Here is an 81,760-nt window from a genome sequence, read left to right as displayed (position 1 = left end):
GGGGCGGTGCGCGGCGCGGCTGCGGTGCCGGCACGCGGGGTGACCTGCGCTTGCAGCGGCGCCTGCGGCTGGCGCAGCGCCGGCGGGTCGAACAGCATCGTGAAGTCGCGCTGCACGCGGCCAGAGGCCCACGTCGCTTCGAGGATCACGTCGACGAAGGGCTCGTTGACCGGGCGATCGCTGGCCAGGCCCAGGAAGTAGCTGCCGTTGGGACGGCGCTGCAGCGTGATCGTGACGTTGTTCAGCGTGGGGTTGTATTCCAGGCCCTGCTGCTGGAACAAGGTGGCCGGGGCGATGTTCGCCTTCAGCGAGGCGACCTCATCGGGGGCGATCTGGGGAACGTCGATCTCGGCACGCAGCGGCTCGCCCAGTGCCGACTGCACGCTGACCCGGCCCAGCGCCAGCGCCAGGGCGTCGGTGGGCGCGAACCCGAAGGTGACTGCTGCCGCCAGTGCCAGCGTGGACAGCCGGAGCCCCGGCTTGCTCATTCGTTGCTTCCCCACGGTCCGTTCCAGAGGCAGTCTTGTTGTCTTCATGCGGCGCATCGCCCCGAGGCTAATTCGAAAAAGGACCATAACAGCAAGGTCTTAGAGTGACAAGCTGAGACACCGCTTAACGTCCGTGGAACGCTTTGCGCAGTACTGCGTCACGGGGGCTTGTTGTCGGGCCACAACGCGCGTTAACCGGTGGATACAGCTGGGGTAGCTCACGCCTCCAGCAGAACCCGCAGCATCCGCCGCAACGGCTCCGCGGCACCCCACAGCAACTGGTCGCCGATCGTGAACGCGCCGACGTACTCCGGGCCCATCGCCAGCTTGCGGATGCGGCCGACCGGGATCTCCAGCGTGCCGGTCACGGCAACGGGCGTCAGGCCCTGCATCGTGGCTTCGCGCGTGTTGGGCACGACCTTCGCCCAGGGGTTGTCGGCGGCGATCATGGCCTCGATGTCGGCCAGCGGCACGTCCTTCCTGAGCTTGAAGGTCAGCGCCTGGCTGTGGCAACGCATGGCGCCGATGCGCACGCAGAAGCCGTCGACCGGCACGGCGGCCGTGCCGAAGCCCTCGCCCTGGCCGAGGATCTTGTTGGTCTCGGCGCCGGCCTTCCACTCCTCGCGCGAGATGCCCCAGCCGGCCTCGCCCGGCTGCTTCCCAGCCCCCAGGTCCTTGTCGATCCAGGGAATCAGCGAGCCGCCCAGGGGCACGCCGAAGTTGGCGGTCTCTTCGCTGTTCATGGACTGCTGGCGGGCCAGCACCTTGCGGTCGATCTCCAGGATCGCGGACTTCGGGTCATCGAGCAGGCCGCGCACTTGCGCATTGAGCGTGCCGAACTGCGTCAGCAACTCGCGCATGTGCTGCGCGCCGCCGCCCGAGGCGGCCTGGTAGGTCATGCTGGTCATCCACTCGACCAGGCCCGCCTTGTACAGCGCGCCCACGCCCATCAACATGCAGCTGACCGTGCAGTTGCCGCCGATCCAGTTGCGGCCGCCCTTGGCGAGCGCGTTCCTGATGACGGGCAGGTTGACCGGATCGAGCACGATCACCGCGTCTTCCTTCATGCGCAGCGTGGAGGCGGCATCGATCCAGTGGCCGTTCCAGCCGGCGGCACGCAGCTTGGGGAAGACCTCGGTGGTGTAGTCGCCGCCCTGGCAGGTGATGACGATGTCGCACTGCTTCAGCGCCTCGAGGTCGAAGGCGTCCTTGAGCGTGGACTCGTTCTTCGCCTGCTTCGGGGCCTTGCCGCCCGCGTTGGAGGTGGAGAAGAAGACGGGCTCGACCAGGCCGAAGTCGCCTTCGGCCTGCATGCGGTCCATCAGGACCGAGCCGACCATCCCGCGCCAGCCGACCAGGCCGACCAGGGGTTGTTGTCCGTTCGAGAGTTTCATCGTGCGCGCCCTTTCAGTTGGATCCTGGGTCTCCCGGCTCCCGTGCGTGCCGGGACTCTCGGGTACTCCGGTCCGTCGGACCGGAGCTGGCGCGACGAACCGGAGCTGCTAGCTCTTGGTAGTCGTCTTCTTCGTGATGGCAGCGACGACCGCGTCGCCCATTTCGCGGGTGCCGACCTTCACGACCGAAGGGGTCTTCGCGTTGCCTTCGGAGAAGATGTCCGCCGTCCGCAGTCCCTGGGCCAGCACGTCCTGCACCGCGGACTCGATGCGGTCGGCGGCTTGCGGCTGGTTGAGGGAGAAGCGAAGCATCATGGCGGCAGACAATATTGTAGCCAGTGGGTTGGCAACCCCCTTGCCGGCAATGTCGGGGGCACTGCCGTGAGACGGCTCGTACAGGCCCTGGTTCGAGGCGTTCAGGCTGGCCGAAGGCAGCATGCCGATCGAGCCGGTGAGCATCGCCGCCTCGTCCGAGAGGATGTCGCCGAACATGTTGCCGGTGACCACCACGTCGAAGGACTTGGGCGACTTCACCAGCTGCATGGCGGCGTTGTCCACGTACATGTGGTCCAGCTTCACGTCCGGATACTGCTGGCTCACCTCGGTGACCACGTCCCTCCAGAACTGGAAGGTCTCCAGCACGTTGGCCTTGTCGACCGAGGTCACCTTCTTGCTGCGCTTGCGCGCGGCCTGGAAGGCCACGTGCGCGATGCGTTCGATCTCCGGGCGCGTGTAGCGCATCGTGTCGAAGGCTTCCTCGGCGCCGGCAAACGCGCCATCGGGCGAAGTGCGACGGCCGCGGGGCTGGCCGAAGTAGATGTCGCCGGTGAGCTCGCGGATGATCAGGATGTCGAGGCCCGCGACCAGTTCCGGCTTCAGGCTGGAAGCATCCGTGAGCTGCTCGTAGCAGATGGCCGGCCGGAAATTCGCGAACAGGCCGAGGTTCTTGCGCAGGCCGAGGATGGCCTGCTCGGGGCGGAACTGGCGTTCGAGCTGGTCGTACTTCCAGTCGCCGACCGCGCCGAACAGGATGGCATCCGCTTCCTTGGCGAGTTTGAGCGTGGCCTCGGGCAGGGGGTGGCCGTGCTTGTCGTAGGCGGTGCCGCCGACATCCGCAAATTCCAGCTCGAACTTCAGGTCGAGGACCTTCAGGACCTTGACGGCCTCCTGGACGATCTCGGTACCGATGCCGTCACCGGGGAGAACTGCGATTTTCATTGGGGTGCTTTCGTGGGTCGCTGAAAACCCGATATCCGGACGCAGAAGGCGCAGAAGTTACGCAGAAGTCGCAGAAAGACAAAGAAAACTTTAAAGGTTTTCTTCTGCGAGTTCTGCGTAACTTCTGCGCCTTCTGCGTCCGGTTGTTGGGTTTTTAAAGCGTATGCGCCAGCCAGGGCTTGGTCGCCAGGCGCTCCGCTTCGAACGCCTTGATCTTGTCGGACTGGCGCAGGGTCAGGCCGATGTCGTCGAACCCGTTGATCAGGCAGTACTTGCGGAAAGGCTGCACGTCGAAGCCGATCGACTCGCCGCCGGGCGTGACGATCACCTGACGGTCGAGGTCCACCGTCAGCTCGTAGCCGGGGAAGGCCAGGACCTCGTCGAACAGCTTGGCCACCGTCGGCTCCGGCAGCGCGATCGGCAGCACGCCGTTCTTGAACGTGTTGTTGAAGAAGATGTCCGCGAAGCTCGGGGCGATCAACGCGCGAAAGCCGTACTGCTGCAGCGCCCAGGGCGCGTGCTCGCGCGAGGAGCCGCAGCCGAAGTTCTTGCGCGCCAGCAGGATGCTCGCGTTTTTATAGCGCGGCTGGTTCAGCACGAAGTCGGGGTTGGGCTTGCGGGTGGCGGGGTCCTGCCCCGGCTCGCCGTGATCCAGGTAGCGCCACTCGTCGAACAGGTTGGGACCGAAGCCGGTCTTGCGGATCGACTTGAGGAACTGCTTGGGAATGATCGCGTCGGTGTCGACGTTCTCGCGATCGATGGGGGCGACGAGGCCTTTGTGAACGGTGAATTTATCCATGATCTTCAATGTGAGGGGACCGGGCACCGCTTCGCTGGTGGTCCGTCCCCAGGTCGAATCAAGCAAACAGCCGCACGTCGACGAAGTGCCCGTGCACCGCCGCCGCCGCCGCCATCGCGGGGCTCACCAGGTGAGTGCGGCCCCCTGCGCCCTGGCGGCCTTCGAAGTTGCGGTTGCTGGTGGAGGCGCAGCGCTCGCCCGGCTCCAGCCGATCGGCGTTCATGGCCAGGCACATCGAGCAACCCGGCTCGCGCCATTCGAAGCCGGCCGCTTCGAAGATCTTGTCGAGGCCTTCGCGCTCGGCCTGCTCCTTGACCACGCCCGAGCCCGGCACGACCAGCGCCGCCTTCACGTTGGGCGCGACCTTGCGACCGAGCTTCTTCACCATCGCGGCCGCCTCGCGCATGTCCTCGATGCGGCTGTTGGTGCACGAGCCGATGAACACCTTGTCGACGAAGATGTCGTTCATCGGCTTGCCCGGCTGCAGTCCCATGTAGGTCAGCGCGCGCTCGATGGCGCCGCGCTTGCTGGCGTCCTTTTCCTTGTCGGGATCCGGCACGCGGCCGTCGATGGCGGTGACCATCTCGGGCGAGGTGCCCCAGGTCACCTGCGGCACGATCTGCGTGGCATCGAGCTGCACCACGGCATCGAACTTCGCATCCGGGTCCGAGCGCAGGCCGCGCCAGTAGGCCACGGCGTGGTCCCACTCGACGCCCTTGGGCGCGAGCGGCCGGCCCTTGACGTAGTCGATCGTCTTGTCGTCCACCGCCACCAGCCCGGCGCGCGCGCCCGCTTCGATGGCCATGTTGCACACGGTCATGCGGCCTTCCATCGACAGGCCGCGGATCGCGGCGCCGGCGAACTCGATGGTGTAGCCGGTGCCGCCGGCCGTGCCGATCCGGCCGATGACGGCCAGCACGATGTCCTTGGCGGTCACGCCCGGGGCCAGCCGCCCCTCGACGTTGACCAGCATGTTCTTCGCCTTCTTGGCCAGCAGCGTCTGCGTGGCCAGCACGTGCTCCACCTCGGAGGTGCCGATGCCGTGCGCCAGCGCACCGAAGGCGCCGTGCGTGGAGGTGTGCGAGTCGCCGCACACCACGGTCATGCCCGGCAGCGTCGCGCCCGACTCCGGGCCGATCACGTGCACGATGCCCTGGCGCCTGGACAGGAAGGGGAAGTACGCAGCGGAGCCGAACTGGGCGATGTTCTTGTCCAGCGTCGTGACCTGCTCCTTGGAGATCGGGTCGTCGATGCCGTCGTAGCCGCGCTCCCAGCCGGTGGTGGGCGTGTTGTGGTCGGCGGTTGCCACAACCGAGCTGATGCGCCAGACCTTGCGCCCGGCCTCGCGCAGGCCTTCATAGGCTTGCGGGCTGGTCACTTCGTGCACCAGGTGGCGGTCGATGTAGAGGATGGCGGTGCCGTCTTCTTCGGAGTGGACGACGTGCTCGTCCCAGATCTTGTCGTACAGCGTGCGTGCCATGGGGCTTTCCTTTGCGTGAAATTTTATGTGGCTTGGGGACAGACCAGGAGCGCAGCGCTGCTCGGTCCCCCCTGATCAGCGAGCGGCTGCTGCTCTTGCGCCCGCGAGCGCAGGTGGTCCACCAGCAGGCGAGCCGTGAGGGGCAGGGTGGAGAAGTCGCGCGCCACCAGGCGGATGTCGCGCGTGGCCCAGGCGTCGGTGAGGGCGACGCATTCCAGGTCGCCCACGCCGTGCATCAGCGTGAAGGCGCGGCGCGGCATCACGCCCACGCCCAGGCCGTTGTGGATCATCCGGCACATCGCATCCAGGCCGGTGACGTGGATGCGCAGGCGGATCGTGCGGCCGGCAGCCGCGGCCGCCTCGCGCATCGCGAGATAGATGGAGCTGTTGGAGTGCAGGCCGACGTGGTCGCACTCCAGCGTGTCCTCGAAGGCCACGGCCGCATGCCGTGCCAGCGCATGGCCGCGCGGCACGATCAGCACCAGTTCGTCGTGGCGATAGGGCAGGGTCTGCAACTCGTGGCCGGCGCCCGCCGCGACGTTGCAGATGCCGAGATCGGCCGCGCCTTCCTGCACGGCGCGCAGCACCTCGGTGGAGAGGTGCTCCTCGAGGTCGATCTTCACCTGCGGGTGTTCCTGGCTGAAGGCGCCCAGGTCCTCCGGAAGGAACTGCACGATCGCGGAGATGTTGGCGTGGATGCGCACGTGGCCGCGCACGCCATCGGCGTACTCGGACAATTCGGCCTGCATCTTCTCCAGGCTGAACAGGACCGAGCGCGCGTGATGCAGCAGGCTTTCGCCGGCGGGCGTGAGCTTCACGCCGCGCGTGTGGCGATACAGCAGGGGCGTCTCGAGCGTCGCCTCCAGGTCGGAGAGGCGTTTGCTTACCGCGGAGGCGGCGATGAACTCCCGCTCCGCGGCGCGGCCGATCGAACCCAGCTCGCAGACAGCCACGAACAGCTGCAGCGAGGTCAGGTCGATTCGGCGGGCAAAGGAACGTTCGGTGGGTCGCATCGCGTAAGGCCCATCGCGCAGGGCGATGGCAGAACGCGATTTTCCAATAAACACGCGCTCTCGTCATCGTCATCTGCGATGGCAGCGCTGCCGAGCGGGTCTGCCACGCGATCGCGGCCGCCGGCTCCTGCCGACTCGCTGCTGTTGAGCGACGACTACACTCTCAAGGCAGGCACCAGAAGCGGCGCGCGTGCCGCTTTCCCGAATGAAGAAAACCTCCCTTGCGATCTTCCTGGTCGCCGTGCTGGCGGTCGCGTACGCGGCCTATCTGGCAATCGCCTTCGCTGCCCAGCCGCCGTTGGACCTGCACGCGTTCCGGCAGGCGCAGACCGCGCTGACTACTTACTGGCTCGCCCAGGATGGATTCAAGCTGGCTTACGAGACACCGGTGGTCGGCCCGCCGTTCGCCATTCCGTTCGAGTTCCCGATCTACCAGGCCATCGTCGCAGGCCTTTGGAAGGTTTCCGGTCTCCCGCTCGATGTGGTCGGGCGCCTCACGAGCTTTGCCTTCCTCCTGCTATGCGTCCTTCCGGCGCGCTCGATCACCAGAAATCTGCAATTGCCGCGATCCGTGTTCTGGATTTTCGTGGCCTTGCTGTTCTCCTCGCCGATCTATGTGTACTGGGGCCGGAGCTTCCTGATCGAGACGGCCGCGCTCTTCTTTGCCGTGGCGGCGATCGGCTTCTTCGTCGACTATCTGTTCGCGAGCCGTTCCGCCAGGTCGCTGCTCCTATTCGCCGTGTTCGCCACCCTGGCCGTTCTGCAAAAGGCCACCACGTGGCTTCCGGTCGTGCCCGTGCTTGGCCTCGCCTATCTTTTGGTCGAAGGCAAGAGGCCAGGGTCGCTGCGCGACCTCCTTGTGGGCAGGCGTGCACTGCTGGTCGCCGCCGGATTTTTCGTGCCGATCGCGCTTGGGTTTGTGTGGGTTCGATTCAGCGACCAGGTCAAGTTGCTCAATCCACTCGGCCAGCAGATGACGTCCGTCGCGCTCAGCAGGTGGAATTTCGGCTCGTTCCTGCAAAGAACGTCCGGCGACATCTGGACCACTGTGGTCTGGCGCAGGCTCCTGGTGCCCAACCTGGGCGCTTTGCTGGGGCTGTTCCTGCTGGCCGCGCCGTTTCTCGTTCGCACGCAAGCCCGCGTGAGATGGATCGCCCTCGCGGCGCTCGCCCTCGGCATCCTGCCTTTGTTCGTGTTCACGAACCTGCACCTGGTCCACACCTACTACCAGTCCGCGAACGCCATCTACCTGCTCTTCGCGGTCGCCGTGGCGCTCGGCGCGGTGGTTCTGCCGCGGCTCGGTTCCGCCTCGGCCATGTTGATGCTCGCAGTCATTCTGGTCGGGAATCACGCGGCCCTGGACTCGGAGTACATGGGCGCCTTGCAACAGCGGTTCACGGAGGAAAACCGGGACGTGGCCGTCGGCGGCATCCTCAAGCGGGAAGTGCCGGCGGACAAGGTGTTCGTCGCGTTCGGCAACGACTGGAGTTCGACCTTCGCGTACATGGCGCAGAGAAAGTCCTTCACGGTTCCGCGCTGGTTCAAGGGCTACACACAGATCGCACAGGCGCCGGAGCGTTTCGTCGGCCCGGGTCAGCTGGGTGCTGTGGTCTCGTGCTCCGTACCGGTTCCGAATGCCGCCGATGTGGCGGGGTGGGCTTCCCTGGGTCGCTCCTGGAAAGTCGGCGAGACCCAGGGCTGCGTGATCGCGGTTCCGCAGAAAACCATGGAATCGGGAGTGGATGGCACCATCGCGTGCCAGGGAAAGATCGATGTCGCGCAGGTGGCCATCCGCTACGGACACAGGATGCTGTCGGTAGCGGGCTGGACGGCCCCTGCCGACTCCCGCACCACGCTTGCCGAGCGCGTCTTCCTTTCCGTCTCGGCGCGCGGCGCACCCGCCACCTATTTCGATACCTTGAAGGTTCCGGGTCCGGATGTGAAGGAGCAGCTCCTGGAAGGCGAAGTCTCCTACAGCGGTTTCACCCGGCTCATCCCGGGTGACTGGAAGCCGGGCGAGTACGAGCTTGGCGTGGTGCAATACGCATCGGGTCGCTACCAGGCATGCCAGCTGAAGAAGCAGCTGGTCGTCGAATAGCGGGCCCACCGCAGGCCCGGCTCCACCTTTGTGGATCAGTCCCGCAGCATGCGGTTCGTGCGCAGCGCCACCAGCGTGCACACCGCCCCGGACAGCAGGTAGAGACTCACGGACCAGGTCCCGATGTAGACCGACAAGGCCAGCGCGACCAGCGGCGCGAAGCCCGCGCCGATCAGCCAGGCGATATCGGTGGTGAGCGCGGCGCCGGTATAGCGCAGGTGCGGCTCGAAGTTCGACGTCACCGCACCGGCGGCCTGGCCGTAAGACAGCCCGAGCAGCACGAAGCCGACCAGGATGAACACGTCACGCCCGACGCTACCGCCGCCCAGGAGGAAAGGCGTGGCGAAGCTGAACGCCGCGATGGCCACCGCGAGAGTGCCCAGGGTCCTGCGCCGCCCGATGCGGTCGGCCATCCAGCCCGAGCCCAGCATCGCCAGCCCGCCCAGCACCGCACCCACCAGCTCGATGGACAGGAACTGGAAGACTTCATCTTCGGCATAGAGCGCCACCCAGGAGAGCGGGAAGATGGTGACCAGGTGGAACAGCGCATACGAGGCCAGCGCCACGAACGCGCCGATGAACACGTTGGAGCCCTGCTTGGAGAACAGCTCGCGCACGTCGCACGGCTCGAGCTCCGCCTCCTGCAGGCCGCGCTCGTACTCGTGGGTCACCACCAGCCGCAGGCGCGCGAACAGCGCCACCACGTTGATCGCGAAGGCGGCGAAGAAGGGGAAGCGCCAGCCCCAGACCAGGAAGTCGGGCATCGACAGCTGCGACCACAGGTAGGTGAAGACGCCGCAGGCCACGAAGAAGCCGAGCGGCGCGCCCAGCTGGCCCAGCATCGCGTACCAGCCACGCCGGTTCTCCGGCGCGTTGATGGCCAGCAGCGAGGGCAGCCCGTCCCAGGATCCGCCGAGCGCCAGGCCCTGGCCGATGCGGCACGCGATCAGGCCGGCGATGGCCAGCCAACCCATGGCTCCGTAGCCGGGCAAGACGGCAATGCTCACCGTGGAAGTACCCAGCAGAAAGAGCGATACCGTCATCTTCACGGTGCGGCCGAAGTGCCGCTGCAGCGTCATGCCCAGCAGCGTGCCGATGGGGCGCACGACGAACGCTATCGCGAACACCGCGAACGAGTACAGGATGCCGTGCAGCCGGTCCACGAAGGGGAAGAACACGGCCGGGAACACGAGTACGGAGGCGATGCCGTAGACGAAGAAGTCGAAGTTCTCCGAAGCGCGGCCGACGATCACGCCGACGGCGATGTCGCCCGGTGCGAGCTGCGCGTCGTGGAGGGAGTTGTCGGGGCGGGCGCCGTGGGCGCCGGACTGCGTGGGGGAGAGGGGGGAAACGGGCGCGGTAGCGACGGAAGCCATGGGAGGAGGAAAGTTCAAACGTAACGCGTGGGACAAAATGTCCAATCCAAATCTCTCGGTAATCAGGATACAGTGGCTGCCAATACGCAAGTGGCGTTTTCCCTTGCGCTCGGTAACCCTATGTATCCCCCACTACGATTTGCCGTCCGCCTTGCGGGGCTCGCCACGCTGACCGCCGCACTCGCCGGCTGCGACACCATCGTGATGAAGCCGCACGGCGACATCGCCATGCAGCAGGCGAACCTGATCTGGCAATCGGTCTTCCTGATGCTGATCATCATCGTGCCGGTGATGGTCCTCATCCTGCTGTTTGCCTTTCGCTACCGGCACTCGGGCGACGCGACGTACACGCCCGACTGGGACCACTCCACCCGGCTGGAACTGCTGATCTGGGGCGCGCCCCTGCTGATCGTGATCGCGCTGGGCACCATCACCTGGATCAGCACGCACAAGCTCGATCCCTATCGCCCGCTCGACCGGATCAACGCGGGCACGCCCATCACCTCGCCGGTGAAGCCGCTGGTGGTCGACGTGGTGGCGCTGGACTGGAAGTGGCTGTTCATCTATCCGGAAGAAGGCATCGCGACGATCAATGAAGTGGCCGCGCCGGTGAACCGCCCGATCGAGTTCCACATCACCGCCTCCACCGTGATGAATACCTTCTACGTGCCGGCACTGGCGGGGATGGTCTACGCCATGCCCGGAATGGAGATCCAGCTGCACGCCGTGATGAACGACCCCGGCAGCTACCAGGGCCTGTCCGCCAACTATTCGGGCGCCGGCTTCTCGGACATGAAGTTCAAGTTCCTGGGCCTGTCCGACGCCGACTACGCCAACTGGGTGAACGCGAACCGGCAGTCCGGTGACGCGCTCACACGAAGCGCGTACCTGAAGATCGAGCAACCGAGCGCCCGCGATCCGGTGCATCGCTTCGGCCACGTCGACGAGGGCCTGTATCCGCTGATCGTCAACCGCTGCGTCGACGGCAAGAAGATGTGCATCGGCCAGATGATGCACATCGACGCCAACGGCGGCATGGGCAAGGGCAGCGTGAGCGGCCTCACGCAGCAGGACCTCGGCGCCGACCGCACGCGCACCGTCGTCGCCGCCCTGTGCACTCCGGCCAATCCCAGTGGGCTGTCCGCCGCCACGGTGGCGGCCGCGCGACCCTGATGTTTTCGGGCGGCGCCCCGGCGCCGCCCCTCCAACACGAAACCACGATGTCCACCGACCTGAGCCATCTCCTCTTCGGCCGCCTCAGCTGGGAAGCGATCCCCTACCACGAGCCGATCCTCGTGATGACCTTCATCGGCGTCGCGCTCGGCGGCATCGCCGTGCTGGCGGCGTTCACCTATTTCCGCTGGTGGGGCACGCTGTGGCGCGACTGGGTCTGCAGCATCGACCACAAGCGCATCGGCATCATGTACATGGTGCTGGGCGTCATCATGCTGCTGCGCGGCTTTGCCGATGCCATCATGATGCGCGCGCAGCAGGCGATCGCCTTCGGCGGCGACCCGGGCTTCCTGCCGCCGCACCACTACGACCAGATCTTCACCGCCCACGGCGTGATCATGATCTTCTTCGTGGCGATGCCGCTGGTGACGGGCCTCATGAACTACGTGGTGCCGCTGCAGATCGGCGCGCGCGACGTGGCCTTCCCGTTCCTGAACAACTTCAGCTTCTGGATGACGGTGGGCGGCGGCGCGCTGGTGATGCTCTCGCTGTTCGTCGGCGAATTCGCGCGTACCGGCTGGCTGGCGTACCCGCCCTTGTCGGGGTTGATGGGGAGTCCGGACGTCGGGGTCGATTACTACATCTGGTCCTTGCAGGTGGCGGGGGTCGGGACGACCTTGTCAGGCATCAACCTGATCGCCACCATCATCAAGATGCGCGCGCCGGGCATGACGATGATGCGCATGCCCATCTTCACCTGGACGGCGCTGGTCACCAACGTGCTGATCGTCGCCTCGTTCCCGGTGCTGACCGCCACGCTGGCGCTGCTCGGTGCCGACCGCTACCTGGGCACGAACTTCTTCACCAACGATTTGGGCGGCAACGCCATGCTGTACGTGAACCTGATCTGGATCTGGGGGCACCCCGAGGTCTACATCCTGGTGCTGCCGGCCTTCGGGGTGTGGTCGGAGGTGGTCTCCACCTTCTCGGGCAAGCGGCTGTTCGGCTACGCCTCCATGGTCTATGCGACGATGGTGATCGCCATCCTGTCGTACCTGGTGTGGCTGCACCACTTCTTCACCATGGGCTCGGGCGCCAGCGTGAACTCGTTCTTCGGGATCACGACCATGATCATCTCGATCCCCACGGGGGCGAAGATCTTCAACTGGCTGTTCACGATGTACCGGGGCCGCATCCGCTTCGAGGTGCCGATGATGTGGGCCGTGGGCTTCATGTGCACCTTCATCATCGGCGGCATGACCGGCGTGATGCTGGCGGTGCCCCCGGCGGACTTCGTGCTGCACAACAGCCTGTTCCTGATCGCGCACTTCCACAACGTGATCATCGGTGGCGTGGTGTTCGCGATGTTCGCGGGCATCAACTTCTGGTTCCCGAAAGCCTTCGGCTACAAGCTCGATGCCTTCTGGGGCAAGGTGTCGTTCTGGTGCTGGCTGATCGGCTTCTGGGTCACCTTCACGCCGCTGTACGTGCTGGGCTTCATGGGCGTGACGCGCCGCATGAACCACTTCGACGACCTGACGCTGCGCCCCTGGATGATCGTCGCCGCGATCGGCGCCGCGATCATCGCCCTGGGCATCGCCGCCTTCCTGGTGCAGCTGGCGGTGAGCTACCTGCGGCGCGAACAGCTGCGCGACCTCACGGGCGATCCGTGGGATGGCCGCTCGCTCGAGTGGTCCACGGCCTCGCCGCCGCCTGACTACAACTTCGCGTTCACGCCGATCGTGCACGATAACGATGCCTGGTGGGACATGAAGCGCCGCGGCGCGACCCGTCCGCTGACCGGCTTCAGGCCGATCCACATGCCCAAGAACACGGCGGCCGGATTCACCATTGCCGCCTGCGCCACGGCGCTGGGCTTCTCGCTGATCTGGCACATGTGGCTGCCAGCCGCAGCGTCCTTCGTGGCGATGCTGGTCTGCGCGATCGTGCACACCTTCAACTACCACCGCGACTTCAACATCCCGGCCGACGAGGTCGAGCGCACCGAGGCGGCGCGTACGCGCACCCTCGCGGCGGCCTGAGGCGGGAAACAGCGACCATGAGTTCCTCCACCACGACCGCCGACAACGCGACGCCCGTTTTCTACGACGACGGCGCGCACCATCCGCAGCAGGGCACGCTCTTCGGGTTCTGGATGTACCTGATGAGCGACTGCCTCATCTTCGCGATCCTGTTCGCCACCTACGCGGTGCTCGGGCGCTCGTATGCGGCGGGCCCCTCGGGCGCCGACCTGTTCGAGCTGCCCAAAGTGGCCCTGAACACGGCCTTCCTGCTGCTGTCGTCGATCACGTACGGCTTCGCCATGATCCAGATGCTCAATGGCAAGAAGGCCGGCGTGCTGGTGTGGCTGGCCATCACGGGCGTGTTCGGCCTCGCCTTCCTCACCGTTGAACTCAATGAGTTCGCGCACCTGATCTCCGAAGGCGCGGGCCCGTGGCGCAGCGCCTTCCTCTCCAGCTTCTTCACCCTGGTGGGCACCCACGGGCTGCACGTGACCTTCGGCACGGTGTGGCTCGTCACGCTGATGGTCCAGGTCGGCCGGCTCGGCCTCACCCGCGAGAACAAGCGCCGCCTGATCTGCCTCTCGATGTTCTGGCACTTCCTGGACCTCGTGTGGATCGGCGTCTTCACCATCGTCTACCTGATGGGATCCATGCGATGAGCGCGACCCCCACCACGGCCCACGGCCACGACCACCACGACGATCAGCACGAGGACGACGTCGGCTACCACGCCACCGTCAAGGGTTACGTCACCGGCTTCCTGCTGTCGGTGATCCTGACGGCGATCCCGTTCTGGCTGGTGATGGGCAAGGTGCTGCCAGCGACGCTGACCAGCATCGTCGTGCTGGGGCTGGCCGCGATCCAGATGATCGTGCACATCGTGTACTTCCTGCACCTGGACCGCAAGTCGCAGGGCGGCTGGAACCTGCTGGCGCTGGTGTTCACGGCCATCGTGCTGTTCATCCTGCTCTCGGGCACCATCTGGGTGATGCTTCACATGAACGAGAACATGATGCCGGTCGATCCGCAGACGATGCGCACCATGCCCTGACCATGGACGGGGAGGCACGCGGCCCCGGTTCCATCGCCAGGCTGGTTCTCCTGCTCGCGCTCGCCTTGCTGGCGGGCGCGGGCTTTTTCGCATTGGGCGTGTGGCAGGTACACAGGCTCGCGTGGAAGGAGGCGCTGATCGCGCGCGTCGAACGCAACGTGAACGCAGTCCCTGCGGCGGCACCGGGACCCGGTGCATGGCCCGGCATCACGCCTGACGACGAATACCGGCGCGTGCGCGCCCGCGGCCGCTTCGAGTACGCGCACGAGGTGACTGTGGCCGCGACCACCGAACTGGGTTCCGGCTACTGGGTGCTGACGCCGCTGCGCACGCAGGAGGGCGCGTGGCTCCTCGTGAACCGCGGCTTCGTGCCGATGGACCTGCGCGCGCACGTCCCGCCCGGGCCCGCCGAGGGCGACATCGTTGGCCTGCTGCGCTTGAACGAGCCCCACGGCCGCTTGCTGCAAACCAACGTGCCGGCGGCGGGGCGCTGGTATTCGCGCGACGTGGTGGCGATCGCCGCCGCGCAAGGGCTGGCCGGCGCTGTCGCCCCTTACTTCATCGACGAGGTGGCGACGCCGGACACGGCTGCGCGCTGGCCGCGCGCTGGCCTGACGGTGCTGCAGTTCCCGAACAACCACCTGGTCTACGCCATCACCTGGTTCGCGCTGGCCGCGATGATGGCCGCGGCCTTCGGGTACGTTCTGCTCGACCACCGGCGCAGCCGCCGGCCGGCCTGAGGACTGCGTTGCTGAGCCATCTCCCCCTGGACGAAGCGGGCAAGGCGCCCGAGCGGCTGGCCCACCGCCGCAACCTGCTGCAACTGGTGGAGCTGCGCTGGCTGGCGGTGGCGGGGCAGCTGCTCACCATCCTGCTGGTGCAAAGCTTGCTGCACGTGCCGCTGCCGCTGCGCGAGATGCTGACGCTGATGGCCGTGCTCGCTGTCTTCAACGTGGCCGGTTGGCTGCGCACGCGGTTGCCGCTGCGCGTGATCCATGCGGAACTGTTCGCCGGCCTGCTGGTGGACGTGGCCATCCTCACCGGGCAGCTGTATTTTTCCGGCGGCATCAGCAATCCCTTCGCCTTCCTGTTCCTGCTGCAGGTGGCGGTCGGCTCGCTGCTGCTGCGCCCGCGCTATGTCTGGGGGCTGGTGCTGGTCACCACCTGCGCGCTGGCAGCGCTCACGCGCTGGCACCGGCCGCTCGCGCTGGACGGCCTGGCGCAGGCGGCGCTCTCGGGCGACTACGTGGGCGGGCTGCTCGTGTGCTTCGTGCTGTGCGCTTCGCTGCTGGTGATCTTCATCGGCCGCATCCTGCACAACCTGCGCCAGCGCGACGCCAGCCTCGCGCAGCTGCGGCAGCGCGCGGCGGAGGAGGAACACATCGTGCGCATGGGCCTGCTGGCCTCGGGCGCGGCGCACGAGCTGGGCACGCCGCTGGCCACACTGGCCGTGATCCTGGGTGACTGGTCCAACATGGCGCCGTTTGCCGGCGAGCCCGAGCTGCGCGAAGAAATCGAGGAGATGCAGCGGCAGATCGGGCGCTGCAAGACGATCGTGGCCGGCATCCTCTCGTCGGCGGGCGAGACCCGCGGCGATGCGCCGGTGCAGACCACGCTGCACGCCTTCCTCGACGACCTGGTGCGCGAATGGCAGCGCACCCGCGCCGGCGCTGTGCTGGCGTATCGCCGCGAGGGCGCCGACCTGCCGATCGTCGCCGACACCGCCTTGCAGCAGATGGTCGGCAACATCCTGGACAACGGCCTCGAGGCTGCGCCCGGCGCGCCGCTGCGCCTGGACGCGCACTGGGACAAGGAGACGCTGACCCTGCGCGTGCAGGACCGCGGGCCGGGCTTTCCGCCGGCGATGCTCGATCGGCTGGGGACGCCCTACCAGTCCAGCAAGGGAACGCCCGGTCGCGGCCTCGGCCTGTTCCTGTCCGTGAATGTCGCGCGCACGCTCGGGGGACAGGTGACGGCGCACAATGTCCCCGCGGGCGCCGAGGTGGTGATCACGCTGCCGCTGGCGGCCCTGGTGCCCAGCGGGAACAAGGACCAGGATGGGCGTTGAAGAACGGGATCTGCTGGTGGTGGAGGACGACGATGCGTTCGCCCGGACGCTGCAGCGCTCCTTCGAACGGCGCGGCTACCGCGTGCTGCGGGCGGCCGGCATCGACGGCGCCCGCGCGCTGCTTCAGACGCACCAGCCGGACTACGCGGTCGTCGATCTCAAGCTCGCCGGCGGCGCCTCCGGCCTGGCCTGCGTGCGCTTGCTGCACGAACACGACCCCGACATGGTGATCGTCGTGCTGACCGGCTACGCGAGCATCGCCACGGCGGTCGAGGCTATCAAGCTGGGCGCCCGCCACTACCTGGCCAAGCCCGCCAACACCGACGAGATCGAGGCGGCGTTCGAGCGCGCGGCCGGCAATACCGAGGTGGCGTTGACCGAGCGCCAGACCAGCATCAAGACGCTGGAGTGGGAGCGCATCCACGAGATGCTGGCGGCCACCGGCTTCAACATCTCGGAGACGGCCCGGCGGCTGGGCATGCACCGCCGCACGCTGGCGCGCAAGCTGGAGAAGCAGCGTGTCAAGTGAGCCTTGCGGCATGCTCCGCCGCCTCGCCGTGTTCCTGCCTGCGCTGTTGCTCGCGGCCGCCGCGCCGGCCCAGGAGCGGCGCAACGCCTTCGACGATCCCTTCCTGCCGGTGACCTCGGCGCTGCCCGGCTGCCCCGTGCCGCGCGGGCCAGGCTACACCGAGGCCGAGGTGCGCGAGGAGGCGCATGTGCGCGCGCAGCACGGCACGAGCTGCTATCTCTCCGGCCGTTGCCGCCTGCCCAACTCCTACCTGTACGACAAGGAGATCATCCCGCGCGTGCAGCAGTACATCCGCCGCGATGGCCGCTTCGGCGACACCTCGGTCTGGGTGGTGGGCGAGCGGCGCATCGTCAAGCTGATGGGGTGCGTGAAGACGAAGGAGCAGGCGGCGGAGATGGAGCGGACGGTGCTGCTCATCGACGATGTGATGGGGGTGGTGAATCAGTTGATGGTGGGGACGACCGGGCAGCCGAAGTACCCGTTGGCGAAATGAGAATGGCCCGCTTGCGCGGGCCATTCTTCTGTTTGCATGTCATCCCGGGCTTGACCCGGGATCCACGACGGCGCTGGTGCGAGGCGTGGATTGCGGGTCAAGCCCGCAATGACATCCTGGGCGATCAGCGTTGCGCGATCGGCTTCACTTCCCGCTTGGCGGAACCGGTGAACAGCTGGCGCGGGCGGCCGATCTTGTACTCGGGGTCGCCGATCATTTCGTTGAGCTGCGCGATCCAGCCGACCGTGCGGGCCAGCGCGAAGATCGCGGTGAACAGCGAGACCGGGATGCCGATCGCGCGCTGCACGATGCCGGAGTAGAAGTCGACGTTCGGGTAGAGCTTGCGCGACACGAAGTACTCGTCTTCCAGCGCCACCTTCTCCAGGGCCATGGCAAGCTTGAACAGCGGGTCGTTCTGCAGGCCCAGTTCGGCCAGCACCTCATAGCAGGTCTCGCGCATCAGCTTGGCGCGCGGGTCGTAGTTCTTGTACACGCGGTGGCCGAAGCCCATCAGCTTGATGCCGCTGTTCTTGTCCTTCACCTTGGACACGAACTCGCCGATCTTGGCCACGCCGCCCATCTTCTGGATGTCTTCCAGCATGTTGAGCGCCGCCTCGTTGGCACCGCCGTGCGCCGGGCCCCACAGGCAGGCCACGCCGGCCGCGATCGCCGCGAACGGGTTGGTGCCGGAGGAGCCGCACAGGCGTACCGTGGAGGTCGACGCGTTCTGCTCATGGTCGGCGTGCAGGATGAAGATCCGGTCCATCGCGCGCACCAGCACGTCGTTGGGCTCGTACTCCTCGCACGGCGTGGCGAACATCATGCGCATGAAGTTCGAGGTGTAGCCCAGCGAGTTCTTCGGGTAGATGTAGGGCTGGCCGATCGTGTACTTGTACGCCATCGCCACCAGCGTCGGCATCTTGGCGATCAGGCGGATCGCCGAGATCTCGCGGTGCTCGGGATTGTTGATGTCCGTGCTGTCGTGATAGAAGGCCGACAGCGCGCCGACCAGGCCCGTCATCACGGCCATCGGGTGCGCGTCGCGGCGGAAGCCGCGCAGGAAGAACTGCATCTGCTCGTTGACCATCGTGTGGTTGGTCACGCGGGCGACGAACTCGGTCTTCTGCTGCGGGTTGGGCAGCTCGCCGTACAGCAGCAGGTAACAGGTCTCGAGGTAGTCGCACGAGGTGGCGAGCTGCTCGATGGGATAGCCGCGGTACAGCAGCTCGCCCTTGTCGCCGTCGATGTAGGTGATGGTGGACTGGCACGACGCCGTCGACATGAAGCCGGGGTCGTACGTGAACATGCCGGTCTGGGCGTACAGCTTGCGGATGTCGATCACATCGGGGCCGATGCTGCCGTGGTAGACCGGCATCTCGACGCTGGGGCTGCCGTTGCTGAAGGACAGCGTGGCCTTGTTGTCAGCGAGTTTCATGGGTGATTCCTAAAAGTTAAAGCCCAGGGCCGGGGGATGCCGCCGGCGGGCGCAGCATCTCCAGCACTTCTCTCACGTCCGGCCGATCGAGTTCGCCGGCGGGTTCCCGCCGCCGCAGCAGCAGGTCCAGCAGGTCGTTGTCGGCCAGATCCATCAGCTCCCCGAGCGCCTGGGCCTGACGCAGCGTCAGGTCGGGCGCGTAACGATCGAAGAACCGCTCGATCAGCAGGTCGTTTTCCAGCAGCCCACGGCGGCAGCGCCACCTGAGCTTGCTGAGACCGCGTTCATCGAGCAGGACTTCGGCCATTCTCTCTCTCACTGCGAATACGTGCCGGTCAGACCGAGCGCCGCACCATCAATTCCTTGATCTTGCCGATGGCCATGGTGGGATTGAGTCCCTTCGGGCAAACGTCGACGCAGTTCATGATGGTGTGGCAGCGGAACAGGCGGTACGGATCTTCCAGGTTGTCCAGCCGCTCGTTGGTCGCCTGGTCGCGGCTGTCGGCGATGAAGCGGTAGGCCTGCAGCAGCCCGGCCGGACCGACGAACTTGTCCGGGTTCCACCAGAAGCTGGGGCAGCTGGTCGAGCAGCTCGCGCACAGGATGCACTCGTACAGGCCGTTGAGCTCATCGCGCTCCTCGGGGGACTGCAGGCGCTCCTTCTCGGGCGGGATGTCCTCGTTGACCAGGTAGGGCTTGATCGAGTGGTACTGCTTGAAGAACTGCGTCATGTCCACGATCAGGTCGCGGATGACGGGCAGGCCGGGCAGGGGCTTGAGCACGATCGGCTTGTCGCCGAGCTGGCGCAGGTTGGTCAGGCAGGCCAGCCCGTTCTTGCCATTGATGTTCATGGCGTCGGAGCCGCAGACGCCCTCGCGACAGGAGCGGCGGAAGGCGATGGTCGGGTCCTGCGCCTTGAGCTTCATCAGGGCGTCGAGCAGCATGCGCTCGTTGCCCTCGAGCTCGATCTCCACCGTCTGCATGTACGGCTTGGCATCCTTGTCCGGGTCGTACCGGTAGATATGGAAGGTGCGCTTTTGCATTGTTGAATTCCTTGAATCTAGGCGCTCTCGCGGTCCGCAGGATTACGTAATCAGAAGGTCCGCACCTTCGGCGGAATCGACTCGACGGACAGTGGCTTGAGCTTCACCGGCTTGTAGGCCAGGCGGGCGCCTTCGCTGTAGAACAGCGAGTGCTTCATCCAGTGGGCATCGTCGCGGCCGAGCGGCGAGACCGGATCGTCGGCCGGACGCTCGTACTCGCTCACCGTGTGGGCGCCACGGCATTCCTTGCGGGCGGCGGCCGAGACGATGGTGGCCTGCGCGGCCTCGATCAGGTTCTCGACTTCCAGCGCTTCGATCCGCGCCGTGTTGAAGACCCTGGACTTGTCCTTGAGCTCGATGCCGCCCACGCGCTCGCGGATGGCCGCGATCTTGCGTACGCCTTCGTCCATGCTGGACTGGGTGCGGAACACGCCCGCGTGCTGCTGCATCGCGGCGCGGATGTCGTTGGCCACGTTCTGCGCGTATTCGCCGCGCGTGGTGTTGTCCAGGCGGTTCAGGCGCTCCAGCGAGCGCTCGGCGGCGTCGGCGGGCAGTTCCTTGTGCGACTTGGTGCGGCTCGCGAATTCGACGATGTGGTTGCCCGCGGCCTTGCCGAACACCAGCAGGTCCAGCAGCGAGTTGGTGCCCAGGCGGTTGGCGCCGTGCACGCTGACGCAGGAGCATTCGCCCACGGCATAGAGGCCGTTGACCACCGCGTTGTCGTCGCTCGCGTTCTGCACCACCACCTGGCCGTGGATGTTGGTGGGGATGCCACCCATCTGGTAGTGGATGGTGGGCACCACCGGGATCGGCTCGCGCGTGATGTCGACGTTGGCGAAGTTGATCCCGATCTCGTACACCGAAGGCAGGCGCTTGTGGATGGTCTCGGCGCCCAGGTGGTCGAGCTTGAGCATCACGTAGTCCTTGTTGGGACCGCAGCCGCGCCCTTCCTTGATCTCCTGGTCCATCGAGCGGGACACGAAGTCGCGCGGCGCCAGGTCTTTCAGCGTCGGCGCGTAGCGCTCCATGAAGCGCTCGCCGTTGCTGTTCAACAGGATCGCGCCTTCGCCGCGGCAGCCTTCGGTGAGCAGCACGCCGGCGCCGGCCACGCCGGTCGGGTGGAACTGCCAGAACTCCATGTCTTCCAGCGGGATGCCGGCGCGCGCCGCCATGCCCAGGCCGTCGCCGGTGTTGATGAAGGCATTGGTGGAGGCCTGGAAGATGCGCCCCGCGCCGCCGGTGGCCAGCAGCACGGTCTTGGCGTGCAGCACGTGCAGGTCGCCCGTTTCCATTTCCAGGGCGGTGACGCCGACCACGTCGCCTTCGGCGTCGCGGATCAGGTCGAGCGCCATCCACTCGACGAAGAAGCTGGTGCGCGCCTTCACGTTCTGCTGGTACAGCGTGTGCAGCATGGCGTGGCCGGTGCGGTCGGCCGCGGCGCAGGCACGCTGCACCGGCTTCTCGCCGTAGTTGGCCGTATGGCCGCCGAAGGGCCGCTGGTAGATCGTGCCGTCGGGGTTGCGGTCGAACGGCATGCCGAAGTGTTCGAGCTCGTACACGACCTTCGGCGCCTCGCGGCACATGTACTCGATCGCGTCCTGGTCGCCCAGCCAGTCGCCACCCTTGACGGTGTCGTAGAAGTGGTAGTGCCAGTTGTCCTCGGACATGTTGCCCAGGGAGGCGCCGATGCCGCCCTGCGCCGCCACGGTGTGCGAGCGGGTGGGGAACACCTTCGAGAGCACGGCCACGTTCAGGCCGGCCAGGGACAGTTGCAGGGAGGCGCGCATGCCGGAACCGCCGGCGCCCACGATGACGACGTCGAACTTGCGCGTCGTGATGTCTTTCTTGGTATATGCCATCTTGTTCAAACTCTCCAGAGCACCTGGATCGCCCAGCCCATGCAACCGAGCAGCCACACGATCACCACCATCTGCAGCGCCAGGCGGATGCCGACCGGCTTGACGTAGTCCATCAGCACGTCGCGCATGCCCACCCACACGTGGTACAGCAGGGCGACGATGGTGGCGAAGGTCAGTGCCTTCATCCACTGCGGATGGAAGATGCCGGCCCACTGGTCGTAGCCGACCGGGCCGCGCGTGAAGATCACCTGCGCGATCACGACCAGCGTGAAGAGCGCCATCAGGACGGCGGTGACGCGCTGCGCGAGCCAGTCGCGCGTGCCGTAATGCGCACCGACGACGATGCGGCGGGAGCCGTAGTTGACTGCCATTTTTGTTCTTCCTATTCAGTTGGGGACAGAGCTGAAGATCTGTCCCCAAGATTTCAGTACAGCCCGAACAGCTTCGCGCCCAGCACGACGGTCAGCACCAGGCTGAAGCCCAGCGTGAACTTCGCGGAGCTGCCGCCCCAGCTCTTGCTCACCGCCTTGTGGCTCACGTCCATCCACAGGTGGCGGACGCCGGCGGTGAAGTGGTGCAGGTAGGCCCAGATCAGCGCCAGCGCGATCAGCTTGAGCAGCAGGCCCGAGGCGCCGCTGGCGAAAGCGTGGCGCAGGCGGGCATAGGAGATCTCGGAGGACACCGAGTTGTCGAACAGCCACATGATGAGCGGCATCAGCACGAACATCAGCACGCCGCTGATGCGATGCAGGATGGACACCAGGCCCGGCGCCGGCAGGCGGTACTTGGGCAGGTCGGTGAAGGCGTTGATGTTCCGGAATTCCGGCCGCTTCTGGGCGACTGTCATGCTGTTTTCTTTCTCGGGAGGGCGGGCGCTGACGTGGACGTGTCCCTAGGGACAACCCTAAATTCTAGGCCAACGCAACAACCCGATAGCCGGGTTGCACATCTTTCGGCGGGCGGCGCTGCGTGTGTTCGCATCAGCTCAAGGCGTTGCGGTAGTGATGCGTGTCGGTGCGGTACAGGCCGCGGCGCAGCTCCATCGGCACGTCGTTGTAGGTGTAGGAAAGGCGTTCGACGGAGAGCAGCGGCGCGCCCGGCGCCACGCCCAGCAATTGCGCCTGCTGCGCATCGGTGGCGACGGCGCGGATCTTCTCTTCGGCGCGCACCATGCGCACGCCGAACTCCACCTCGAACAGCGCGTAGGTCGGCCCCTGGTGGGCGGCCAGCCGCTCGATGCCGAGCCCCTTGAAGGTCGAACCGGGCAGCCACATGTCCTCGAGGATGGCCGGCACGCCGCCGAAGGACAGCACGCGCCGCACCTGCACCACCGCGTCGCCGGTGCGCAGCGCGAGTGCGCGCGCCACTTCGGCCGAGGCGCGCACGCGCCGGCAGTCGAGGATGCTGCGCTGGGCCGGTCCCTCGTCGCCGCTGTCCGGCACCAGCCGCAGGAAGCGGTAGCGCACGTGCTGCTCGGCGTGGGTGGAGACGAAGGTGCCCTTGCCCTGGCGGCGTGCGACCAGGTTCTCGGCCGCGAGTTCGTCGATGGCCTTGCGCACCGTGCCCTGGCTCACGCGGAAGCGCGCGGCCAGTTCCATCTCGGAGGGAATCGCTTCGCCCGGCTTCCATTCGCCGGCCTCCAGGCTCTGCAGGATCAGGTCCTTGATCTGCTGGTACAGCGGGCTGAAGGCAGGCGTGCCCGACGCCGTTTCGGCGCTGGTCGCGGTGGGGGCGGAGGGGATGGAAGTGGCCATGGCGCGGAGGGCGGAAAAGCAGCGTCTTCCTGCGGCGGATCATATCTTATATAAGACATAAGACAAATTGACCCTGCGGGTTTCTCCGGGTAAACTCGCGCGCTGTCCCCGCAGGGCCAGCCCGAGGCCTGACGCCTCTCCCTCGCGCCCCACGCCGACTCACTCACATCCGCTTCCACCCATCATCCATTCGGAGATTTCCATGAGCAAGAAGCCCGTTCGCGTTGCCGTTACCGGTGCCGCCGGCCAGATCGGTTATGCCCTGCTGTTCCGCATCGCCTCCGGCGAGATGCTGGGCAAGGACCAGCCCGTGATCCTGCAGCTGCTGGAAATTCCCGACGAGAAAGCGCAGAAGGCCCTGAAGGGCGTGATGATGGAACTGGAAGACTGCGCCTTCCCGCTGCTGGCCGGCATGCAGGCGCACAGCGATCCGATGACCGCCTTCAAGGACACCGACTACGCGCTGCTGGTCGGCGCCCGTCCCCGCGGCCCCGGCATGGAGCGCAAGGACCTGCTGTCGGCCAACGCGCAGATCTTCACCGCGCAGGGCAAGGCCCTGGACAAGGTGGCTTCGCGCAACGTGAAGGTGCTGGTGGTCGGCAACCCGGCCAACACCAATGCCTACATCGCCATGAAGAGCGCGCCCAGCCTGCCGCGCAAGAACTTCACCGCCATGCTGCGCCTCGATCACAACCGCGCGCTGTCGCAGGTCGCCGCCAAGACCGGCACGCAAGTGGCCGACATCGAGAAGCTGACGGTGTGGGGCAACCACTCGCCCACCATGTACGCCGACTACCGCTTTGCCACGGTGAATGGCAAGCCGGTCAAGGACCTGATCAACGACCAGGAGTGGAACGCCAACACCTTCCTGCCGACGGTGGGCAAGCGCGGCGCCGCGATCATCGAAGCACGCGGCCTGTCGTCCGCCGCCTCGGCCGCCAACGCCGCCATCGACCACATGCGCGACTGGGCCCTGGGCAGCAACGGCAAGTGGGTCACGATGGGCATTGCCTCGGACGGCCAGTACGGCATTCCCAAGGACATCATCTTCGGCTTCCCGGTCACCACGCAGAACGGCGAGTACAAGCTGGTCGAAGGGCTGGCGATCGACGCCTTCTCGCAGGAACGCATCAACGTCACGTTGAAGGAACTGCAGGAAGAACAGCAGGGCGTCGCTCACTTGCTGTGAGCAGGAAGGCGATCGAAAAAAAGGATGTCATCCCGGGCTCGACCCGGGATCCACGCGGCGCTTGCTCAGGCGCCGCCTGGATTGCGGGTCAAGCCCGCAATGACATGGTTTGGCCATTGCTTCGAGTCCCATGACCCATCCCGCAGACATCCTCCTCGGCGCCCAGGGCCGCACCGGCGTGCTGCCGGTGTGCGATCACTACAGCGGCGTCGAGGCGCGCATGCGCAAGAGCCTCGCGCTGCAAGAGGAGATGACGCAGGAGTTCGGCACCTGCGTGTTCGACGTCACGCTCGATTGCGAAGACGGCGCACCGGTGGGCGGCGAGGCCGAACATGCCGCGCTCGTCGTCTCGCTCGCACTCGGTGCCAAGCCCGACGCGCGAGTGGCCGTGCGCGTCCACCCGGTGGACCATCCGGCCTTCGAGAGCGACATCGCCACCATCGCGGGCCAGGCCGGTCAGCGCCTCGTGCACATCATGCTGCCCAAGGTGGAGCGCGTGGAGGACGTCGAGCGCGCCGCGCGCGCCCTCGACGCCGCCGGTGCCAGGCATCTGCCGCTGCAGGGCCTGATCGAATCGCCCGCCGCCGTGCATCGCGCCTTCGATATCGCGGCGCATCCGCGCATGCAGTCGCTCAGCTTCGGGCTGATGGACTTCGTCTCGGCGCATGGCGGTGCGATTCCGTCCGAGGGCATGGGGGTGCAGGGCCAGTTCACGCACCCGCTGGTGGTGCGCGCGAAGCTGGAAATTTCTTCGGCCTGCCACGCGCACGGCAAGGTGCCCGCGCATGGCGTCGTCACCGAGTTCAAGGACAAGGCCGCTTTCCGCGCCGCGGCGTCGCGCGCAGCCAACGAGTTCGGTTACACGCGCATGTGGAGCATCCACCCCGACCAGATCAGGACGATCGTCGAAGTGTTCGCTCCAAGTGAAAGCGAAATACACAAGGCGACACAACTTCTTGGCGCCGCGCAGGGCGCGGAATGGGCGCCGATCAGCTTCGACGGCAAACTCGAGGACAGGGCGAGCTACCGGTACTACTGGCAGGTGCTGCAAAGGGCACACCAGACCGGCCGACCGCTCCCCGCTGAAGCGCGCGCGTGGTTCGACAGCGCGCGTCCCTGAAGTCCAAAGGAGAGACCTCCATGAAGTTCCTGTTTGCCTCGATCCTGATCGCCTCGCTGGCGGCTGCCGCCTCGGCCCAGACCACTGACCCGGTCAAGGCCCATTCCAAGAAGGCCGTCTCGGCGAAGAAGGTGCCGGCGGCCAGCAAGCGCCAGGCCATCGAGGAGGCCACGCCCACGAGCGAACCCGATCCCACGATCAAGCTCAGCGAGGCTGAACTTGACACCGCCAAGCGCATCTACGTGGGCGAGATCCCCTGCGAGCTCGGTGCCAAGGTGACCGTGAAGGCGATGAAGCGCGAAGGCTTCTTCTTCGTCACGCGCGGCATCAACAAGTTCGTGATGCACCCGGTGGAAAGCCGCACCGGCGCCATCCGCCTGGAAGACTCCGTGCGCGGCGCGCTCTGGCTGCAGCTTGGCAACAAGTCCATGCTGATGAACCAGAGGGAAGGCAAGCGCCTCGCCGACGAATGCCAGGCCCCGGAGCAGCTGAAGGTTGCCCAGGACATGAAAACCCGCCCGCCGGTGAACCTGCTGGAGCCTGCTCCGGCGGGTGCGGCGGCGCACTGACGCCCCAGATTTGAACGGAGAACCCCATGTTGCAAAGCTACGTTGAACACGTTGCCGAACGCGCTGCGCTCGGCATCCCCCCGCTGCCGCTATCCGCCAAGCAGACCGCCGACGTGATCGAACTGATCAAGTCGGCTCCGGCCAAGGAAGAAGCCTTCCTGCTGGACCTGCTGACGAACCGCGTGCCGCCGGGCGTGGACGACGCCGCCAAGGTGAAGGCCAGCTTCCTGGCCGCCGTTGCACATGGGGATCTCGCGCTCAATGCGATTTCCAAGGCCAAGGCGACCGAGCTGCTCGGCACCATGGTCGGCGGCTACAACGTCAAGCCGCTGATCGACTTGCTCGATGACGCGGAGGTCGCGCAGATCGCCGCCGATGGCCTGAAGAAGACGCTGCTGATGTTCGACTACTTCCACGACGTCGCGGAGAAGGTCAAGGCCAACAACGCGTTCGCCAGGGAAGTGATGCAATCCTGGGCCGAGGCCGAGTGGTTCACCGCGCGGACCGAAGTGCCGCAGAAGATCACGGTCACGGTGTTCAAGGTGCCCGGCGAGACCAACACCGACGACCTCTCGCCCGCGCCCGACGCGTGGTCGCGTCCCGACATTCCGCTGCACGCGCTGGCGATGCTGAAGAACTCGCGCCCGGGCACGGCCTTCAAGCCGGAAGAAGAGGGCAAGCGCGGCCCGATGAAGTTCATCGAGGAGCTCAAGGCCAAGGGCCACCAGATCGCCTATGTCGGCGACGTGGTCGGCACCGGCTCTTCGCGCAAGTCCGCGACCAACAGCGTGATCTGGGCCACCGGGCAGGACATCCCCTTCGTGCCGAACAAGCGCTTCGGCGGCATCACGCTGGGCGGCAAGATCGCCCCGATCTTCTACAACACGCAGGAAGACTCCGGCGCGCTGCCGATCGAAGTCAACGTCGCCAAGCTCGAGACCGGCGATGTGATCGACGTGTACCCGTACGAGGGCACGATCGAGAAGGACGGCAAGGTCATCGAGCGCTTCGCGCTCAAGAACGACGTGCTGCTGGACGAAGTGCGCGCCGGCGGCCGCATCAACCTGATCATCGGCCGCGCGCTGACCGCCAGCGCGCGCCAGTTCCTCGGCCTCGGCACCTCCACCACCTTCCGCCTGCCCAAGCCCACGGTCGATTCCGGCAAGGGCTTCACGGTGGCGCAGAAGATGGTCGGCAAGGCCTGCGGCCTGCCGGAAAAGAATGGCACGCAGCTGGGCATTCGTCCGGGCACCTATTGCGAACCGCGTATGACCACCGTGGGCAGCCAGGACACCACCGGCACCATGACCCGCGACGAGCTGAAAGACCTCGCCTGCCTGGGCTTTTCCGCCGACATGGTGATGCAGTCCTTCTGCCACACCGCGGCCTATCCGAAGCCGGTGGACGTGAAGACCCACCGCGAGCTTCCGGCCTTCATGAGCAATCGTGGCGGCGTCTCGCTGCGTCCCGGTGACGGCGTGATCCACTCGTGGCTCAACCGCCTGCTGCTGCCCGACACCGTCGGCACCGGCGGCGACAGCCACACGCGCTTTCCGATCGGCATCAGCTTCCCCGCCGGCTCCGGTCTGGTGGCCTTTGCCGCCGCGACCGGCGTGATGCCGCTCGACATGCCCGAGTCCGTGCTGGTGCGCTTCAAGGGCGAGATGCAGCCTGGCATCACGCTGCGCGACCTGGTGCACGCGATCCCCTACTTCGCGATCCAGCAGGGCCTCCTGACCGTCGCCAAGGAAAACAAGACCAACGTCTTCTCCGGCAAGATCCTGGAGATCGAGGGCCTGCCGAACCTGAAGGTGGAACAGGCCTTCGAACTGACCGACGCCTCGGCCGAGCGCTCCGCCGCCGGTTGCACGGTCAAGCTGAACAAGGAACCGATCGCCGAGTACCTGCAGTCGAACGTGGTCCTGATGAAGAACCTGATCGCGCAGGGCTACGCCGACAAGCGTTCGCTGGAGCGCCGCATCAAGGCGGTCGAAGCCTGGCTGGCCAAGCCCGATCTGCTGCAAGCGGACCCGGACGCCGAGTACGCGGTGGTGATCGAGATCGACATGAACGCGATCACCGAGCCGCTGCTGTGCTGCCCCAACGATCCGGACGACGTCAAGCCGCTGTCCGCCGTGCAGAACACGAAGATCGACGAGGCCTTCATCGGCTCGTGCATGACCAACATCGGCCACTTCCGTGCGGCGTCCGCGCTGCTGGAAGGCAAGCGCGACCTCCCGGTGAAGCTGTGGGTCGCGCCGCCGACGAAGATGGACGCGGAGCAACTGACGCGCGAGGGCCACTACGCCAACTTCGGCGCCGCCGGCGCGCGCACCGAGATGCCCGGCTGCTCGCTGTGCATGGGGAACCAGGCGCAGGTGCGCGAGGGCGCGACGGTGGTTTCCACTTCCACGCGCAACTTCCCGAACCGCCTGGGCAAGAACACGCAGGTGTTCCTGGCCTCCGCGGAACTGGCGGCGATCGCCTCCAAGCTGGGCCGCCTGCCGACGGTGGCCGAGTACGCCGCCGACATGGGCGTCATCAACCAGCAAGGCGACCAGGTCTACCGCTACATGAACTTCGACCAGATCGAGGAGTACGCGGAGACGGCGAGGGAAGTGGCGGTCTGAGCGCCAGCCCAGGTCCCGCGGATGTGCGGGCCCGAAAAAGCGGCCCTCGGGCCGCTTTTTCGTTCTGCGCGGCTCAACGCAAGCCCTGGTAGCGCTGCAACGCGCGCGCTTGCGTACTGTTCAGGCCGGCCAGGGACTGGCGCGATGCGGAGCCGCCCCATGCGCCCGATGCGCCCATGGACGTGGTGTCCGTGACCGACACGCCACTTTGCGTGCCGGGCTTGCCCTCGATGGTATTGCCAGACACCGCCGTGTCACTCGTGAGGGCCGCGTTGCCGCGCACGTCGGTGGCGGTCTTGGCGGCGGCGGGCGTCGTGCCCACGGAAGCGGCAGCGCCGGCGCCGATGCCGGCTTGCTGCGCCGAAGCGGTGCCCATGGCGCCGCCCAGGGCAGTCGCCAGCAGGACGAGTTGGAACTTGCGGAATTTCATCTTTTGTCTCCTTGGGATGGTCTGCACTCATTGTGCGAACCGCCGCCGCGCCTGGAGTGGGAGCCACTTGGAACGTGTTGTCCGCAGGGGCCGACAAGCACCTTCGCGCCAGGGGCGAGCCCCAGCCGGTGGCGCAACCGGCACGATCGCGCACAACTCGAGGCATGAAGGGCAGCGCCATCGCCTCCAAGCTGGGCCGGCTGCCGACGGTGGCCGAGCACGCCGCCGACATGGGCGTCATCAAGCAGCAGGGCGAGCAGGTCTACCGCTACATGAACTTCGACCAGATCGAGGAGTACGCGGAGACGGCGAGGGAAGTGGCGGTCTGAGGACCAGCCCTCTCCGACGGAAAAGCGGCCCTTACCGGCCGCTTTTTCTTGGGCTGCCGCTCCGTCCCCCTCCGGGGGAAGGCTGGGATGGGGGCGCTGCGGCGATCGCAAGGCCCGCGGCGGTGATGGAGGCCGGAGCGCCCCCACCCCAACCCTCCCCCGGAAGGGGAGGGAGCAAGGCAGGCGCGTCAGCGCTGCACGCCCAGGCCCAGCCCCCCATTCACCCCCACATCCCCCGACACATTCCCCGAGGGCACGCTGCCATCCAGCGTGCCGCTGCCGTTGATACCAACGGTGGCGTTGCTCTGCCCGCCGATGGTGCCCGGCAGGTTGTTCGGGACGATGTTGCCTGGCGTGCGGCCGCTACCCAGCACACGCGTGTCGTTGGTCGACTGGCCGCCGATCGAGGAGTTGCCGTTCGCGCCGACTGCGCCCGCGGCGCCAGCACGGTTGTTGATCGAGCTGCTGCCCGGCGTGAGCGAGCTGCTGGCGCCAACGCCGGCATTCAGCCCGGCCCCGGTGCCATCGATCGTCGCCGTGCCTTGGGCACAGGCCATTCCGGCCGAGGCCGCCAGCGCCGCCGCCGCCAGCACGGTACGGGTGAGATTGTTTCGCATGTCGCGCTCCTGTCGTCTGGATGCGGTCAGCTTGCGCCACCGTGGCGGAAATGGAGTCGGTGCGGTCCGCCCGGGCCTGTCCGACGAACTCGACCCAGCCGCCGGGAACTCATGCGCTGCCGGCCGCACCAACGCGGACGCTCCGCTCCTGAAAGCAGAGCGCCCCTGCGGTCAGCTGCAGCCGGTAGCATGCCAGTCGCCCTCCCACAACCAAGGCAGAAAGAATGTTCCGATCGTTTTTCTTGAACCGGCGCTGGTGGCTCTGGTCGATTCTGGGGACCGTCCTGATCCTGTTCACCACGTGGTACCGCGTGCAGCTGGACGTGCAGATCAACGACTGGTTCGGCACTTTCTACGACCTGGTGCAGAAGGCGCTCACGACCAAGGGCAGCATCACCCTGGCGCAGTTCTGGCAGCAGCTCTCCACCTTCCTGCACATCGCGATGATCTACGTGATCGTTGCGGTGTTCGTCGACTTCTTCGTCAAGCACTACATCTTCCGCTGGCGGCAGGCGATGAACGACTACTACATGCAGCACTGGGAGCAGCTGCGCAAGATCGAGGGCGCGGCGCAGCGGGTGCAGGAAGACACGATGCGCTTCGCCAGCATCATGGAAGGCCTGGGCGTCGACCTGGTGCGCAGCGTGATGACGCTGGCCGCCTTCGTGCCCATCCTGTGGACCCTGTCGGCGCAGATCACGCAGTTGCCCATCGTCGGCGCAATTCCGCATTCGCTGGTGTGGGTGTCGATCGGCTGGGCGGTGTTCGGCACGGTGCTGCTGGCCTTCACCGGCATCCTCCTGCCCGGCCTGCAGTTCCAGAACCAGCGGCGCGAGGCGGCCTACCGCAAGGAGCTGGTGTACGGCGAGGACGACGCCTCGCGCGCGCAGCCGCCGGTGGTGCACACGCTGTTCGCCGAGGTGCGCCGCAACTACTTTCGCCTGTTCTTCCACTACCTGTACTTCGACGTCGTGAAGTGGTCGTACCTGCAGGTCAGCGTGCTGGTGCCGCTGATCGCACTCGGCCCCACGGTGGTGGCTGGCGTGATCACGCTCGGCGTGATGCAGCAGATCTCGCGCGCCTTCGACAAGGTGACCGAATCGTTCCAGTACCTGGTGTACAGCTGGAGCACGATCGTGGAACTGCTGTCCGTGTACAAGCGGCTGCGAGCCTTCGAGGCGCAGATCCAGGAGCCGGGTGTGGCGCCGCCGGACGACGGGCTGGTGCCGTTGAATCCGTGAACCAGCCCGAATGCGTGCGTTGGTTGCATCTGCAGGCTGGGCTGCGCACAGCGCACCCCAGCGTTTTCGCGCCTCCGCTGGGGTGACTGTCGTCAGCCCAGCCTACGTGGATGACATTCTTCGCAGGGCAGCGGCTGTCTCGGGATCCGCCGGAAAGAACGTCTCCAGCGCCAGCTCCTGCAAGGTCACGTCCACCGGCGAGCCGAAGACGGTCGTCGTGCTGATGAAGCTCAGCACACCGGCCTCGGTGCGCAAGCGCAACGGCGCGGCGATCCCCAGAACTTCACCGTCGATGTGTTCGTCTTCGCCGGTGACCAGCGCGGGATAGCCACGCAGCTCCCGTTCCAGCGCCTGCAGTCCCGCGTCCGCCGTCACCGCAATCTGCTGGTGCAATCGCTCGAACAGGTGCTGCCGCCATTGCGCGAGATTCACGATCCGGCTCGCCAGTCCCTGCGGGTGCAGGCTCAGGCGCAGCACGTTGACCGGTGGCTGCAGGAGCTGGGCAGCGACACCCGCCAGCAGCAGCGGCACCGCGGCGTTGTGCGCGAGCAGGTTCCAGTGCCGGTCCACGGCCAGCGCAGGGTAGGGCTCGTGGCCCCGCAGGATCAGTTGCACCGCTTGCCTGGCGGCCGCGAGCGCGGGATCGTCCAGCGGTCGCTCGCGGTACATCGGGGCATAGCCGGCCGCCACCAGCAGGGCATTGCGTTCGCGCAAGGGAACCTCCAGCCGTTCGGCCAGGCGCAGCACCATCTCGCGGCTGGGCGCCGAACGGCCGGTCTCGACGAAGCTCAGGTGGCGGGTGGAGATGTCCGCCTCGCCGGCAAGATCGAGTTGGCTCATGCGGCGCCGCAGTCGCCAGCTGCGCAGGTGATCGCCGAACGGGCGCAGCGAGGCCGGTGGCGACAAGGGCGCGGACGCGGCGACGGCGAGATCCATGGCGCAATGGTAGGGCCGGAGTGCGGGTGCTGCCATGACCTGCGAGGTCATGGCGCCGCCATCTTGTATGCTGGTCAACCCGCGCGCGAGCGCCCCTGGCCCCGAGCCGCCAACAGATCCCATGACCCGCGTCTTCAATTTCAGCCCCGGTCCCGCCACCTTGCCCGAGCCCGTCTTGCGGCAGGCCGCCGAGGAGATGCTGGACTGGCAAGGCAGCGGCATGTCGGTGATGGAGATGAGCCACCGCGGCAAGCAGTTCATGGGCATCCACGCCGAGGCCGAGGACCTGCTGAAGGAACTGATGCAGATCCCCGCCAGCTACCAGGTGCTGTTCATGCAGGGCGGCGCGCTGGGCGAGAACGCCATCGTGCCGATGAACCTGATCGGCGCCACCGGCCGCGCCGATTACGTGCTGACCGGGGACTGGTCGAAGAAGTCGGCGCAGGAAGCGAAGATCTACGGCGAGGTGAACGTGCCGGTCAGCGGCGACGCTTCGAAGTTCACCGCGGTCCCGCCGCAGTCGCAATGGAAGCTCGATCCCGGCGCTTCCTACGTGCACATCTGCTCCAACGAAACGATCGGCGGCGTGCAGTTCCACTGGACGCCAGAGACCGGCAGCGTGCCGCTGGTGGCCGACATGTCCTCGGACATCCTCTCGCGGCCCATCGATGTCTCGCAATACGGGCTGATCTACGCCGGCGCCCAGAAGAACATCGGCCCTTCGGGCCTGACCATCGTGGTGGTGCGCAAAGACCTGCTGGGGCGCGCGTTGCCCATCACGCCCTCGGCCTTCAACTACCAGATCCAGGCCGCGGCGGACTCGATGTACAACACGCCGCCCACCTATTCGATCTACATCGCGGGCCTGGTGCTCAAGCACGTCAAGGCGCAAGGTGGCATGGCCGCCGTGGCCGAGCGCAATGCCCGCAAGGCGAAGCTGCTGTACGACTTCCTCGACGGCAGCAGCTTCTTCCGCAATCCCATCGCGCACCAGGACCGCTCGCTGATGAACGTGCCTTTCTGGCTCAAGGACACTGCGCTCGACGCGGCCTTCCTGCACGGCGCCGAGCAACGGGGCATGATCCAGCTCAAGGGTCACCGCTCGGTGGGCGGCATGCGCGCCTCGATCTACAACGCCATGCCGATCGAGGGCGTGCAGGCGCTCGTCGAGTACATGAAAGAGTTCGAGCGACAGCACGGCTGAGGCTCACCGGATCGGCTCCCCCGCCTGCACGTCTGGCGGCACAATGGCGCAAAGCAACAATCAGAGGTCGAGAATGGCGCACGCATTCGCGGAAACACTCCAGAGCTTCAAGGCCGCAGTGGGGTTGACAGGGAAGTTCTACTCCCTGCCCGTCCTGGCCCAGCACTTCCCCAACGTCAAGCGGCTGCCGATGTCGATGCGCATCGTGCTCGAGTCGGTGCTGCGCAATTGCGACGGCAAGAAGGTGACGGCCGAGCACGTGCAGCAGGTCGCCAACTGGCAGGCGAACGCCGAACGAACGACCGAGATCCCCTTCACGGTGGCGCGCGTCGTGCTGCAGGACTTCACCGGTGTCCCGCTGCTGGCCGACCTGGCGGCGATGCGCAGCGCGGCGCAGCGGCTGGGCAAGGACGTCAACCGCATCGAGCCGCTGGTGCCCGTCGACCTGGTGGTCGACCACTCGATCATGGTCGACTACTACGGCCAGAAGAACGCGATCGACCTCAACATGAAGCTCGAATTCCAGCGCAACCGCGAGCGCTACGAGTTCATGAAATGGGGCATGCAGGCCTTCGACACCTTCGGCGTCGTGCCGCCCGGCTTCGGCATCGTGCACCAGGTGAACCTCGAATATCTCGCGCGCGGCGTCCACCAGCGCGAGGACGGCGTGTGCTACTTCGACTCCCTGGTGGGCACCGACAGCCATACCACGATGATCAACGGCATCGGCGTGGTGGGCTGGGGCGTGGGTGGCATCGAAGGCGAGGCCGCCATGCTGGGCCAGCCGGTGTACTTCCTCACGCCCGACGTCGTCGGCTTCGAGCTGACCGGCAAGCTGCGCGAGGGCTGCACGGCCACCGACCTGGTGCTGACCGTCACCGAGCTGCTGCGCAAGCACAAGGTCGTGGGCAAGTTCGTCGAGTTCTACGGCGAGGGCACGCGCAGCATCGCCGTGCCCGACCGCGCCACCATCGGCAACATGGCGCCCGAGTACGGCGCCACCATGGGCTTCTTCCCGGTGGACGAGCGCACCATCGAGTACTTCGAGGGCACCGGCCGCAGCCGCGAACAGATCCGCCTGCTGGAGGCCTACTTCAAGGCGCAGGACATGTTCGGCGTCCCCATGCCCGGCGAGATCGACTACTCGCAGGTGGTGAAGCTGGATCTCGGCGAGGTCACGCCCAGCCTCTCCGGTCCCAAGCGGCCGCAGGACCGCATCGAGATCGGCAAGGTGGCCAGCACCTTCCGCTCCCTGTTCTCCAAGCCGATCGGCGAGAACGGCTTCAACCAGTCGGCCGACGTGCTGCTCACGCGCCACCTGGTGCAGCGGCCCAACATCGAGGAAGACCCGATCCGCACGCCGGAGAGTCCACCCGCGCCGGTGGCTGCGCCCCGCTCCGAGCAGGAGATGGAAGCCAACAAGCCGACGCTGCGTGCCTCGCAAGCCCTGTCGGTGCCGCACGTCGAAGTGGGCGACATCACCATCGGCAACGGCGACGTGCTGATCGCCGCCATCACCAGCTGCACCAATACGTCGAATCCCGGCGTGATGCTGGCCGCGGGGCTGCTGGCGAAGAAAGCGGTGGAGAAGGGCCTGCGCGTCGCGCCGCACATCAAGACCTCGCTGTCGCCCGGCTCGCGCATGGTCACCGAGTACCTGCGCGATGCCAAGCTGCTGCCCTACCTGGAGCAGCTCGGTTTCACGCTGGCGGGCTATGGCTGCATGACCTGCATCGGCAACTCCGGCGACCTCACGCCCGAGATCAACGAGGCGATCGGCCAGAGCGACCTGGTGTGCGCCGCGGTGCTTTCGGGCAACCGCAACTTCGAGGCACGCATCCATCCGAACATCAAGGCCAACTTCCTCGCCAGCCCCCCGCTGGTGGTGGCCTATGCCATTGCCGGCAGCGTGCTGAAAGACCTGATGACCGAGCCGTTGGGGCAGGGCGCCGACGGCAAGGATGTCTGGCTGGGCGACATCTGGCCCTCCAGCGACGAGATCAACAAGCTGATGAAGTACGCGATGAACCCCAAGGGCTATCGCGCGAGCTACGGCAAGGTGAAGACCGATCCGCCGGAGCTGTGGAAGCGCATCCAGGGCGTCTCGGGCGAGACCTACAACTGGCCGAAGAGCACGTACATCGCCGAGCCGCCGTTCTTCGAGGGCTTCCAGTTGCAGGCGCCGGCGGCGCAAGCGGGTGGCACCGCGGGCGCCTCCGCACCGCACTCGATCCGCGACGCGCGGATCATGGCGCTGTTCGGTGACTCGATCACCACCGACCACATCTCGCCGGCCGGCTCGATCAAGGAAAGCTCGCCGGCCGGCCGCTGGCTGGTGGAGCACGGCGTGGCCAAGCCGGACTTCAACAGCTACGGCTCGCGCCGCGGCAACCACGAGGTGATGATGCGCGGCACCTTTGCCAACGTGCGCATCAAGAACCTGATGCTGCCGGCCGGGGCGGACGGCTCGCGCGAAGAAGGCGGCGTCACGCTGTACCGCGACGCCGACGGCAACACGGAGAAGATGTTCATCTACGACGCGGCGATGAAGTACATGGCCGAAGGGCGGTCGACGGTGGTCTTCGCGGGCGAGGAATACGGCACCGGTTCCTCGCGCGACTGGGCGGCCAAGGGCACGCAGCTGCTCGGGATCAAGGCGGTGGTGGCCCGCAGCTTCGAGCGCATCCACCGCAGCAACCTGGTGGGCATGGGCGTGCTGCCGCTGCAACTCCAGGGCGACATGAGCTGGCAGGCGCTCGGACTCACCGGCGATGAGCTGATCGACATCGAGGCCGATGCCATGCTGCGGCCGCAAAGCCAGGCGGCGCTGATCATCCGGCGCGCCGATGGCACCCGGCAGGAAGTGAAGCTGACGCTGCGCATCGACACGCCGATCGAGGTGGACTACTACCGCCACGGCGGCATTCTTCCCTTCGTGCTCCGGCAGTTGCTCGCTGCATGAGCACGCAGGCGGTCCTGCGGCAACTGCTGGCGGGGTGAGCCGGGAGCTGCTGGTCGCCGGCGGCGGCATCGCCGGGCTCGCGGCCTCGATCGCAGCACGCCGCGCCGGCTGGGAGGCGCGCCTGTTCGAGCAGGCGCCGGCCTTTTCGGAGGTGGGCGCGGGCCTCCAGCTCGGGCCCAACGCGACCCGCATCCTGCGCGAATGGGACCTGCTGCAAGGCGATCTCGTGCGCCAGGCGGTGGCGCCGCAGTGGCTGCGCGTGCGCGATGGCGCGGATGGCGGCGAACTGGGCGTGCTGCAACTGGGCGAGACGCTCGCGCAGCGTTATGGCGCGCCTTATCTCACGATGCACCGGGCCGACTTGCAGGCTGCCTTGCTCGCGGCCGGGCAATCCGCCGGGGCGCGCCTGCAGGTCGACTGCCGCGTGCTGGCGGCGCAGCAGGACGCCGCGTGTGCCGGCGTGCGCACGAGCCACGGTTCGCACGTCGAGGGCGAGGCGCTGGTCGCTGCCGACGGACTATGGAGTGAATTGCGCGGTACCGTCTGCGCGGATGGGCCGCCCCAGGCGACCGGCCACCTGGCCTATCGCGCGCTGGTGCGGCAACAGGACCTGCCGGCCACGCTGCGCAGTGCCGAAGTGACCGTGTGGCTCGCGCCGCGCGTGCACCTGGTGACCTATCCGGTGCGCGGCGGCGAATGGCTGAACGCGGTGTGCGTGGTGCAAGGCACGCAGCCGGGCGATCCGCGGGCCTGGGACCACGCGGCCTCGCAGGCGCAGCTGGCAGCGGCGCTGGGGCCGGTGTGCGGCGCGGTGCGCGAACGCGTGGCCGCGATGCCGCAATGGCGACTGTGGGTGCTGCATGCGCGGCCACCGGTCGCCTCGGCCGACGCGCTGGCGCGCGGCCGCATCGCCTTGCTGGGCGACGCAGCGCATCCCATGCGGCCTTATCTCGCGCAGGGTGCCGGCATGGCGATCGAGGACGCGCGCGAGTTGCAGCGCGTGCTGGCCGTCGCGGACGATCGGGTGCTGGACGTGCCGACCGCCCTGCGCCGCTATGCCTTGAACCGTTGGCAGCGGGTGGCGCAGGTGCAGGAGAAAGCGCAGCGCAATGGCACGATCTTCCATGCGAGCGGTGCGCTCAGGCTGGCGCGCAATGCGGGGATGCGGCTGCTGGGGGCCAGGGTGCTGGATCAGCCGTGGTTGTACGGCGTGTGAATGGGCCGGGTTGCTGGGGTTCGCTGGCGCGAAGCCCAGCCTACGAGGATGCCGTTGCAGGTAGGCTGGTCCGCGTAGGCTGGGCTGCCGAAGGCAGCCCGGCGATGCATTCCTACAAATCCGTGCGCAGCTGCCAGATCTCCGGAAACAGCACCACGTCCAGCATCTTGCGCAGATAGCTCACGCCACCCGTTCCGCCCGTGCCGCGCTTGAAGCCGATCACGCGCTCCACCGTGGTCACATGCCGGAAGCGCCACAGGCGAAAGGCGTCTTCCAGGTCGGTGAGTTCCTCGCCGAGCTGGTAAAGGTCCCAGTGATTCTGCGGATCCCGGTAGGCCACCAGCCAGGCCTGCTCCACCTCCTTGCTGGCTTCGTAGGGCCGGGTCCAGTCACGCTCCACGTGCGAGGCGGGCAGCGGCAATCCGCGCCGCGCCAACAGCCGCAGCGACTCGTCGTACAGCGACGGCGCCTCGTACGCCGCGCGCACGGTGGCCAGGCGCTCGTCGTGATGCTCGTGCGGCTTGAGCATGGCCGCGTTCTTGTTGCCCAGGCGGAACTCGATGCAGCGGTACTGCCAGCTCTGGAAGCCGCTGGAGCTGGCGAGGTAGGGCCGGATGGCGCTGTACTCCGCCGGGGTCATGGTGGCCAGCACGTCCCAGGCGTGCACCAGCTGCTCCATGATGCGCGAGACGCGGGCCAGCATCTTGAAGGCCGGCGGCAATTCGTCGCGCGCGATGCACGCGATCGCTGCCGACAGCTCGTGCAGCATCAGCTTCATCCACAACTCGCTGGTCTGGTGCTGCACGATGAACAGCATCTCGTTGTGGTCGGGCGATAGCGGCTTCTGCGCCTGCAGAATCGCATCGAGCTGCAGGTAGTCGCCGTAGCTCATGGCGCGGCTGAAATCGAGCTGCGCCCACTCGGCGCGCACGATGTCCTCGGGCTTCTCGGCGGGCATGTTCAGGTCACCGCCTGCACGCGCTGGAATTCGGGGCGCCGCCACTCTTCTTCGACCAGCACCGCGCGCAAGTGTTCGACCGCCTGCCACACGTCCTCGAACCGGAGATACAGCGGCGGGAAGCCGAAGCGCAGGATGTCGGGCGCACCGGCGCGGAAGTCGCCGATGACGCCGCGCGCGATCAGCGCCTGCACGATCGCATGGGCGCCCTGCTCGCGCGTGAGGCACACCTGCGAGCCGCGTGCCGCGTGCTCGCGCGGTGTCGCCAGGCCCAGGCCGTGGCCGGCGCAGCGCTCCTCGACCAACGCGATGAACAGGTCGGTCAGCGCCAGCGACTTGCGGCGCAATGCCGTCATGCCGCCCAGCGGCTGCGCAGCGAGCAGGGTATCGAGCCCGCCATCGAGCGCCGTCAGGCTCAGGATCGGCTGGGTGCCACACAGGTAGCGGCCCACGCCGGGCGCCGGCTGATAGTTTGGCGTGAACGTGAAGGGGGTCGCGTGTCCCCACCAGCCGGAAAGCGGCTGCCAGCCACGCTCCGCATGGCGCGGATGCACCCACACGAAGGCCGGCGCGCCGGGGCCGCCATTGAGATACTTGTAGCCGCAACCAACGGCAAAGTCGGCGTCGGCGGCATGCAGGTCGACCGGCACCGCGCCCGCGCTGTGGGCGAGGTCCCAGACCACCAGCGCACCGGCCGCCTGCGCGGCGCGCGTGACGGCCTGCATGTCGTGCATCGCGCCGGTGCGGTAGTTCACGTGCGTGAGCATCAGCACCGCAGTGCGTTCGTCGACCGCGGCGGCGATCTGCTCGGGCTCGAGCAACTGCAGCGTGAAGCCGCGCTCGCGGCACAGGCCTTCGGCGATGTACAGGTCGGTGGGGAAGTTGCTGCGCTCGCTGATGATGGTCCGCCGTTGCGGCGTGTCGGCAGCGGCGATGGACAAGGCGACCGACAGCACCTTGAACAGGTTGATCGAGGTGCTGTCGGTGGCGACCACCTCGCCGGCGCGGGCACCCACCAGCGTGGCGATCTTGTCGCCCACGCGCTGCGGCAGCTCGAACCAGCCGGCGTCGTTCCAGGAGCGGATCAGGCCCTGGCCCCATTCCTCGCGCACGGCGCGGGCGATGCGCTCCGGCGTTGCGCGCGGCAGCGGGCCGAGCGAATTGCCATCGAGGTAGATCACGCCGGGTGGCAGCACGAACAGCTCGCGCAAGGGCGCCAGGGGGTCGTCGGCGTCGCGGCGCAGGCAGTCCTGCAAGGTCGTCATGCAAGCTCCCTCAGTACGGCGCGCACCGGCGAGGCGTCGGCCGTCATGAGTTTCAGGGGCAGGGCGATCAGCTCGTAGTCGCCTTCCGGCACGGCATCGAGCACGAGGTTTTCCAGCACGCGCAGGCCGCGGCGGCGAATCGCCTGATGGCTCTCGAGCGACTTGCTGTCGGCGGGGTCGATGCTGGCGGTGTCGATGCCGACCAGGCGCACGCCGGCATCCGCCAGCCGCTCGATGGTCTCGGGCGCGAAGGCCGCGAGCAGAGGGTCCCAGCGGTCGACCGGCGCGCGCTCGTACGTGCGCACCAGCACGCGCGCGGGCAGGTGCTGCGACGCGTGTGCGAGGTCATTCCAGGTGATCAGCGGACGGCGGCCGATCGCGTGGATCACGCGGCAGGGGCCCAGGTAGGGATCGAGGGCTAGCGCGCCGACGGGCGTGCCGCCCGCCTCGTAGTGCAGCGGCGCATCGGCATGTGCGCCCACGTGCGGCGACAGGGTCAGCGTGCTGACGTTGACGGGGCAGCCGGGCGAAATCGTCGCGGCCCATTGCTGGCGATACGGGGTGTCGCCGGGAAAGACCGGAGTGCCTTGCGCAACCGGCGGCGAGATGTCCCAGAGGCGTTGCATGCGGCGCAGTGTGCGCCGCCGATTTCCGGCGTGGTGTCGGTCGCAGCCAACGGCGGCCAAAAAAACTGCCGGTCTAGAGGATGTCGGGGGGAAGCGGCGGCAGGCCGTGACGCGCGCGCGCCTTCTCGCAGCCGTGGCTGCCGGGTTCGAGTTCCCGGCAGGGATTGGGCCGCCACTCGTAGATGCCGCAGGAGGCGCGCTCGCCCACCTTGCCGGTGAGCGCCGCGCAGCGGATCGGCACGTGGTCGGTGCCGCGCATGCGCCAGGTGTTGCCGGTGACTTCGACGGCCAGCCCCGCCGGCACGGAGCCACCGTGCGTCTCCATTTCGTCGACGGCGAAGTCCACGCGGTAGGCGGCGCAACAGGCGCCGCAGCGCAGGCAGGGATGTTCGGGGTCGGACATGGAGGTCAACGCCAGGGGTGGCGGGCGCGTTGCGGATGGACTGTATGCAAATACAGGCTCCGTCAACCCTCAGGAGGTATTCATGGAACTGCAGATCGCACGCCAGATTATCGACACCCTGGCCCAGGGCATTCATCCGGTCACCGGCGAGGCCATGCCGGAAGACAGCCCTTACAACGCGCCGCCGGTGATCCGCGCGCTGCACGTGGTGGCGCGGGCGCTCGAGGGCATGACGGCGCTCCCGCAGGACGAAGCGGCGCGCGGCGCGCGGCGTCCTGCGCCGCCCAATGCGGGCAAGCCGTGGAGTGCGCAGGAGGACGCGGCGCTGGAGACGGCTTTCGATGCGGGCATCGCGATGAAGCAGGTGGCGCAGGAGTTGGGGCGCACTGCGTTCGCCGTGGAGCAGCGGCTGGTGAAGATCGGCAAGGTGGCGCCGCCGGCGGGGGGCGGGCGGTTCGGAAGTTCGGCGCCCACCAACTAGATGTGGTGCGGTGAGTGGATGCATTCTTGAACGCAGAAGTCGCAGAATGAACACCAAAAGCGCGGAAGAAAAATCCTCTGTTCCCTGGTGATTCTTCTGCGCGTTCTGCGTTACTTCTGCGCCTTCTGCGTTCAAAAATTGTATGCGCGCACCGCGCCGAAACGGGGAAGCCCCGCAGCCTACCCAGCCACCTTCCCCAGCAGCAGGTACTCCATCAACGCCTTCTGCACGTGCATGCGGTTTTCCGCTTCGTCCCACACCACCGATTGCGGGCCGTCGATCACTTCGGCTTCGACTTCCTCGCCCCGGTGCGCGGGCAGGCAGTGCATGAAGAGGGCGTCGGGCCTGGCGACCTTCATCATGTCGGTGTCGACCCGCCAGTCGGCAAAGGCCTTGCGGCGTTCCTCGTTCTCGGCCTCGAAGCCCATGCTGGTCCACACGTCGGTGGTCACCAGGTCGGCGCCGCGGCAGGCTTCCATCGGGTCGCGAAAGACCTTGTAGCTGTCGCCACTGCGGATGCCGGCAATGGCCTGGTCCACCTCGTAGCCGGTGGGCGTGCTCAGGTGCACCGTGAAGCCCAGGAGCTCCGCGGCCTGCAGCCAGGTGTTGGCCATGTTGTTGCCGTCACCCACCCAGGCGACCACGCGGCCCTGGATCGAGCCGCGATGCTCGATGTAGGTGAAGATGTCCGCCAGGATCTGGCACGGATGGAATTCGTTGGTCAGGCCGTTGATCACCGGCACGCGCGAGTGCTCGGCGAACTTCTCGATCTTGTCCTGGCCGTAGGTGCGGATCATCACCAGGTCCACCATGCGGCTGATCACCTTGGCGCTGTCCTCGATCGGCTCGGCGCGCCCCAGCTGGCTGTCACCCGTGGTGAGGTGCACCACCGAGCCACCGAGCTGGTACATGCCCGCTTCGAAGCTCACGCGCGTGCGCGTCGACGCCTTCTCGAAGATCATCGCGAGCGTGCGGTCCGCCAGCGGGTGGTACTTCTCGTAGTTCTTGAACTTGCGCTTGATCTCCGCCGCCCGCTGGAACAGCCACTGGTGTTCCTCGGTGCCGAAATCGCTGAACTGCAGGAAATGCCTCAGGACCATCGCGCGCCTCACTCCGCCAGCACGTTCTTCACCAGCGGCGCCAGGATCGCGACCACCTCGTCGGCCTGCGCCTCGGTCATGATCAGCGGCGGCAGCAGCCGAACGACGGTATCTGCGGTGACGCTGATCAAGAGGCCCGCTTCGGCCGCGCGCTGCGTCAGCACGCCGCAGGGGCGTGCCAGTTCGATCCCGAGCATCAGGCCCTGGCCGCGGATTTCGACCACGCCCTTGAGCGCCCCGAGTTCGCGTGCCAGCGCGCCCTTCAGGTGGGCGCCCACGCGCGAGGCGTTCTCCAGCAGGTTGTCCTCCTCCATGATGCGGATCGTCTCGACGCCCGCGCGCATGGCCAGCGGATTGCCGCCGAAGGTGGTGCCGTGATTGCCAGGCTGGAAGATGTCGGCGGCCCGCGGCCCCGCGACCACCGCGCCGATCGGCACGCCCGAGCCCAGGCCCTTGGCCAGCGGCATCACGTCGGGCACGATGCCGGCCCACTGGTGCGCGAACCACTTGCCGGTGCGCCCCGTGCCGCACTGCACCTCGTCGATCATCATCAGCCAGTTGCGCTGGTCGCACATCTCGCGCACCTTCTGCAGGTAGTCGATGCGCATCGCGTTGATGCCGCCTTCGCCCTGGATGGTCTCCAGGAAAACGGCCACCACGTTGCGGTTGCCATCGGTGCCGGCGCGCAGCGCGTCGATGTCGTTCATCGGCACGCGGATGAAGCCCTCGACCAGCGGGCCGAAGCCCTCCTGCACCTTCTCGTTGCCGGTGGCCGACAGCGTGGCGATGCTGCGGCCGTGAAAGGCCTTCTCGTAGACGACGATCTCCGGCCGCGCTATGCCGCGGTCGTGCCCGAACTTGCGCGCGAGCTTGATCGCGGCTTCGTTGGCCTCGAGTCCGGTCGAGCCGAAGAACACGTTCGTCATGCCCGAGAGCTGCGCCAGCTTGGCGGCCAGCTTCTCCTGATTGGGCACGTGGTAGTAGTTGCAGCTGTGGATGATCTTCGCGAGCTGGTCCTGCAGCGCCGGGACCAGCTTCGGATGGTTGTGGCCGAGCGTGTTCACGGCGATGCCGGCCAGGGCATCGAGGTAGCGCCGGCCATTCACGTCCCACACGTAGCAGCCTTCGCCGCGCTCGAGCGCGATCGGCAGCCGGCCATAAGTGTTCATGGTGTGGGGCGATGACGCCTCGATCTGAGCCATTGCGCGCTTCCTCGTTTCGCAAATGAAATCGGCTCGAGGATGCGGGTGCGTGAAGGGCGTTTCACGCGGCCACAAGTGAGCCGTTGGAGCACGATTGTAGGCACACGCATCCCGTGCCCTGGTTGAGAATTCCGCATCACAGCGATGCGGGCGCGACAGCCGAATGACAGGACTGCGGCAGCCAATGCCCAGGCACAACTCTTATATAAGATAGAATTCTTGTGCGCCGCAGCAAGGCGATCATGCGGCGCCCGCGACCTCCCCCCACCCATGGCCTCCAGTACCGCCAGTGAAGTGTTCATCCAGGGCATCACCCGCGATGGCCGCACCTTCCGCCCCAGCGACTGGGCCGAGCGGCTGGCCGGCGTCATGAGTTCCTTCCGCCCAGGCGGCGCGCAGCCGGGCAGCCACCTCAACTATTCGCCGTGGTGCATCCCGACGAACATCGACGGCGTGAAGTGCGTGATCGTCAACCGCGAACTGCGCGCCTACGAACCGATGGCCTGGGACTTCGTCATCAACTTCGCCAAGGACAACAATCTGAAGGTGTCCGAGGGGAAGTTCGAGAAGTAGGTGCCTGGCGCGGGGCCGCACCAGATGTACGCGAGCCATGACGCAATCCCGGAAACGAAAAAACCGCCCGAAGGCGGTTTTCCGTTTTTCTTTGCTGGCAGCGCACCCGGTTCAAACGGCGCGAGCCTTGCGGCTCACGGGCTGACCCGACGATGGATCGTCAGGCGGCGGCCGGGGCCTGCAGGCCCTTGACCTTGGCCGACAGGCGACTCTTGTCGCGCGAGGCCTTGTTCTTGTGGAAGATGCCCTTGTCGGCAACCGTGTCCACGATCGATTGAGCCTTGGCGAAGAGTTCGGTCGCCTTGGCCTTGTCACCCGCGGCGACCGCCTTCTCGACGTTCTTCACCGCGGTACGGTATTTGGAGCGCAGGGACGTGTTGGCTGCGTTGAGCTTGACGTCCTGGCGTGCGCGCTTGCGGCCCGACGCCAGGCGCGGGTTCTTCTTCTTGGGTTTGGCAGATGCCATGGTTGATTCCTTCGATGTCTGAGGATGATGCCAGCAAAGCCCACGATTATAGCGCGCGCCCTTGTCCTACGCCGGCAGCGGGTCGTCCCTGCAAACGGCAGGGCTACACTCGCCGCCGTGAGCCTGTTCAAAGCCGCTTCCACCGTCTCCCTCCTCACCCTGGCATCGCGCATCACCGGCCTGTTCCGGGACACGCTGTTCGTGTCCGTCTTCGGAGTGAGCGCGCTGACCGACGCGTTCTACGTCGCCTTTCGCATTCCCAACCTGTTTCGCCGCATCTTCGGCGAGGGCGCTTTCAGCCAGGCCTTCGTGCCGGTGCTGGCGCACTGCCGCACCGTCGAGGGTGAGGCCGGCGCCAGGCGCATGGTCGACCACGTCGCGACCGTCCTGTTGTGGACGCTGGTGGTGCTGTGCCTGGCCGGCGTGGTGGGCGCACCGCTGCTGGTCTGGGCCCTGGCCAGCGGGCTGCGCAAGGAGCCGCACGCCTATGCCGCGGCGGTGCTGATGACGCGCTGGATGTTCCCCTACATCGGCTTCATGTCGCTGGTGGCGCTGGCCGGCGGCGTGCTGAACACCTGGAAGAAATTCGCCGTTCCGGCCGCCTCGCCCGTGCTGCTGAACCTGGCGATGATCACCTCGATCGTCGCCGCGGCTCCGTGGTTCCGGCGCATGGGGATCGAGCCGATCTACTCGCAGGCGATCGGCGTGATGGCGGGCGGGGTGCTGCAACTCGCGATCCAGGTGCCGGCGCTGCGGCGCATCGGCATGTGGCCGCGCGTGGGCCTGGCGCTGGCGGCCATTCGCGCGTCGTGGAGCGATCCCGCCACCCGCCAGGTGCTGCGCCTGATGGTCCCGGCGCTGGTGGGCGTCAGCGTCGCCCAGGTCTCGTTGTTGATCAACACGCAGATCGCTTCCTACCTGCCGGCGGGCAGCGTCAGCTGGCTGAACAACGCCGACCGGCTGATGGAGTTCCCGACCGCGCTGCTGGGCGTGGCGCTCGGCGTCGTGTTGATGCCGCAGCTGGCTGCCGCGCGCGCGGCCGGCGACCACGAACGCTACTCCGGCATGCTGGATTGGGGCCTGCGGCTGGTCGTGCTGCTGGCGATCCCCAGCTCCGTGGCCCTGCTGGTGTTCGCGGCGCCGCTGGTGGCCACGCTGTTCCACTACGGCGCCTTCAAGGACAGCGATATCTCGCAGGTGGCACTGGCGCTCGCAGGCTACGGCAGCGGCCTGCTGGGGCTGGTCGCGATCAAGGTGCTGGCGCCCGGCTACTACGCCAACCACGACATGAAGACGCCGATGCGCATCGCGATCGCGGCGCTGGTGATCACGCAGTTGTTGAACATCGCCCTCGTTCCCTGGCTGCATCACGCGGGCCTGGCGCTGTCGATCGGCCTGGGTGCGCTGGTCAACGCCGGCTGCCTGCTGGTGGGGCTGCTGCGTCGCGGCAGCTACCAGCCGACCCCGGGCTGGGGCGTCTTTGCGCTGCAGGTTTTTGCGGCGAGCGCGCTGCTTGGAATCTTCCTGATGTGGGCGGCGCACAGCTTCCCCTGGGTGGGCTGGCGATCCGAGCCCTGGAAGCGCATCGGCATGATGGCCGTCATGCTGGCCGGCGCGGGCGTCCTCTACTTCGGCGCGCTTGCGGCCACGGGCGTGAAGCTGCGTCAGTTTGTCACGCGCTGAGCTGCTGAACTGCGGCAAACCGCGCCCGCGCTTGACGCTCGCTGGCCCGTCCATTACAACCCCCGAATGTCGCTGCAATTCTCTGCACCCTCTCCCCTGGAGTACTTCCGGACGCTGGTGCAAAGCGACGAGCACTTTCCCCTGCTCGAGGCCGCGGCCAGCCTGGCGCAGGACGAGTACCCCGATCTCGACCTGCAGGTCGTGCTGGGCGACGTCGACCAGCTGCTCGCGCGCCTGAAGCGCCGCATTCCGGGCGACGCCGCGGCATTGCAGCGCTTGCGCACGCTCAACCAGTTCTTCTTTCGCGATCTCAGTTTCGGCGGCAACGTCAACGACTACTGCGACCCGGACAACAGCTACCTGAACGTGGTGCTGCGCACGCGCCGCGGGATCCAGATTTCGCTGGCCGTGTTGTGGATCGAGCTGGCGCAGGGCATCGGCCTGCATGCGCGGGGCGTCTGCTTTCCCGGGCATTTCATGGTGAAGGTCAATCTGCCGAAAGGCCAGGTGGTGATCGATCCGTTCACCGGCCAGTCGCTCTCGCGCGAGGAACTGTCGGAGCGGCTGGAGCCGTACAAGCGCCGCAGTGGCCTCATCGACGAATTCGAGGTGCCGCTGGGCCTGTACCTGCAGGCGGCGCCGCCGCGCGACGTCCTCGCGCGCATGCTGCGCAACCTGAAGGAAATCCACCGCGCGCAGGAAGACTGGCAACGCCTCATCGCCGTGCAGAACCGGCTGCTGGTGCTGCTGCCCGACGCCTGGGCCGAATACCGCGACCGCGGACTCGCGCACGCCGAGCAAGGTCACACCGCCATGGCGGTGGACGACCTCGAGATGTACCTGGGCCATGCCCAGGACGCCCTGGACATCGACGTGATCGCGGACCGGGTGGCGCATCTGCGGCGGGAGTTGCAGTAGCGCGTGCTGGGGTGCCTTCGGCAGCCCAGCCTACGGGCCGTCGTAGGCTGGGCTTCGCGCCAGCGAACCCCAGCAACCGCAGCCCCGAAACCAACTATGCGTGCAACGGCCGCGAGCCCAGCACCGAAGGCCGTCGCACCGGCAGCACCGGTTCCCGCTTCACCTCCGGCACCTTCACGGGCTTGAGCACGGGCCGCAGCCAATCCATGATGCCTGCCCACTGCGCCAGGTCGGTGGTGTATTTCTCGGGCGGCAGGTCGAACAGGGTGAGCCCGCGTTCGAGGCTGCGGACATAGAGCTGCGTCTCGCGCAACATCCCGATCATCTCCACCTCCTGCTCGCCGGCCCACGCACGCAGCACGTCCGCCGCATGCGTGCGGCCGTCGACGCGCATGCCGACGGTCGCCACGCGGCACTGTCCCTTCGCGACCCGCGGGAGCGTCTGGAGTTCGGCGATGCAGGCGGCCGCCGATTCGCGGTCGAACAGCGAGGCGCACACCGGCACGACGACGGCGTCGGCAAACATCACGACGCGTGCCAGCTCGAAGCCGTGCAGCCCGCCGGGCGTGTCCAGCACCACGTGCGTGATGCCGGTCGGCACCCGCAGCACGTTCTTCTGATCGAGCGTCCAGGGCGCGATCGCCGGCAGCGCGGCGTCGCGCCGGCGCAGCCAGCCGCGGCTGGATTGCTGGCGATCGATGTCGCCCAGCATGACGGCCAGGCGCTCGCGGGCGCACCACGCGGCGACGTGCGCCGCGAACGTGCTCTTGCCGCTGCCTCCCTTGCGGTTCACGACTGCCACGACCGGCATGGCTCCCTCCCTGCGGTGTGATGGGCCAGTGTCACGCTGCCCGGCCGTGCAAGTCCAGCGCATGCTGGTGACGAAGTGCTACTGCTTTTGTAGCGATACAACGAGCGGCACCGCCTGTCCGCGATCAGCGACCGTTCACCGCCACGGGCCGCCCGACGGCCAGCACCGCAAGCGCCACGGCGCTGATGGCTGCGCCCGCAACGAAAGTGCTGGCGCCGCCCAGGCGATCCCACAGCCAACCCGCCAGGCCGCTGGCCACCAGCAGCACGATGCCGCTCGCCAGGTTGAACACGCCGAAGGCCGTGCCGCGCAGACTCGCGGGTGCGCTGCCGGCCACCATCGTCGCGAGCAGACCCTGCGTCAGCGCCATGTGCACGCCCCAGAGTGCGATGCCCACCCACAGCAGAACGCCGTGGTCCGCCGCTGCCAGGGCCGCATCGGCTGCAATCAGCACGACGAGTCCCCCTGCCAGCAGCTTGCGGTGGGACATGCGATCGGCCAGCTTGCCAAAGGGATAGGCGCCTGCGGAATACACGACGTTCATCGCGATCAGCACCAGGGGTGCCCAGGCCACGGGCAGGCCCCCTTGCTGCGCGCGCAGTACCAGGAAGGCCTCGCTGAAGCGAGCCAGCGTGAACAGCGCACCGATCGCGACCACGCGCCAGAAGTGCGCGGGCAATTGCCGCAACTGCTCGCGCCGCAGCGGATTGACCCGCACGGCCGCGGGCGGGCGATCCGGCTCCCGCACCCCCACCCAGAGCAGCAGTACCGACAGCACGGCCGGGATCACCGCCACCCGGAAGATCGCGTGATAGTCGTCGGCCCACAGCAGCATCAGCGCGATCGCGAGCAGCGGTCCGAGGAAGGCGCCGACGGTGTCCAGCGATTGCCGCAGGCCATAGGCGGCGCCACGCTGTTCGGGCGCGACCAGGTCGGCCACCAGGGCGTCGCGCGGTGCGCCGCGCAGTCCCTTGCCCACGCGGTCGATCAGCCGGGCGGAGAGCACCGTGCCAATCGTCGTGGCCAGCGCGAACAGGGGCTTGGAGGCCGCACCGAGTCCGTAACCCAGCACCGCCAGCGGCTTGCGTTTGCCAATCCAGTCGCTGATCACGCCCGAGAAGACCTTGACGATCAGCGCGGTCGCTTCGGCAGCACCCTCGATCAGGCCGACCGCGAGCATGCTGGCACCGAGACTGTTCACCAGGAACACCGGCAGCAGGCTGTGGATCATCTCCGAGGAGACGTCCATCAGCAGGCTGACGAAGCCGAGTGCCCAGATGGCGGCGGGCAGCCGCGCCGTGGCGGCCATGCGCGCGCTCAGGACACCGTGACGCTCGCCCCGTTGCCGCGGGCCGCGATCCGGCCGATCTCGTGCACAGCCTCGCCGGCCAGGCGCAGCGTCTCGGCGACGTCCGCCGCTGCGCCGGGCGCGACCACCACCACCATGCCGATGCCGTTGTTGAAGGTGCGGTTCATCTCGTGGTCGTCGATGGCGGCCACCTGCTGCAGCCAGGCGAACAGCTCGCTGCGCGGCCACGCGCCCTGCTGCAAATGCGCGGCCAGGCCATCGGGCAGCACGCGCGGGATGTTCTCCAGCAGGCCGCCGCCCGTGATGTGGGCGAGCGCCTTGATGCCGGCATGTTTCTGCAGCGCCGCCAGCACGGGCTTCACGTAGATGCGCGTCGGCTCCATCACGGCCTCGCGGAAGGGCCGGCCATCCAGCGTGGCGGGCTGTTGGCCGGCGGCGCGCTCGATGCACTTGCGCACCAGCGAGAAACCGTTGGAGTGGACACCGCTCGAGGCCAGGCCCAGGACGACGTCGCCCTCCTGCACGTCCTGGCCGGCAAGGATCTTCGATTTTTCCACGGCGCCGACAGCGAAGCCCGCCAGGTCGTATTCGCCCGCGGGATACATGCCCGGCATCTCCGCGGTCTCGCCGCCGATCAAGGCGCAGCCCGCGAGTTCGCAGCCGCGGGCAATGCCGCCGACGACGGCTGCGGCCGTATCGACATCGAGCTTGCCGCAGGCGAAGTAGTCCAGGAAGAACAGCGGCTCGGCGCCTTGCACCAGCACGTCGTTGACGCTCATCGCGACCAGGTCGATGCCGACCGTGTCGTGCATGTTCCACTCGAAGGCCAGCCTCAGCTTGGTACCGACGCCGTCCGTTCCGCTCACCAGCACGGGCTCCTGGTAGCGCTTGGGCACTTCGAACAGCGCGCCGAAGCCGCCGATGCCGGCCAGCACGCCCTCGCGCATGGTTTTCTTCGCCAGCGGCTTGATGCGTTCGACCAGCGCGTCGCCGGCGTCGATGTCGACGCCGGCATCCTTGTAGGAGAGGGGGGAAGCGTTCATGCGGGTGCTCGTCGGGGCCGAGTTCGCCCGACCGATAGAATTTGCGCTTGATTCTAGTGTCATCGGACCTCCAGCCCTCATCCACGGCGCGGCTTCAGCCCGCCGCCTCCACCCACCGCATGCAATTCACTACCACGCAAAAGCGGGCCGCGGCCTGGCTGGCACTCGCCGTGCTGGCCGTGCTGGTGCTGCGCGCGCTGGGTCCGGTGCTCACGCCGTTCCTGATCGCCGCCGTGCTGGCCTATGCCCTCACGCCGCTGGTGGACCGGCTGGACGAAGTCTGGGGCGGCCGCATGCCGCGGCTGCTGGCCGTGGTGTTCGTCGAACTGCTGTTCATGTTCGCCGTGCTGTGCATCGCCCTGCTGATCGTGCCGGTGCTGGTGAAGGAGGTGCCGGTGATGCGCGAACAGATCCCGCTGCTGTTCGACCAGTTGCATGCGCACCTTTCGCCCTGGCTGGCGCAGTTCGGCCTGCGCATCTCGCTCGACCTGGTGAGCCTGCGCGAGCAGCTCGTGCAATACCTGCAGAGCAACTGGAGCGACAGCTTCGGCTCGCTGTGGTCCTCGCTCAAGATCGGCGGCAGCGTGGCCGTGGTGCTGGTCGGCAATGCCTTGCTGGTGCCGGTCGCGCTGTTCTACCTGATGCTGGACTGGAAGGCATTGATGCAGCGCCTGCACGAGCTGGTGCCGCCGCGCGCCCGGCCGGCGGTCGACTCCTTCACGGCCGAGGCGGACGTGGTGCTGGGCCAGTACCTGCGCGGCCAGCTGCTGGTGATGGTGACGATGGCGGTTTTCTACAGCACCGGACTGGCGTTGTTCGGCCTCGACCTGGCATTGCCCATCGGCGTGTTCACCGGGCTGGCCATGTTCGTGCCCTATGTCGGTTTCGGCATCGGCCTGGTGCTGGCGGTGCTCGCGGGCCTGCTGGAGTTCGCCTCGTCCCGCGCCTTCGTGATGGTGGGCGCGGTGTACGGCGCCGGCCAGCTGTTCGAGGGCTTCTTCCTCACGCCGCGGCTGGTGGGGGAGCGCATCGGGCTGCATCCGCTGGCGGTGATCTTCGCGTTGCTCGCCTTCGGCCAGCTGCTGGGTTTCGTCGGCGTGATCATCGCGCTGCCCGCCAGCGCCGTGCTGCTGGTGGCCGTGCGCCGCATGCGCAGCGGCTACTTCGCCAGCAAGCTGTTCCAGAGTTGATCGCCACCCGCGCATGAAGCAGCTTCCCCTCGACATCGGCCTCGCCCGCGCGCCCAGCCTGGACAGCTTCCTGGCCGGCCCCAACGAAGCGGCGTGGCGCCACCTGCAGCTGTGGGCCGGCAGCCCGACGCGCTCGCCCGTGCCCACCTATCTCTGGGGCGCACCGGCCAGCGGCAAGACGCACCTGCTGAAGGCGGCGCGGGAAAGCCTGCGCGAGCAGGGCGCCAGCGCCGGCTGGCTCGATCCGACCCTGGCCGAGCCGCCGCCCTTCGACGAGCGCTGGGCGCTGGTGCTGATGGACGACGTGCATCTCTACACGGCCGTGCAGCAGCACGCGGCATTTGCCTGGTTCGTGCAGGCGCAGGCGCTGCAACGCGGCGTGCTGTCGGCCGGCGCCTTGCCGCCAGCGCACCTTAAACTGCGCGAGGACCTGCGCACGCGCCTGGGCTGGGGCCACATCTTCGAACTGCGTGTGCTCGACGAACCCGAGCGACGCGCCGTGCTGCGGCAGGCCGCCGATGCGCGCGGCGTGTTCCTGCCCGACGAAGTGATGGACTTCATCCTGCACCGCTTCTCGCGCGACCTCGGCAGCCTGATGCAGCTGCTGGAACACCTCGATGCGTATGCGCTGCAGACGCAGCGTGCCATCACCATTCCGCTGATCAAGTCGATGCTGGAGAGCGAGTGAGCAAACCCAAAGTCACGCTGTTCGACCTCGATCACACCCTGCTGACTATCGATTCCGATTACTCCTGGGGCGAGTTCACCCAGCAGATCGGGTGGACCGATCCGCTGGAATTCAAGCGCCGCAACGACGAGTTCTACGCCCACTACATCGCCGGCACCCTGGACGTGCACGACTACGTGCGCTTCGCCGTCGAGGCACTGCGCCTGCGCGGACCGCAGGCCTATCGCGAGGCCCATGCGCGCTTCATGCGCGAATGGATCACGCCCGCCCTGACCGCGGCCGCGCGCGATCTCGTCCAGCAGCACCAGCAGCAGGGCGACCTGGTCGCGATCGTCACCGCCACCAACGAACTGGTGACCCGGCCGATCGCGCAGGCCCTCGCCGTCGGCGAGCTGATCGCCGTCGAACTGGCGCGCGACGCCAGCGGCTGGATCACCGGCGAGATCGCGGGCGTGCCTTCGATGCGCGAAGGCAAGGTGGTGCGCGTCACGCAGTGGCTGGCGGCACGCGGCCTCGACTGGCTCGACGTCGAGACCACCTTCTATTCCGATTCCCTCAACGACCTGCCGCTGCTCGAGCGCGTCGACCATCCGGTGGCCACCAACCCCGATGGCCGGCTGCGCACTATCGCCCTGGAGCGCGGCTGGCGCATACTCGACCTCTTCGACAAGAAATGATCAAGAAGTTCATCGACAAGCTGATTGCCGGCACCACCCGCCGCAAGCCGAAGTTCGGCAAGCGCCAGGAAGTCGGCCCGGAACAGCACGCCATCGACCCCACCCTGGTGGACGAACGCGCCTTGAGCGTGGTGCACACGCTCAAGGAGGCGGGCTACGAGGCCTACATCGTGGGCGGCGCCGTGCGCGACCTGCTGCTCGGGCTGCGGCCCAAGGACTTCGACGTCGCCACCAGTGCGACGCCGGAGCAGGTCAAGGGGCTGTTCCGCCGCGCCTTCATCATCGGCCGGCGCTTTCGCATCGTGCACGTGGTGTACGGCCGCGGGCGCGAGCACGAGGTGATCGAGGTCTCCACCTTCCGCGCCTATCTCGATAACGCCGCCGCCGAAGCAGTCAGCGGCAACGAGCGCACGAGCAAGAGCGAACTTGCCGGCATGAAGCACGCGGTTGATTCCGCGGGCCGCGTGCTGCGCGACAACGTCTGGGGACCGCAGGAAGAAGATGCGGCGCGCCGCGACTTCACCATCAACGCGATGTACTACGACCCCGAGCGGCGCATCGTGGTGGACTATCACGGTGGCATCGCGGACGCCAAGAAGCGCCTGCTGCGCATGATCGGCGACCCGGTGACGCGCTATCGCGAGGACCCGGTGCGCATCATCCGCGCCGTGCGTTTCATGGCCAAGCTGGCGGCCCTGGGCTTCAAGTTCGATCCCAAGACCAAGGCGCCGCTGATTCCCAGCCTGCCACTGCTGAACGAGGTGCCGCAAAGCCGCCTGTTCGACGAGATGCTCAAGCTGCTGCAGACCGGGCATTCGCTGGCGACCATCGAGCAGCTGAAGGTGCTGGGCATGGCGTCGGGCATCTATCCGCTGCTGGACCTGGTGGTCGAGCGCGCGGAGCAGCCCTTCGTGCGCGCCGCGCTGCAGGACACCGACCGGCGCGTCGGCGAGAACAAGCCGGTCGCCCCCAGCTTCCTGCTGGCCTGCGTGCTGTGGTCGGATGTGCGCGACGGCTGGCAGGGGCGGCTGGCGCGCCGCATGCACCCCTTCCCGGCGCTGCAGGAGGCGATCGACGAGGTGTTCGAATCGCGCATCGGCGACATCTCCGGCCGCGGCAAGCTGGGCGCCGACATGCGCGAGATCTGGATGATGCAGCCGCGCTTCGAGAAGCGCGTCGGCCACACGCCTTTCAGCCTGGCGGAGCAGCCGCGCTTTCGCGCCGGCTTCGATTTCATGCGCCTGCGCGCCGACGTCGGCGAGGTCGACGTGGTGCTGGCCGACTGGTGGCAGGAGTTCAGCCAGGCCAGCGACGCGGTCCGCGAGGACCTGGTGGCGGCCCTGCGCGACGAGCAGCAGAAGCAGCAAAAGCGCACGCGCACCGTCAAGCCCAAGGGCGCCGAGGGTGACGCGCGGGAAGAGCCGCCGCGGCGCACTGCCCCGGTCGCGGAATCGGACAGTCCGGCCGACGAGCCGGAGGGCGATGGCCCCGGCGGCGACGCGCCCCGCAAGCGGCGCCGCCGTCGTCGCAAGCCGGGTGGCGCGGGCGGCGAAGGGCAGTCGGCCTCGGCCGGCGAGTAGGCGCCGCGATGCGCGAGCCGGTGACCGCGTTCGTCGGCCTCGGCGCCAACCTTGGGGACGCGCAGCAAGCCTTGCGGGATGCGCTGGCCGGCCTGGCGCGCATCCCGCAGACCGTGGTGGTGCGCAGCTCGCGCATGTACCGCAGCGCACCCGTGGATGCGGGCGGTCCTGATTACCTCAACGCGGTGGCACAGGTCGAGACGCGGCTCACCGCGCCGCAGTTGCTGGCGCAATTGCAATCGCTGGAGCAGGCGGCGGGCCGCGAGCGTCCCTATCGCAATGCACCGCGCACGCTCGACCTCGACCTGCTGCTGTTCGGTGCTGCGCGCATCGAAAGCGCCACGCTGACCGTGCCGCATCCGCGCATGCGCGAGCGCGCCTTCGTGCTGCTGCCGCTGCGTGAGCTCGCGCCGGAACGGGTGTCCGCGGAGGATCTCGCGGCGGTCGCACACCAGCGCATTGCCGCATTACCTGCCGCGTCATAGCCAGCTTGATGCGGGCCCGGCACCATTCGTTGCAGATTCAACGAAAGGAGTCAACCATGACCGACACGGGTTTGATTGCAGTGGCATGCGGCTTGATCATCGGCCTGGGCGCCATCGGCGCCTGCCTGGGCATAGGCACGATGGGCGGGCGCTTCATCGAGGGCGCGGTGCGCCAACCGGAATTGATGGAACCGCTGCAGGTCAAGATGTTCCTGCTGGCAGGCCTGATCGACGCCAACTTCCTGATCGGCGTGGGAGTGGCGATGATGTTCGTGTTCGCGAATCCGTTCGCGCACTGAAAACCCAACTTCCGGACGCAGAAGACGCAAAAACTTCGCAGAGGACGCAAAAGAGGCAAAGAAAACTTGAAGGGTTTTTTTTGCGCCTTCTGCGAAACTTTTGCGTCTTCTGCGTCCGGAAGTTGGGATGTCCGCCTTCTTCAAAACCAGTGCACCAGGCCCGACTGCTCCGCGTTCTGCGGATTCGATCCCGCGGCGCGCACGCGCTGCAATGCGGCTTCCTCGCCGACGCCGAGCGATTTCAGCAGGCAGGCTGCTGCGCTGCCGGTGCGGCCCAGGCCCGCCGCGCAATGCAGCAGCACGGATTGGCCGTTGCGCAGTTCCTGCGCGATGCCGGCGATGTCGCGGCGGAAGGCCGCGGGTTCTTCGGGCAGTCCGAAGTTGCGCATCGGTACATTCATCCAGCGCCACGGCAGGCCGCCGCACACCAGCGCGGCCTGGTACTCGGGCGAGAGCTCGGCCAGTTCCGCGCGCGGGGCCAGGCAGACGATCAGGCCCAGCCCGGTGCGCGCGGCCTCCTCGCGGAAGGCCGCCCATGGTTGGAAGCGGCCCGGCATCGGCCCCAACCAGAGGCGGCCGGGCACTTCGGCGGGCAGGGGGACGGGGCGCAGGCTCATTGGCGTCCTATTCGCGCGTGCTGCTGCGTTGCCGGCCCACGGTCAGTTCGTTGACCGGAGCTGCCTTGTTGTTCCAGGACGCGCGCAGGTAGGTGATGACCGCGGCCACCTCGGCATCCGACAGGGCCGTCGCGAACGGTGGCATGCCGTAGGGCCGCGGATTGCCGCGCGTCGCGGGCGGGAAGCCGCCGTGCAACACCACCTGCACGAGATTTTCGGTGGAAGGCAAGGTGACCGCACGATTGCCGGCCAGGGCAGGATAGGCGCCGGGCACGCCCTGGCCGCGGTCGCCGTGGCAATTGGCGCAATGATCGCCATACAGCTTGCCGCCGCGATCGAGCAGGGAGGCGGGCGCGACCGGCACTTCGCGCGGATCGGTGTCGCTGGCGGTCGGGGGCAGGCTCTTGAGGTACACCGCCATGGCCCGCAGGTCGTCAGCCTCGATGTACTGCGTGCTGTTCAACACCACTTCGGCCATCGGCCCGAGCACGGCCGATCGCGGCGAGGTGCCTGTGGCCAGCAACTGCACGATCTCCTGCACGGACCAGTCGGCCACGCCCGCTTCGCTCGGCGACGCCAGCGATGGCGCGTACCAGTTCTGCATCGGGATCAGCCCGCCGGAGAGGTCCATCGCCTGGCGTACGCCGCCGAGCGCGTTGCGGGCGCCGTGGCAGGCGCCGCAGTGCGCCAGGCCGCGCACCAGGTAGGCGCCGCGGTTCCATTCCGGTGTCTGCGCCGCATCGGCGACGTACTTCTCCGGCCGGAAGTACAGCGTGCGCCACACTGCCAGCGCCGCCTGCGTGTTGTAGGGCCAGCGAAGGCGATGTTCCCGGTTGGGCTTGTTCACCGGCGGCAGGCTGCGCACGAAGTCGAAGAGCGCATCGGCATCCGCATCGGTCACCAGCGTCGTGTGCGTGTACGGGAACACCGGATACAGCAGGCGGCCGTCGCGCGAGCGGCCCTCGCGCAGCGCGCGGCGAAAGTGCGCGGCCGACCAGGCGCCCAGGCCGGTTTCGGCATCGGGGGTGAGATTGCTCGAATACACGGTGCCGAACGGCGTGTCGATCGCGCGGCCGCCCGCATAAGGCGCGCTGCCGCGCTCGGTGTGGCACAGCATGCAGTCGCCCACGCGCGCCAGGTAGGCGCCGCGCGCCACCTGCTCGCGCGAGGGCGGCGTGCGCGGCGCGCTGTCGCGGATGCGCGGGGCGCCCCAGAAGTTGAACATCCACACGAGCCCACCCAGCGCGAGCAGGAGGGCCAGCACGATCAGCAGGACACGGCGGATCATCGTGCCGCTCCCGCCACCGGGGGCTGCGCGAAGCCGCAGCGCATGGCCGGCGGCTCCGGGGCGGGCGGCGGCTGTACCTTGCGGCCGCGCCGACGCGCCGGTGCCAGCGGTGCTTCGGCCGAGGCCGGGTGCGCATTGGCGGGCAGTTGCTCCGAGGAGAGGAAGGCCGTGACCGCCGACAGGTCCTCGGGCGAGAGCCGGCGCGCGATCTCCGCCATGCAGTCGGGCGCGACGGCGCGGCGCTGCCCCGTGCGCCACGCGCCGAGCTGCGCATTGAGGTAATCGCGCGGCAGGCCGAGCAGGCCCGGCACGTTGGGCAGCACTCCGGTGAGCGCCTTGCCGTGGCAGCCCGCGCACGCGGGCACCCGCCGGTCGGGGTCGCCCTGGTGGGTGAGAGCGCGTCCGCGCTGCAGCAGCTCCGGCGGCACGGCCGCCGGTTGCGGCGCTGCGTAGGGGACGTCGAGGCTGGCGAAGTGCTGCGCGATTTCCCAGAGATAGCTGTCGGACAGCGTGTCGAGCAGGCCGGCCATCAGGCCGTAGTGGCGCCGGCCTTCGCGAAAGTGCAGCAGCTGGTTGTACAGGTAGCCCGCCGGTTTGCCGGCGATGCGCGGGTAGTAGCCGTCGGGGCCGGCGCGGCCCTCTCGGCCGTGGCAGGCGGTGCAGGCGAGCGTCCGCTGGCCGATGGTGTTCTGGAACTCGACGGGGGCAGCCGCGGCCACACCGGCGCCCGACAGAAAGACAAGAAGCAAAAGCAGGCCGCGCATGGGGCGGGACTATGCCATTGTTGGCAGGCGTGCACTGCTTCGTCGGTGCCCGTCGGACACGCGCAGGGTGAGCGTCCTACAACACGCCCCAGGGACGAATCCTAAGGTGGCCGCATGAACCTCTACCGACGTTCGAGCAAGCCGAAGCCCCAGGCCGAGTCGCCGCGGGCCCGGCGCCGGCCGCCGTCCGGGAGCGAGGGCAGCAATTCGGTCCAGCATCGCCCGGACCCGACGGCTGAACCCATTCCCGACGGCGAGCACAAATACGTGCCGCGCAGCCCGTACCGCACGGGCAATTACTGAGGCGCGCAGCTTCAGTCTCCCAACACCACATCCGAGCACGGGTAAGCCACGCACGGCAGCACCACGTTGCCGGCGCTGCGCTCTTCCGGCAGCAGGCCGGGCCAGGGGATGGCGTAGTGCACGCTGCCCGCATGCAGCGCGCGCAGGCAGGTGCGGCAGGTGCCGTTGCGGCACGAACTGGCCAGCACGATCCCTGCCTCCGCGGCTGCGGCCAGCAAGGTGCGGTTTGCGGACGCGGAGAAGCTGCGGCCCGAGGGTTGCAGCACGGCCTGGTACGTGGCCGGCGCGGCCATGGTCATCGCTGATCATAATCAGCCGCTTTGGCTCCCCGCATCACCCATGGCCACCAGCCTGCTCGCACTGCTTGACGACATCGCCGGCCTGCTCGACGACGTCTCCGTCCTGACCAAGGTCGCGGCCACGAAGACCGCCGGCGTGCTGGGCGACGACCTCGCGCTGAACGCCCAGCAGGTCAGCGGCGTGCGCGCCGAGCGCGAGCTGCCTGTGGTCTGGGCGGTGGCCAAGGGCTCGCTGGTGAACAAGGCGATCCTGGTGCCGGCGGCGCTGGCCATCAGCACGATCGCGCCCTGGGCGGTGACACCGCTGCTGATGGTCGGTGGCGCCTATCTCAGTTTCGAGGCGGCGGAGAAACTGGCGCATCGCCTGCTGCACAGCGCGCAGGAGGACGAGAGCGAACATCGGCGGCTGCAGGATGCGGTGGCCGACGAGAGCGTGGACCTGTGCGCCTTCGAACAGGAAAAGATCAAGGGTGCGATCCGCACCGACTTCATTCTCTCCGGGGAGATCATCGTGATCGCCCTCGGCACCGTCGCGGGCCAGGACTTCCTCACGCGCGTCGCGGTGATGGTGGCGATCGCGCTCGTGATGACCGCCGGCGTCTACGGTCTGGTCGCCGCCATCGTGAAGCTCGACGACCTGGGCCTGCATCTGAGTCGCCGGGGCGCCGCGCTGCTGCGTGCGATCGGCAACGGCATCCTGTGGGCAGCGCCGTGGCTGATGAAGGCACTGTCGGTCGGCGGCACGGCGGCCATGTTCCTCGTGGGCGGCAGCATCCTGGAGCACGGCGTCGCGCCGCTGCATCACGCGATTGAGGACGCGAGGTCCGATGCCGGTGCCTGGAGTGCGCCCCTGGGCATGCTGCTCGATGGCCTGGTCGGCGTGCTCGCGGGCTCGGTGCTCGTGGCCGTGTACGCGATGGTGCGCAAGCTGCGGGGTAAACCCGTACTTCCCGCCTGAAAGCCGTGATTTGTACTCATGCGTAGGCGTGCTCCTACGATTGCTTGAGTGTGCGGCGGATACGCCAACGACGGCACTCCCGCGAACAATGACTCTTCGATAAGAAGGAGAGTCGCCATGCCTGAAATGCAGCCGTCCATGCCAACCGGTGCCACCGCCATTGCGACGGGCCTGGATGCCTCGGCGTATTCCACCTTCGACGATTCCGACTTCGCCCTCGGCTGCGAGTGCGCGGATCCGGCGCTGCAGATCGAACGCTGGATGCACGAAGCCTCCGGCGGCGCCGAGGCCGCCTGACGCCGCTGCGCTCCTCCCGGCGCAGCCACGCGGGCGCACAGCGCGCCGGTGCTGCCGTTTCCCAAGCCCAGGGTCCACTGCGAGAAGCTGTCCATGCCAGAACCCCAATTCGATCGTGACGGCGCTGCGCCAGGCCAGAAGGCCGGCCGTTCCGAATTCGTCGAATCGCTGCAGAAAGGGCTCCTGATCGGGGCCGCCCTGCTGGTGCTGATCGTGCCGCCGCTGCGGATGGCGAAGAACCGCGAGGCGCAGCAGCAGGCCGCGGTCGCCACGGCCCCTGCTGCCCCGCAAGGGCAGGCGGGCGACACTCCGCCTGGCCAGTCGCGGGACGCGGCCCCTGCCGTGCGCCGGGCCGACTTCCGCGATGAAGACCCGAGCCCGCAGGCTCGCCAGGTCGCCGACTGGGCGGTCTTCACCGGCAACAATGGCCGGCACGCCTTCGTGATCGTGGACAAGAAGGACGCGCGCGTCTACGTCTTTGCGCCGGATGGCCGGCTCAAGGACAGCGCTCCGGCGCTGCTCGGTTCCGCGCGCGGCGACGACACTTTCCCGGGCGTCGGCGACAAGCCCTTGTCCGCCGTGCGCCCCGAGGAGAAGACCACGCCGGCCGGGCGCTTCGTGGCCGAGCCGGGCCTGAACTCCGGCCACGAGGACGTCGTCTGGGTCGACTACAACGCCGCCGTCTCCATGCACCGCATCCGCCCGCTGGTGGCGCGGGAGCGGCGACTGGAGCGCCTCGCGTCGCTCTCCACCGACGACAACCGCATCTCCTTCGGCTGCATCAACCTGCCGGTCAGCTTCTACGAGAACGTGCTTGCTCCCACCGTGCGCAAGCAGGGCGCCATCATCTACGTGCTGCCCGAGGTGAAGACGGCGCAGGAGATGTTCGGCGCCTTCGACGTCAACGACGCGCAGCAGGTCGCCGCCTGGCGGCAACAGCAGGCGACCCGGCTTGCCGCTGCGCGCGGCGACGCACTGCAGAAGGTCTCCCTGCGCCCGGCCTCCCGCTGAGCAAGCTGTTACCTTGTGGGTCCTTGCCGGCCCACGGCCGAGCTTGCTAGCATTCCCCTCAGCTGAGCCATTGGCGGCTCGGTCCGGAGGGGACGATGGGGCAATGGAGCCGATGGCTGCGTCACGCAGCCGGCAGTACGGCATGGATCGCGCTGGCCGCCTGGGCTGGCACCGCTGCGCAGGCAGCACCGCAGGAATTGCTTGCGACGCGCCCGTCGATCGAGGCCAGCCGCCTCGTGGACTGGGTCATGCAGAAGAAGGACGCCCACGGCAAGGCGTTCGCGATCGTCGACAAGCGCAACGCCCACATCTACGTGTTCCGCGCGGACGGCCACCTGGCCGGCCACTCGCCCGTGCTCCTGGGCAGCGCCTTGGGCGACGACATTGCGCCCCACGTGGGCGAGCACGCGCAGACCGGCAAGGTGCCACCCCAGGAACGCACCACGCCCGCCGGCCGCTTCGAGGCGAGTCCCGGTCGCAATGTGAAGGGCGAGAACGTCGTCTGGGTCGATTACGACAGCGCGTTCGCCATCCACCGGTTGCGCCCCGGCTTCGCTTACGGGACGCGCAATTCGCGGCTGGTCAAGGCGCAGCCCGCGGGCCGGCGCCTGTCCTGGGGCTGCGTGGTGGTGCCGGTGGGCTTCTACGAACAGGTGGTGGAGCGCGTCCTGGGCAACGCGCGCAGCGTGGTGTATGTGATGCCGGAGACCACCACCATGCAGCAGGTGTTCCAGGATCTCTAAGGCCGTTGCGTCATCGGTGCTTTCCGACAGGGGTGCGCGCCCGGCACTGACGTTGCCTCAGCGAGAGAAACGTATGTTGGCAGTGCTGGCCTCGCTTGCCGGCGCGCTACCAAGTCCAACCAAAGGAGTCCTGAAAAAATGTCCACCACGTCCAAGATCCTCGCCGCTGCCATCTGCGCGGCTTCCGTCAGCTTCGCCTTCGCCCAGGGCGTGCCGCCCCGTCCCGCCACCAACGCCGCCATCGGCGCCGGCCAGCGCAGCCCCGAAGGCACCCCCATGGGCACGACCGGCACCCCGGGCGGCAATGGCGCCGCGGCCCAGGGCTCCAGCGCCGGCAGCACCGCTGCCACCTCGGCCGCTTCCACCGGCACGTCCATGAGCAGCGGCACCGGCAGCTCGATGAACTCCGGTGCCATGGCCAGCAACAGCGGCTCGATGGCCGGTGGCACGCACCACGCCAAGAAGTCCAAGAAGCACAAGCACGTGGCCAAGGCCGACCGCAACTGAGTACGAGGCGACAGCAGAAAGGGCCGCGCAAGCGGCCCTTTTTGATGGTGCAATGACATTGCGGCCTTGAGCCGGGATCAGGTCAGTACCCGCTTGCCCTCCGGCGTGACCACGCAGCCGCTGATGCGCCACTGGTTGTCGTTCTGCCGGTTCAACAGGTAGGTGAGCGACCACGACGAGCCGTCGTCGTCGGTGAGCCGCACCTTCTGCATGGCCACCGAGCCGTCGGTCTCCGGCTTGAGGAACAGCACGCTGGCCGGATGCATCAGCATCGGGTATTGCTCGCGCACCGTGGTGAGGAAGGCTTCGGCACTGCCGAACTGCGTGCGCATTTCGTTGTCGGCCAGCGCGAACGCCTGCATCGCGTCCTGCGTCGCCAACGCCTGCAACTGCTGTTGCACCACCTGCTGCACGACCTGCACCGGGCCCACGGCCGGCGTGCCGGGCGCCGCGTGGCGCGGGTGATGCGACGTGTACAAGGCGAACGCCAGCACGCCGCCGAACAGCATCGACCAGGCGCCCGCGGTACGGCGCCAGGTACGCCGCGGGCGGCGGGGATGCAGCTGGAAATCCTGCGGGGAAGGTCGATACTGCACGGCCGTCCTCAGCGCGAGCGCCACTGGGTGCCCGCCGCCAAGCAACTGCCGTTGCCGGCGACCATCACCACCGGGTGCCGCGCCTGGGTGCCGGGCAGGGTGTCCGCGCGCGCCCTCAGCTGCATGCTGGCGGCGGCGAGCGCGATCCCGACCAGGGTGAAGAGACGCATCATCAGGGGACTCATGGGTTCTCCGGCTGCATGTATGACCTTGGCCGATAGCGTAGGTGCGCGCTGCGGGCCAGCCCTGTAGGTGGAAAACGCGGCGCCGCGTGGGAGCCGCAATCGCGCTGCTGACGGTGTTCCGTGGGCAGCAATAAAAATGGCGCACCCGGGGGGTGCGCCATTTCTCCGCAAGGGGAAACCAGCCGGCCCACTGGACAATGTTCTCGCTGATCGCCTGCGGAGGCGGAGAGTCCGATACCTGTCTTTGTGACGCGGAAAACCGGCTGGCTTTGCAGGTATTGAAGCCTGCGCTCCCAGTCGCACGCGCAGGCCGGCCGCGCGTGCACTTGTAGGCCTTGCTTGCGCCCGGCTGTGGGACCTCGGGGCCGCGCGCTCAGTCGCCCAGCAGGATCGCCAGCCCCGCGTCGGGCTCGAAACGCCCGTTGCGCCAGGACAGGCGCGTCGGCCCGGGCAGCACCTGGTCGCCGCGCGGATGCCTCGGGTCGCCCGGATAGCACAGCACGCGCACGCCTTCGCGATAGTGCGCCTCCGGCAGGATGCACGGCGGCAGGCGCGTCGCGGCCGCCGCCAGTACGCTCGCGACGCGGCGATGCCGCGCCAGGTGTGCGAGGCTCATGATCTGCGGCGGGGCCAGCTCGAGCCGCCGTCCCAGTAGCGGCGCAGCGCCGCGCGCGGGGTGAGCCAGATGCTCTCGGTCGCTTCGTGTTCGTCGTGCGTGGCGTGGTGGCCCGGCGGCACCGCCGCCAGGAAGAAGCGGGTGTCGAAGCGCTTGCGGCCCACGCTGCCCAGGGTCGGCGTGATCCATCGCGACCAGGGATGCAAGGCGCCGGCCGCCAGCGACAGGCCGGCGGCGCGCAATTCGTCAAAGGCCCGCCCGCTGCGCACCGCGGCCCAGTGGGCCCGCGCCGCTTCGGGGCTCGCATCGGCCAGCAGCAGCCCGGTCTCTTCGAACAGTTCGCGAATCGCTGTGACGAACAGCGCAGCGGCCGCGGCAACCGAAAGGTCCGGCTCGCCCAGCAGCGCGTGCAGGCGATCGGCCGGCCGGTCCAGGCGCGCGACCCAGTCGCCATCCTCGGGGTCCGTCTTGCCGCCCGGAAAGACGTAGGCGCCCCCCAGCACCTGCGAGCGGCCATGCCGGCGCAGCAGGAACACCTCGAGGTCGTCCTCCACATCGCGCAGCAGCACCACGGTGGCCGAGGGTGCGGGGGGCGATTCGTCGACGACGGTGGTGATCTCCATGCAGCGAGGCTAGCAGACCCCGGTGAAGACCCGCGTCGCGCGGGCGGCGCCGGGCCGTATGCTGCGCGCCATGTCCCGCTTTGCCGAAGCCATTGCCTTTGCCCAGGCCCACGAGGTGCCCTGGCCCCGCGATCCCGCCAGCGACCCCGAGCGCTGGGGCGTGCACCACAGCGACCCGCCGCCGTACAACCGCCTGCGCGGGCCGGTGCAGGCGCGCGGGGGCGTCTCGGGCGTGATCCGCATGGGCGATCGCGAAGTCGCCGCCTGGGGCGAGCCCGATCGTGCCGATCTCACCTTCAGCGTCGCCAAGACCTATCTCGCGCTGCTCGCCGGCCTGGCGCAGATGCGCGGCCTGCTCGATGTGGAGGAAACGATTGCCTCGCGCCTGCCCGGCATCGGCTTCGACGATGCGCACAATCGCGCGATCACCTGGGCCCAGATGCTGGAGCAGACCAGCGAGTGGCAGGGCAGCTGCTTCGGCATGCCCGACCAGGTGGAGCACCACCGCCGCGTGTCCCACGACCCCAAGCCGCCACAGGGCGAGAAGGGCGAGCGGCGGGTGCTGCAGGCGCCGGGCCGCTACTGGGAATACAACGACGTGCGCATCAACCAGCTCTCGTTGGCGCTGCTGAACGTGTTCCGTCGTCCCTTGCCCGAGGTGTTCGCGGACGCGATCCTGCGGCCGCTGGGCGGCGGCCAGGACTTTCGCTGGCTGGGCTACGACGATGCCTGGGTCGACATCGACGGAGTGCGGATGCAGTCGGTCCCGGGGGGCAGCCACTGGGGCGGGGGGGTGTCCATCGGCGCGCGCGACCAGGCCCGCATCGCCCAGATGCTGCTCGATGGCGGCCGGCATGCCGGGCAGGCGCTGTTGCCGCCGGAATGGATCGCGCGCATGCAGCAGCCCTGCGCGATCGCGCCGTTCTACGGGCGGCTGGCCTGGCTCAATCGGGAGGGCGCGATGTTCCGCGCTGCGTCGCCGCAGAGCTGGTTCATGGTGGGCGCGGGCGGCCATTACGTGTGGATGGATCCGGCGCACCAGGCGGTGGTGGTGGTCCGCTGGATCGACCCGGCGCACAGCGGCAGCTTCGTGAGCCGGGTCGCCGAAGCACTCGCTTAAGGCCTGTTCACGCTAGCTCCCGGGACTGCGCAGTCGCTCTTCGATCAACTGGCGGGTCGATCGCACGTCGCGCGCGAACGGGCTTTGCGGATCGCCGGCGCGCTGGATCAGCGCCAGCGCCTCGCTGTTGCGGCCCTGGTCCGAGAGCGTCTGCGCCAGGTTGTTCAGCAGGATCACCGATTGCGGATGCTCCTGCAGCGCGGTGCGCAGCACGCCTGCCGCTTCGTCCAGCGACCCGCGTGCATGCAGGTGGTTGGCGAGCCCCACGGCCGCGGGCAGGCTGTCAGGCCAGCGCGCCAGCGCCGTGCGATACGCCGTGACCGCCGCGTTCTCGTCGCCACCGCGTGCAACGCCCAGCAGTGCATCGAGCCAGCGCGCCTCGCTCGCGGTTGCGGCGATGTCGTCCGTGCGCGTGACCACCATCGCCCAGTACTTGCCGGCCAGCCAGGTGCGCTCGAAATAGGAGAACGGCATCTGCTGCCGCATCTTCAGCCCGGAGCGCAGGAAGATCGTGCCGGTCGCGTAGTCGAAGCCGTTGACCACCGCGTAGTGCCACTCGGGCAGCAGCATGCCGACGTCCTGCAGCACGATCACGGGGTGGCCAGCGGCCACTTCGCGCAGCAAGTCGGCGTAGCGGGGTTCGAGCCGGTAGCTCACCAGGCCATGCCGGCGCGGCGCGGCCAGCATCTCGAGCTGCAGGCTGCCGTGCCGCGAGGGCAACCAGACCTCCTCGACCAGCGCCTGCGGCAGCACGCGGTCGCCGGCGTAGCTCATGGCCATCGCCAAGGCAGCCGGACCGCACTGGTATTCGTCCTGGGGGAAGAAGGGGACTTGCGTCATCTCCACTTGCCGCGGCACACCGGCGGGCCAGTCGGTGCGCAGCACGACCGTCTGCGGGATCAGCGTGCTGCAGCCCGCGAGCAGGAGCGCGGCGGCGCACAGGGTGAGCCACCGCGTCCAGCGCAGGAGCGTCGTCGGCGCCTGCATGTCCTGCTTACTTGCGGATTGCGTAGTACCAGATCAGGGCGGCAATGAGGATGATGACCACCACGCCTCCGGTGCTGATCCCGCCGGCTGGTGCGCTCTGGATGTCCTGCGCCAGCGCGTGCACTTCCTGGTCGCTCATGGACTGCACGCGCTCGCGCGCGGATAGCGGATCGACCCCGGCGGCCTGCAGTTGCGAGGTGACGTCCGCGCGGTCCAGCGTGCCGAGCAGCAAAGTGCGCTCGGAGCTGGTCGAACCCGCAGTTGCCTGGTCGGCGCCGATCAGCCCCGCATGCGCTGTCTGGAACGACAGCGCCAGCAGGGACGTCACCAACACGCGACAGGTCGTTTTCTTGAAGGCAAGATTCATGGATGCGCTCCTTGATTTGTAGGTCCGTGTCGGCGAGGACGCCGAATCGCGGAGCGCAATTTACGCACGCAGCAAGCCTCGACGGTGTGGTGGTTCACCCCGCCGATACAGATTGCTACAAGTGTTGCGGCGTCAGCTCTGCGGCGGAGCGTCTTCGATCGTGTCGAGCACCTCCGGGTCGCGTCGGATGGTGTCGCGCTGGCGATGCTCGCGCCGGTCGAGCTTGCCGAACTCGTGGTCGATCGCCTTGATCAGCTTGTCGGCCGCGCCGCGGAAGGCGATGTCCTGGTTGGGTGCAAAGTTGGTGACGGCGATCGGCTTGATGCCGTTGACGCGCGCTTCCATCATGCAGCGCTTGTCGACCGCGCCGCCCTTGGCCGCGTGGTTCTCGTCGGTCAGCTGCACCTCGATGCTGGTGATGTCCTGGTCGAAGCGGCCCAGGTGTTCGTTCAGATAGTCGCTGGCCCAGCGCTCGAGGGACTCCTTGTTTTCTACATCGTTGGAAGTATTGACTTGCACTTTCATGCGGTTTCCTTTCTGGTCTGCTCCCATCCTGCAGACCGCCGCGTTCCCTGGCAAGTCGGACGGCTTTGATTGACTTGTCGGACACGGCTTGCCCGCCGCGCAGCGCTATGCTGCCCACAACAAGGAGTGCCAGCAAACATGGACGTCATCGAGGCCGAATCCGGCCCCAACCCCCGCGCCACCATCCTGATCCTGCACGGCCTCGGCGCCGACGGCAACGACTTCGTGCCCATGGCGCAGGAGCTCGACCTGCAAAGCGTCGGGCCGGTGCGCTTTCTCTTTCCGCACGCGCCGGTGATGCCGGTCACCATCAACGGCGGCTACCGCATGCGCGCCTGGTACGACATCATCGGCTTCGATGCCGACGCCCCGCAGGACGAGGCTGGGCTGCGCCGCTCGCAGGCGGCCGTCGATGCGCTGCTGCAGCGTGAACTGGAGCGCGGCATCGCTGCCGACCGCATCGTGCTGGCCGGCTTCTCGCAAGGCTGCGCGATGGCGCTGCTGGCGGGGCTGCGCTTTGGCGAGCGGCTGGCCGGCATCGTCGGGCTCTCGGGCTACCTGCCGCTCGCGGCCAAGACCGCCGCCGAACGCACTGAGGCGAACCGCGACACACCGATCTTCCTGGCCCACGGCACCCAGGACGAGGTGGTCGCGCTGGACCGCGCACACGCCTCGCGCGATGCGCTGCAGGACCTCGGCTACCGCGTGGACTGGCACGAGTATCCGATGGGGCACTCGGTGTCGCCGCGCGAGATCACGGACCTGAACGCCTGGCTGGTGCAGGCGCTGTCCGCCGCCTGACCTGCCAGCAGTGGCGGCGCGCCTACAAGGCGCGGGCGCCAGCGCCCTAGGCTCGCAGGCATCGATCAGAACGGGAGCTTCGATGGACAACAATCCTCTGCTGGGGCAGGTGCTCGGCGGGCTGTTCGGCCAGGCGACGGGCCAGCCCAATGCCGGTGGCGGCGGGCTGGGCGGCATGTTGGGGGGTGTCCTGGGCGGCGGCGGCGGCGGAATCGGCGGCGCGCTCGGCGGCGCCGGGCTGGGCAGCGTGCTGACCGGCGCGCTGCGCAATCACACGCAGCCGACCGGCGAGCCGGGCGCCGCCCCTTCCAAGCTCGATCCGACGGCGCTGCTCGTGACGCTGCTGCCGCTGGCCATGCGCTGGGTGCAGCGCAGTGGCGGCATCAACGCGGTGCTGGAACGCTTTCGGCGAAAGGGGCTCGGCGGCCAGGCGCAATCGTGGCTGTCCACCGGCCCCAACCAGCCGATCGACCCGCACTCGGTGGAGCAGGTGGTCGGCCAGGACGAACTGCAGCAGATGGCGCAGCGGCTCGGCGTGCCGCAGCAGCAGGTGGCGCAGGCCTTGGCGGAGATCATGCCGCAGATGGTCGACCACCTCACGCCCGACGGCCAGGTGCCGCAGCACGCCGACGCGGTGCTCGACGAAAGCGCGCGCACGCTGGAACAGCACATCGAGCAAGCGCGGTCCCCCGAGGTGCGTTCCTAGCGCGCAGCGGGCCGCTAGCGCGCCCTCTTTTCCCTAGCACAAGCGGGGAGTCCCCGAGTGTCCGGGCGCAAGCAGGTTTTGCGGGAAGGTGTTAACTTCGCACGCGCAAAGACAGCAGTCATCAGGCGCGAAACACATTCCATGAGCAAACTGCAACAAGCCTTGAGCACGCTGGCGCCCGCGCGTCTGCAAGGCATTCGCCGCGGCATCGAAAAGGAAAGCCTGCGCGCCACCACCACGGGCGCCCTGGCGATGACGCCGCACCCGCGCGCGCTGGGCTCCGCGCTCACGCATCCGAACATCACCACCGACTACAGCGAGTCGCAGCTCGAACTGATCACCGGCGTGCATGCCAGCGTGGAGCAGTGCCTCGAGGAACTCACGCAGGTCCACCAGTTCGCCTATCGCGCGCTCGAGGACGAGATGATGTGGGTGGGCAGCATGCCTTGCCTGCTGCCCGCCGACGAGACGATTCCGATCGGCCACTATGGCGCTTCGAATGTCGCGCGCGCCAAGAGCGTCTATCGCATGGGTCTCGCGCACCGCTACGGCCGGCGCATGCAGACCATCTCCGGCATCCACTACAACTGGTCGCTGCCGGGCGTGAGCGATGCCGACTACTTCGCCCTGATCCGCAACTTCCGCCGGCATGCCTTCCTGCTGCTGTATCTGTTCGGCGCCTCGCCGGCGGCGTGTTCGACCTTCGTCAGCGGCCGCAAGCACGAACTGCAGACGCTCTCCCCGCGCACCGTGTACATGCCGTACGGCACCTCGCTGCGCATGGGCCGCCTCGGTTACCAGAGCGAGGCGCAGTCCAGCCTGGCCGTCAGCTACAACAGCCTCGATGGTTATGCGGCGTCGCTGCACGAAGCGCTGACGCGCCCGTATCCCGCCTACGAGAGGATCGGCATCGTCAATCCGGGCGGCGAGTACAACCAGCTGGCCACCAGCCTGCTGCAGATCGAGAACGAGTTCTACGGCACGATCCGCCCCAAGCGGGTGATCCGCCCCGGCGAGCGGCCGCTGCATGCGCTGCGCGAGCGCGGCGTCGAGTACGTCGAGGTGCGGCTGATGGACCTCGACCCCTTCGTGCCGATCGGCATCAAGGCGCAGACCATCCGCTTCCTCGATATCTTCCTGCTGCATTGCCTGCTTGCCGAGAGTGCCGAGGACACGCCGCAGGAGATCGCGGCGCTGGGCCGCAACCAGCATCGCACCGCGGCCTTCGGGCGCGATCCCTCCGTGCAGCTGGAGCGCGGTGGGCGCGAAGTGAAGCTCACCCAATGGGGCGCCGAGATCGTGGCCGAGTGCGCGCCGATCGCGGCGCTGCTCGACGAGGTCCACCAGACCAGCGACTACGGCGACGCGCTGCGTTCGGCCCAGGCGCTGCTGCAAAATCCGGAGATGCTGCCGTCGGCGCGCGTGCTGTCCGCGATGGCCCGCGACCACGACAACAGCTTTGCCGCGTTCACGCTCACGCAGTCCGAGCAGACCAAGGCCAAGCTGCTCAAGCTGCCTTACACCGGCGGGCTGCAGGCGCGCATGGAAGCCGCCGTGCGCCAGTCGCTGGCCGACCAGGCGGCGGTGGAGGCGGCCGACAGCCTGCCGTTCGAGCAGTACCGGCAGCAGTACATCTCGCCCGAGCGACTCGGGCTCACCCAGGCCGCGGTCGCCCCGGCACTCGCCGCCGTCTGAGCGCAGGCGGTCCCGCGCCGGCGTCCGACGGCAAATTGGGAGTTCTCCGACACGGTCGGGCCATGCGCCCGTCCGACAGTACGCGTGTCGTCGCTGCCTCGTCAGGAAGAGAACTCCATGAACGCCATCCACCCCTTCAGGCCGCTGCTGGGCGCGCTGCTGGCGGCGCTCATTGCCGCCCCCGTGGTCGCTGCGGCGCAGACGGCCGATGAACCGCACGCGCCGCGCCAGGCCAAGCAGGCCCTCGACGACCGGGCCGACCCGCACATGCCGGTCGACAACGTGGGCCAGGGCACGCACTTCGCGCGCAAGCCGCTGGGCGAGGGCGCGTACTTCGGCGACGCGAATCGCGCTGCGGTGCACAAGTACTACGCCGCACTCGCCGGCAAGAGCTGTCCCGCGGGCGCGGCGAGCACCGAGGCCTGCCTGCCGGCGCAACCGAAGCTGCCGTGGCGCATCGGCCAGGCGCTGCCTGCAGGGGCGGTCGTGCAGCCGGTGCCCAAGGCGCTCCGGCCCAGCCTGCCCAAGCTGCCGCCGGGTCTCAAGTACGTCGCCGTCGGCAGCGACATCCTGCTGGTGGCCAATGGCTCGAAGATGGTGGTCGATGGCATCGACGGCGTGGCGCGCCGCTGACGCCAGGGCCGCTGCTTCACTCGCGCGCGGGCAGGCGCAGCCGGGCGAGCTTACAATTCGTTTTCCGGGCCGGAACTGCGCGCAGCGCGGGGGCACCACCGTGGCAGAGGACCTGCATGGCGAAGGAAGAACTGATCGAGATGAACGGCCGCGTGGCCGAGATCCTGCCGGACTCGCGCTACCGCGTGATCCTGGACAACGGCCATGAGCTGGTCGCCTATACCGGCGGCAAGATGCGCAAGAACCACATCCGCATCATCGCCGGCGACCTGGTGAGCCTGGAGCTCTCGCCCTATGACCTGAGCAAGGGGCGCATCATGTTCCGCCACCTGCCCAATCGCAATACCGGCGGGCCGCCCCCGCAGCACCGCCGCCGCTGAGCCGCAGCGCAGCGATCGAGCGGCCGTCGGCCGCTTCTGGTTTTCAGAGCACCTGCACCACGCGCAGGTGCCGCAGCAGCCGCTCGATCTCCGTCGCGAGCGCCTGTGCTTCCCCTTCGGCCGCCTGCGCAGAGATCTGCCGGCACTGCCATGCCGCCCACTCGAATCCGAACAGCGCCAGGCCGCCCGCCGCGCGATGCGCCAGCGTGCGCAGGTGGACGCGGTCGCCGGCGCCCAGGGCGCGGGCCATCGCCTGCGCCAGTTGCCGGCGCGACTCCAGGAAGGCCGGCACTTCGCCCCGCAGTTCCGGGTCGATGCGCACCGGCGCGCTGTCGCTGGCGGCCGCTTCGTGGGCCGGCCGGCGTTGCGTCGCTTCCAGCAGGCCGGGCGAAGTCGCCGGCCCACCCAGATCCAGCTCGTAGAGCAGCGCCAGCAGCGCCTCGCGCGTGAAGGGCTTGGGCAGGTAGCGGTTGCTGCCCGCATCGAGGCCGCGCCGGATCGAGGCCTCGTCGTCGTTCGAGGACATCATCACCACCAGGCAGGGCCGGCGGCCTTCCCTGCGTTCGCGCTCGCGGATCCAGGCGACCAGATCCAGCCCGTTCATCACCGGCATCTCCAGGTCCGCCAGCACGATGTCGGGCCAGTTCCGGTTCATGGCTTCGATGGCGGCCTGGCCGTTGCCTGCGCTCTCCACCGTGAACGGCGGCGAGGGCAGGTAGCGCAGGAGCAGCAGCCGGTTGTATTCGTCGTCGTCCACCAGCAGGACGCGGCGCGGGCGGAAGTCGGCGGCCCCGAGCGCCGCCTGGCCGGCGGCGGAAGGCGCGCGCGCCGTCGGTAGCGGTTCGCGCCCCAGCCCGCGCAGGGTCAGCGTGAGCACCGTGCCGGTGTCGCCGGTGCGCATCTCGAGGTCGCCCTCCTGCACGCGCGCCATCAGCCGTGCCGAATAGGTGCCCAGGCCGGTGCCGCCGCTCTTGCCGGCGGTGACGTACTTGTCGAAGAAGCGGCCCGCCACTGCCTGCGGCACCGGGCCGGGGTTGTGCACGCGCACCCGCAGCGGATCGCCGTTTTCCAGCCGCACGGTGACGGCGCCGCCCGCCGGCGTCGCCTCGATCGCGTTCTTCACGAGATTGGCAAGGATCGAGTACGAGAGCAGTTCCTCGGCCCGCGCGTACACGGGAGCGCCGCCATCGGTGGCCATGCGCACCTGCACCTGCGACGACTGCGCGAGCCCCTGCAGGTCCAGCACGACGCGCGCTATCACGTCGACGACGTTGACCGCCTGCGGCCGGAAGTCGTAGGTGCCCAGCTCCATGCGCGAGAGATCGAGCGAGAGGTTCACCATCTCCAGCATCCGGTAGCCGGCGCGCTCGGCGATCAGCAGCAGCTCGCGGTGCTCGAACGCGACGCCTGCGTCCTCACGCAGCAGGCGGGCCACGCCGATGATGCTGTTCAGGGGCGTCTTCAGATCGTGGCGCGACATCCGCTCCACGTCTTCGCGCAGCTGCGCGTTCTCCGCCAGCGCCGCGTTCTGCCGCTTCAGGCCCTCGGCCACGGCGCGCTGGTCGGTGATATCCAGCAGGGAGCAGATGTAGCGCAGCGTGCGCCCGTCGGCGGCGCGCAGGCTGATCGCCTCCGCATGCACCCAGACCGCGCTGCCGTCGACGCGCACCAGCCGGTACTCGTGCGGCTCGTGCTTCATCTCGCCGCCGCGCACCGAGCGGTCGCGCAGCTGCGCCATGAAGATGCCTTGCACCGTGTCGCGGTCGCCCGGGTGGATGTGCTCGAAGAACAGCGGCCAGGCGTCGGTGTCGGTCTCCGGCGGATAGCCCATGATCTCCAGCAGCCGCGGCGAGTAGCGCGTGAGGTTGCGCGTGTAGTCCCAGTCCAGGATGCCGGCATGGGTCGCGCGCACCAGCAGGTCCACCTTCTCGCGCTGTTCGGCGCTGCGCTGCTCCTCGGCGCTGAGCATGCGCGCCAGCCGCCGCAACAACACCAGTGCCGGCGACAGCACGAAGGCCAGCAGGCCGAAGGCGGTGATGCTGCTCTGGGCCGCCTCGGCGTAGAACTCCAGCAGGTTGACCAGCACCACCAGCAGCAGGAAGCCGAGGCCGCCCAGGATCACGCCGGCGTCCTTGCGCCGCTGCCGCAGCGCGCGCGCCATCGCCCAGGCGATGTAGAGGCCCATCGCCACGCACAGCGTTTCGCCGCCCACCATCGACTGGCTGTAGATGCGGGCCGGTGTCACCACGACGGCCGCCATCGCCAGCAGGCACAGGCCCACGGCGCCGCGCACCAGTCGCGGGTGCAGGGTGCGCTGGAACAGCTGGTGCACCAGCAGGACGAACAGCGCCATCGACCCGTACCAGGACAGGTACTGCAGCTTGAGGAAGATCTCCCACGGCGTCTCGCCGCCGCCCATCTGCAGCAGCAGGCGCTCGCCCGTCATGTCGGCATAGACGGTCTGCGCCAGGCAGAACAGGCCGAACAGCAGCGGCGCCTTGTCGCGGGGCCGCGCGAAGTAGAAGAAGATCGGCGCGATGCTGAGGACCAGGTAGGCGCCCAGCAGGATCGTGTCCAGCGCCAGCCGCTGCTTGTAGGTGGACCCCAGTTCCTCGGTCGGTCCCGCGATCGGCGCGCGGATCATGCCGCCCTCGCGGTGCGACCAGTTGGAGACATGCACGACGATGTGCAGCGGACAGGCGAACGGGTCGGTCAGCGCGGTGCGGCGGCCGACCGCCGGACGGGCCGATTCGGGCGTCATGCCCGGTGCGCCCTGCGAAGCGGCGAGCCGGCCATTGACGTAGACGCGCACCGCCGTGCGTTCGGTCGGCACCAGCAGGGCGAGCTGTTTGCCGGCCGGGCAATCCACCTGCAGCGTGTAGCTGGCGAAGCCGTCGGGGCCGCGCGGCTTGCCGTCGGCGGTGATCGGGTTCCAGGGGGCGGGCACCGGCGCGGTGGTGGCCAGGGTCTCGGAGGACGTCGGGGCGAGGAAGCGCTCCCAGGCGAAGCCCCACTCGCCGCGCAAGGTGTGGGCGGCGGTCGTGCCGTCGGGCCCGCTCAGGTCGAATACGCCGGCGTGCGCATGCAGGGGCGGCTGCGCCGCGGCGACCGCACTGGCGAACAGCCACGCGAGGAGCAGCGCGATCCGCGTCGTGAAGACGCGCAGGACACCACGAGGTGCCGACAGGGGCGGCACGGGAAGACTAGAGGCTGGCCGGGCGAGTCGCCGCGAACTGCTCGCCGGCCATCGCATGCTGCTTCAGGTCGGCATCGCGCAGCGCCATCAGCCGCGCGAGATCGGCGCGCACTTCCTCGGCCGGCCTCGGGATCACGACCGGGCCTTCGATGATGTCGCCCGGCTTGGTCTCGTGCGCGGTCGCCCAGTCGCGGTTGATCGGTGCGGCGATCCAAGTGCCCGGAGCCGGCAGCGCGGGGCAGGGGCCGGTGTCGTCCAGCGCGAACTGCCAGGAAAAACCCATGAGCCATTCGGTCGCGAGCGGATCCATCAGCACCAGGCGATGGGCGAACTCCTGCTCCAGCGCCGGTCCGTGCGGCAGCAGGCGCGGCTCCCAGTGGCGCACCAGGAAGCGCACGTGCAGGCCCTGCTCGCGCCGCGGGCTGGTGGTGCGCAGCATGTCGGCCGCAACCCAAGCTTGTGGGATGCCATTGCGCAGCAGGACTTCGCGCAGCACCACCTTGAGCAAGTCCTTGCGCATGGAGTGCGTGGCCGCCGCCGGGCTTTCGGCGCTCAGTTGCGAGGCCGCGAATCCGGTGCTGTTCGCGTCCGGCCGCGCCCTGCGCGCCTTGGCCGGGGCTTCGGATTTCTTCCCCCGCAATAGATCAAGCATCCCCATGGTGGGCGCTCCCGTTTTGTGCCGCCAGAAGGCTGATGCGGCTCCTCCTGCGCAGCGGCAGGAAACTGGACCGTATCTTACAGACGGATGCAAATGAGCCAAGCCCCGCGTTGGCCGCACCCAACACATTGCGCCGGCACCGTGTGCACTCCGGCAGCCTTGGGAGGCCTCCCGATTGGCAGAGGCGGCACGCTGCCCGGCCGCGCAGAATTCGCGGGTGCTCGTGAAAGAAGCCATGCCCACCACCGTCCTGATCGTCGAGGACGAGCCGGAATTCATGCACCGGTTCAGCCAGGCCGTCGCCAGCGATCCGGAACTTGCCCTGGTCGGCGGCGCCAGCACGGCCCGCCAGGCGATGACCTTGCTGGAGACCCTGCGCCCCGACGTCCTCCTGCTCGACCTCGGCCTGCCCGATGCATGCGGTGTCGAAGTCATCCGCCATGCGGCACGCCGGCAGTGCACGTGCGACGTGCTGGTCGTGACCATGTTTGACGACGACCAGCACGTGCTCGAATCGATCGAGGCGGGCGCCGCCGGCTACCTGCTGAAGGACTCGGTGCCAGGCAGCATCGTCTCCAGCATCCGCGAATTGCGGGCGGGCGGGTCTCCCATCAGCCCCGGCATTGCCCGCCGCATCCTTGAACGCTTCCGGCTCACGCTCGCGCCGCCGAGGCCCGCGACCGCGCTCAAACCCCCTGGATCGCCTCTGACCGAACGCGAGACCGAGTTGCTGCGCCTCACCGCCAAGGGCCTGAGCTTCGACACGATCAGCCAGCTCCTGGCCATCTCGCCGCACACGGTGGTGGCCCACGTGCGCAAGATCTATCGCAAGCTGGCGGTGCACTCGCGCGGCGAAGCCGTGTACGAGGCCACGCAACTGGGGCTGTTGTGAGTCGCCTTGGCGCCAGCGCGCGTCGTCATGTCGCCGCCGGCACGCTGCTGCTGGCCGCGCTGTTCGCGCCCTGGCCCGCGGGGGCATGGCAGGAGCCGCGCCAGGCGCAGATGCTGCCGGACGCCGCGCTCTTGCCGCCGCCGCGCGAGGCGGCGTGGACTGCGGTGGACCTGCCGGACCTGTGGCGCAAGTCGCGGCCCACGCGCGTTCCCACGGCCACCTGGTACCGCATCAATTTCTCGCGTGCCGAGGCCGACGAGGGCGTTCCGTGGGCGGTGTTCTTTCCTTACCTGTACGACGGCGGCCAGCTGTGGCTGAACGGCGCGCCGCTCACCGGCATCCAGGAGAACTCCGCGCAGGCGCATGTGCGCTGGGTGCGGCCGCACCTGGTGGCACTGCCCGCGGCGCTGTTGCGCGCGGGCGCCAACGAACTGCTCGTGCGCGCTGGCCAGCCGCCACCGGGCGCGTCCTTGCGCTTTCCGCGCCTGCTGGTGGGCGCGGAGGCCGAACTGCGTCCGCTGTATGACACGCGCTTTTTCTGGGTCAGTGTCACCCCGGCGATCACGGTCGCCGTGTGCCTGCTGGTGGCTGCGTGCGTGCTGTTCATCTGGTGGCGCCGGCGCAGCGAGGCCATGTACGGCCTGTTCGGCCTGGCCCTCGTGCTGTGGGGCATCCGCACGCTGACCTTCGTGGTCGAAGTGGTGCCGGCCGGCGCTTATCTGTGGTGGCGGCTGGCCTTCCATGCGGCCACGGGCGGCTTCATCATCGCGATGACGATGCTGGCCTGGCGGCTTGCCGGGATCCGCCGCCCGCGCTTCGAGCGCGCAATCTTCGCCTACTGGCTGGTCGGGCCGATCTGGCTGCTGGCGCATGGGACGGCGGCCGAACCGCTGGTGAACCGCTGGTGGATCGGCGGCTTCCTGCCGATCGGCGCCACCATCGTCGCGGTCTCCGCCTGGTCGCTGCTGCGCCGGCGCACGATCGAAGCGGCGGCGCTGCCGGTGACGATGGCCATCGCCGCGCTGGCCGGCATGCACGATTACATGATCGCCTGGGAGCTCGATCCGCCGCTCGCGTCGCTGGCGGCGTGGACCGCGCAGCGCTATCAATTGCTGCACCTCGCCGCCGACCTCGTGCTGCTCGCGATCGGCGGGCTGCTGACCGCCCGCTTCGTGCGCGCGCTGCAGGCGCTGGAAAACCTGAACCAGACGCTGGAAGCGCGCGTGACCGAGCGCGAACAGGAGCTCGCGCGCAACTACGATCGCGTGTTCGCGCTCGAACGCGAACGCGCCGCCGAACAGGAACGCCAGCGCTTGATGCGCGACCTGCACGATGGGCTGGGGTCGCAGCTGTTCGTCTCGCTCTCGCGGGTCGAGCGCGGCGACATGACGCCGCAGGAGGTGGCGGAGGCGCTGCGCCGCTGCATCGGCGAGATGCGCCTGGCCCTCGATACCCAGGGTCCCCAGGCGCTGGACTTCCGCTCCACGCTGGGCAACTTCCTGTTCCGGTGGCGTGGGCAGCTGCTGGCCTGCGGCATCCGGCCCTCATGGGACATCGACGTGCCCGACGAATCCCTGACGGTGTCGCCGCACGCCACCCTGCAATTGCTGCGGGTCGCGCAGGAGGCCCTGACCAACGTGGTGAAGCATGCGCATGCCAGCGCGGTCGACGTGCGCCTGCGGCTGCAGGGCGGGCTGCTGCAGCTCGAAGTGCGCGACGACGGCCTCGGTGCGGCCGGCGTCTCGGATTCGTCCTTCGGTCGCGGCCTGAACAACATGCGCAGCCGCGCCGAGCAGCTCGGTGGCCATTGCGAAGTGCGGGGCGGTTCGGGCGGCACGCGCGTACGCGTGGAAGTGCCGCTGCCGGCGGTGCGCGCGTAGGGTGGGCTGCCGCAGGCACCCCACCGTCGCAGGGCGTCGGTGGGGTGCGCTTGGCGCAGCCGTGGTCGCGCCAGGAGCCCCGCATTGCACGGGGCGCTCGCCAGGTTTTTTACTTACTGGGCGTTGACCGGCGTGCCGGCCAGTTGGCGGCCCGCGTCGACCGGCGCCTTGTGGGCGGCGAGATACGAGGAGCCGCTGTCCTCGCGGGTGAGGGCATCGACCGTGTTGCGGCTGGCCAGGTACTCGGCGGTCACTTCCGCGCGGGTGCGCTGGCCCCGGAAGCTGGTCAGCGGGTTGTACGACGTGGCCCAGGGGTTCACGCCCTGCTTGCGGTACTGCTGGTATTGCGCCTGCACCTGGGTGCGCGTGGCCTGGCTGCCGACGGAGGCGGCGAACTGGCCGGAGGGGTCGGCGTCGTCGGCGTGGGCCGTCAGTGCGGCGAAGGACAGGGCGGCGATGGCGAGAGCGGAGACTTTCATGGTGCTTTTCCTTGGTGGTGGTTGATCGGTTGCGATGGAGAGACTGTATTCCTCTGAATCAAAGCAAAAAACATCACCGGGAACAAACAACCATTGCACTTTCCACAATAATCAACCCAAAGGAAACACGCGATGGACCGGTTGCAATCGATGAGGGTTTTCCAGCAGGTGGTGGACGAGGGCGGCTTCGCGGCCGCGGCGCGCAAGCTCGACCTGACGCCGGCGGCAGTCACGCGGCTGGTGGGCGACCTGGAGAAGCACCTCGGCGTGCGCCTGCTGCAGCGGACCACCCGCCGGCTGGCACTGACCCCCGCCGGCGAGGTCTACCTCGGCCGGCTGCGCGTGATCCTGGGCGACATCGACGAGGCCGATGCCCTCGCGCACGCGCACAGCCGAGAGATGAGCGGCACGGTGCGCGTCCTGGCCATGCCCATGATCGCGACGCACATCATTGCCCCGGTCATCGCCGAGTTCCAGTCGCTGTATCCCGGCGTGCAACTGGACTTGCACGTGCACGAGGTCATCGACCCCGATCTGGAGGACCACGACATCACGTTCCTGACGGACTCGGTGCCGATCGTCTCGACCGCGATCCGGCGCACCATCGTCGACAGCCACGGGATGCTCTGTGCCTCACCCGCCTATCTGGCGCGCCATGGCGAGCCAACCGTTCCCGAGCAACTGCGCGAGCACCGCTTCCTGCGCCTGCGCCCCTCCGGCGTGCGGCTGCGCGCCATGCGGCTGATCGACCCCACCGACGGCGACCGCACGCTGGACGTGGAAGTGCCGTCCACGGTCACCGCCAACCACATCGACACCCTGCTGCGCGCGACGCTCACGGGCGGTGGCCTCAGCAGCTTCCCGGCCGGCCTGATCGCCCCCATGCTCAATGGTGGGCTGCTCAAACGGGTGCTGGCGCCGTGGATCACCAACCGGCTCAGTCTGGTCGCGGCGCTGCCCAGTCGCAAGTACATGCCGGCGCGCACGCGGGCCTTCCTGGAACACGTCGTGGAGCACACCCGCAAGATCACCGCGGGGCTGGGCATGGGCACGGCGGGCGAGCGCCCGCCCGAGTGAGCCGTCAGTGCAAGGGCGCGACCCGCAAGCCAACCCAGGCAGCGCCGATCACCGCGTTGACCGGCACGGCCAGCGCACAGGGCACGTAGAAAAACACCGAGAGCCCCGGCGCGTGCAGCAGCGATTCGACCGCCAGGCCCAGCGCGTAGAAGAAGCCGGCGCACCACAGCCAGCGGCGCATGTAGGTGGGCAACCAGCGCGCCTGGTCACGGTTGTGACGCCAGGCCGCCGCGCGCTCCAGCAGGTTGCCGGCGTTCACGTCCTTGAACAGCCAGCCGAAGAAGAAATAGCGGTACAGCAGCGTGCCGAAAGACATGATTCGTGCTCACTCGTTGGAGGTCGCACGCGCGCGGCGTGAGGCCGTCCTGCCATGTTCTGTCCTTGTAGCGTCAAGGCTCGTGCGTGTCCATGCTGCTTTCATGTAGGAACCCCGGATCGCGCGGCCGCATTTCACGAACAGGCGGCAAGGGCACTGTGCCACCATGGTGCGCGCACTCTGGCGACAGGCAACGCGCCCTGCACTGCGCCCAGTCCGCTACACCGTCGCGTCGTACATCCGCTCGCCCGGCTCCAGTTCATCGAGCACGATGTCCAGCCGGGTCGCGCCTTCGAGATTGACGCCGGCGCGCGCATCCGCCAGGGCGGTGAACTGGCCATCAAGCCAGAGGAAGCGCAGTCGTTGTGCGAGGTCGCCGAGCGCCGCTTCCTCGGTGAAGCCGCTGCCGCGCTGCTGGTTGCCATCGAGCAGCCACGCGAAGGCTCCCGAGTCGTCGCGCGCCAGCTCGCCGAGATCGATCACCTTCTGGTCGCTGTTGCTCGCGTAGACGCGGCCGCCGGCCGCATAGAGCGTGAAGGGCTGGGGCCGCACGGGCGTGCGAGTGCTGTCGTCGTGGTCTGCCATGGTCGGTCCTTCTTGCGGACCTTCAATCTCGCGCGACCGCGTGCGCGCCCCTGTAGGACGCCATCGCCCGTGGGGCTCAGAGCTGCAGTCCGAGCGCCAGCAGTCCGACCACGACCAGCGCGAGGCCGCCTTGCTCCGTCGCCGCCAGGCGCTCGCGCAACAACCGGCGCGACACGAGATAACTGAACACGACTTCCACCATCCCGAGCGTGCGCACGTTCGCGGCGGTGGTGAGGGCGAAGGCGGTGAACCAGCCGATGGAGGCCAGCGCCCCGGCGGCCCCGGCGACGGTGGAGATGCGCCAGGCGGAAACCGTGGCGCGCAGTGCAGCGGGGGCGCGCCACGCCAGCCAGCCTCCGAGCAGCACGGTCTGGATGCCTTGCGCGAGCAGCACGCCCCACGCACCGGACATCCAGGCGGAGCTCTCCGGCAGTTGCAGCGCGGCGCCGCGGTAGCCCACGGCCGAAAGTGCGAAGCCGGCGCCGGAAGCCAGGCCGTACCACGCGGCCGCCGAAGTCCAGGCGCGACCCTGCAGCGCGACCCGTTTTTGCGGCAGCGAAAGCAGCACGACGCCAGCGGTCGCGAGGCCGATCGCCACCAGCGTGGGGCCGCCCGGGAGTTCACGCAGGAACAGCGATCCGAACAGCGCGACCTGCAAGGCATCCGTTTTCGAATACGCAACGCCGATCACGAAGTTGCGTTGCTTCATCGCCGCCAGCAGGAACGCGGTGGCCGCGAGCTGTCCAAAGGCGCCGAGGATCAACCAGGCGAAATAGGCCGGGTGGAACTGCGGCAGCGGCGCGGTCGATCCCGGCCAGGCGTGCAGCAGCACGACCCAGACGGCAGCGAAGGGGATCCCGTACAGGAAGCGGGCGAGGGTGGCGCCCAGGGTGCCGGCCTGCGCGACCAGCGAGCGCTGCGCCGCATTGCGCGCCGTCTGCGCCAGGGATGCCCACAGCACGATGGGCACCCACAGCCAGGCGGGCGGGATCAATTGCTGCAGCTGCCGCCGGCGGCGCGGGTGAAGAACTGGCCCTTGGTCAGCGCCAGCTTGCCGGTGGCGTCGACGATGCGCAGCTCGTTGCCGGCCGCGATCAGTTCCATCGTCTGGTCACGCTGCGGGTCGGTGCGCAGCATCGCGCCTTCCATGTGGCCGGTGAT

At 68.1% G+C, this 81,760-nt stretch carries 87 protein-coding genes and 1 pseudogene (1 of these 88 cut by a window edge); 43 read left to right on the top strand and 45 right to left on the bottom strand.

Translation table 11 applies throughout. The features are described 5' to 3' along the window. The 6 genes and pseudogenes from JWP60_RS08870 to JWP60_RS08845 form a co-directional block, all read right to left on the bottom strand. Positions 1-488 (bottom strand): annotated as a pseudogene (locus tag JWP60_RS08870) (fimbrial protein FimV); the annotation flags it as partial. A 218-nt stretch (positions 489-706) separates the two neighbouring features. Continuing rightward, positions 707-1,882 carry an aspartate-semialdehyde dehydrogenase gene (asd, locus tag JWP60_RS08865; RefSeq protein ID WP_299789384.1) on the bottom strand — a complete coding sequence of 392 codons (1,176 nt, stop codon included), beginning with the start codon at positions 1,880-1,882 and terminating at the stop codon, positions 707-709. A 108-nt stretch (positions 1,883-1,990) separates the two neighbouring features. After that, complete coding sequence (leuB, locus tag JWP60_RS08860) at positions 1,991-3,100, bottom strand: 3-isopropylmalate dehydrogenase (protein ID WP_299789381.1); 1,110 nt, start codon at positions 3,098-3,100, stop codon at positions 1,991-1,993. A gap of 154 nt (positions 3,101-3,254) precedes the next feature. Then, a complete protein-coding gene (gene leuD, locus JWP60_RS08855; protein ID WP_299789378.1) occupies positions 3,255-3,899 on the bottom strand; it encodes a 3-isopropylmalate dehydratase small subunit in 645 nt (214 codons plus the stop codon). Between the two features lie 58 nt (positions 3,900-3,957). Then, positions 3,958-5,379, bottom strand: coding sequence for a 3-isopropylmalate dehydratase large subunit (gene leuC / locus JWP60_RS08850; RefSeq protein WP_299789375.1), 1,422 nt, complete (start codon positions 5,377-5,379; stop codon positions 3,958-3,960). 23 nt (positions 5,380-5,402) lie between these two features. Then, a complete protein-coding gene (locus JWP60_RS08845) occupies positions 5,403-6,392 on the bottom strand; it encodes a LysR family transcriptional regulator (protein ID WP_299789372.1) in 990 nt (329 codons plus the stop codon). A gap of 205 nt (positions 6,393-6,597) precedes the next feature. Here JWP60_RS08845 and JWP60_RS08840 point away from each other — a divergent pair, with 205 nt between their 5' ends. Then, complete coding sequence (locus tag JWP60_RS08840; RefSeq protein WP_299789369.1) at positions 6,598-8,490, top strand: hypothetical protein; 1,893 nt, start codon at positions 6,598-6,600, stop codon at positions 8,488-8,490. 35 nt (positions 8,491-8,525) lie between these two features. Here the strand turns inward: JWP60_RS08840 and JWP60_RS08835 are convergent, their stop codons facing one another. Further along, positions 8,526-9,866: an MFS transporter gene (locus tag JWP60_RS08835; RefSeq protein WP_299789366.1), complete on the bottom strand. Its 1,341-nt coding sequence runs from the start codon at positions 9,864-9,866 to the stop codon at positions 8,526-8,528. A gap of 120 nt (positions 9,867-9,986) precedes the next feature. Here JWP60_RS08835 and cyoA point away from each other — a divergent pair, with 120 nt between their 5' ends. From cyoA to JWP60_RS08795, 8 genes are read left to right on the top strand one after another with little or no spacing between them, the layout of a single operon-like run. Beyond that, entirely contained in the window at positions 9,987-11,039 is a 1,053-nt protein-coding gene (gene cyoA / locus JWP60_RS08830) for a ubiquinol oxidase subunit II (RefSeq protein WP_299789387.1), read from the top strand. Between the two features lie 47 nt (positions 11,040-11,086). Then, the gene (gene cyoB, locus JWP60_RS08825) at positions 11,087-13,081 is read left to right on the top strand and encodes a cytochrome o ubiquinol oxidase subunit I (RefSeq protein WP_299789363.1); all 1,995 of its coding nucleotides are present in this window, start codon (positions 11,087-11,089) and stop codon (positions 13,079-13,081) included. Positions 13,082-13,098: 17 nt separating this feature from the next. Beyond that, on the top strand, positions 13,099-13,722 hold the full coding sequence (gene cyoC, locus JWP60_RS08820; protein ID WP_299789360.1) for a cytochrome o ubiquinol oxidase subunit III: 624 nt from the start codon (positions 13,099-13,101) through the stop codon (positions 13,720-13,722). Next, positions 13,719-14,114: a cytochrome o ubiquinol oxidase subunit IV gene (gene cyoD / locus JWP60_RS08815; protein ID WP_299789357.1), complete on the top strand. Its 396-nt coding sequence runs from the start codon at positions 13,719-13,721 to the stop codon at positions 14,112-14,114. The genes cyoC and cyoD overlap by 4 nt, the downstream gene beginning before the upstream one ends. 2 nt (positions 14,115-14,116) lie before the next feature. Next, positions 14,117-14,854, top strand: coding sequence for an SURF1 family protein (locus tag JWP60_RS08810; RefSeq protein WP_299789354.1), 738 nt, complete (start codon positions 14,117-14,119; stop codon positions 14,852-14,854). A gap of 8 nt (positions 14,855-14,862) precedes the next feature. After that, positions 14,863-16,182 carry an ATP-binding protein gene (locus JWP60_RS08805; protein ID WP_299789351.1) on the top strand — a complete coding sequence of 440 codons (1,320 nt, stop codon included), beginning with the start codon at positions 14,863-14,865 and terminating at the stop codon, positions 16,180-16,182. Beyond that, complete coding sequence (locus tag JWP60_RS08800) at positions 16,172-16,711, top strand: response regulator transcription factor (protein WP_299789348.1); 540 nt, start codon at positions 16,172-16,174, stop codon at positions 16,709-16,711. Before JWP60_RS08805 ends, JWP60_RS08800 begins: the two co-directional genes overlap by 11 nt. 10 nt (positions 16,712-16,721) lie before the next feature. Then, on the top strand, positions 16,722-17,204 hold the full coding sequence (locus tag JWP60_RS08795) for a BON domain-containing protein (RefSeq protein WP_299789345.1): 483 nt from the start codon (positions 16,722-16,724) through the stop codon (positions 17,202-17,204). A gap of 124 nt (positions 17,205-17,328) precedes the next feature. Here the strand turns inward: JWP60_RS08795 and gltA are convergent, their stop codons facing one another. From gltA to JWP60_RS08760, 7 genes are all read right to left on the bottom strand, one after another. Beyond that, a complete protein-coding gene (gene gltA / locus JWP60_RS08790) occupies positions 17,329-18,639 on the bottom strand; it encodes a citrate synthase (RefSeq protein WP_299789342.1) in 1,311 nt (436 codons plus the stop codon). 16 nt (positions 18,640-18,655) lie between these two features. Continuing rightward, the gene (locus JWP60_RS08785; RefSeq protein WP_299789339.1) at positions 18,656-18,946 is read right to left on the bottom strand and encodes a succinate dehydrogenase assembly factor 2; all 291 of its coding nucleotides are present in this window, start codon (positions 18,944-18,946) and stop codon (positions 18,656-18,658) included. Between the two features lie 28 nt (positions 18,947-18,974). Further along, positions 18,975-19,682, bottom strand: a complete 708-nt coding sequence (locus tag JWP60_RS08780; RefSeq protein WP_299789336.1) for a succinate dehydrogenase iron-sulfur subunit — start codon at positions 19,680-19,682, stop codon at positions 18,975-18,977. 50 nt (positions 19,683-19,732) lie between these two features. Continuing rightward, positions 19,733-21,541: a succinate dehydrogenase flavoprotein subunit gene (sdhA, locus tag JWP60_RS08775; protein ID WP_299789333.1), complete on the bottom strand. Its 1,809-nt coding sequence runs from the start codon at positions 21,539-21,541 to the stop codon at positions 19,733-19,735. 5 nt (positions 21,542-21,546) lie between these two features. Further along, positions 21,547-21,912 (bottom strand): succinate dehydrogenase, hydrophobic membrane anchor protein, encoded by a 366-nt coding sequence (gene sdhD, locus JWP60_RS08770; protein ID WP_299789330.1) that lies wholly within the window; start codon positions 21,910-21,912, stop codon positions 21,547-21,549. A gap of 53 nt (positions 21,913-21,965) precedes the next feature. Then, positions 21,966-22,388 (bottom strand): succinate dehydrogenase, cytochrome b556 subunit, encoded by a 423-nt coding sequence (sdhC, locus tag JWP60_RS08765; protein WP_299789327.1) that lies wholly within the window; start codon positions 22,386-22,388, stop codon positions 21,966-21,968. A 133-nt stretch (positions 22,389-22,521) separates the two neighbouring features. Continuing rightward, positions 22,522-23,295 carry a GntR family transcriptional regulator gene (locus JWP60_RS08760; RefSeq protein ID WP_299789324.1) on the bottom strand — a complete coding sequence of 258 codons (774 nt, stop codon included), beginning with the start codon at positions 23,293-23,295 and terminating at the stop codon, positions 22,522-22,524. A gap of 202 nt (positions 23,296-23,497) precedes the next feature. On the opposite strand from JWP60_RS08760, the gene JWP60_RS08755 reads away from it, so the two are divergent. The 4 genes from JWP60_RS08755 to JWP60_RS08740 all read left to right on the top strand — a co-directional run bounded on the left by JWP60_RS08755 (position 23,498) and on the right by JWP60_RS08740 (position 28,803). Further along, positions 23,498-24,484, top strand: coding sequence for a malate dehydrogenase (locus JWP60_RS08755; protein ID WP_299789321.1), 987 nt, complete (start codon positions 23,498-23,500; stop codon positions 24,482-24,484). Positions 24,485-24,614: 130 nt separating this feature from the next. After that, positions 24,615-25,604, top strand: coding sequence for an aldolase/citrate lyase family protein (locus tag JWP60_RS08750; RefSeq protein WP_299789318.1), 990 nt, complete (start codon positions 24,615-24,617; stop codon positions 25,602-25,604). Positions 25,605-25,624: 20 nt separating this feature from the next. Then, positions 25,625-26,173 carry a hypothetical protein gene (locus JWP60_RS08745; protein WP_299789315.1) on the top strand — a complete coding sequence of 183 codons (549 nt, stop codon included), beginning with the start codon at positions 25,625-25,627 and terminating at the stop codon, positions 26,171-26,173. Positions 26,174-26,199: 26 nt separating this feature from the next. Then, positions 26,200-28,803 carry a bifunctional aconitate hydratase 2/2-methylisocitrate dehydratase gene (locus tag JWP60_RS08740; RefSeq protein ID WP_299789312.1) on the top strand — a complete coding sequence of 868 codons (2,604 nt, stop codon included), beginning with the start codon at positions 26,200-26,202 and terminating at the stop codon, positions 28,801-28,803. A 73-nt stretch (positions 28,804-28,876) separates the two neighbouring features. Here JWP60_RS08740 and JWP60_RS08735 read toward each other — a convergent pair whose 3' ends face one another. Then, the gene (locus JWP60_RS08735; protein WP_299789309.1) at positions 28,877-29,233 is read right to left on the bottom strand and encodes a hypothetical protein; all 357 of its coding nucleotides are present in this window, start codon (positions 29,231-29,233) and stop codon (positions 28,877-28,879) included. Positions 29,234-29,397: 164 nt separating this feature from the next. On the opposite strand from JWP60_RS08735, the gene JWP60_RS08730 reads away from it, so the two are divergent. Beyond that, the gene (locus JWP60_RS08730; RefSeq protein ID WP_299789307.1) at positions 29,398-29,562 is read left to right on the top strand and encodes a hypothetical protein; all 165 of its coding nucleotides are present in this window, start codon (positions 29,398-29,400) and stop codon (positions 29,560-29,562) included. A gap of 188 nt (positions 29,563-29,750) precedes the next feature. Here the strand turns inward: JWP60_RS08730 and JWP60_RS08725 are convergent, their stop codons facing one another. Then, entirely contained in the window at positions 29,751-30,179 is a 429-nt protein-coding gene (locus tag JWP60_RS08725; RefSeq protein ID WP_299789304.1) for a hypothetical protein, read from the bottom strand. A 224-nt stretch (positions 30,180-30,403) separates the two neighbouring features. On the opposite strand from JWP60_RS08725, the gene sbmA reads away from it, so the two are divergent. Further along, complete coding sequence (gene sbmA, locus JWP60_RS08720) at positions 30,404-31,420, top strand: peptide antibiotic transporter SbmA (RefSeq protein WP_299789301.1); 1,017 nt, start codon at positions 30,404-30,406, stop codon at positions 31,418-31,420. A gap of 102 nt (positions 31,421-31,522) precedes the next feature. Here sbmA and JWP60_RS08715 read toward each other — a convergent pair whose 3' ends face one another. Beyond that, positions 31,523-32,356 carry a helix-turn-helix transcriptional regulator gene (locus JWP60_RS08715; protein WP_299789298.1) on the bottom strand — a complete coding sequence of 278 codons (834 nt, stop codon included), beginning with the start codon at positions 32,354-32,356 and terminating at the stop codon, positions 31,523-31,525. A 121-nt stretch (positions 32,357-32,477) separates the two neighbouring features. On the opposite strand from JWP60_RS08715, the gene serC reads away from it, so the two are divergent. The 3 genes from serC to JWP60_RS08700 all read left to right on the top strand — a co-directional run bounded on the left by serC (position 32,478) and on the right by JWP60_RS08700 (position 37,738). Beyond that, a complete protein-coding gene (gene serC / locus JWP60_RS08710; protein ID WP_299789295.1) occupies positions 32,478-33,560 on the top strand; it encodes a 3-phosphoserine/phosphohydroxythreonine transaminase in 1,083 nt (360 codons plus the stop codon). Positions 33,561-33,633: 73 nt separating this feature from the next. Next, positions 33,634-36,522, top strand: a complete 2,889-nt coding sequence (locus tag JWP60_RS08705) for an aconitate hydratase (protein WP_299789292.1) — start codon at positions 33,634-33,636, stop codon at positions 36,520-36,522. 34 nt (positions 36,523-36,556) lie between these two features. Further along, entirely contained in the window at positions 36,557-37,738 is a 1,182-nt protein-coding gene (locus JWP60_RS08700; protein ID WP_299789289.1) for an FAD-dependent monooxygenase, read from the top strand. Positions 37,739-37,850: 112 nt separating this feature from the next. Here JWP60_RS08700 and kynA read toward each other — a convergent pair whose 3' ends face one another. The 4 genes from kynA to JWP60_RS08680 all read right to left on the bottom strand — a co-directional run bounded on the left by kynA (position 37,851) and on the right by JWP60_RS08680 (position 40,990). Then, the gene (gene kynA, locus JWP60_RS08695) at positions 37,851-38,696 is read right to left on the bottom strand and encodes a tryptophan 2,3-dioxygenase (RefSeq protein WP_299789286.1); all 846 of its coding nucleotides are present in this window, start codon (positions 38,694-38,696) and stop codon (positions 37,851-37,853) included. A 2-nt stretch (positions 38,697-38,698) separates the two neighbouring features. Next, a complete protein-coding gene (gene kynU, locus JWP60_RS08690; protein WP_299789284.1) occupies positions 38,699-39,961 on the bottom strand; it encodes a kynureninase in 1,263 nt (420 codons plus the stop codon). Next, a complete protein-coding gene (kynB, locus tag JWP60_RS08685; RefSeq protein ID WP_299789281.1) occupies positions 39,958-40,587 on the bottom strand; it encodes an arylformamidase in 630 nt (209 codons plus the stop codon). The genes kynU and kynB overlap by 4 nt, the downstream gene beginning before the upstream one ends. A 73-nt stretch (positions 40,588-40,660) precedes the next feature. Continuing rightward, positions 40,661-40,990 (bottom strand): YkgJ family cysteine cluster protein, encoded by a 330-nt coding sequence (locus tag JWP60_RS08680; RefSeq protein ID WP_299789278.1) that lies wholly within the window; start codon positions 40,988-40,990, stop codon positions 40,661-40,663. An 82-nt stretch (positions 40,991-41,072) separates the two neighbouring features. Between JWP60_RS08680 and JWP60_RS08675 the strand changes: the two genes are divergently transcribed. Next, positions 41,073-41,471: a hypothetical protein gene (locus tag JWP60_RS08675; RefSeq protein WP_299789275.1), complete on the top strand. Its 399-nt coding sequence runs from the start codon at positions 41,073-41,075 to the stop codon at positions 41,469-41,471. A gap of 179 nt (positions 41,472-41,650) precedes the next feature. On the opposite strand, the gene argF is transcribed toward JWP60_RS08675, so the two are convergent. Both argF and JWP60_RS08665 read right to left on the bottom strand, forming a co-directional pair. Next, positions 41,651-42,571, bottom strand: coding sequence for an ornithine carbamoyltransferase (gene argF / locus JWP60_RS08670; protein ID WP_299789272.1), 921 nt, complete (start codon positions 42,569-42,571; stop codon positions 41,651-41,653). A gap of 8 nt (positions 42,572-42,579) precedes the next feature. Next, positions 42,580-43,773 carry an aspartate aminotransferase family protein gene (locus JWP60_RS08665; protein ID WP_299789269.1) on the bottom strand — a complete coding sequence of 398 codons (1,194 nt, stop codon included), beginning with the start codon at positions 43,771-43,773 and terminating at the stop codon, positions 42,580-42,582. 270 nt (positions 43,774-44,043) lie between these two features. Between JWP60_RS08665 and JWP60_RS08660 the strand changes: the two genes are divergently transcribed. Then, positions 44,044-44,346, top strand: coding sequence for a DUF3579 domain-containing protein (locus tag JWP60_RS08660; protein ID WP_299789266.1), 303 nt, complete (start codon positions 44,044-44,046; stop codon positions 44,344-44,346). A 160-nt stretch (positions 44,347-44,506) separates the two neighbouring features. On the opposite strand, the gene rpsT is transcribed toward JWP60_RS08660, so the two are convergent. Then, the gene (gene rpsT, locus JWP60_RS08655) at positions 44,507-44,812 is read right to left on the bottom strand and encodes a 30S ribosomal protein S20 (RefSeq protein ID WP_299789264.1); all 306 of its coding nucleotides are present in this window, start codon (positions 44,810-44,812) and stop codon (positions 44,507-44,509) included. A 117-nt stretch (positions 44,813-44,929) separates the two neighbouring features. Between rpsT and murJ the strand changes: the two genes are divergently transcribed. Together murJ and JWP60_RS08645 are read left to right on the top strand one after the other, a co-directional pair. Then, positions 44,930-46,495: a murein biosynthesis integral membrane protein MurJ gene (murJ, locus tag JWP60_RS08650; protein ID WP_299789261.1), complete on the top strand. Its 1,566-nt coding sequence runs from the start codon at positions 44,930-44,932 to the stop codon at positions 46,493-46,495. A gap of 66 nt (positions 46,496-46,561) precedes the next feature. After that, positions 46,562-47,413 (top strand): tetratricopeptide repeat protein, encoded by an 852-nt coding sequence (locus tag JWP60_RS08645; RefSeq protein WP_299789258.1) that lies wholly within the window; start codon positions 46,562-46,564, stop codon positions 47,411-47,413. Between the two features lie 94 nt (positions 47,414-47,507). On the opposite strand, the gene JWP60_RS08640 is transcribed toward JWP60_RS08645, so the two are convergent. The 3 genes from JWP60_RS08640 to purM all read right to left on the bottom strand — a co-directional run bounded on the left by JWP60_RS08640 (position 47,508) and on the right by purM (position 50,576). Beyond that, entirely contained in the window at positions 47,508-48,224 is a 717-nt protein-coding gene (locus JWP60_RS08640) for a ParA family protein (RefSeq protein ID WP_299789255.1), read from the bottom strand. Positions 48,225-48,348: 124 nt separating this feature from the next. Next, positions 48,349-49,533 (bottom strand): MFS transporter, encoded by a 1,185-nt coding sequence (locus JWP60_RS08635; RefSeq protein WP_299789252.1) that lies wholly within the window; start codon positions 49,531-49,533, stop codon positions 48,349-48,351. A gap of 8 nt (positions 49,534-49,541) precedes the next feature. Next, a complete protein-coding gene (purM, locus tag JWP60_RS08630) occupies positions 49,542-50,576 on the bottom strand; it encodes a phosphoribosylformylglycinamidine cyclo-ligase (RefSeq protein ID WP_299789249.1) in 1,035 nt (344 codons plus the stop codon). Between the two features lie 119 nt (positions 50,577-50,695). On the opposite strand from purM, the gene JWP60_RS08625 reads away from it, so the two are divergent. The 6 genes from JWP60_RS08625 to atpE are packed head-to-tail and all read left to right on the top strand — an operon-like array spanning position 50,696 to position 55,495. Beyond that, a complete protein-coding gene (locus JWP60_RS08625; RefSeq protein ID WP_299789246.1) occupies positions 50,696-51,766 on the top strand; it encodes an AI-2E family transporter in 1,071 nt (356 codons plus the stop codon). Positions 51,767-51,779: 13 nt separating this feature from the next. Continuing rightward, positions 51,780-52,454 carry a DnaA regulatory inactivator Hda gene (gene hda, locus JWP60_RS08620; RefSeq protein ID WP_299789243.1) on the top strand — a complete coding sequence of 225 codons (675 nt, stop codon included), beginning with the start codon at positions 51,780-51,782 and terminating at the stop codon, positions 52,452-52,454. After that, positions 52,451-53,131 (top strand): HAD-IB family hydrolase, encoded by a 681-nt coding sequence (locus JWP60_RS08615; protein WP_299789240.1) that lies wholly within the window; start codon positions 52,451-52,453, stop codon positions 53,129-53,131. The genes hda and JWP60_RS08615 overlap by 4 nt, the downstream gene beginning before the upstream one ends. Then, the gene (gene pcnB, locus JWP60_RS08610) at positions 53,128-54,711 is read left to right on the top strand and encodes a polynucleotide adenylyltransferase PcnB (RefSeq protein ID WP_299789237.1); all 1,584 of its coding nucleotides are present in this window, start codon (positions 53,128-53,130) and stop codon (positions 54,709-54,711) included. The genes JWP60_RS08615 and pcnB overlap by 4 nt, the downstream gene beginning before the upstream one ends. A gap of 8 nt (positions 54,712-54,719) precedes the next feature. Then, on the top strand, positions 54,720-55,196 hold the full coding sequence (folK, locus tag JWP60_RS08605; RefSeq protein ID WP_299789235.1) for a 2-amino-4-hydroxy-6-hydroxymethyldihydropteridine diphosphokinase: 477 nt from the start codon (positions 54,720-54,722) through the stop codon (positions 55,194-55,196). Between the two features lie 56 nt (positions 55,197-55,252). Further along, positions 55,253-55,495 (top strand): F0F1 ATP synthase subunit C, encoded by a 243-nt coding sequence (gene atpE, locus JWP60_RS08600; protein ID WP_299789232.1) that lies wholly within the window; start codon positions 55,253-55,255, stop codon positions 55,493-55,495. A gap of 140 nt (positions 55,496-55,635) precedes the next feature. Here atpE and JWP60_RS08595 read toward each other — a convergent pair whose 3' ends face one another. The 3 genes from JWP60_RS08595 to JWP60_RS08585 are packed head-to-tail and all read right to left on the bottom strand — an operon-like array spanning position 55,636 to position 58,164. Continuing rightward, positions 55,636-56,112: a tyrosine-protein phosphatase gene (locus JWP60_RS08595; protein ID WP_299789229.1), complete on the bottom strand. Its 477-nt coding sequence runs from the start codon at positions 56,110-56,112 to the stop codon at positions 55,636-55,638. A 7-nt stretch (positions 56,113-56,119) separates the two neighbouring features. After that, the gene (locus JWP60_RS08590; RefSeq protein ID WP_299789226.1) at positions 56,120-57,400 is read right to left on the bottom strand and encodes a cytochrome c; all 1,281 of its coding nucleotides are present in this window, start codon (positions 57,398-57,400) and stop codon (positions 56,120-56,122) included. Continuing rightward, positions 57,397-58,164: a c-type cytochrome gene (locus JWP60_RS08585; RefSeq protein WP_299789223.1), complete on the bottom strand. Its 768-nt coding sequence runs from the start codon at positions 58,162-58,164 to the stop codon at positions 57,397-57,399. The genes JWP60_RS08590 and JWP60_RS08585 overlap by 4 nt, the downstream gene beginning before the upstream one ends. A 114-nt stretch (positions 58,165-58,278) precedes the next feature. Here JWP60_RS08585 and JWP60_RS08580 point away from each other — a divergent pair, with 114 nt between their 5' ends. Further along, positions 58,279-58,467 carry a hypothetical protein gene (locus JWP60_RS08580; protein WP_299789220.1) on the top strand — a complete coding sequence of 63 codons (189 nt, stop codon included), beginning with the start codon at positions 58,279-58,281 and terminating at the stop codon, positions 58,465-58,467. Between the two features lie 11 nt (positions 58,468-58,478). Here JWP60_RS08580 and JWP60_RS08575 read toward each other — a convergent pair whose 3' ends face one another. Beyond that, on the bottom strand, positions 58,479-58,766 hold the full coding sequence (locus tag JWP60_RS08575) for a 2Fe-2S iron-sulfur cluster-binding protein (protein WP_299789217.1): 288 nt from the start codon (positions 58,764-58,766) through the stop codon (positions 58,479-58,481). Positions 58,767-58,806: 40 nt separating this feature from the next. On the opposite strand from JWP60_RS08575, the gene JWP60_RS08570 reads away from it, so the two are divergent. The 5 genes from JWP60_RS08570 to JWP60_RS08550 all read left to right on the top strand — a co-directional run bounded on the left by JWP60_RS08570 (position 58,807) and on the right by JWP60_RS08550 (position 62,282). Further along, entirely contained in the window at positions 58,807-59,724 is a 918-nt protein-coding gene (locus JWP60_RS08570; protein ID WP_299789214.1) for a DUF808 domain-containing protein, read from the top strand. A 117-nt stretch (positions 59,725-59,841) separates the two neighbouring features. Next, entirely contained in the window at positions 59,842-60,021 is a 180-nt protein-coding gene (locus tag JWP60_RS08565; protein ID WP_299789211.1) for a hypothetical protein, read from the top strand. Positions 60,022-60,114: 93 nt separating this feature from the next. Beyond that, positions 60,115-61,032 (top strand): hypothetical protein, encoded by a 918-nt coding sequence (locus JWP60_RS08560; RefSeq protein ID WP_299789208.1) that lies wholly within the window; start codon positions 60,115-60,117, stop codon positions 61,030-61,032. 95 nt (positions 61,033-61,127) lie between these two features. Further along, positions 61,128-61,775 carry a L,D-transpeptidase gene (locus JWP60_RS08555; RefSeq protein ID WP_299789205.1) on the top strand — a complete coding sequence of 216 codons (648 nt, stop codon included), beginning with the start codon at positions 61,128-61,130 and terminating at the stop codon, positions 61,773-61,775. 138 nt (positions 61,776-61,913) lie between these two features. Next, complete coding sequence (locus JWP60_RS08550; RefSeq protein WP_299789202.1) at positions 61,914-62,282, top strand: proteophosphoglycan ppg4; 369 nt, start codon at positions 61,914-61,916, stop codon at positions 62,280-62,282. Positions 62,283-62,359: 77 nt separating this feature from the next. Here the strand turns inward: JWP60_RS08550 and JWP60_RS08545 are convergent, their stop codons facing one another. The 4 genes from JWP60_RS08545 to JWP60_RS08530 all read right to left on the bottom strand — a co-directional run bounded on the left by JWP60_RS08545 (position 62,360) and on the right by JWP60_RS08530 (position 64,302). Continuing rightward, positions 62,360-62,878, bottom strand: a complete 519-nt coding sequence (locus JWP60_RS08545) for a DUF4864 domain-containing protein (protein WP_299789199.1) — start codon at positions 62,876-62,878, stop codon at positions 62,360-62,362. 8 nt (positions 62,879-62,886) lie between these two features. Beyond that, positions 62,887-63,063, bottom strand: coding sequence for a hypothetical protein (locus JWP60_RS08540; RefSeq protein WP_299789196.1), 177 nt, complete (start codon positions 63,061-63,063; stop codon positions 62,887-62,889). Between the two features lie 373 nt (positions 63,064-63,436). Next, entirely contained in the window at positions 63,437-63,679 is a 243-nt protein-coding gene (locus JWP60_RS08535) for a hypothetical protein (protein WP_299789193.1), read from the bottom strand. Continuing rightward, positions 63,676-64,302 carry an NUDIX domain-containing protein gene (locus tag JWP60_RS08530; protein ID WP_299789191.1) on the bottom strand — a complete coding sequence of 209 codons (627 nt, stop codon included), beginning with the start codon at positions 64,300-64,302 and terminating at the stop codon, positions 63,676-63,678. The genes JWP60_RS08535 and JWP60_RS08530 overlap by 4 nt, the downstream gene beginning before the upstream one ends. Positions 64,303-64,372: 70 nt before the next feature. Between JWP60_RS08530 and JWP60_RS08525 the strand changes: the two genes are divergently transcribed. Next, entirely contained in the window at positions 64,373-65,422 is a 1,050-nt protein-coding gene (locus tag JWP60_RS08525) for a serine hydrolase (protein WP_299789188.1), read from the top strand. Positions 65,423-65,434: 12 nt separating this feature from the next. On the opposite strand, the gene JWP60_RS08520 is transcribed toward JWP60_RS08525, so the two are convergent. From JWP60_RS08520 to JWP60_RS08510, 3 genes are all read right to left on the bottom strand, one after another. Beyond that, positions 65,435-66,409, bottom strand: coding sequence for a PA2778 family cysteine peptidase (locus tag JWP60_RS08520; RefSeq protein WP_299789185.1), 975 nt, complete (start codon positions 66,407-66,409; stop codon positions 65,435-65,437). 7 nt (positions 66,410-66,416) lie between these two features. Further along, on the bottom strand, positions 66,417-66,776 hold the full coding sequence (locus tag JWP60_RS08515) for a PA2779 family protein (protein ID WP_299789182.1): 360 nt from the start codon (positions 66,774-66,776) through the stop codon (positions 66,417-66,419). A 132-nt stretch (positions 66,777-66,908) separates the two neighbouring features. Then, entirely contained in the window at positions 66,909-67,301 is a 393-nt protein-coding gene (locus JWP60_RS08510) for an HPF/RaiA family ribosome-associated protein (protein ID WP_299789179.1), read from the bottom strand. Positions 67,302-67,439: 138 nt separating this feature from the next. On the opposite strand from JWP60_RS08510, the gene JWP60_RS08505 reads away from it, so the two are divergent. From JWP60_RS08505 to infA, 5 genes are all read left to right on the top strand, one after another. After that, positions 67,440-68,102, top strand: a complete 663-nt coding sequence (locus tag JWP60_RS08505) for a dienelactone hydrolase family protein (protein ID WP_299789176.1) — start codon at positions 67,440-67,442, stop codon at positions 68,100-68,102. Positions 68,103-68,184: 82 nt separating this feature from the next. Next, positions 68,185-68,808: a YidB family protein gene (locus JWP60_RS08500; RefSeq protein ID WP_299789173.1), complete on the top strand. Its 624-nt coding sequence runs from the start codon at positions 68,185-68,187 to the stop codon at positions 68,806-68,808. A gap of 141 nt (positions 68,809-68,949) precedes the next feature. Next, positions 68,950-70,503, top strand: coding sequence for a glutamate--cysteine ligase (gene gshA / locus JWP60_RS08495; RefSeq protein WP_299789168.1), 1,554 nt, complete (start codon positions 68,950-68,952; stop codon positions 70,501-70,503). A gap of 117 nt (positions 70,504-70,620) precedes the next feature. Further along, positions 70,621-71,136, top strand: a complete 516-nt coding sequence (locus tag JWP60_RS08490) for a hypothetical protein (protein ID WP_299789166.1) — start codon at positions 70,621-70,623, stop codon at positions 71,134-71,136. 116 nt (positions 71,137-71,252) lie between these two features. After that, positions 71,253-71,516, top strand: a complete 264-nt coding sequence (gene infA, locus JWP60_RS08485) for a translation initiation factor IF-1 (RefSeq protein ID WP_187074818.1) — start codon at positions 71,253-71,255, stop codon at positions 71,514-71,516. A gap of 43 nt (positions 71,517-71,559) precedes the next feature. Here the strand turns inward: infA and JWP60_RS08480 are convergent, their stop codons facing one another. Next, entirely contained in the window at positions 71,560-74,712 is a 3,153-nt protein-coding gene (locus tag JWP60_RS08480; protein ID WP_299789152.1) for a response regulator, read from the bottom strand. A gap of 7 nt (positions 74,713-74,719) precedes the next feature. Beyond that, positions 74,720-75,364, bottom strand: coding sequence for a hypothetical protein (locus JWP60_RS08475; RefSeq protein WP_299789149.1), 645 nt, complete (start codon positions 75,362-75,364; stop codon positions 74,720-74,722). 241 nt (positions 75,365-75,605) lie between these two features. On the opposite strand from JWP60_RS08475, the gene JWP60_RS08470 reads away from it, so the two are divergent. Next, a complete protein-coding gene (locus tag JWP60_RS08470; RefSeq protein ID WP_299789146.1) occupies positions 75,606-76,262 on the top strand; it encodes a response regulator transcription factor in 657 nt (218 codons plus the stop codon). Next, complete coding sequence (locus JWP60_RS08465) at positions 76,259-78,142, top strand: ATP-binding protein (RefSeq protein ID WP_299789144.1); 1,884 nt, start codon at positions 76,259-76,261, stop codon at positions 78,140-78,142. Before JWP60_RS08470 ends, JWP60_RS08465 begins: the two co-directional genes overlap by 4 nt. 113 nt (positions 78,143-78,255) lie before the next feature. On the opposite strand, the gene JWP60_RS08460 is transcribed toward JWP60_RS08465, so the two are convergent. Then, the gene (locus JWP60_RS08460) at positions 78,256-78,621 is read right to left on the bottom strand and encodes a DUF4148 domain-containing protein (protein ID WP_299789141.1); all 366 of its coding nucleotides are present in this window, start codon (positions 78,619-78,621) and stop codon (positions 78,256-78,258) included. 132 nt (positions 78,622-78,753) lie between these two features. Between JWP60_RS08460 and JWP60_RS08455 the strand changes: the two genes are divergently transcribed. Next, positions 78,754-79,698 carry a LysR family transcriptional regulator gene (locus JWP60_RS08455; protein ID WP_299789138.1) on the top strand — a complete coding sequence of 315 codons (945 nt, stop codon included), beginning with the start codon at positions 78,754-78,756 and terminating at the stop codon, positions 79,696-79,698. Between the two features lie 4 nt (positions 79,699-79,702). Here the strand turns inward: JWP60_RS08455 and JWP60_RS08450 are convergent, their stop codons facing one another. The 4 genes from JWP60_RS08450 to JWP60_RS08435 form a co-directional block, all read right to left on the bottom strand. Continuing rightward, positions 79,703-80,014 carry a hypothetical protein gene (locus JWP60_RS08450; RefSeq protein ID WP_299789135.1) on the bottom strand — a complete coding sequence of 104 codons (312 nt, stop codon included), beginning with the start codon at positions 80,012-80,014 and terminating at the stop codon, positions 79,703-79,705. Positions 80,015-80,233: 219 nt separating this feature from the next. Next, on the bottom strand, positions 80,234-80,599 hold the full coding sequence (locus JWP60_RS08445) for a hypothetical protein (protein WP_299789132.1): 366 nt from the start codon (positions 80,597-80,599) through the stop codon (positions 80,234-80,236). A gap of 76 nt (positions 80,600-80,675) precedes the next feature. Further along, the gene (locus tag JWP60_RS08440) at positions 80,676-81,593 is read right to left on the bottom strand and encodes an EamA/RhaT family transporter (RefSeq protein WP_299789129.1); all 918 of its coding nucleotides are present in this window, start codon (positions 81,591-81,593) and stop codon (positions 80,676-80,678) included. Then, positions 81,590-81,760, bottom strand: the 3' end of a protein-coding gene (locus tag JWP60_RS08435; protein ID WP_299789126.1) for a hypothetical protein. Its footprint extends 234 nt past the window's final position; 171 of the gene's 405 nt are visible here — the last part of the coding sequence; its start codon lies beyond the right edge, outside the window — the gene reads right to left on this strand; it ends in the stop codon at positions 81,590-81,592. Before JWP60_RS08435 ends, JWP60_RS08440 begins: the two co-directional genes overlap by 4 nt.

Origin of the sequence: Ramlibacter sp. (assembly GCF_028291745.1) — a bacterium.
Taxonomy (GTDB): Bacteria; Pseudomonadota; Gammaproteobacteria; order Burkholderiales; family Burkholderiaceae_C; genus Ramlibacter.
This window is presented reverse-complemented; position numbering and strand designations above follow the sequence as displayed.

Excerpts from the sequence above, each read along its gene's own strand:
- JWP60_RS08505 (WP_299789176.1), top strand. The coding sequence starts at position 67,440 with ATGGACGTCATCGAGGCCGAATCCGGCCCCAACCCCCGCGCCACCATC.
- atpE (WP_299789232.1), top strand. The coding sequence starts at position 55,253 with ATGACCGACACGGGTTTGATTGCAGTGGCATGCGGCTTGATCATCGGC.
- JWP60_RS08705 (WP_299789292.1), top strand. The coding sequence starts at position 33,634 with ATGGCGCACGCATTCGCGGAAACACTCCAGAGCTTCAAGGCCGCAGTG.
- JWP60_RS08575 (WP_299789217.1), bottom strand. The coding sequence starts at position 58,766 with ATGACCATGGCCGCGCCGGCCACGTACCAGGCCGTGCTGCAACCCTCG.
- JWP60_RS08800 (WP_299789348.1), top strand. The coding sequence starts at position 16,172 with ATGGGCGTTGAAGAACGGGATCTGCTGGTGGTGGAGGACGACGATGCG.
- leuC (WP_299789375.1), bottom strand. The coding sequence starts at position 5,379 with ATGGCACGCACGCTGTACGACAAGATCTGGGACGAGCACGTCGTCCAC.
- JWP60_RS08520 (WP_299789185.1), bottom strand. The coding sequence starts at position 66,409 with ATGCAGGCGCCGACGACGCTCCTGCGCTGGACGCGGTGGCTCACCCTG.
- JWP60_RS08640 (WP_299789255.1), bottom strand. The coding sequence starts at position 48,224 with ATGCCGGTCGTGGCAGTCGTGAACCGCAAGGGAGGCAGCGGCAAGAGC.
- JWP60_RS08675 (WP_299789275.1), top strand. The coding sequence starts at position 41,073 with ATGGAACTGCAGATCGCACGCCAGATTATCGACACCCTGGCCCAGGGC.
- folK (WP_299789235.1), top strand. The coding sequence starts at position 54,720 with ATGCGCGAGCCGGTGACCGCGTTCGTCGGCCTCGGCGCCAACCTTGGG.
- JWP60_RS08490 (WP_299789166.1), top strand. The coding sequence starts at position 70,621 with ATGAACGCCATCCACCCCTTCAGGCCGCTGCTGGGCGCGCTGCTGGCG.
- sdhA (WP_299789333.1), bottom strand. The coding sequence starts at position 21,541 with ATGGCATATACCAAGAAAGACATCACGACGCGCAAGTTCGACGTCGTC.
- JWP60_RS08760 (WP_299789324.1), bottom strand. The coding sequence starts at position 23,295 with ATGGCCACTTCCATCCCCTCCGCCCCCACCGCGACCAGCGCCGAAACG.
- argF (WP_299789272.1), bottom strand. The coding sequence starts at position 42,571 with ATGGTCCTGAGGCATTTCCTGCAGTTCAGCGATTTCGGCACCGAGGAA.
- JWP60_RS08455 (WP_299789138.1), top strand. The coding sequence starts at position 78,754 with ATGGACCGGTTGCAATCGATGAGGGTTTTCCAGCAGGTGGTGGACGAG.
- hda (WP_299789243.1), top strand. The coding sequence starts at position 51,780 with ATGAAGCAGCTTCCCCTCGACATCGGCCTCGCCCGCGCGCCCAGCCTG.
- serC (WP_299789295.1), top strand. The coding sequence starts at position 32,478 with ATGACCCGCGTCTTCAATTTCAGCCCCGGTCCCGCCACCTTGCCCGAG.
- JWP60_RS08715 (WP_299789298.1), bottom strand. The coding sequence starts at position 32,356 with ATGGATCTCGCCGTCGCCGCGTCCGCGCCCTTGTCGCCACCGGCCTCG.
- JWP60_RS08535 (WP_299789193.1), bottom strand. The coding sequence starts at position 63,679 with ATGAGCCTCGCACACCTGGCGCGGCATCGCCGCGTCGCGAGCGTACTG.
- JWP60_RS08525 (WP_299789188.1), top strand. The coding sequence starts at position 64,373 with ATGTCCCGCTTTGCCGAAGCCATTGCCTTTGCCCAGGCCCACGAGGTG.
- JWP60_RS08475 (WP_299789149.1), bottom strand. The coding sequence starts at position 75,364 with ATGCTTGATCTATTGCGGGGGAAGAAATCCGAAGCCCCGGCCAAGGCG.
- JWP60_RS08725 (WP_299789304.1), bottom strand. The coding sequence starts at position 30,179 with ATGCGAAACAATCTCACCCGTACCGTGCTGGCGGCGGCGGCGCTGGCG.
- cyoC (WP_299789360.1), top strand. The coding sequence starts at position 13,099 with ATGAGTTCCTCCACCACGACCGCCGACAACGCGACGCCCGTTTTCTAC.
- JWP60_RS08565 (WP_299789211.1), top strand. The coding sequence starts at position 59,842 with ATGCCTGAAATGCAGCCGTCCATGCCAACCGGTGCCACCGCCATTGCG.
- sdhD (WP_299789330.1), bottom strand. The coding sequence starts at position 21,912 with ATGGCAGTCAACTACGGCTCCCGCCGCATCGTCGTCGGTGCGCATTAC.
- gltA (WP_299789342.1), bottom strand. The coding sequence starts at position 18,639 with ATGAAACTCGCTGACAACAAGGCCACGCTGTCCTTCAGCAACGGCAGC.
- JWP60_RS08635 (WP_299789252.1), bottom strand. The coding sequence starts at position 49,533 with ATGGCCGCCACGGCGCGGCTGCCCGCCGCCATCTGGGCACTCGGCTTC.
- JWP60_RS08755 (WP_299789321.1), top strand. The coding sequence starts at position 23,498 with ATGAGCAAGAAGCCCGTTCGCGTTGCCGTTACCGGTGCCGCCGGCCAG.
- JWP60_RS08750 (WP_299789318.1), top strand. The coding sequence starts at position 24,615 with ATGACCCATCCCGCAGACATCCTCCTCGGCGCCCAGGGCCGCACCGGC.
- JWP60_RS08450 (WP_299789135.1), bottom strand. The coding sequence starts at position 80,014 with ATGTCTTTCGGCACGCTGCTGTACCGCTATTTCTTCTTCGGCTGGCTG.
- JWP60_RS08550 (WP_299789202.1), top strand. The coding sequence starts at position 61,914 with ATGTCCACCACGTCCAAGATCCTCGCCGCTGCCATCTGCGCGGCTTCC.
- JWP60_RS08795 (WP_299789345.1), top strand. The coding sequence starts at position 16,722 with ATGCTCCGCCGCCTCGCCGTGTTCCTGCCTGCGCTGTTGCTCGCGGCC.
- JWP60_RS08445 (WP_299789132.1), bottom strand. The coding sequence starts at position 80,599 with ATGGCAGACCACGACGACAGCACTCGCACGCCCGTGCGGCCCCAGCCC.
- infA (WP_187074818.1), top strand. The coding sequence starts at position 71,253 with ATGGCGAAGGAAGAACTGATCGAGATGAACGGCCGCGTGGCCGAGATC.
- JWP60_RS08665 (WP_299789269.1), bottom strand. The coding sequence starts at position 43,773 with ATGGCTCAGATCGAGGCGTCATCGCCCCACACCATGAACACTTATGGC.
- kynB (WP_299789281.1), bottom strand. The coding sequence starts at position 40,587 with ATGCAACGCCTCTGGGACATCTCGCCGCCGGTTGCGCAAGGCACTCCG.
- JWP60_RS08845 (WP_299789372.1), bottom strand. The coding sequence starts at position 6,392 with ATGCGACCCACCGAACGTTCCTTTGCCCGCCGAATCGACCTGACCTCG.
- JWP60_RS08500 (WP_299789173.1), top strand. The coding sequence starts at position 68,185 with ATGGACAACAATCCTCTGCTGGGGCAGGTGCTCGGCGGGCTGTTCGGC.
- leuD (WP_299789378.1), bottom strand. The coding sequence starts at position 3,899 with ATGGATAAATTCACCGTTCACAAAGGCCTCGTCGCCCCCATCGATCGC.
- cyoB (WP_299789363.1), top strand. The coding sequence starts at position 11,087 with ATGTCCACCGACCTGAGCCATCTCCTCTTCGGCCGCCTCAGCTGGGAA.
- JWP60_RS08625 (WP_299789246.1), top strand. The coding sequence starts at position 50,696 with ATGCAATTCACTACCACGCAAAAGCGGGCCGCGGCCTGGCTGGCACTC.
- cyoA (WP_299789387.1), top strand. The coding sequence starts at position 9,987 with ATGTATCCCCCACTACGATTTGCCGTCCGCCTTGCGGGGCTCGCCACG.
- leuB (WP_299789381.1), bottom strand. The coding sequence starts at position 3,100 with ATGAAAATCGCAGTTCTCCCCGGTGACGGCATCGGTACCGAGATCGTC.
- sbmA (WP_299789301.1), top strand. The coding sequence starts at position 30,404 with ATGTTCCGATCGTTTTTCTTGAACCGGCGCTGGTGGCTCTGGTCGATT.
- JWP60_RS08470 (WP_299789146.1), top strand. The coding sequence starts at position 75,606 with ATGCCCACCACCGTCCTGATCGTCGAGGACGAGCCGGAATTCATGCAC.
- purM (WP_299789249.1), bottom strand. The coding sequence starts at position 50,576 with ATGAACGCTTCCCCCCTCTCCTACAAGGATGCCGGCGTCGACATCGAC.
- kynU (WP_299789284.1), bottom strand. The coding sequence starts at position 39,961 with ATGACGACCTTGCAGGACTGCCTGCGCCGCGACGCCGACGACCCCCTG.
- JWP60_RS08555 (WP_299789205.1), top strand. The coding sequence starts at position 61,128 with ATGGGGCAATGGAGCCGATGGCTGCGTCACGCAGCCGGCAGTACGGCA.
- JWP60_RS08660 (WP_299789266.1), top strand. The coding sequence starts at position 44,044 with ATGGCCTCCAGTACCGCCAGTGAAGTGTTCATCCAGGGCATCACCCGC.
- JWP60_RS08540 (WP_299789196.1), bottom strand. The coding sequence starts at position 63,063 with ATGAGTCCCCTGATGATGCGTCTCTTCACCCTGGTCGGGATCGCGCTC.
- JWP60_RS08590 (WP_299789226.1), bottom strand. The coding sequence starts at position 57,400 with ATGATCCGCCGTGTCCTGCTGATCGTGCTGGCCCTCCTGCTCGCGCTG.
- asd (WP_299789384.1), bottom strand. The coding sequence starts at position 1,882 with ATGAAACTCTCGAACGGACAACAACCCCTGGTCGGCCTGGTCGGCTGG.
- JWP60_RS08835 (WP_299789366.1), bottom strand. The coding sequence starts at position 9,866 with ATGGCTTCCGTCGCTACCGCGCCCGTTTCCCCCCTCTCCCCCACGCAG.
- JWP60_RS08735 (WP_299789309.1), bottom strand. The coding sequence starts at position 29,233 with ATGAAATTCCGCAAGTTCCAACTCGTCCTGCTGGCGACTGCCCTGGGC.
- JWP60_RS08515 (WP_299789182.1), bottom strand. The coding sequence starts at position 66,776 with ATGAATCTTGCCTTCAAGAAAACGACCTGTCGCGTGTTGGTGACGTCC.
- JWP60_RS08730 (WP_299789307.1), top strand. The coding sequence starts at position 29,398 with ATGAAGGGCAGCGCCATCGCCTCCAAGCTGGGCCGGCTGCCGACGGTG.
- JWP60_RS08530 (WP_299789191.1), bottom strand. The coding sequence starts at position 64,302 with ATGGAGATCACCACCGTCGTCGACGAATCGCCCCCCGCACCCTCGGCC.
- JWP60_RS08780 (WP_299789336.1), bottom strand. The coding sequence starts at position 19,682 with ATGCAAAAGCGCACCTTCCATATCTACCGGTACGACCCGGACAAGGAT.
- JWP60_RS08810 (WP_299789354.1), top strand. The coding sequence starts at position 14,117 with ATGGACGGGGAGGCACGCGGCCCCGGTTCCATCGCCAGGCTGGTTCTC.
- JWP60_RS08570 (WP_299789214.1), top strand. The coding sequence starts at position 58,807 with ATGGCCACCAGCCTGCTCGCACTGCTTGACGACATCGCCGGCCTGCTC.
- JWP60_RS08840 (WP_299789369.1), top strand. The coding sequence starts at position 6,598 with ATGAAGAAAACCTCCCTTGCGATCTTCCTGGTCGCCGTGCTGGCGGTC.
- JWP60_RS08580 (WP_299789220.1), top strand. The coding sequence starts at position 58,279 with ATGAACCTCTACCGACGTTCGAGCAAGCCGAAGCCCCAGGCCGAGTCG.
- gshA (WP_299789168.1), top strand. The coding sequence starts at position 68,950 with ATGAGCAAACTGCAACAAGCCTTGAGCACGCTGGCGCCCGCGCGTCTG.
- pcnB (WP_299789237.1), top strand. The coding sequence starts at position 53,128 with ATGATCAAGAAGTTCATCGACAAGCTGATTGCCGGCACCACCCGCCGC.
- kynA (WP_299789286.1), bottom strand. The coding sequence starts at position 38,696 with ATGCCCGCCGAGAAGCCCGAGGACATCGTGCGCGCCGAGTGGGCGCAG.
- sdhC (WP_299789327.1), bottom strand. The coding sequence starts at position 22,388 with ATGACAGTCGCCCAGAAGCGGCCGGAATTCCGGAACATCAACGCCTTC.
- JWP60_RS08585 (WP_299789223.1), bottom strand. The coding sequence starts at position 58,164 with ATGCGCGGCCTGCTTTTGCTTCTTGTCTTTCTGTCGGGCGCCGGTGTG.
- cyoD (WP_299789357.1), top strand. The coding sequence starts at position 13,719 with ATGAGCGCGACCCCCACCACGGCCCACGGCCACGACCACCACGACGAT.
- JWP60_RS08510 (WP_299789179.1), bottom strand. The coding sequence starts at position 67,301 with ATGAAAGTGCAAGTCAATACTTCCAACGATGTAGAAAACAAGGAGTCC.
- JWP60_RS08645 (WP_299789258.1), top strand. The coding sequence starts at position 46,562 with ATGTCGCTGCAATTCTCTGCACCCTCTCCCCTGGAGTACTTCCGGACG.
- JWP60_RS08785 (WP_299789339.1), bottom strand. The coding sequence starts at position 18,946 with ATGGCCGAAGTCCTGCTCGATGAACGCGGTCTCAGCAAGCTCAGGTGG.
- JWP60_RS08740 (WP_299789312.1), top strand. The coding sequence starts at position 26,200 with ATGTTGCAAAGCTACGTTGAACACGTTGCCGAACGCGCTGCGCTCGGC.
- JWP60_RS08560 (WP_299789208.1), top strand. The coding sequence starts at position 60,115 with ATGCCAGAACCCCAATTCGATCGTGACGGCGCTGCGCCAGGCCAGAAG.
- JWP60_RS08595 (WP_299789229.1), bottom strand. The coding sequence starts at position 56,112 with ATGAGCCTGCGCCCCGTCCCCCTGCCCGCCGAAGTGCCCGGCCGCCTC.
- JWP60_RS08460 (WP_299789141.1), bottom strand. The coding sequence starts at position 78,621 with ATGAAAGTCTCCGCTCTCGCCATCGCCGCCCTGTCCTTCGCCGCACTG.
- JWP60_RS08680 (WP_299789278.1), bottom strand. The coding sequence starts at position 40,990 with ATGTCCGACCCCGAACATCCCTGCCTGCGCTGCGGCGCCTGTTGCGCC.
- JWP60_RS08745 (WP_299789315.1), top strand. The coding sequence starts at position 25,625 with ATGAAGTTCCTGTTTGCCTCGATCCTGATCGCCTCGCTGGCGGCTGCC.
- rpsT (WP_299789264.1), bottom strand. The coding sequence starts at position 44,812 with ATGGCATCTGCCAAACCCAAGAAGAAGAACCCGCGCCTGGCGTCGGGC.